At 41.4% G+C, this 115,343-nt stretch carries 97 protein-coding genes, 1 tRNA gene and 2 pseudogenes (1 of these 100 running past the window's edge); 48 read left to right on the forward strand and 52 right to left on the reverse strand.

Annotation, left to right across the window (positions count from 1 at the left end):
* Positions 1 to 132 precede the first annotated feature (132 nt).
* From AACW45_RS00005 to AACW45_RS00025, 5 genes are all read right to left on the reverse strand, one after another.
* Positions 133 to 1,113, reverse strand: a complete 981-nt coding sequence (locus AACW45_RS00005) for a restriction endonuclease subunit S (protein WP_242045646.1) — start codon at positions 1,111 to 1,113, stop codon at positions 133 to 135.
* An 8-nt stretch (positions 1,114 to 1,121) separates the two neighbouring features.
* Positions 1,122 to 1,469, reverse strand: coding sequence for a GIY-YIG nuclease family protein (locus tag AACW45_RS00010; RefSeq protein ID WP_190626462.1), 348 nt, complete (start codon positions 1,467 to 1,469; stop codon positions 1,122 to 1,124).
* Positions 1,470 to 1,577: 108 nt separating this feature from the next.
* Positions 1,578 to 3,092: a class I SAM-dependent DNA methyltransferase gene (locus AACW45_RS00015; protein ID WP_190626464.1), complete on the reverse strand. Its 1,515-nt coding sequence runs from the start codon at positions 3,090 to 3,092 to the stop codon at positions 1,578 to 1,580.
* 265 nt (positions 3,093 to 3,357) lie between these two features.
* Positions 3,358 to 3,431: transfer RNA gene (locus tag AACW45_RS00020), tRNA-Pro, on the reverse strand.
* A gap of 25 nt (positions 3,432 to 3,456) precedes the next feature.
* Entirely contained in the window at positions 3,457 to 3,639 is a 183-nt protein-coding gene (locus AACW45_RS00025; RefSeq protein WP_190626466.1) for a hypothetical protein, read from the reverse strand.
* A 142-nt stretch (positions 3,640 to 3,781) separates the two neighbouring features.
* On the opposite strand from AACW45_RS00025, the gene lipA reads away from it, so the two are divergent.
* The 5 genes from lipA to AACW45_RS00050 all read left to right on the forward strand — a co-directional run bounded on the left by lipA (position 3,782) and on the right by AACW45_RS00050 (position 8,613).
* On the forward strand, positions 3,782 to 4,660 hold the full coding sequence (gene lipA, locus AACW45_RS00030) for a lipoyl synthase (RefSeq protein WP_190626468.1): 879 nt from the start codon (positions 3,782 to 3,784) through the stop codon (positions 4,658 to 4,660).
* 61 nt (positions 4,661 to 4,721) lie between these two features.
* Positions 4,722 to 5,648 carry an NAD(P)H-dependent glycerol-3-phosphate dehydrogenase gene (locus tag AACW45_RS00035; RefSeq protein ID WP_190626469.1) on the forward strand — a complete coding sequence of 309 codons (927 nt, stop codon included), beginning with the start codon at positions 4,722 to 4,724 and terminating at the stop codon, positions 5,646 to 5,648.
* A gap of 785 nt (positions 5,649 to 6,433) precedes the next feature.
* Positions 6,434 to 7,684, forward strand: a complete 1,251-nt coding sequence (sigC, locus tag AACW45_RS00040; protein ID WP_190548491.1) for an RNA polymerase sigma factor SigC — start codon at positions 6,434 to 6,436, stop codon at positions 7,682 to 7,684.
* A gap of 257 nt (positions 7,685 to 7,941) precedes the next feature.
* A complete protein-coding gene (locus tag AACW45_RS00045) occupies positions 7,942 to 8,136 on the forward strand; it encodes a hypothetical protein (RefSeq protein WP_190626471.1) in 195 nt (64 codons plus the stop codon).
* A gap of 21 nt (positions 8,137 to 8,157) precedes the next feature.
* Positions 8,158 to 8,613, forward strand: a complete 456-nt coding sequence (locus AACW45_RS00050) for a Fur family transcriptional regulator (RefSeq protein ID WP_190548489.1) — start codon at positions 8,158 to 8,160, stop codon at positions 8,611 to 8,613.
* Between the two features lie 141 nt (positions 8,614 to 8,754).
* Here the strand turns inward: AACW45_RS00050 and AACW45_RS00055 are convergent, their stop codons facing one another.
* Together AACW45_RS00055 and cobN are read right to left on the reverse strand one after the other, a co-directional pair.
* Positions 8,755 to 9,936, reverse strand: a complete 1,182-nt coding sequence (locus AACW45_RS00055) for a peptidoglycan-binding domain-containing protein (protein WP_190626472.1) — start codon at positions 9,934 to 9,936, stop codon at positions 8,755 to 8,757.
* 22 nt (positions 9,937 to 9,958) lie between these two features.
* Complete coding sequence (gene cobN / locus AACW45_RS00060) at positions 9,959 to 13,828, reverse strand: cobaltochelatase subunit CobN (RefSeq protein WP_190626473.1); 3,870 nt, start codon at positions 13,826 to 13,828, stop codon at positions 9,959 to 9,961.
* 87 nt (positions 13,829 to 13,915) lie between these two features.
* Here cobN and AACW45_RS00065 point away from each other — a divergent pair, with 87 nt between their 5' ends.
* The 6 genes from AACW45_RS00065 to ftsH3 all read left to right on the forward strand — a co-directional run bounded on the left by AACW45_RS00065 (position 13,916) and on the right by ftsH3 (position 22,011).
* Positions 13,916 to 16,036: a GAF domain-containing sensor histidine kinase gene (locus AACW45_RS00065; protein ID WP_190626475.1), complete on the forward strand. Its 2,121-nt coding sequence runs from the start codon at positions 13,916 to 13,918 to the stop codon at positions 16,034 to 16,036.
* A 144-nt stretch (positions 16,037 to 16,180) separates the two neighbouring features.
* Positions 16,181 to 16,858: an N-acetylmannosamine-6-phosphate 2-epimerase gene (locus tag AACW45_RS00070; protein ID WP_190626476.1), complete on the forward strand. Its 678-nt coding sequence runs from the start codon at positions 16,181 to 16,183 to the stop codon at positions 16,856 to 16,858.
* Entirely contained in the window at positions 16,855 to 18,075 is a 1,221-nt protein-coding gene (locus tag AACW45_RS00075; RefSeq protein ID WP_190626478.1) for an acetate kinase, read from the forward strand. The genes AACW45_RS00070 and AACW45_RS00075 overlap by 4 nt, the downstream gene beginning before the upstream one ends.
* A 286-nt stretch (positions 18,076 to 18,361) precedes the next feature.
* Entirely contained in the window at positions 18,362 to 19,147 is a 786-nt protein-coding gene (locus tag AACW45_RS00080) for a hypothetical protein (RefSeq protein ID WP_190626479.1), read from the forward strand.
* Between the two features lie 108 nt (positions 19,148 to 19,255).
* On the forward strand, positions 19,256 to 20,092 hold the full coding sequence (locus AACW45_RS00085) for an aminotransferase class IV (protein ID WP_190626481.1): 837 nt from the start codon (positions 19,256 to 19,258) through the stop codon (positions 20,090 to 20,092).
* A gap of 80 nt (positions 20,093 to 20,172) precedes the next feature.
* Complete coding sequence (gene ftsH3 / locus AACW45_RS00090) at positions 20,173 to 22,011, forward strand: ATP-dependent zinc metalloprotease FtsH3 (RefSeq protein WP_190626490.1); 1,839 nt, start codon at positions 20,173 to 20,175, stop codon at positions 22,009 to 22,011.
* Between the two features lie 449 nt (positions 22,012 to 22,460).
* Here the strand turns inward: ftsH3 and AACW45_RS00095 are convergent, their stop codons facing one another.
* Positions 22,461 to 22,937 (reverse strand): hypothetical protein, encoded by a 477-nt coding sequence (locus tag AACW45_RS00095; protein ID WP_190626492.1) that lies wholly within the window; start codon positions 22,935 to 22,937, stop codon positions 22,461 to 22,463.
* A 236-nt stretch (positions 22,938 to 23,173) separates the two neighbouring features.
* Positions 23,174 to 23,362, reverse strand: coding sequence for a hypothetical protein (locus tag AACW45_RS00100; RefSeq protein ID WP_190626493.1), 189 nt, complete (start codon positions 23,360 to 23,362; stop codon positions 23,174 to 23,176).
* Positions 23,363 to 23,984: 622 nt separating this feature from the next.
* Here AACW45_RS00100 and AACW45_RS00105 point away from each other — a divergent pair.
* The 3 genes from AACW45_RS00105 to AACW45_RS00115 all read left to right on the forward strand — a co-directional run bounded on the left by AACW45_RS00105 (position 23,985) and on the right by AACW45_RS00115 (position 26,871).
* Positions 23,985 to 24,164, forward strand: a complete 180-nt coding sequence (locus AACW45_RS00105; protein WP_190548455.1) for a hypothetical protein — start codon at positions 23,985 to 23,987, stop codon at positions 24,162 to 24,164.
* 233 nt (positions 24,165 to 24,397) lie between these two features.
* Positions 24,398 to 26,374, forward strand: coding sequence for an AMP-dependent synthetase/ligase (locus AACW45_RS00110; protein ID WP_190626495.1), 1,977 nt, complete (start codon positions 24,398 to 24,400; stop codon positions 26,372 to 26,374).
* 44 nt (positions 26,375 to 26,418) lie between these two features.
* Complete coding sequence (locus AACW45_RS00115) at positions 26,419 to 26,871, forward strand: YlqD family protein (protein WP_096644864.1); 453 nt, start codon at positions 26,419 to 26,421, stop codon at positions 26,869 to 26,871.
* 813 nt (positions 26,872 to 27,684) lie between these two features.
* Here AACW45_RS00115 and AACW45_RS00120 read toward each other — a convergent pair.
* On the reverse strand, positions 27,685 to 28,203 hold the full coding sequence (locus tag AACW45_RS00120; RefSeq protein ID WP_306414995.1) for a hypothetical protein: 519 nt from the start codon (positions 28,201 to 28,203) through the stop codon (positions 27,685 to 27,687).
* A 545-nt stretch (positions 28,204 to 28,748) separates the two neighbouring features.
* Between AACW45_RS00120 and AACW45_RS00125 the strand changes: the two genes are divergently transcribed.
* Complete coding sequence (locus AACW45_RS00125; protein WP_190626498.1) at positions 28,749 to 30,053, forward strand: dihydrolipoamide acetyltransferase family protein; 1,305 nt, start codon at positions 28,749 to 28,751, stop codon at positions 30,051 to 30,053.
* Positions 30,054 to 30,365: 312 nt separating this feature from the next.
* Here AACW45_RS00125 and AACW45_RS00130 read toward each other — a convergent pair whose 3' ends face one another.
* A complete protein-coding gene (locus AACW45_RS00130; RefSeq protein WP_190626499.1) occupies positions 30,366 to 30,704 on the reverse strand; it encodes a XisI protein in 339 nt (112 codons plus the stop codon).
* 153 nt (positions 30,705 to 30,857) lie between these two features.
* Between AACW45_RS00130 and AACW45_RS00135 the strand changes: the two genes are divergently transcribed.
* Entirely contained in the window at positions 30,858 to 31,211 is a 354-nt protein-coding gene (locus tag AACW45_RS00135; RefSeq protein WP_242045645.1) for a hypothetical protein, read from the forward strand.
* Between the two features lie 349 nt (positions 31,212 to 31,560).
* On the opposite strand, the gene AACW45_RS00140 is transcribed toward AACW45_RS00135, so the two are convergent.
* Positions 31,561 to 33,462 (reverse strand): trypsin-like peptidase domain-containing protein, encoded by a 1,902-nt coding sequence (locus tag AACW45_RS00140; protein ID WP_190626500.1) that lies wholly within the window; start codon positions 33,460 to 33,462, stop codon positions 31,561 to 31,563.
* A 48-nt stretch (positions 33,463 to 33,510) separates the two neighbouring features.
* Here AACW45_RS00140 and AACW45_RS00145 point away from each other — a divergent pair, with 48 nt between their 5' ends.
* The 5 genes from AACW45_RS00145 to AACW45_RS00165 all read left to right on the forward strand — a co-directional run bounded on the left by AACW45_RS00145 (position 33,511) and on the right by AACW45_RS00165 (position 40,062).
* Positions 33,511 to 35,499, forward strand: a complete 1,989-nt coding sequence (locus AACW45_RS00145) for a pentapeptide repeat-containing protein (protein ID WP_190626501.1) — start codon at positions 33,511 to 33,513, stop codon at positions 35,497 to 35,499.
* A 389-nt stretch (positions 35,500 to 35,888) separates the two neighbouring features.
* Positions 35,889 to 36,611 carry a TIGR04283 family arsenosugar biosynthesis glycosyltransferase gene (locus AACW45_RS00150; protein WP_190626502.1) on the forward strand — a complete coding sequence of 241 codons (723 nt, stop codon included), beginning with the start codon at positions 35,889 to 35,891 and terminating at the stop codon, positions 36,609 to 36,611.
* Positions 36,612 to 36,799: 188 nt separating this feature from the next.
* Positions 36,800 to 37,540, forward strand: a complete 741-nt coding sequence (locus AACW45_RS00155; RefSeq protein WP_190626503.1) for a TVP38/TMEM64 family protein — start codon at positions 36,800 to 36,802, stop codon at positions 37,538 to 37,540.
* On the forward strand, positions 37,524 to 38,384 hold the full coding sequence (locus tag AACW45_RS00160; protein WP_242045644.1) for a TVP38/TMEM64 family protein: 861 nt from the start codon (positions 37,524 to 37,526) through the stop codon (positions 38,382 to 38,384). The genes AACW45_RS00155 and AACW45_RS00160 overlap by 17 nt, the downstream gene beginning before the upstream one ends.
* Before the next feature lie 130 nt (positions 38,385 to 38,514).
* Entirely contained in the window at positions 38,515 to 40,062 is a 1,548-nt protein-coding gene (locus tag AACW45_RS00165; protein ID WP_190626504.1) for a mercuric reductase, read from the forward strand.
* Positions 40,063 to 40,121: 59 nt separating this feature from the next.
* Here AACW45_RS00165 and pgr5 read toward each other — a convergent pair whose 3' ends face one another.
* Both pgr5 and psb34 read right to left on the reverse strand, forming a co-directional pair.
* Entirely contained in the window at positions 40,122 to 40,319 is a 198-nt protein-coding gene (gene pgr5, locus AACW45_RS00170; RefSeq protein WP_190548432.1) for a cyclic electron transport protein PGR5, read from the reverse strand.
* Between the two features lie 62 nt (positions 40,320 to 40,381).
* Positions 40,382 to 40,552, reverse strand: coding sequence for a photosystem II assembly protein Psb34 (gene psb34 / locus AACW45_RS00175; protein ID WP_190548429.1), 171 nt, complete (start codon positions 40,550 to 40,552; stop codon positions 40,382 to 40,384).
* Positions 40,553 to 41,046: 494 nt separating this feature from the next.
* Between psb34 and AACW45_RS38360 the strand changes: the two genes are divergently transcribed.
* Positions 41,047 to 41,205: a hypothetical protein gene (locus tag AACW45_RS38360; RefSeq protein WP_395967791.1), complete on the forward strand. Its 159-nt coding sequence runs from the start codon at positions 41,047 to 41,049 to the stop codon at positions 41,203 to 41,205.
* 28 nt (positions 41,206 to 41,233) lie between these two features.
* On the opposite strand, the gene AACW45_RS00185 is transcribed toward AACW45_RS38360, so the two are convergent.
* A complete protein-coding gene (locus AACW45_RS00185; protein WP_190626505.1) occupies positions 41,234 to 41,632 on the reverse strand; it encodes a hypothetical protein in 399 nt (132 codons plus the stop codon).
* A 617-nt stretch (positions 41,633 to 42,249) separates the two neighbouring features.
* Here AACW45_RS00185 and AACW45_RS00190 point away from each other — a divergent pair.
* Positions 42,250 to 42,447, forward strand: coding sequence for a hypothetical protein (locus AACW45_RS00190; RefSeq protein ID WP_190626506.1), 198 nt, complete (start codon positions 42,250 to 42,252; stop codon positions 42,445 to 42,447).
* Between the two features lie 69 nt (positions 42,448 to 42,516).
* Positions 42,517 to 43,908: a magnesium transporter gene (mgtE, locus tag AACW45_RS00195; protein WP_199330885.1), complete on the forward strand. Its 1,392-nt coding sequence runs from the start codon at positions 42,517 to 42,519 to the stop codon at positions 43,906 to 43,908.
* A 77-nt stretch (positions 43,909 to 43,985) separates the two neighbouring features.
* Here the strand turns inward: mgtE and AACW45_RS00200 are convergent, their stop codons facing one another.
* From AACW45_RS00200 to AACW45_RS00260, 13 genes and pseudogenes are all read right to left on the reverse strand, one after another.
* Positions 43,986 to 44,549, reverse strand: a complete 564-nt coding sequence (locus tag AACW45_RS00200) for a Uma2 family endonuclease (RefSeq protein ID WP_190626510.1) — start codon at positions 44,547 to 44,549, stop codon at positions 43,986 to 43,988.
* Positions 44,550 to 44,622: 73 nt separating this feature from the next.
* Positions 44,623 to 45,303 carry a Uma2 family endonuclease gene (locus AACW45_RS00205; RefSeq protein WP_190626512.1) on the reverse strand — a complete coding sequence of 227 codons (681 nt, stop codon included), beginning with the start codon at positions 45,301 to 45,303 and terminating at the stop codon, positions 44,623 to 44,625.
* A gap of 229 nt (positions 45,304 to 45,532) precedes the next feature.
* The gene (locus tag AACW45_RS00210; RefSeq protein WP_190626514.1) at positions 45,533 to 48,313 is read right to left on the reverse strand and encodes a bifunctional acetate--CoA ligase family protein/GNAT family N-acetyltransferase; all 2,781 of its coding nucleotides are present in this window, start codon (positions 48,311 to 48,313) and stop codon (positions 45,533 to 45,535) included.
* Between the two features lie 613 nt (positions 48,314 to 48,926).
* Positions 48,927 to 49,787: a DUF4231 domain-containing protein gene (locus tag AACW45_RS00215; RefSeq protein ID WP_190626516.1), complete on the reverse strand. Its 861-nt coding sequence runs from the start codon at positions 49,785 to 49,787 to the stop codon at positions 48,927 to 48,929.
* Between the two features lie 192 nt (positions 49,788 to 49,979).
* A complete protein-coding gene (locus tag AACW45_RS00220) occupies positions 49,980 to 50,117 on the reverse strand; it encodes a hypothetical protein (protein WP_373462087.1) in 138 nt (45 codons plus the stop codon).
* Positions 50,118 to 50,229: 112 nt separating this feature from the next.
* Positions 50,230 to 50,673, reverse strand: a complete 444-nt coding sequence (locus AACW45_RS00225; RefSeq protein ID WP_190626517.1) for a type II toxin-antitoxin system VapC family toxin — start codon at positions 50,671 to 50,673, stop codon at positions 50,230 to 50,232.
* Positions 50,673 to 51,017, reverse strand: coding sequence for a DUF2281 domain-containing protein (locus AACW45_RS00230; RefSeq protein WP_190626518.1), 345 nt, complete (start codon positions 51,015 to 51,017; stop codon positions 50,673 to 50,675). Before AACW45_RS00230 ends, AACW45_RS00225 begins: the two co-directional genes overlap by 1 nt.
* Positions 51,018 to 51,455: 438 nt before the next feature.
* Positions 51,456 to 51,983, reverse strand: a complete 528-nt coding sequence (locus tag AACW45_RS00235) for an oxidoreductase (protein WP_190626519.1) — start codon at positions 51,981 to 51,983, stop codon at positions 51,456 to 51,458.
* Positions 51,984 to 52,239: 256 nt separating this feature from the next.
* Positions 52,240 to 52,524 (reverse strand): annotated as a pseudogene (locus AACW45_RS00240) (2Fe-2S iron-sulfur cluster-binding protein); the annotation flags it as partial.
* A 464-nt stretch (positions 52,525 to 52,988) separates the two neighbouring features.
* Positions 52,989 to 53,834 (reverse strand): DUF6920 family protein, encoded by an 846-nt coding sequence (locus AACW45_RS00245; RefSeq protein ID WP_199330844.1) that lies wholly within the window; start codon positions 53,832 to 53,834, stop codon positions 52,989 to 52,991.
* 166 nt (positions 53,835 to 54,000) lie between these two features.
* Positions 54,001 to 55,587: a GMC oxidoreductase gene (locus tag AACW45_RS00250; RefSeq protein WP_190626520.1), complete on the reverse strand. Its 1,587-nt coding sequence runs from the start codon at positions 55,585 to 55,587 to the stop codon at positions 54,001 to 54,003.
* Positions 55,588 to 55,618: 31 nt separating this feature from the next.
* On the reverse strand, positions 55,619 to 56,608 hold the full coding sequence (locus AACW45_RS00255) for an aldo/keto reductase (RefSeq protein WP_190626521.1): 990 nt from the start codon (positions 56,606 to 56,608) through the stop codon (positions 55,619 to 55,621).
* A gap of 669 nt (positions 56,609 to 57,277) precedes the next feature.
* A pseudogene (locus AACW45_RS00260) lies at positions 57,278 to 57,472 on the reverse strand (hypothetical protein); the annotation flags it as partial.
* Positions 57,473 to 58,006: 534 nt separating this feature from the next.
* On the opposite strand from AACW45_RS00260, the gene AACW45_RS00265 reads away from it, so the two are divergent.
* The 4 genes from AACW45_RS00265 (at position 58,007) to AACW45_RS00280 (ending at position 59,622) form a co-directional block, all read left to right on the forward strand.
* Positions 58,007 to 58,183 carry a hypothetical protein gene (locus AACW45_RS00265; protein ID WP_190626523.1) on the forward strand — a complete coding sequence of 59 codons (177 nt, stop codon included), beginning with the start codon at positions 58,007 to 58,009 and terminating at the stop codon, positions 58,181 to 58,183.
* A gap of 57 nt (positions 58,184 to 58,240) precedes the next feature.
* Positions 58,241 to 58,420 (forward strand): hypothetical protein, encoded by a 180-nt coding sequence (locus tag AACW45_RS00270; RefSeq protein ID WP_190626524.1) that lies wholly within the window; start codon positions 58,241 to 58,243, stop codon positions 58,418 to 58,420.
* 202 nt (positions 58,421 to 58,622) lie between these two features.
* Positions 58,623 to 59,030 carry a beta-lactamase hydrolase domain-containing protein gene (locus tag AACW45_RS00275; RefSeq protein WP_190626526.1) on the forward strand — a complete coding sequence of 136 codons (408 nt, stop codon included), beginning with the start codon at positions 58,623 to 58,625 and terminating at the stop codon, positions 59,028 to 59,030.
* Positions 59,031 to 59,148: 118 nt separating this feature from the next.
* Positions 59,149 to 59,622, forward strand: coding sequence for a hypothetical protein (locus AACW45_RS00280; RefSeq protein ID WP_190626528.1), 474 nt, complete (start codon positions 59,149 to 59,151; stop codon positions 59,620 to 59,622).
* A 348-nt stretch (positions 59,623 to 59,970) separates the two neighbouring features.
* Here AACW45_RS00280 and AACW45_RS00285 read toward each other — a convergent pair whose 3' ends face one another.
* The 4 genes from AACW45_RS00285 to AACW45_RS00300 all read right to left on the reverse strand — a co-directional run bounded on the left by AACW45_RS00285 (position 59,971) and on the right by AACW45_RS00300 (position 66,301).
* The gene (locus AACW45_RS00285) at positions 59,971 to 61,044 is read right to left on the reverse strand and encodes an ATP-dependent 6-phosphofructokinase (RefSeq protein WP_190626530.1); all 1,074 of its coding nucleotides are present in this window, start codon (positions 61,042 to 61,044) and stop codon (positions 59,971 to 59,973) included.
* Between the two features lie 10 nt (positions 61,045 to 61,054).
* Complete coding sequence (locus AACW45_RS00290) at positions 61,055 to 61,249, reverse strand: DUF2949 domain-containing protein (protein WP_190626532.1); 195 nt, start codon at positions 61,247 to 61,249, stop codon at positions 61,055 to 61,057.
* A gap of 1,187 nt (positions 61,250 to 62,436) precedes the next feature.
* Positions 62,437 to 65,088 carry an AAA family ATPase gene (locus tag AACW45_RS00295; protein ID WP_190626534.1) on the reverse strand — a complete coding sequence of 884 codons (2,652 nt, stop codon included), beginning with the start codon at positions 65,086 to 65,088 and terminating at the stop codon, positions 62,437 to 62,439.
* 133 nt (positions 65,089 to 65,221) lie between these two features.
* The gene (locus tag AACW45_RS00300) at positions 65,222 to 66,301 is read right to left on the reverse strand and encodes an AAA family ATPase (RefSeq protein ID WP_190626535.1); all 1,080 of its coding nucleotides are present in this window, start codon (positions 66,299 to 66,301) and stop codon (positions 65,222 to 65,224) included.
* A gap of 354 nt (positions 66,302 to 66,655) precedes the next feature.
* Between AACW45_RS00300 and AACW45_RS00305 the strand changes: the two genes are divergently transcribed.
* Positions 66,656 to 67,192 (forward strand): hypothetical protein, encoded by a 537-nt coding sequence (locus tag AACW45_RS00305; RefSeq protein WP_190626538.1) that lies wholly within the window; start codon positions 66,656 to 66,658, stop codon positions 67,190 to 67,192.
* Between the two features lie 167 nt (positions 67,193 to 67,359).
* Here the strand turns inward: AACW45_RS00305 and AACW45_RS00310 are convergent, their stop codons facing one another.
* The 4 genes from AACW45_RS00310 to AACW45_RS00325 all read right to left on the reverse strand — a co-directional run bounded on the left by AACW45_RS00310 (position 67,360) and on the right by AACW45_RS00325 (position 70,262).
* Positions 67,360 to 67,995 carry a hypothetical protein gene (locus AACW45_RS00310; RefSeq protein ID WP_190626540.1) on the reverse strand — a complete coding sequence of 212 codons (636 nt, stop codon included), beginning with the start codon at positions 67,993 to 67,995 and terminating at the stop codon, positions 67,360 to 67,362.
* Between the two features lie 232 nt (positions 67,996 to 68,227).
* The gene (locus AACW45_RS00315) at positions 68,228 to 68,509 is read right to left on the reverse strand and encodes a hypothetical protein (protein WP_190627450.1); all 282 of its coding nucleotides are present in this window, start codon (positions 68,507 to 68,509) and stop codon (positions 68,228 to 68,230) included.
* 57 nt (positions 68,510 to 68,566) lie between these two features.
* Positions 68,567 to 69,613 carry an ABC transporter permease gene (locus AACW45_RS00320; protein WP_190626542.1) on the reverse strand — a complete coding sequence of 349 codons (1,047 nt, stop codon included), beginning with the start codon at positions 69,611 to 69,613 and terminating at the stop codon, positions 68,567 to 68,569.
* A gap of 130 nt (positions 69,614 to 69,743) precedes the next feature.
* Positions 69,744 to 70,262, reverse strand: coding sequence for an adenine phosphoribosyltransferase (locus AACW45_RS00325; RefSeq protein WP_096644139.1), 519 nt, complete (start codon positions 70,260 to 70,262; stop codon positions 69,744 to 69,746).
* 444 nt (positions 70,263 to 70,706) lie between these two features.
* On the opposite strand from AACW45_RS00325, the gene AACW45_RS00330 reads away from it, so the two are divergent.
* Both AACW45_RS00330 and AACW45_RS00335 read left to right on the forward strand, forming a co-directional pair.
* A complete protein-coding gene (locus tag AACW45_RS00330) occupies positions 70,707 to 71,333 on the forward strand; it encodes a DUF3038 domain-containing protein (protein WP_190546865.1) in 627 nt (208 codons plus the stop codon).
* Positions 71,330 to 72,856, forward strand: coding sequence for a DUF4335 domain-containing protein (locus tag AACW45_RS00335; RefSeq protein ID WP_190626544.1), 1,527 nt, complete (start codon positions 71,330 to 71,332; stop codon positions 72,854 to 72,856). Before AACW45_RS00330 ends, AACW45_RS00335 begins: the two co-directional genes overlap by 4 nt.
* Before the next feature lie 84 nt (positions 72,857 to 72,940).
* Here the strand turns inward: AACW45_RS00335 and AACW45_RS00340 are convergent, their stop codons facing one another.
* A complete protein-coding gene (locus AACW45_RS00340) occupies positions 72,941 to 75,211 on the reverse strand; it encodes a transglycosylase domain-containing protein (protein WP_190626546.1) in 2,271 nt (756 codons plus the stop codon).
* Positions 75,212 to 75,645: 434 nt separating this feature from the next.
* On the opposite strand from AACW45_RS00340, the gene AACW45_RS00345 reads away from it, so the two are divergent.
* Positions 75,646 to 76,275 (forward strand): hypothetical protein, encoded by a 630-nt coding sequence (locus AACW45_RS00345; RefSeq protein WP_190626548.1) that lies wholly within the window; start codon positions 75,646 to 75,648, stop codon positions 76,273 to 76,275.
* A 316-nt stretch (positions 76,276 to 76,591) separates the two neighbouring features.
* Here AACW45_RS00345 and lspA read toward each other — a convergent pair whose 3' ends face one another.
* Both lspA and AACW45_RS00355 read right to left on the reverse strand, forming a co-directional pair.
* Positions 76,592 to 77,062 (reverse strand): signal peptidase II, encoded by a 471-nt coding sequence (gene lspA, locus AACW45_RS00350; protein WP_190626549.1) that lies wholly within the window; start codon positions 77,060 to 77,062, stop codon positions 76,592 to 76,594.
* A 117-nt stretch (positions 77,063 to 77,179) separates the two neighbouring features.
* Positions 77,180 to 77,761: a biotin transporter BioY gene (locus AACW45_RS00355; RefSeq protein ID WP_199330846.1), complete on the reverse strand. Its 582-nt coding sequence runs from the start codon at positions 77,759 to 77,761 to the stop codon at positions 77,180 to 77,182.
* A gap of 990 nt (positions 77,762 to 78,751) precedes the next feature.
* Between AACW45_RS00355 and pstS the strand changes: the two genes are divergently transcribed.
* From pstS to pstB, 4 genes are all read left to right on the forward strand, one after another.
* Positions 78,752 to 79,930 (forward strand): phosphate ABC transporter substrate-binding protein PstS, encoded by a 1,179-nt coding sequence (gene pstS, locus AACW45_RS00360; RefSeq protein WP_190626551.1) that lies wholly within the window; start codon positions 78,752 to 78,754, stop codon positions 79,928 to 79,930.
* Between the two features lie 201 nt (positions 79,931 to 80,131).
* Positions 80,132 to 81,082 carry a phosphate ABC transporter permease subunit PstC gene (pstC, locus tag AACW45_RS00365; protein WP_190626553.1) on the forward strand — a complete coding sequence of 317 codons (951 nt, stop codon included), beginning with the start codon at positions 80,132 to 80,134 and terminating at the stop codon, positions 81,080 to 81,082.
* A gap of 19 nt (positions 81,083 to 81,101) precedes the next feature.
* Positions 81,102 to 81,986: a phosphate ABC transporter permease PstA gene (gene pstA / locus AACW45_RS00370; RefSeq protein WP_190626554.1), complete on the forward strand. Its 885-nt coding sequence runs from the start codon at positions 81,102 to 81,104 to the stop codon at positions 81,984 to 81,986.
* A 54-nt stretch (positions 81,987 to 82,040) separates the two neighbouring features.
* Entirely contained in the window at positions 82,041 to 82,847 is an 807-nt protein-coding gene (pstB, locus tag AACW45_RS00375) for a phosphate ABC transporter ATP-binding protein PstB (protein ID WP_190626556.1), read from the forward strand.
* A gap of 361 nt (positions 82,848 to 83,208) precedes the next feature.
* Here pstB and AACW45_RS00380 read toward each other — a convergent pair whose 3' ends face one another.
* The 6 genes from AACW45_RS00380 to grpE form a co-directional block, all read right to left on the reverse strand.
* Entirely contained in the window at positions 83,209 to 84,798 is a 1,590-nt protein-coding gene (locus AACW45_RS00380; protein WP_190626558.1) for a glycoside hydrolase family 57 protein, read from the reverse strand.
* A 333-nt stretch (positions 84,799 to 85,131) separates the two neighbouring features.
* Complete coding sequence (gene rsgA, locus AACW45_RS00385; RefSeq protein WP_190626560.1) at positions 85,132 to 86,253, reverse strand: small ribosomal subunit biogenesis GTPase RsgA; 1,122 nt, start codon at positions 86,251 to 86,253, stop codon at positions 85,132 to 85,134.
* Positions 86,250 to 86,507, reverse strand: coding sequence for a sulfurtransferase TusA family protein (locus AACW45_RS00390; protein ID WP_096644151.1), 258 nt, complete (start codon positions 86,505 to 86,507; stop codon positions 86,250 to 86,252). The genes rsgA and AACW45_RS00390 overlap by 4 nt, the downstream gene beginning before the upstream one ends.
* Entirely contained in the window at positions 86,507 to 87,634 is a 1,128-nt protein-coding gene (gene dnaJ, locus AACW45_RS00395; protein WP_096644152.1) for a molecular chaperone DnaJ, read from the reverse strand. The genes AACW45_RS00390 and dnaJ overlap by 1 nt, the downstream gene beginning before the upstream one ends.
* Before the next feature lie 743 nt (positions 87,635 to 88,377).
* A complete protein-coding gene (dnaK, locus tag AACW45_RS00400) occupies positions 88,378 to 90,336 on the reverse strand; it encodes a molecular chaperone DnaK (RefSeq protein ID WP_190626563.1) in 1,959 nt (652 codons plus the stop codon).
* 285 nt (positions 90,337 to 90,621) lie between these two features.
* The gene (grpE, locus tag AACW45_RS00405) at positions 90,622 to 91,359 is read right to left on the reverse strand and encodes a nucleotide exchange factor GrpE (protein WP_190626565.1); all 738 of its coding nucleotides are present in this window, start codon (positions 91,357 to 91,359) and stop codon (positions 90,622 to 90,624) included.
* 485 nt (positions 91,360 to 91,844) lie between these two features.
* Between grpE and AACW45_RS00410 the strand changes: the two genes are divergently transcribed.
* From AACW45_RS00410 to AACW45_RS00425, 4 genes are all read left to right on the forward strand, one after another.
* Entirely contained in the window at positions 91,845 to 93,857 is a 2,013-nt protein-coding gene (locus AACW45_RS00410; protein WP_190626566.1) for a GspE/PulE family protein, read from the forward strand.
* A gap of 130 nt (positions 93,858 to 93,987) precedes the next feature.
* Positions 93,988 to 95,103 (forward strand): type IV pilus twitching motility protein PilT, encoded by a 1,116-nt coding sequence (locus AACW45_RS00415; RefSeq protein WP_190626568.1) that lies wholly within the window; start codon positions 93,988 to 93,990, stop codon positions 95,101 to 95,103.
* 144 nt (positions 95,104 to 95,247) lie between these two features.
* Positions 95,248 to 96,468, forward strand: a complete 1,221-nt coding sequence (locus tag AACW45_RS00420; protein WP_190626570.1) for a type II secretion system F family protein — start codon at positions 95,248 to 95,250, stop codon at positions 96,466 to 96,468.
* 90 nt (positions 96,469 to 96,558) lie between these two features.
* A complete protein-coding gene (locus tag AACW45_RS00425; protein ID WP_190626572.1) occupies positions 96,559 to 97,116 on the forward strand; it encodes a hypothetical protein in 558 nt (185 codons plus the stop codon).
* 143 nt (positions 97,117 to 97,259) lie between these two features.
* Here AACW45_RS00425 and bioU read toward each other — a convergent pair whose 3' ends face one another.
* On the reverse strand, positions 97,260 to 98,282 hold the full coding sequence (bioU, locus tag AACW45_RS00430) for a (S)-8-amino-7-oxononanoate synthase BioU (protein WP_190626574.1): 1,023 nt from the start codon (positions 98,280 to 98,282) through the stop codon (positions 97,260 to 97,262).
* A 281-nt stretch (positions 98,283 to 98,563) separates the two neighbouring features.
* Here bioU and AACW45_RS00435 point away from each other — a divergent pair, with 281 nt between their 5' ends.
* The 3 genes from AACW45_RS00435 to AACW45_RS00445 all read left to right on the forward strand — a co-directional run bounded on the left by AACW45_RS00435 (position 98,564) and on the right by AACW45_RS00445 (position 101,834).
* On the forward strand, positions 98,564 to 98,824 hold the full coding sequence (locus AACW45_RS00435; RefSeq protein WP_190626576.1) for an AbrB/MazE/SpoVT family DNA-binding domain-containing protein: 261 nt from the start codon (positions 98,564 to 98,566) through the stop codon (positions 98,822 to 98,824).
* Positions 98,818 to 99,141, forward strand: coding sequence for a type II toxin-antitoxin system PemK/MazF family toxin (locus AACW45_RS00440; protein WP_199330848.1), 324 nt, complete (start codon positions 98,818 to 98,820; stop codon positions 99,139 to 99,141). Before AACW45_RS00435 ends, AACW45_RS00440 begins: the two co-directional genes overlap by 7 nt.
* A gap of 410 nt (positions 99,142 to 99,551) precedes the next feature.
* On the forward strand, positions 99,552 to 101,834 hold the full coding sequence (locus AACW45_RS00445) for an FUSC family protein (RefSeq protein ID WP_190626580.1): 2,283 nt from the start codon (positions 99,552 to 99,554) through the stop codon (positions 101,832 to 101,834).
* Between the two features lie 93 nt (positions 101,835 to 101,927).
* On the opposite strand, the gene AACW45_RS00450 is transcribed toward AACW45_RS00445, so the two are convergent.
* From AACW45_RS00450 to yidD, 3 genes are all read right to left on the reverse strand, one after another.
* Positions 101,928 to 102,371 carry a DUF2127 domain-containing protein gene (locus AACW45_RS00450; protein WP_190626581.1) on the reverse strand — a complete coding sequence of 148 codons (444 nt, stop codon included), beginning with the start codon at positions 102,369 to 102,371 and terminating at the stop codon, positions 101,928 to 101,930.
* 150 nt (positions 102,372 to 102,521) lie between these two features.
* Positions 102,522 to 103,238 carry a M15 family metallopeptidase gene (locus AACW45_RS00455; RefSeq protein WP_190626583.1) on the reverse strand — a complete coding sequence of 239 codons (717 nt, stop codon included), beginning with the start codon at positions 103,236 to 103,238 and terminating at the stop codon, positions 102,522 to 102,524.
* A gap of 263 nt (positions 103,239 to 103,501) precedes the next feature.
* On the reverse strand, positions 103,502 to 103,741 hold the full coding sequence (gene yidD, locus AACW45_RS00460) for a membrane protein insertion efficiency factor YidD (protein ID WP_096644164.1): 240 nt from the start codon (positions 103,739 to 103,741) through the stop codon (positions 103,502 to 103,504).
* A 64-nt stretch (positions 103,742 to 103,805) separates the two neighbouring features.
* Here yidD and AACW45_RS00465 point away from each other — a divergent pair, with 64 nt between their 5' ends.
* Both AACW45_RS00465 and AACW45_RS00470 read left to right on the forward strand, forming a co-directional pair.
* Positions 103,806 to 104,507 (forward strand): diacylglycerol/polyprenol kinase family protein, encoded by a 702-nt coding sequence (locus AACW45_RS00465; protein WP_373461993.1) that lies wholly within the window; start codon positions 103,806 to 103,808, stop codon positions 104,505 to 104,507.
* Positions 104,508 to 104,649: 142 nt separating this feature from the next.
* Positions 104,650 to 105,504: a peptidoglycan recognition protein family protein gene (locus tag AACW45_RS00470; RefSeq protein WP_190626586.1), complete on the forward strand. Its 855-nt coding sequence runs from the start codon at positions 104,650 to 104,652 to the stop codon at positions 105,502 to 105,504.
* Between the two features lie 223 nt (positions 105,505 to 105,727).
* Here the strand turns inward: AACW45_RS00470 and ribBA are convergent, their stop codons facing one another.
* Positions 105,728 to 107,533: a bifunctional 3,4-dihydroxy-2-butanone-4-phosphate synthase/GTP cyclohydrolase II gene (gene ribBA / locus AACW45_RS00475; protein ID WP_190626588.1), complete on the reverse strand. Its 1,806-nt coding sequence runs from the start codon at positions 107,531 to 107,533 to the stop codon at positions 105,728 to 105,730.
* Between the two features lie 656 nt (positions 107,534 to 108,189).
* On the opposite strand from ribBA, the gene argC reads away from it, so the two are divergent.
* Positions 108,190 to 109,248: an N-acetyl-gamma-glutamyl-phosphate reductase gene (gene argC / locus AACW45_RS00480; protein WP_190626590.1), complete on the forward strand. Its 1,059-nt coding sequence runs from the start codon at positions 108,190 to 108,192 to the stop codon at positions 109,246 to 109,248.
* Between the two features lie 191 nt (positions 109,249 to 109,439).
* Here the strand turns inward: argC and eno are convergent, their stop codons facing one another.
* Positions 109,440 to 110,729 carry a phosphopyruvate hydratase gene (gene eno / locus AACW45_RS00485; protein ID WP_190626592.1) on the reverse strand — a complete coding sequence of 430 codons (1,290 nt, stop codon included), beginning with the start codon at positions 110,727 to 110,729 and terminating at the stop codon, positions 109,440 to 109,442.
* Positions 110,730 to 111,063: 334 nt separating this feature from the next.
* Here eno and gloA point away from each other — a divergent pair, with 334 nt between their 5' ends.
* Complete coding sequence (gloA, locus tag AACW45_RS00490) at positions 111,064 to 111,495, forward strand: lactoylglutathione lyase (RefSeq protein ID WP_096647740.1); 432 nt, start codon at positions 111,064 to 111,066, stop codon at positions 111,493 to 111,495.
* A gap of 706 nt (positions 111,496 to 112,201) precedes the next feature.
* Positions 112,202 to 114,868, forward strand: a complete 2,667-nt coding sequence (gene clpB / locus AACW45_RS00495; protein ID WP_190626596.1) for an ATP-dependent chaperone ClpB — start codon at positions 112,202 to 112,204, stop codon at positions 114,866 to 114,868.
* A gap of 426 nt (positions 114,869 to 115,294) precedes the next feature.
* Here the strand turns inward: clpB and AACW45_RS00500 are convergent, their stop codons facing one another.
* Positions 115,295 to 115,343, reverse strand: partial view of a hypothetical protein gene (locus AACW45_RS00500; protein WP_242045424.1) — the 3' portion only. 254 nt of this gene lie beyond the right edge of the window; 49 of the gene's 303 nt are visible here — the last part of the coding sequence; its start codon lies off the right edge, out of view; the stop codon is at positions 115,295 to 115,297.

The raw sequence follows: 115,343 nt of genomic DNA on the forward strand, positions 1-115,343 counted from the left end.
GGCGATCGCATGAATTGAATGCCAACAAACGCAGATCTATTGATCACCCGTAATTTACTTAATAGGACTTATTCTCATTAGATTTTAAAATATCGCTGACAATTATAGTTCAGAAATACTATTTACTGAAAATTAGTTCAGTACAAATGAACTTGTTACAGTTAGGGTGCGGAATGTGGGATTAATAATATAGTTTAAAATCTTCTTATTCTGTAAAAAATAGAAAAGAAAATCTTTCGAGATTATTTGTTCATTCGGAATTGCTTTCATTAAAGCAACATTGTAAGCACCTTCTAGTCCTCGCAATATTTGAAAAAGAGGAGGGCCATATCTACCAATCATCACATCATCAGGTTGACAAAATCTTCTTGCATCTTTTTTCGGAATATAAACAGTGTAATTGTCAGACTTGTAATCTCTAATTTGAATTAATCTGATATATCCATCTTTTTTTTCTGTAGAGAAAACCGCTTTAGGAGGTTGAGAACCTCCTTGAAAAGTACATACATCACCTAATTTATTCTCTGTCCAATCGTCGCCTTTCTGGGTAAAGATGGCGTTTAGATAGCTTTCAAATAGTTCGCGGGAGTTGGCGAGGTTTTTTTCGGTGTTTGCGATCGCTCTATCAATCCCCTCAAACCCCTCATCCAAAATCACCACAATCCGCTTTTGTTCAGAGAGTGGTGGAAATGGAATAGCTATTGAATTTAGTGATTTTTGATTAAGTTTTGGTTGGGCCATACCGCTTACATACGGCTCAAGAGAGATAGAGTTTAAATAATATTCGATGAAACTCTGTGTAATTTTTTCTTTAAATCGGAGTACATGAGCGTGGTTATTTACCCATGTCTTGCCTGTAATTGAGAATGCTATTGGATAGGTTCTTGCTAAAAGATTTGCACCATCTTCAGACACCAAAAGTAAATCTTCATCAAAGATGTAATCAGCAACATAATCAACAATACCAGAAGCACCATAATAGGGAATATTGCCAGATTTTCTTGAAGCCTTTGTGATAGGTACTCTTTTACTATCTAGGTTTTCACAAAGTTTATCTAAATACTTTATTTCCCAACCTACTGGCAACTGTTCATTATCAACTGTCAACTGCATATCTTACCCTAATTATCATCACCCTTTGAATCCTTTGCTGGTTGAGCGGAGTCGAAACCAGCATTTTCATAATGTGAATAATTCTGACACTCCGCCAAAATATGAAGACGATCCCAATCACGATTCATTAAAGCAATCTTCTTAGCCCGACTCCAACCCTGAACCTGTTTTTCCCGATAGAAAGCATCCGCCACATGATCATAATGCTCTGCATAAACTAACTTTACAGGTAATCGCTTCTTGGTATGATTAGCTCCTAGCCCATTTTGATGCTGCCATAAACGACGAGGTAAATCCTTTGTACTACCTGTATAGAAAGAACCATCAGCACATTCCAGAATATACATATATGGCATTATTTATAACCTTGTGCCAAAAAACGGACTTCGACTTCGCTCAGTCCTCATCTCTAGCTGGTTGAGTGATTGACTCTGTGCTGGTTGAGCGGAGCCGAAACCAGCTTCCTATAGCATTCCCCCAATCCCAGCCAAAATTTCGGCACTCTCCGCATCCAAAGCCGCAATTTCATCCAGAATTTCTTGCGGTTCTCGCAAAGTCGATTCCTCAGCCTTATTCGGATTCTTCACCGACAAATCAAACGTCACTTGATCAATATCAGCAATATCCACCAGCCAAGACTTTTCTGTTTCCGCAAACGTAGCCTGTAACTCCACAAACTCGCGCAAATCCTCATCATTCAGCGCATTCGTTTTCCCCAAACTACGCCCCGGATTCAGTTGGTAATACCAAATTTTTTGAGTTGCCATTCCCTCAGTTAAAGGTTTCCCCTGAGAAAATAAAGGCGTTCCCTGAACGGAATCAAAGGGCTTTCCTTTCTCAAAAAACAGCACCACCGTTTTTACCCCCGCCCCGATAAATGTCCCACTCGGACAATCCAAAATCGTGTGCAGATTGCAACTACTTAAAAGCTCTTGACGCAATGCCCGCGAAGCATTATCGGAATTTGACAGAAAGGTATTTTTAATTACTACCGCCGCCCTACCGCCTATCTTCAGCATTTTGATGAAATGCTGCAAAAACAGAAACGCCGTTTCCCCAGTCTTAATGGGGAAATTCTGCTGTACTTCCTTGCGTTCCTTCCCCCCAAATGGCGGATTAGCCAAAATTACATCAAAACGATTCTTGTCTTGAATATCACTGAGATTTTCCGTCAGCGTGTTGGTGTGGATAATATTCGGCGCATCAATGCCATGCAAAATCATATTCATGATGGCAATCACATACGCCAAACTTTTCTTTTCTTTACCCGTAAACGTATGTTTTTGCAGAATCTCAAGCTCTTTTGTTGTCAGCTTACCCCGACGTAAATAGTCGTAACTCTCACACAAAAACCCAGCAGAACCACAAGCACCATCATAAATTTTTTCACCAATCTTCGGCTTTACCACTTGAATTATTGCCCGAATCAACGGACGCGGCGTGTAATACTCACCCCCATTGCGTCCTGCATTGCCCATATTTTTGATTTTGGCTTCATAGAGATGCGATAGCTCGTGTTTCTCCTGTTGCGATCTAAACCGTAGCTCATCAATATATTCCAGTGCATCCCGCAAGCTGTAGCCGCTTTGAAACCTATTTTTAATCTCGCTAAAAATTTCCCCAATCTTGTATTCAATTGTATCTGGACTAGTAGCCCGTTGCTTAAAACTCTGTAAATATGGAAATAATTTGCGGTTGACATAATCAATCAAATCATCGCCAATCAGCGCATTATCATGATCCAATGTACCATCCGCCTGTTTCGGCGCTGCCCAAGCTGACCAACGATGCGCCTCATCAATAATAAACTCGTATGACTTGCCAGCTAACTCCGCCTCCAACGCCCTTTCCTGCTCCAAATCATCCAAATACTTCAAAAACAGCAACCAAGACGTTTGCTCAGTGTAATCTAACTCTGTAGTACAACCCGCCTCTTTCCAGAGAACATCATCAATATTTTTAAAAGTCTGCTCAAACATTTAGCCTTACTGTGGGATTTTTAATATTAATAGCTTGGCTTATAATTTTGCACTAAAAAGTGCAATGAGCGCGTGAGATACATACTAAGTAATAGTTAAAAAGCTTATACTAATTCAATATGAAGATACATATAATCTACCTGCCCAGAGAGGCTTTGTAATTATAGCCCTACTCGGAGGTGAGGGCGTTTGCAAGGAAACTCAAAAAAATACACCAAACAATATCGTAAGCGCGTTCAGTAATTTGTCGCTAGATGATACAAAATCGGGATGACTGGATTCGAACCAGCGGCCCCTTCGTCCCGAACGAAGTGCGCTACCAAGCTGCGCTACATCCCGGCATGATAAGCCCATTATTAAATCATCATATCATCAATAGTTGGAAATGTATAGTCAGGCTAGCTAGAAAATGGGCATGGGGCATGGGGCATGGGGCATTGGGCATGGGGAATGGGAAAGAAAGATTTTCAGGTTTGGTTGTGGGATTTTCCCGTGATTGACTAACTTGATTGGAGAAATTGCGATCGCCTGCCATCAGTATTGCCAATTCACCCTAATTCCTAGCGCCTGAGACCTACGCAATTGACCATCGCCATATTACTCATATTGGATTTGTGCAAAAATCAAAATCCAAACTCGCCTAACCTTGCTAACATAACTCTGTATATATATAGTAGTGAAAACGGATTGTGACTGTAAAACCAGACTGGTTGCGGGTGAAAGCGCCTCAGTGGGAGCGCGTCGGGAACGTTAAAGAAATTTTGCGGGATTTAGCGCTCAATACGGTTTGTGAGGAAGCGTCCTGTCCGAATATTGGTGAGTGTTTTCAAGCTGGGACGGCTACGTTTTTGATTATGGGGCCAGCTTGTACCCGTGCCTGTCCTTACTGTGATATAGATTTTGAGAAAAAGCCTAAGCCATTAGACCCCACAGAACCGGAACGATTGGCAGAAGCTGTTCGTCGTCTGAAACTAAATCATGTGGTGATTACCTCCGTAAACCGCGATGATTTACCAGATGGTGGTGCGTCTCAATTTGTGGATTGTATCGCCGCAATACGCGCTGTCTCACCTAATACTACAATTGAAGTTTTAATTCCTGACTTGTGCGGCAATTGGAATGCTTTGGAGATAATTATCCAAGCTGCGCCAGAGGTATTAAACCACAACACAGAAACCATCTCCCGCTTATATCGTCGGGTGCGTCCCCAAGGTAACTACGATCGCACAATGGAATTATTAATGCGATCGCGGCAAATTGCACCTTGGATCTACACCAAATCTGGGATCATGGTGGGACTCGGTGAAACTGATACCGAAGTTCGTCAAGTTATGCAAGACTTACGCGCCGTAGATTGTGATATCTTGACCATTGGGCAATATCTCCAACCTAGTCAAAAACACTTGAAAGTTGATAACTTTATCACCCCAGAACAATTTGCTGCTTGGCAAAGCTACGGCGAAGAACTGGGATTTCTGCAAGTAGTTTCTTCACCCTTAACCAGAAGTTCCTATCACGCAGAACAAGTACGCCAACTCATGGAACTTTACCCCCGTAGTCGGGGATGAGGCGGACAAAGGGGATAGATTGACCATTGACCATTGACTAATGACTAATGACTAATGACCAATGACTAATGACAAAACCGTAGCAATTTTAGGCGCAGGTGCTTGGGGTCAAGCACTAGCAAATTTGGCTGCGGCGAATGGTCATCAGGTGCGTCTCTGGTCGCGGTGGGGAACCCTAAGTTTAGAAGCAGTGCTACAAGATGCTGATATCATCCTATCTGCGATCTCTATGAAAGGTGTCAGAGAAGTGGTGATACAAGTCCAGTCTTTCCCCATTTCCCCAAATGCAATTTTTGTGACGGCGACAAAAGGCTTAGAGCCAGAAACTACCTTTACGCCGTCGCAAATTTGGCAAACAGCTTTCCCTCATCATCCAGTTGTTGTCCTTTCCGGGCCGAATTTATCAAAAGAAATTGAAATGGAATTACCTGCTGCAACAGCTGTCGCTAGTACCATTGCTACGGCGGCGGAAGCTGTGCAGCTGGTGTTTTCTTCTAATCGGTTTCGCGTATATACCAATCCCGATCCTGTGGGAGTGGAACTAGGAGGAACGCTAAAAAATGTAATTGCGATCGCAGCTGGTGTCTGCGACGGTTTACAACTAGGAACCAATGCTAAAGCAGGTTTAGTTACCCGTGGACTCACAGAAATAGTACGCATCGGTACATTTTGGGGTGCGAAGCCAGAAACATTCTATGGTTTATCCGGTTTAGGAGATTTACTGGCTACCTGTAACAGTCCTTTAAGCCGCAATTATCAAGTTGGTTATCAATTAGCAGCTGGTAAAACATTAACGGAAATTCTTACCCACCTACAAGGAACTGCTGAAGGGGTTAACACCTGTCGCGTGTTAATTCAACGAGCTAGACAGCAAAATATTCCCGTTCCTATTACCGAGCAAGTTTATCGCTTACTTCAGGGTGAAGTCACACCCCAACAAGCTCTTGATGAATTAATGTTACGAGATATTAAGCCAGAATATAACTAAAAAATGTTGACTGTTGACTGTTGACTGTTGACTGTTGACTGTTGACTGTTGACTGTTGACTGTTGACTGTTGACTGTTGACTCCTACTCGCTCAAGGTATTGTTGTCTTCACAACTAACAACTGACAACTGACAACTAACAACTAACAACCAATATTTGTATTTTGAAGGATGGGCGCATTTGGCTAGTGGTGCAAATTTAGCGCTATTTCCCAGTACCCGATCCCTAGCTGCGAATCCCCAACCTCTAAGAAAATTCAGCATTCTAGACCAAGAGCAGGAATAGTAACGCCATACTTGGGTATTAGCACTTCAGCGTTACTACTAGCGCACTGACCAAGACAATTACTTTTTCTGCTTACCAAATATTCCCTAGAGAAAAATTCGCAAATTGTCAGGATAGTACTTCTATCCCCGTGTAGATATGACTATAGCGATTATGAACATGATTTTTACTGAAATATGTTTATACCACGTTACATTTGTAACAGTCAAGTTCCATCAAATTTGCAATGTTAAATAGCTGTTTTTAAGCTTAAAAGTTAGCTGTAGATATGAATAGCTATTGGTTCAACGAAAGAGCTACAGCCGCCGATCACATCGGTAGTTATGTATAAAACATTACTATTTTAGTTTTTTTTAAGTTTTTTTTAAAAAAAACCGTAATGTCACCCTGAATCGTGTTAGTTAAGCCCGAATCACGGGAACAATAGCAACAGTTAATTAGCTGACCGTAATTTTTAGCTGACCGTAATCTATTGTTACCTGGAGCCATTGAGACGATCTATGCCAGCAACATCTTTTTACGCAGATGCCCCCTACAACACCCCCAAATCCCAGCAAATCTTGGATCGAGATCTCACGGTTGACGACAATGAGTTAGCTGTAGATGATTTGCAGGATTTAGAGTTGGCTTCTGTTGATCCTGCTCATTTCGCTGCTAACACCAACCGTAGAAGTACAGATTTAGTACGCTTATATCTTCAGGAAATTGGCCGGGTTCGGTTGTTAGGCCGGGATGAAGAAGTTTCCGAAGCACAAAAAGTCCAGCGTTACTTGCGGATGCGGATAGTGCTTGCTAATGCTGCAAAACAAGGAGATGCAGTACTTGAGCCTTATTTACGCTTAATTGAAGTTCAAGAACGTTTAGCATCGGAATTGGGACATCGCCCTTCTTTAGAAAGATGGGCTAATACAGCTGGTGTGAATGTTTCTGATTTGAAGCCGATTTTGTCTGAAGGTAAGCGTCGTTGGGCAGAAATTGCCAAAATGACAGTGGAAGAACTGGAGCAAATTCAATCCCAAGGACTCCAATCTAAAGAACACATGATCAAAGCCAATCTGCGCTTGGTTGTGTCTGTTGCTAAGAAGTATCAAAATCGCGGTTTGGAATTGTTGGATTTAGTCCAAGAAGGTACATTAGGCTTGGAGCGTGCTGTCGAGAAATTTGATCCAACTAAGGGTTATCGCTTCAGTACCTATGCTTACTGGTGGATTCGTCAAGGTATTACTAGAGCGATCGCTACTTCTAGCCGGACAATTCGCCTTCCTGTCCACATTACTGAAAAACTCAACAAAATCAAAAAAGCTCAACGCAAAATTGCTCAAGAAAAAGGTCGTACTCCTACCTTAGAAGATTTGGCAGTTGAGTTAGAAATGACTCCCACCCAAGTTAGAGAAGTTTTGTTACGAGTACCTCGCTCTGTTTCTTTGGAAACTAAAGTTGGTAAAGATAAAGATACAGAATTAGGCGAATTACTGGAAACTGATAGCGTCACGCCTGAAGAATTGTTAATGCGAGAATCTTTACAAAGAGACTTGCAACATCTGTTATCTGATTTAACTAGCCGCGAACGTGATGTGATTCTGATGCGGTTTGGTTTAGCAGATGGTCATCCCTATTCTTTAGCAGAAATTGGTCGCGCTTTAGATTTATCTCGCGAACGAGTACGCCAAATTGAATCTAAGGCTTTACAAAAACTGCGCCAACCCAAGCGCCGTAACTTGATCCGCGACTATTTGGAGTCTCTTAGCTAGTAGTATCTGTCATTAATGCTGATGAACAATTAGGTTCGTAGTCAGGACTTTAATCCTGTTCCTGGATTGTTAACCACGCTTTATGCTGATTTTCTGGTCAATGCGGCTTTGTGACTAACAAAGAGCCTCTGTGTTGGACAGGTTTTCTAGCCCAAAGCAAGTGGCGTGGAAACCCCAAGAATTTGCTAACTCACTACGAACTCATCAGTCATTGAGTTGCTAGATCCCCGTTGCCAAAATCTCACTTTAGTTAGTTTATGGCAAATTATTTTCACTTAGGTAGACGAGAATTGTGCAGGCTCTACCGTCAAGATGCTTTGCTAGCGGGGATCATCTATATATTCCAGATTTTGCCGAATTTTATGATTATTCTTCAGCCTTTAATAATTATTCTCAATAAGCTGCGGTTGTTGCAAACTGCTCAAAATATTTGCTATATTCTCAACTATTAGGCTTTGTTGAGAAAAATTAGTATGACTGTTTACACATCTACTTCGCTCAAAGCAGAGTTAAACGATCGCGGCTGGCGTTTAACTCCCCAACGAGAAACAATTCTACACATTTTCCAAGAACTTCCGCAAGGCGAACACCTCAGTGCCGAAGATCTTTATCATCGACTAGAGACTGATGGTGAGGGAATCAGTCTATCAACGATTTACCGGACTTTAAAGCTGATGGCCCGCATGGGGATTTTGCGGGAATTAGAATTGGGAGAAGGTCATAAGCATTACGAACTTAATCAACCTTACCCCCATCACCACCATCACCTCATCTGTGTCAGATGTAACAGCACCATTGAGTTTAAAAATGACTCAATCCTGAAAATTGGTGCGAAAACTGCTCAAAAAGAAGGCTTCCATCTTCTTGATTGTCAGTTAACTATCCATGCTGTTTGTCCCAAGTGCCAAAGAGCGCTTATGCCTGTGTAGTATCAGGGTGGGATACTAGAGGATAGTCTCAAAATCACCAGTCTCAAAGTCACAAAAGATGGCATTTTGAGCAGTTGATTATCGCTGTTACCGGAGGTAGCAACTAGTTGGGGAAATCTTACGTCATTCTATGAGCGGATGTTAAAAGCGTCCGCTCCGAATATCCTTGAGACTAACCCCGTAAAACTCTTGAGCTTGTTTAATGGCTTTTTTGGTATCTTCAGCCATTACACCGTTGAGTTCGCCTTTGTAAAAACCTTTTTCTTGTAATCGCCGTTGAATTTCCAAAACACTAAACTCACTCTTGGGAGTATTAGTCACTAAACTATATAACTTAGCTCTGGTAGTTGGGCCAGCAACCCCGCTAGCGGCTAAATAATTGGCTGCTTGAAATCGGCGGACAGCATCTGCGGTATTAGGTCCATAGTAGCCGTTTGGCTCTCCTTGTAAGTAGCCGGCTTTAATCAAATGTGATTGCAGAACCCGAACTGCTTCGCCGCGATCGCCCATTCGCAGATTATCGCGCTCGACTACTGCTTTGGGAGTATCATCACCATCACCAACACCTATAGGCGGTAGTTTTCTGAGGGTTGCGGGGCCGACAACACCATCAGCATCTAAGTTATAAGCTTCTTGGAAGCGCTTAACTGCGGTTTCTGTAATGGGGCCAAATATCCCTGTAGCGTTACCGTAGTAAAAGCCAGCTACACGCAACCGTTCTTGGAGAACTCTCACGCTTTCACCTTCATCACCGCGTGTTAGGTAATTGGGATTACTGCGTTTGTTAGTGGCGACAGCAGCAACTGTAGTTTTTTTGGCTGTAGTATTTGCAGTATTGGGCTTGGCGGTTTGTGTCCTCACCACAGTTGCTTGCGGCGCTGGGTTATTAGTTTTTCTGGGCTGTGTAGTCGTCGCATTTACAGCTTTGGGACGCCAGGTTTGGATTTTTTGTAGGGTTGTGGTGCCTACAACACCATCTACTGGTAAACCGGCGGCTTTTTGAAACCGTCGTACAGCATCTTCTGTAGGGAAGTCGTAAATTTGAGTAATTGGAGCTTGATAAAAGCCGATTTTTTGCAACTGTTGTTGGAGATTCCTGACAGAAGGGCCTTGATCGCCGCGTTCCAAAGCCATGACGCTACTAACCGCACTGAGAATAGATAAACTCAGAGCTAGGGGTAACATATACCGCCAAGCCTTACCAGACAGTCGTTTCCAATCTGGTGTAGCGGCTGTGTTTAACAGCACGCTCAGGGAAACTAATTCGCTGGGTTCGCTTTCTTCGTAAGCAAAAGCTGAATGAAAATACGCTAGGTTGTCCATATAATATAGGTTCCTACACCACTTATTTTTCTTCTATCGCGGCTTCAGCTTGATGTACAAGGTTGCGCAAAGTTTCTAATGTTTGTATATTTACATCCTGCCATAAACCGCGCTTGTATGATTCTAATAATCTCTCAGCAATATCACGCAAAGCCCAAGGATTTTTTTGGTAAATAAATTCTGACACATTGGGATCGATTAAATAAGCTTGAAATACGCCCTGATACATATAGTCTTCCACACATTGAGCTGTGGCATCATAGGCAAATAAAAAGTCCATTGTCGCGGCCATTTCAAAGGCTCCTTTATAACCGTGACGCATCATCCCGTCAATCCATTTCGGATTAATGACACGAGAGCGATATACTCTAGCAATTTCTTCTTTGAGTAGGCGGACTTTTGGTTGAGCAGTTATCGAATTATCGCCAAAATAAGTTTGGGGATTTTTTCCTTGGAGCGATCGCACTGCGGCTGTTAAACCCCCCTGAAATTGGTAATAATCATCAGAATCGAGCAAGTCATGTTCGCGGTTATCTTGGTTGTGTAAAACAACTTGTGTTTGCATTAAGCGTTGCTTGAAGGCTTCTGGCGCAGCAATGGGATCTGTGGTTCGACTGCGCTCACCACCCGAATAGGCGTAAGCACTCCAATTGATAAAAGCGCGTGCTAAATCGTTGTCATCTGTCCAATTTTGTGATTCTATTAGGCCTTGTAATCCTGCACCGTAGGCACCTGGTTTAGAGCCAAAAATGCGATAACGCGATCGCAAAAATGCTTCCTCTGAAGTTAAACCTTGTGCTGTCCAAAAATCAGTATCTTGGCGAACTTGATTGGCGAGGGGATTTTCTTCTGGTGCTTCATTTAATGCGGCTACAGCTTGTACTGCTGAGTCAAATAAATCAATCAAATTGGGAAAAGCATCGCGGAAAAATCCCGAAATTCTTAAGGTGACATCTACACGCGGTCTGCCTAAAACTGATAGTGGTAAAATTTCAAAATCTACTACGCGCCTAGCTGCGCCATCCCATACAGGTTGTACGCCTAATAATGCTAAAGCTTCGGCAATATCATCGCCTCCGGTGCGCATGGTAGAAGTACCCCATACAGATAATGCTAGTGTTTTCGGATACTCGCCATTATCTTGGGTGTAGCGCTCAATTAAAGTCTCGGCGGCTCTCCTGCCTATATCCCAGGCTGTTTCTGTCGGTAGGGCACGAATATCCACAGAGTAAAAGTTTTTACCTGTTGGCAACACTTCCGGGCGTCCGCGTGTAGGTGCGCCAGATGCAGCGCTTTGCACATATTTACCATCGAGTCCCCGTAGCAAGTTACTAATTTCTTGCTGTGTTTGTTGCAAAGCTGGGAGGAGTTTGGCGGATATCCAGTTGAGAACTTTGTTGAGTTCTGAGTTATTCGTGGTGATTGTTGAGGGATTATTTATAATTTCTTCGACTAAAAAAGCAGCTTGTTCTTCTAAAACTTCTACAACATCGCCAAGAGTGTAACATTTTTTGCCATTGACAACTGACAACTGACAACTGACCATTGACAAATCTGCTGTAAGGGGATCGAAATCTAAACCCCAATCTTGAGCTAAGGCGCGGGTGATACCGATGGAATAACGATTAGGAATGCGAGCGATCGCGACTATTAAATCGCGTAACTGTCGCCCTTGGGGACATTGCCCAAAAATGTGCAAGCCGTCGCGAATTTGCGCTTCTTTGAGTTCGCACAGATAACCATTGATGGTGTTTAAAATTAAATTTTCTAAGTTTGAGATATCTTGCTCATTGTTAATTCCTAAATCTTGATGTAAATTTTCTTCAAGCATGAGTTCGCGGATGCGATCGCGAATCATGGGTAATCGCACCGGATCTAAACTTTCCGCTTCGTAATATTCATCAATTAAATTCTCTAATTTTTGCAGCGAACCATAAAGTTCTGCACGGGTCATTGGTGGTGTTAAATGGTCAATAATCACCGCTTGCGATCGCCGTTTTGCTTGGGAACCTTCACCGGGATCGTTAACAATAAACGGGTATAAATGAGGCATTGCGCCTAAAGCAACTTCTGGATAGCAATTACTGGATAAAGCGATACTTTTACCGGGAAGCCATTCAAGATTGCCGTGTTTTCCCACATGAACTACAGCATCCGCCGCAAAAGATTCTCGCACCCAATAATAAAAAGCTAAATAAGCATGGGTAGGTTCCAAATCTGGCGCATGATAACTCAAACTCGGATCGAGATCGTAACCTCGCGCTGGCTGAATGCCTACAAAGATGTTACCCAGTTGGATGCCGGGAATTGGGAATTGGGCATGGGGCAGAGACGCGATGAATCGCGTCTCTACAAGTTGTTCCCCTTCCGCCCAGCGTTGGGAAATGCCTTGTTGTATTGGCTGTGGTAATGTGGCGAAATAATTTTGATACTCTTGTGCAGAAAGACTTTGAGCGACTGCACGCCAGTCTTTACCTTCTGGATCGTTGGTGACGCCAGAGGTGAGACGTTGAATTAATTCATCGCTGTCAGCAGGTAAATTTTCAACATGATAGCCAGCTAACTTTAAAGCTTGGAGAATTTCGATACAACTAGCGGGAGTATCTAAGCCGACACCATTAGCAAGGCGTCCGTCACGGTTGGGATAATTGGCGATAATTAGAGCAATGCGGCGTTCTTGGGGTGGTTTGCAACGGAGACGTACCCAATTAGCGGCGAGTTGACAGACAAATTCAATGCGATCGCTTACTGGTTCATAAACTACCACATCTGTTTCTAAATCTTGATTTCGCGTTTGTATTGTCTTAAAAGAGACAGCGCGACTAATTATCCGTCCATCTACTTCTGGTAGCGCCACATTCATGGCAATATCGCGGGGAGAAAGTCCTGATAACTGTGATTCCCACTGCTCAATCGAGCCGCCACTGAGAATAACTTGTAACACGGGTACATCTAATTGTTCCCATAGTTCAATTTGGGGTGTTTCTGTTTCCAAGCGCGCCAAAGAGAAACTAGTCGTATTTAACAGCACTGCAATTTGTTCTGAGTCTTTGGGTTGGAAAAACTCGCTTAACTCAACTTGAATATCCGGTTCGCGTAACGAAGATACAAAAACTGGTACAGGGTGTAAATTTTTCTGTACTAATGTTTCACATAAAGCATCAATTACTTTGGTATTTCCTGCCAAATAATGAGCGCGATAGAAGAGAATGCCGACTTTGGGTATGGGGCATTGGGCATTGGGCATCCTTTCGACTTCGCTCAAGGCGAGTGGGCATTGGGTATTGGGCAGAGACGCGATGAATCGCGTCTCTACAAGTTGTGCCTCTTCCTTTTGTTCTCTCGTCCATTCATACAAGCCAATACGGGGCACTAACTGCGGTGCTGGTGGATGAAATGAAGTTGATAAACAATTATCGGCAATAAACTTGAGAGCATTGACAAAATTATCAACACCACCTTGGTTAAAGTATTGCCATACTTGGTTAACAATCTCTAAAGGCACGTTAGACTGAGAAATTAATAGGGGATCAAAAGCATCGTCCCCTGGCATTACAATGAAGGTTATATTATTACGTTGAACAATTTCTTGTACTACTTCTAAACCATAAGTCCAATAAGAACGTCCTCCTAATAGGCGTAAAATTATTACCTGGGCAAGTTCTAAAACTTGCTCGCCGTAAGTGTCAATACTAATTTGTTGCTGTAATTGCAATAAGTTGGCGACTCTTAAAGCCGGGAATGTTGCAGGTAGTTTAGGAACCGCAGCTGCCAGAGTTTGAATATCGGTATCAGCAGCCGTAATAAATACAAAGGGAGCTGGAGTTTGTTCTATAAAAATCAAGTCTTCTGACTGATTCCAACCGCCGGGTGTGGCACTTACACGATGCATAATTCTCTATTTACCGTCTTAAACTGTTGATTACAATACAAGAAAACCTTTTAGCCCAGCAGCCAGCTCCTCACTAAACCTTTCAACATGCCTAGTTCTTCTGATTTGAGCTTCTCCCAAACCTTACCCTCAGATACATTTAACCAGCTTGGGGAATTACTACAGCAGATGGCTCAAGCAGTGGAAAGTGGGGCTTTGTTGGTAACAGAAGCTGTGTTGGCTAGGATGCGCGTACCTGCTGATTGGCAAGAACAACGGTTTACATTACTGGTTTCGGAGCAGTTTAGCGCGCTGTTGGTGGGGTATTACGTTCAGACAGACAAAGCAAATAACTCCTCAACATCAGTTTCGACAATGGGGGAAAATCCTACTGAGGGTTTGCCCAATTCAGAGAAATCTCAGCAGTTAGCTTCCACACGGAACTCTAGAACCGCCTACAGTCAACAGGATGCAGCAGAACTAACTACTAGCTTGACATTTAATTCCCAGGCGATCGCAACTTTTTTGGCGAAATTGCGAGATTTATTTGCAGCAGATTCCCATACTTACCAAAATCTGACACGCTACAGTCAAATTCCGCCTATTAATAATAGTACGCTTCAAAGTCAATTTAGCCTGTTGCTATTACAATCTCTCATACCGCAAATTAATCAGGTGGTAGAGGTAGCACCAACTCCCGATTATTCCAGTCTGTTAATTTGTCAGCCTGTAGAAGATGCTTTAAAAAAACAGATTTCGCAAGAACGATTGTTAAATCAGGTGACAAACCAAATCCGCCGCAGTTTGGATTTATCAGTCATCATGGCAACAGCTGTTACCCAAGTACGGGAATTTCTCGAATTAGACAGATTAGTAATTTATAAATTTGAGGATTCTCGAAATACTGTACAAAATCCATTTGATAATGCGGCGTTAAATGAGGCGAACCTGGGTACAAGGTTTGTGACTCAACGTGCAGATCCTCTTTATTCAGTGAATGGGCAATACCCACTCGCCAATTCAGTCAACTCCCAACCCCCAGAAACAGATTATCCACAGCATGGGGGTTGTATTGTTTATGAAGTGAGAGCTACAGATACAATTCCCTCTGTGTTGAATTACAGAGAACAAATGTGCTTTTTACGTAATTCGCGTTGTTGGGAAAAGTATCGTCAAGGCTTTACTTTGGCAGTGGATGATGTCGAAAAAACTTACGCTTTAGAAGAGTGTTTGTTAAATTTCTTACGGGAAGTCAAGGTAAGAGCCAAATTAGCTGCCCCAATTATGTTTGAAGAGAAACTTTGGGGGTTGCTAATTGCCCATCAATGTTATAGTCCCAGAGAATGGACAGATAGTGAAACAAAATTATTAACTTCCATTGCTGAACAATTAGCGATCGCAATTCATCAATCAGAATTAATGCGATCGCTCACTCAAGAAAAACATACGTTAGAACAGCGCGTAGTTGAGCGTACAGTTGCGCTAAGAGATGCTTTACTCGCCGCCGAAGCCGCTAGTCGTCTCAGGAATGAATTTCTCGCCACTATTAGCCATGAATTACTCACGCCTTTAACTTATGTGATCGGCATGTCCTCAACTCTGTTACGCTGGCCGATAGGCGAATTAAGCCAGCGTCAACGAGATTACTTGCAAACCATCCATGACAGTGGCGAACATTTATTAGAAATGATCAATGACATCCTCGATTTATCACAAATTGAGGCAGGGAAAACAGTTTTAAATATTACAGAATTTTCCTTAAAAGATATCGCAGAGAATATCCTCAAGGGATTGGAAGAGAAAGCGACAACTGAACAGCTACATCTTACCTTAGATTTACAAATTGACCCCAGACGCGATCGCTTCACAGCTGACGCGACAAGAATCGAGCAAATTATCTGCAATTTATTGACTAATGCCATTAAATTTACACCCAAAGGTGGCAACGTCACCCTGCGACTTTGGGTAGAAGAAGATACCGCTATTTTTCAAGTCGAAGATACAGGTATTGGCATCCCCGAAGAACAATTGCCCCTACTATTTGAAAAATTCCAGCAACTCGATACACCCTATCGTCGCCGCTATGAAGGCACAGGATTAGGTTTAGCTTTAACCAAACAACTTGTAGAACTGCATCGCGGGCGAATTGAAGTAGAATCCACCGTAGGCATCGGTTCAATTTTTACCGTCTGGATACCTGCACAGCCGATTCAGGTTTTGAAGTCTTGAGGATGAGGCAGGGGGCAGGGGGGACAAGGGGGACAAATAATTCAAAATTCAAAATTCAAAATTAAGAATTCTATTTGACTTTTGACCATTGACCATTGACCATTGACTTTTGACTCTTGCTCAATGCCCAATGCCCAATGCCCAATGCCCAATACCCCAAAAGGATTAATCGTTTCCTGTCAAGCCCCTGTTGATTCTCCATTGCATCAACCGCTAGTTATTGCCGCAATGGCACAAGCTGCTGTGAATAATGGCGCTGTTGGTGTACGCATAGATACACCAAATCACATTAGCGCTGTACGTGCAGTTCTGAAAGCACCTATTATTGGACTATGGAAGCAAGTTATCGCTGGCTATGATGTGTATATTACGCCACAGTTTCACCATGCTGTAGCTGTGGCAGAAGCTGGTGCTGATATTATTGCCATTGATGCCACAATCAGAAGTCGCCCTGGTGGGGAACAACTAGCAACGATAATTTCCCGAATTCATCAGGAATTAAATAAGCCAGTTATGGCAGATGTCGATACAATTGAGGCGGCAAAAGCAGCAGTAGAGGCTGGAGCAGATATTGTGGGAACTACTCTTTTTGGTTACACAGCCACAACCAAACATTTGACGCCTCCTGGTTGGGAACTCCTCAGCCAGATGGTAGAACAGCTAAATATTCCTGTAATTTGTGAAGGTGGTATCGCCTCACCCCAAATGGCTCGTCAAGCCTTAGATTTAGGGGCTGATGCTGTTGTCGTTGGCACTGCTATTACTGGGATTGATATGCAAGTCAGAGCCTATCAATCAACGCTGAATTGGGAAAAATTATGAAAATACTTGTATTAAATGCCGGATCTAGTAGTCAAAAAAGTTGTCTATATGACATTACTGCTGAGACTTTACCCCAAGAAGCACCTCAACCACTTTGGGAAGGTAAAGTTAACTGGATGCAAGACAAAGGAGTCGCAGAAATTGAAGTAAAAACTGCTACGGGCGAAATACTGCAAGAATCAATCTATGCAGATTCTCGACAAGCCCATGTAGCCTATATGCTTTATACTCTAACTCGCGGTGCCACTAAGGTAATCGAGCAACTGTCAGAAATCGATGTTGTTGGTCATCGTGTAGTGCATGGGGGGCAAGATTACCGTAATAGTACGGTAATTACTGAGGATGTAAAAAAGGCGATCGCGCAATTAGCAACTCTAGCCCCAGCCCACAATCCCGCCGCAGTGGAAGGGATAGAAGCCATCGAACAAAGTTTAGGCGCAGTAAAACAAGTGGCAGTATTTGATACTGGATTTCATGCCACAATCCCTGATGCCGCAGCTATCTATCCCGGCCCCTATGAATGGGTAGAACAAGGTATTCGGCGCTATGGTTTTCATGGTATCAGTCACAAATACTGCGCTCAACGGGCGGCTGATATCCTGGGTAAAGATTTAGCATCTTTGCGATTAATTAATTGTCATTTAGGTAACGGCTGTTCTTTAGCCGCAATTAAAGATGGTCGCAGTATTGACACCACAATGGGCTTTACACCCTTAGACGGGCTAATGATGGGTAGTCGTTCCGGTTCCGTCGATCCGGGGATACTGATTCACCTGCTACGACAATCTAATTGTTCTGCTGAAAGCCTCGATTATGTGTTAAATAAAGCTTCCGGGTTACGTGGTATCTCTGGGGTGTCTAGCGATTTACGAGAAGTCATAACTGCGATCGCTCAAGGTAACTACCGCGCCCAACTTGCCTGGGATATTTACGTACATCGCTTGTGTTCTGGCATTGGTTCCATGCTACCGGGTTTAGGGGGATTAGATGTGTTAGTCTTTACCGCCGGTGTCGGTGAAAAGTCTCCCGGAATTCGTCAAGCTGTCTCCGACGCTTTGGGATTTTTAGGTGTAAAAATCGATCCAGAGAAAAATCAAAAAAACCCCGTAGACATTGATATTGCTACCCCAGAATCACAAGTACGAGTCTTGGTGATCCATACTCAAGAAGATTGGGCGATCGCGCAACAATGTTGGCAAATTTTAAATAATTCTTAATTTAAGACTGGGCATGGGGCATCCCTTCGACTTCGCTCAGGGCGAGTGGGCATTGGGCATGGGAAAGACATATGGGTTTTTCCCCCTGCTCCCGTTCGGCTGACGCTCACGGCGGAAGCCTGCTCCCTGCCCCTCTGCCTACACAGTGATAGTATATTTTTTTAGTTGTAAGTCCCTAAGGCTGCCTTCTATTATCAGCAAATCCTCCCTTGGCTGTAAATTTTTGCTGTGCTGTAATTATCAATACACAACAATAATTTGCAGCAACAAAGGTCAGTCAAACATCATGTTAGCATCATACCGTCATACCATTACTAAATCTTTAACAGTTTGTATGTGTATGTTAGGAGTTGGCTTAATGCAATATCCTCAACTCCAAAAACTATTAAATAGCCAACAAACTGCTTCTGTAGAAACTATAGAAGCAGAACTAAAATCTGAAAAAACTCAACTTAATTTACTCAAGCAAACTCCCAATTTTGGCTATGGTAACTTAATTGCCAACTGGGTATATATTAACTTTTTAGAATACTTTGGTGACGATGAAGCTCGTGCAAAAACTGGTTACAATTTTAGCCCAGAATATTTTGAGGTAATTCTTGCACAAGATCCTAAATTTTTAGCTGCTTATTTAAGTTTATCTACCAGTACTTCTATGTATGCAGGATTGCCAGAACGATCCATAGAATTGATGGACAAGGGTTTAAAATCTTTAGCTCCTAAAGTGCCTGAAAAATCTTATTATGTATGGCGTTATAAAGGCATAGATGAATTATTATTTTTAGGCAATTCGCAAAACTCTGCAAAATCTTTTAGCACAAGCGCTGATTGGGCTAGCCAATTAACCGATGAAGAAAGTAAATTTATCGCTAATATTTCTCGCAGAACCGCTAAATTCCTCAAACGTAATCCTGATAGTAAAATCGCCAGGATAAATACATGGATTATGGTATTAAATAACGATGTAGACGAAAAAACTCGTAACCGAGCAATTAAAGAAATTGAAGCTTTAGGCGGTAAAGTAATTGCCACTCCCGAAGGTAACAAAATTATTATGCCGTCAAAAGATTAAAATTGGTTAATGGTCAGTTGTCAGTTGTCAGTTGTCAGTTGTTAAAAATTAACAGTCAACTGTCAACCGTCAACTGTCAACATCCTCCATAACTTCTTATACTCCGTGATGGAGGTGAGCGTAATTTATTGGTACAACGGTAAATTAATCGAGTCCCAATCCCTAGAATTAAATATTAACGATCCGGGATTGCTGTATGGGGCAACAATTTTTACAACCATGCGGGTTTATGAGAATTCCCTCGATAGCAACTTGACTCACTGGCGGTTACATTGCGATCGCTTGCTGTTTTCCATTAAAACTTTTCATTGGCAAGAACCAGATTGGCACAGGATACGTCAAGGTGCAGAAATATTACTTAAACATTTTCCGATTCTCAGAATTACCCTGTTCCCTGACGGGAGGGAGTGGATTATAGGGAGATTGTTACCAGCAGATTTAACAGCAAAGCAAAGCGATGGGGTAGTATGTGCCGTTGCTAGTATAGAACTAGCCCGTAGTCTTCCTACTCATAAAACAGGTAACTACTTGAGTGCATGGTTAGCCAAGACTAACAGCCAGCAATTAGCCGCCCAAGAAGCGATTTTAGTGGATGGGGCGGGAAATTGGCTAGAAACCAGCACAGGTAACCTGTGGGGATGGCGAGACGGTTGTTGGTGGACACCGCCTTTAGCAGTGGGAATTTTACCAGGAATTATGAGAGCGCAGCTAATTAAATGGCTGCAATACCAGCAGCCAGCAGTGAAAGAGGAACCTTGGACAATGGATTTAGTGAAAGGATTTAAAGCGATCGCTTATAGCAACAGCGTCGTGGAAACCGTCCCGATCCATACCGTTCACCAGCCTCAAGGATCGTTAGAATATGATCCACACCATCAAAGTTTGGAAATTCTCCGGAGTTTTTTTAGCATGACAACGTCACCATTTTGGTATACGTTAAGATAAGTTAACATAATTCTTAAAAATGCCCTCTCTGTTAGAGACGTTACGCGATCGCACCAAAAATATTAGGAGGATTTACCTCAGTGAATAAAAGATGGAGAAATGCAGGGCTGTATGCGCTGCTGTTTATAGTTGTAATTGCCTTAGGTACAGCATTCTTTGACAAGCAACCACAAAGCAGAGAGCCATTACGCTACAGCCAATTTATTCAAGAAGTTGAAAAAGGCACAATAGATAAAGTCAGTTTAAGTGCAGACCGTTCTACCGCGTTGGTCACATCCAGAGACGGTAACAAAAAAGTCGTCACACTAGTTAATGACCCTGACTTAATTAATACTCTTACTGCAAAAGGCGTTGATATTTCTGTATTGCCCCAAACCGACGAAGGATTTTGGTTTAAGGCACTCAGTAGCTTATTTTTCCCAGTATTGCTTTTAGTTGGCTTATTCTTCCTGCTGCGTCGTGCCCAAAGCGGCCCCGGTAGCCAAGCAATGAACTTTGGTAAATCCAGAGCCAGAGTGCAAATGGAACCCCAAACCCAAGTCACCTTTGGTGATGTTGCGGGTATTGACCAAGCCAAACTGGAATTAAATGAAGTTGTAGACTTTCTCAAAAACGCCGATCGCTTTACCGCAGTTGGTGCCAAAATTCCTAAAGGTGTATTGCTAGTAGGCCCTCCTGGTACAGGTAAAACCCTCCTAGCTCGTGCCGTAGCTGGTGAAGCTGGTGTACCATTCTTCTCCATCTCCGGCTCTGAATTTGTGGAAATGTTCGTTGGTGTCGGTGCTTCCCGCGTCCGTGACTTATTCGAGCAAGCTAAATCTAACGCTCCCTGTATCGTCTTCATCGATGAAATTGACGCAGTTGGTCGTCAACGGGGTGCAGGTTTAGGCGGTGGTAACGACGAACGGGAACAAACCCTCAACCAGCTACTCACCGAAATGGATGGCTTTGAAGGTAACACTGGTATCATCATCATTGCTGCTACCAACCGTCCCGACGTACTAGACGCAGCTTTATTACGTCCCGGTCGCTTTGACCGTCAAGTAGTCGTAGACCGTCCCGATTACGCTGGACGTAGCGAAATCCTCAAAGTCCACGCTCGCGGCAAGACCTTAGCCAAAGACGTAGACTTAGATAGAATTGCTCGCCGTACCCCTGGTTTCACTGGTGCAGATTTATCCAACCTGTTAAACGAAGCCGCAATCTTAGCTGCACGGCGCAACTTAACCGAAATCTCGATGGATGAAATCAACGACGCCATCGACCGCGTATTAGCTGGCCCAGAGAAGAAAGACCGAGTAATGAGCGAAAAGCGCAAAACCTTGGTTGCATATCACGAAGCCGGTCACGCCTTAGTTGGTGCTTTAATGCCTGACTATGACCCAGTACAAAAGATTAGCATTATTCCTCGCGGTCGTGCTGGTGGTTTAACTTGGTTTACCCCAAGCGAAGACCGGATGGATACTGGCTTATACAGCCGCGCTTATCTAGAAAATCAGATGGCGGTAGCTTTAGGTGGTCGGATTGCCGAAGAATTAATCTTTGGCGAAGAAGAAGTTACCACTGGTGCTTCCAACGACCTCCAACAAGTAGCCAGAGTTGCGCGTCAAATGGTGACACGCTTCGGGATGAGCGACAAACTCGGCCCTGTAGCCCTTGGTCGCCAGCAAGGTAATATGTTCCTTGGTCGCGATATCATGTCAGAGCGTGATTTCTCCGAAGAAACTGCCGCCGCAATTGACGAAGAAGTTCGCAAACTGGTAGATGTAGCTTACACTCGCGCTAAAGAAGTGTTAGTTAATAACCATCACATCCTCGATGAAATCGCGCAAATGCTAGTTGATAAAGAAACAGTAGATGCCGATGAATTGCAAGAAATTCTCGCAAATAACGATGTGAAAACTGCTGCTTTTGCATAAGCAGTTTTGGTGAAAATTTAAGATTTTCTAAAATTTAAAATAGGGGTAACTCTGGCACTTCCAGAATTACCCCTATTTTTTACAAACTCTTTTCTCTCTGTGCCCTCTGTGCCTCTGCGGTTCAAAAATAATTACTAATACCAACTGCAATCTAAAACATAACATTGAAACCCATACAAGGGCGGGGAAACCCCGCCCCTACGAAAATCTTAATACATAATTCTTCCTTGGCGTCCTGGGCGTCTTCTCTGCGAGACGCTGCGCGTTCACGTAGTGTCTCGTAGAGAAGGCGGTTTATTTATGATTAATTTCAATTTTCATAACATTATAAATGTAGGGTGTGTTGTCGCGTAGCGCAACGCACCAATATAAGATAAAAATGGAAGGTGCGTTAGCCTCCGGCATAACACACCCTACAAAATTAAAATGCGATCGCCAACTTTCTCCCATTACAACTGAGATAAAACTTTAATCGATAAAACTTGATAACCGGCACCTTGAAGTATACATTGTCCATCAGCATCTAAAGGACAAGCAACTTCATTCGACGCTGGACGATTTCCCGCGTGATAAATTGCCGTTATTTCAACTAATTGCTGATGCAAAGATTGTAATTGATCGCGAGAAATTTTTTCTGTCGGACGCAAAACTAAGGGATTTTTAGATTGTGAATTTGTTATCAGAAAAAACTCTTCTCCTAGATAAGCTTGCACCGACATTACAGGAGGAATTTCTTCATAAATTAACTTTCCGCGAAAAGTTTCTATTTTTGATGTCATTAAATTTTCAGTTGATGTTGGCAAATTGGAACTTACAGAAGATTTCGTAATACAGCTATTAGCAGGTTCAATTACCATCAAAAAACTACTAAATATAGCCGCCATCAACAAAATTCTGGGGGAATTTTTCAAATATAGAATAAACATAACAAGTTAATTTAGTATGAGTGGCGGTTGTAGCTATCTATAAAGTATTCCCCATAATCAAGCTAAATCAACTAGGTGAGAAAACCCAGATATATAGGTAAATTGGTGATGTACAGATAATTTTAAGGGCATAGCAGTGCTATGCCCCTAACAAATAATTCGTAATTTTAGAGATGAAGCGATCGCTGATTTTTTCATTCTAGCAATCTGCGCGATCGCTCTGAATGCGGATATTTTTACAGGGGCAATTCGCTTAACTCAGAAAAACTGCTAACCTCAGTGTTAGACTCGGTTGCGGTGACGGGAACTGGGGCTGGTATACTTTCTTTAGTATTGACTGCCAAAATCATCGATAGCAGCTTGGGAAATGCAAGGCAGGCAACAGCGTTGATGAGTGTTAATAAAATACAATCTATGAAACTCATAGATTACCCCCCTCGTAAATTAACAATTTGTGAGTCTATTTCTTATTATCAATCATATTCTGTATTTTTGACTACCTAGTAAATTTTGATTTTCTTCTCATTGATATAAGTTATACAAATATATTTAATATTGACTTTTATGAAAATACGAAAAATCCTTGTTTTAGAGCTATTTCCTCTGTGGGGAATTTATCATTTTCTGACATAACCCACTAGGAGAAACTGACAGCAATGAAGTTGTATGTTGTGAAATGGTTACAACATTGTTTAGAATTTTTGTCTAGCTTAATTAATATTGAAATTTTCAATGACAATCATCTATAAAACTGAATATCCATGTTTACTTCTGGATGAAGGCAAATCTCAATTATTTTGGAATAAATAAACCATTGCTAAGATTTTTAAGACTGATTTAAGTTAGATGACATTTTTCATCTTGGCTCAAAGTGGTATGAATGCACCTGCGGATGATGAACAATATCCAAAACCTTACGTCAATATATCTGGGCAGTATAAATACTGCTAAATACCTAATTAATTGGGAGTACAGCGATCGCAAAAATGAGGACGGAATTTACAGAATGGGCTGCCTGTTATGGTGTGAGCGGTACAATAAGGAAAAGTGGTTATTGCTACTGTAGTTGTTTGTGGACTGGAAGCATGGGTTGAAGGTTCAGTCGGTTTACCTTTAGATGAAAGCACAATTGAGAGCATCTTGGGAAACCCCAAACAAGCAACAGTATTGATGAGTGTCAGTAATGCAGCGTGTTTTAAAACCACAGGTAATCACCCCCTTGTATAATAGGTGGTCGCTATTTTTAGCTGTCATCACAATGTCTGCAATTGCATTAAATACAATCACATCCATTGCTTTAAAACTATATAAATTAATTTTATCATAAATTTTTGTTAATGGAAGCGAGCGGTGTCCGAAAATGCTATCTCAGCAAGCATTGTGTATATTAAAGAGATTTATTGTTGAAGAATAGTAAAATTCTCACAAAAACAGTTCATTTAGTAATTAGGTGATGTGTTATGAGTCAAAGCAAATCTGCGGCAACTTATTTAGCGAATATTACTGAGCGAGAACGCTTATTATTAAAGCGTTTGGTCGATTATACAAATTTAAATGCAATTCCGGAAATTTGGCCTATAGCCGCTAAGTCTTTTGGCAATACGGTAGCACTAAAAGATCCGCATAGCAAACCAGCAGTGGTAATTAATTACACCCAATTGGCAGAGAAGATTCAACAATTTGCGGCTGGGTTACAGGCTTTAGGAGTAAAAGCAGGCGATCGCATTTCTTTAATTGCTGATAATAGTCCTAGATGGTTTATTGCCGATCAAGGAATCATGACGGCTGGGGGAGTAGATGCGGTACGTAGCGCCCAAGCTGAAAAGGAAGAATTGCTGTTTATTGTCGCTAATAGTGGCAGCACTGTGGTAGTAGTTGAAGATTTAAAGACGCTGAAGCGACTGCAAGATAGACTCAACGATTTACCAATTCAACTAGTAATTTTACTGACTGACGAAACCCTAGAAACCCAAGAAAATTTTAAAATACTCAATTTCTCACAGCTTGTAGAACTGGGTAGCAACCATACTCTAGAACCAGTTGAGCAAAATTACGATACTCTGGCAACACTGATTTATACTTCTGGTACTACAGGCAAACCCAAAGGTGTGATGCTCACTCATGGGAACTTATTACACCAAATCAATACTTTTGGCACGGTATTACAACCAGATGTGGGTGACATAGCCTTAAGTATCCTCCCAACTTGGCACAGCTACGAAAGAACAGCTGAATATTATTTACTTTCTCAAGGCTGTACACAGGTGTACACTAACCTGCGTTCAGTGAAAAAAGATTTAAAAGACTTTAAACCTCAGTATATGGTGGCTGTACCTCGCCTGTGGGAATCAATTTATGAAGGCGTACAAAAGCAGTTTCGCGAACAGCCAGCGAAAAAACAACGTTTAATTAACTTTTTATTGAGCAACAGCGATCGCTATATTAAAGCCAAGCGGATTGCTGACGGGTTAAGTTTAGAGCATCTTCAAGCTTCCGCAATTGAGCGATTATCAGCCAAAATACAAGCCTTGAGTTTGTCCCCGCTCCATGCCTTAGGCGAAAAACTAGTGTATGCTAAAGTCCGAGAAGCAACCGGAGGACAAATTAAGTATGTAATTAGCGGTGGTGGCGCACTTCCCAAGCATATAGATAATTTCTTTGAAATCATTGATATCCGGATTTTGCAAGGCTACGGCTTAACAGAAACATCCCCTGTGACTAATGTGCGTCGTCCTTGGCATAATGTGCGTGGTTCATCAGGCCCCACACTCCCCGCTACAGAAGTTAAAATTGTCGATCCAGAGACTCGCAAACCTCTGCCAATTGGGGAGCGAGGCTTGGTACTGTTGAGAGGGCCGCAAATTATGCAAGGCTATTACCAAAATCCCGAAGCGACAGCAAAAGCCATCGATGCTGAAGGTTGGTTTGATAGCGGCGATTTGGGGTGGTTAACGCCGTCAAATGATTTGGTGCTAACAGGCAGGGCAAAAGATACCATTGTTTTAACTAATGGGGAAAATATCGAGCCACAGCCCATAGAAGATGCTTGTTTGCGATCGCCCTATATCGATCAAATTATGCTTGTTGGTCAAGATCAACGCAGCCTGGGTGCGTTAATTGTACCGAATATAGAAGCCTTAGAAAAATGGGCGGAAAGCCAAAACCTTGACTTAAGCAGCAAAAGTGATAATATTACTGCCTCACCCAGTCAAAAAATAGACCTTGAGAGTAAAATAATCCAGGAATTATATCGTAAGGAATTGAGCCGAGAAGTGCAAAATCGTCCAGGCTATCGAGCCGATGACCGTATTGGCCCCTTTAAACTCATTCCTGAGCCGTTTTCCATTGAAAATGGCTTAATGACTCAAACACTAAAAATCCGGCGTCATGTTGTCGCAGAACGCTATCGCGATCTTATTAACGCCCTGTTTGCCTAATAATTCCACTGAAACAATAAATTATAGAGTGAACGTGAAACTGTATGGATGTCTCCAAACCTCAACAAATGCTTTTGAAACGTGTCGTTAATGTCAAAGTTATTGTGACTCCTCTATGGAAAGAGGAAGTACAACAGCAATTACAAGCGCAAATCAATCAAACCGATCAGCAATTGCAACAACTAGACATTGAAGGACAAAGAGCAATCACCGCCATTCAAAAGCAAAGTTTGCAACCCCCAGGGCCGCAAACTCTCCAACAGATTGACAATATCCAACTCCAAGTCAATCAAAAGAAAAGCGAACTTCTAGAGCAAAAAAATCAATTCCTCCAAAACCTCCAGCAAGTACAGTACTTGGAGTTAGATCAGGAAGTTAACCAATTTCAAATGGAAGGTTTTTTCCGCATCGAACCTGGCGATAACCTGATCAGCAAAACCCAAGTCGAAATTGTGCTTCGAGATGGGATTGTTGAAGAAATTCGTGGCGATATCTAAAAATAGTCATTCTTACAAAGTTCTGAGCGCCGGCTTCCGGCGCTCAGACTTTGCGCTTTGTCAATAGTCAGGGACATCCAATTTTTTAAATACCCAATCAATTTGTAGTGCGAGCGTCTCGCTCGCTGGTGTTCCAAAGCGAGCAAGACTTCGGCGTGAGCGCTCAGTCGAACGCTGCTCGCACTACGGAATTTGGGTAATTTATTTTTTGTAAGTCCCTCATTGGTCATTTGTTGTGTATGCTTTCCTTGCCAATAAAAATGGTCGTTGACCCTCCCGAATGTATGGACATCAGACAGGCTAACTTCAAAGTAGTCAGACTTGCCGCAGCAACATCAGAGATCGGGGAAAACGTGAGTCCTGCTGGTCAGCTATTGCTGTAAATCCAAGACGAACGTACCGTAGAAAATTAAAGCCTCGACTCCGCTCGGCTTTAACCCTGAGCGGAGCCGAAGGGTTAAACTGCCTAGGTCAGATGGGCGGCTGCCTGGGTTCTCCCTTGAGGAGATAAAGGTCGTAAGACCAGAGACGCTGTGTAAGACCATTATCGGGTTTAGTCCCGAATATCCTTGGATATCCCCAGCGTGGCAACGGCGAATGAGACGGGAAGCCTACACACAACCGTTGGTCAGTGTAGGTACTTCACCAGCATCTACTGACATTTTTTAGTATTAATGCGTTAAAGTCCATGCCACTGCCAATAATTAAGAAAAATGCATGTGGCGTGGATTTTTCTCAATAGTCAATAGTCAACAGTCAACAGTCAACAGTCAACAGTCCGTTGTATTTGCCGATCGCATAAGATTGCTATCGTTAAAAAGAATCCCCAGCTTTGTACTCCCCTGTTGTGGGTTGACAGCTGAGGATTAAATTTTGTTGGGGGCGCTTTGCTGGGTTACACTGCACTTTCGAGCCAGCCCAGACGATTTCCCACACAGGTGGCGAACTCACTAAAAGCGATCGCCCAAAGGTATTCATTTCCACGCGATATTTAACTTCACTAACTGGATTATTGCTCGGTTGAACTTGGGTAATCGTGACTAAAGCTTGATTTCTTTGGGGATACGCTACCTCGACTTTCCGCGTACCAACTTCTTTGACAGTTTCTTCAAAAATATTTAATGCTAATGTAGTCGGATTGCTACCTTGAAGATTGGAGTTGAGACTGGCAAGGGGTATGGCTTTATATTGGGTACGCTCTGGATAAATAACAGGATCTTGGGAGATTTGAGTTGCAGCTATTTCCTGGGTTTTTCCTTCGTTAGTTTCTAGGGTGTGCGCTACAGGCTGGTGTTGAGCAAAATAAACTCCAGCGCCCGCAGTAGCGAACATACTTATTATCACAATCAAGAACAATTTCCATTTTAGTGACATAAAAATTAAACAAGAATTCAATTTCAAACAAGTAAATTATCAACCTTAAATTTTAGATGGAAGGTGAATCGCTGAACTTCTACCTTCTGGATAAGCAGCCTTGATTTTCACTTGAGTAATTATGGGAAAAGTAAACTGAGAAAACAAACTCATTTGATTGATAAAATACTTGTTGTGGCTGTTGGTTGTAAATACTCAGCGATCGCAATTTAATTGCTATCTATATTAGACATTAATTTGGGGTTTTGGTTCCAGATGGTCAAGGGGCATTAGAGATTAGAGACGCGATGAATCGCGTCTGTACAAGAGTCATTTGTCAGTTGCTTCCTTGTCCTCCTTCTCTTCCCTAGCCCTTAGCCCCTAGCCCCTAGTCCCTAAACCCTAGCCCCTAGCCCCTAGCCCCTATCCCCTAGCCCCTAGCCCAAAACTCTCACACCAAGATACAATTCGATCTGGTAAAAGCTGTTAAAGTCCATAAATTCATTGATTCACCAAACCACCCTATGAGCATTTACGAAGTATTTATGCCGGCGCTGAGTTCCACCATGACCGAAGGCAAGATTGTATCTTGGGTGAAGTCGCCAGGCGATAAAGTGGAAAAAGGCGAAACAGTGGTGGTTGTCGAGTCAGATAAGGCAGATATGGATGTGGAATCCTTTTATGAAGGATATCTGGCTCATATCTTAGTGCAAGCTGGTGAATCTGCGGCTGTGGGAAATGCGATCGCTTATATTGTGGAAACAGAAGCAGAAATTGAAGCCGCCAAGGCTAGTGCAAATTCTGGTAGTGCGGCTGTTGCGCCTGCTGCTGTTCCCCAACCTGTAGCCGCAACTGTTGCAGCTGCTGCAATTCCCACATCTCAAAATGGCTCTAACCATAAAGAAGGGCGGTTAGTGGTTTCACCCCGCGCCCGTAAATTGGCGAAAGAGCTAAAAGTCGATTTGAATACCCTCAAAGGTAGCGGCCCCTACGGTCGGATTATTGCTGAAGATGTGGAAACTGCTGCAAATAAAGGTAAACCCGCCGCTAGCGCCCCCGTAGCACCAAAACCATCTGTAGCCCCAACCGCCCCAGTAGCACCACCAACTCCAACAGCACCACCCGCACCAGTTCCCGCAGTCGCCAGTGCAATTCCTGGTCAGGTAGTACCTTTAACTACCTTCCAAAATGCAGTTGTTCGGAACATGGTAGCTACCTTATCTGTACCTGTATTCCGTGTAGGTTATACAATTACCACCGATGGATTAGATAAGCTGTATAAGCAGATTAAATCCAAAGGTGTGACCATGACAGCGCTATTGGCAAAAGCTGTAGCTGTCACGCTGCAAAAGCATCCATTAATTAATGCTAGCTATTCCGACCAAGGAATTGTTTATCATTCTGACATCAACATTTCCGTTGCTGTAGCAATGGATGATGGCGGATTGATTACACCCGTGTTAAAGAATGCAGATTTAGTAGATATTTATTCCCTATCGCGCACTTGGAAGTCCTTAGTAGATCGTGCTAGGGCAAAACAACTACAACCAGATGAATACAATAGCGGCACTTTTACCGTGTCCAACTTAGGAATGTTTGGTGTAGATACATTTGACGCGATATTACCTCCAGGACAAGGTGCAATTTTAGCAGTCGGCGCATCTCGTCCGCAAATTGTCGCCACTCCTGATGGATTATTTGGTGTGCGTCAACAAATGCAGGTAAATATTACCGCCGATCACCGAATTATTTACGGCGCTCATGCGGCTGCATTCTTGCAAGATTTAGCTAAGTTAATTGAAACCAATGCCCAATCTTTGACTCTGTAACCAAGATTTCTTAATAAAACAATGTTACTTTCTAGACTTGGAGTTAAATTAACTTCAAGTCTTTTTATTTTGTGAGCCGCTAAGAGGTTGTTTGAATAGTGGTTGGCTGTATATTCACACTTATTGATCCCCCCTAGCGCCCATTTTTAAGGGGGGAATTGGAATCATAGTCCACGGCAGTTGCTACCCTTCGGGAACGCTTTCAGCGAACAAGTCGGGAAACCCGCCCAACGCACTGCCTCCCCTTTTTAAGGGGGATTTAGGGGGATCTAAAAGTATTTGATACATCACTAAGGACTTTTAAAATATCCTCTAAGCGATCGCAAATTCAGTGTATTGTCTGAGATGAGGTGGATGAAAGGCTAAAACAATCTCCTCCCTGGCAATTCCTTTGTGCAACAAATCTGTCGCCACCCCATCCTCTGTCCAATCTTCCTCAATCCAAATTTTGTCATCTTGCAAACGGATATGAATCATTACACTCTTAATCCGTTCGTCTTTGTGCCAACCCATCAACAGCAAAAGGTATTGATCGCGTACCTCATCAAAGGCTAAAGCACTAACAGTTGTAGAACCAGATTTTTCATTGAGTTGATGATATTCTGTTAAAATTTCTTGGACGATTTGACGATGATGCTTTAATCTATCCATTGCACAATTACCTCACTTTCTGCATCAACGATTAACAATTTAACCTGATTCCGATTGATAATCATCTGAGCTAACTGACGTTGATTGCGAGCAAAACAATCTCCAAAAAGAGCGATCGCTCTTTAATGCCATTTTTGCAGATTAGATGCAGAGTTGAGGAAAGCCGCTATTGAGTTGAGAATAGCCACTATTGAGTTAAGGAAAGCCGCTATTGAGTTGAGAATAGCCACTATTGAGTTGAGGAAAGCCGCTATTGAGTTGAGGAAAGCCGCTATTGAGTTGAGCAAAGCCACTATTGAGTTGAGCAAAGCCACTATTGAGTTGAGCAAAGCCACTATTGAGTTGAGCAAAGCCGCTATTGAGTTGAGCAAAGCCACTATTGAGTTAAGGAAAGCCACTATTGAGTTGAGAATAGCCGCTTCAAGGTTCGTTTTTGTGTGGTGCGATCGCTTAATTATAAAAACTCATTGCCAGCAAAGCAATCTTGAAAAGAGCGATCGCTCTTGAACACCATTTTTTCAAACTAGATGGAGGCTTCGTCTTTGGTTGGTGCGATCGCCTAATTATAAAATGTCATAGCCAGCGTTAGGTAGCTATCTCGCCGGGTAGGCGTTCTCGTAAAGCCTGCGGCATAGCTACGCTTAGGGCGTAGCCTCTCGTAGAGAAGAGTAGCTAATCAACTTCAAGTCTTTCGATTTTGTGTGGCAAAATTATTGCCTAACATTCTCATACACTATATATATTTAAATTTATTTACCAGTATTTATGTCACAATCAGAACCTTCTTCCACCGTATGGCAGGAATTGCAGACTACTTGACACCAGTTTTAAAAAAGAAAGCTTGAGCCTCTGAATTTTATATTTTTACTTCAAACTTGGGTAAAACTGGAATTGGACTGAGGGTATCACCACAAGCTAACAATCCTTTCGCAATGACATCAGCAATCTCTTCGCGTTTTTCAATAATGATTTTCTTGTCCTCTGGATCGTGCCAAAAACCTAATCGCATTCTTAGTGAAGGCATCTTTAAGTTGCGACAAAAGTCTATTCCATTTTTTCCTATACCACTATCAGATCTAGCGCCTTGACTCGGAAGTTCAGAAATCTTATTTGTGAGCGATTGTAGTAATAATTCTGCATGAAGGCGACGCTCATCTTTATTAGCAACATAAAAAATTGTTGTTCCTCTTTCATTTTCAGGTTTTCGTTCGCTGACATAAATTTGTAGTGCTATATCTCCAACTTTATATTCATTATATTCAGGTGAGTTTTCGATCCATTTAATAGCTGCTTCAGATGTAACTAAATTATCTGGAACTACGAAGACTTGAAAACCATGTTTTATCTCATCTTCTAATTGTGCTAATTTATTAATAATCTTGTCTCTGATCTGTTTGACATAATTTCCAGGTTCTTGTGATGTATAATCTCCCACATAATTGGCTACCAGAAAAATTCTCCCTCTGGGAATTAGGCGATTATTAAGCAGAACATAGCGATTGATAAACTCATTAAGTTCTTGAGTAAACTCTGTTGTTTGTTGAGCTTGTTTTTGTAAGTTTTCGACTATTTTACAAATTTTTATCCCTAAATTGCCCACAGTATAATTATTTTCGCTATCAATTAAAGTAGCATGATGTAAAGCTACTAACTGCCAGTTTTGCGTCAATACTGGACTTCCTGAAGAACCTGGTAATGTAGAAGTTTCATATTGAATGAAATTCTTATATATTTTTTGAACTCTGTTGTTAAAAATAACAATTTCTTTGTCCCTACCTTTAGGATGTTGAATAATGATAGCAGGCTCACCGGGAAAATCATAAAAATCAGATTTTTTATGATTTTGATATACATATTTTTCAGGATTTTTATCTGTTCGATTACGATTGTAAGGTGGCGCAATTAGTTTTTTTTCTGCGCACATTGATAGCCATCCAAAGTTATCACCTGCATCGTTAAAAATTAACTTATATTTATTGTCTCTTTCTTCATCAGTTAAAGCAGCAACTTTCACTAAAGAATAATCTAGCTTTCTGTCAGTAATAAAAAAACTAGAATCTAATTTATATTCTATTTGATGGAGGAAATTACCTAACGCATCCTGTTCATAACTAAATTGAGCAATAAAATTTTTGGTGCTTTCGCGATCGGGCAGGATATGATGATTAGTTAATAAATATTTTTTTCCTACTAAAAACCCTGTACCAATAGGCAAGTCTTTGGCTTTAGATTTAAGTTTGCTAACAAAATTAGAATTATTTTTAAGTGCATTTATCAATGCTATTGGATCTATTTTTTCAGTATTTATTTGATCGTATTCTTGCCAAAAATCATCATTTTGTTTTATGCCTAAAATACTATTAATTTCTGCTTTAGGGTAACGATATCCAAGGTTGCTAGTTACAATAAATTTAATTATTTCCTCAATATCTGATTCATTTGTTGTGTAGTTTCTAACCAATCTACATATAGCAGAGCTACATCTTAAGCCTTTAATTATCAAGGTTCTCAGAGCCGCAATTGGTAGAAAATTATCTTGGCTAAATACTAATTGACTGTTATTTATATCTGGTGTAAATCTGGATTTAATAATATCTGTTAGTTCTAATTCATCTATGATTTCATCATCTTCTTCTATAGGTTCAATTTGTCCAACCATAATGTTGCTTTCTACCATTCGCTGAAGATTCTTATCCCAAACAAAATATTTAGCTACATCACCGTTAATAAGTTTATGAAAAATCTTATAATAAGACATATATTTTATCCTTTACCAAAATAAATCGCGCTAATTTACTTAATTAATATGAAAAAACATCATTATGACATTAGAGGCATTAATTATTCACAACACTCTCTAGAACATGCAGAGCATGATTTTCAAAATGTTCTGGCTGGGCAATTACCTATATATAGATATTTAATAATTTTGTTTACTAACTGTCTTTTATTAATTAGTGCATGGTTGGCGGGAATGCTTGGAGGGATAGCCAGCACAAGCTTCTTTATAGATGAAAAGGATGGAATATGGATATTTTTAAGTGTAAATTTGACTGTAATAATTTGGCTGACAGAAACAATTCGGATTAACTTTGCTCAAGGGATGTTGAGAGCTAGTTGGAGCATACTTTTCTCTAGCCTAATGTCATTCATATTTAATCAACTCCAGATAATTTCTCCGATTTTATTTTTTAGTATTCTTGCAGTTGGTACTGCCGCAGTCAGTTTGATATCAAGCTCTTTGGCATCCGCATTAATTATAATTCTTTTTGATCAAACCAAGAGATATGTAAAGAATATTTATTTTCTCCAAACAGGATTTTTTATTTTTGTATCATTTCTGATTGCCTATCTATATGGGATATCTGTTCAAGATAAAATTAATGTAAATTTTATTGTGATTATCAGCAGTATTGGCGGTTTCTTATCGGGAGCCGTTTTCATTACTGCTAGTCTATTAACTAGTCATTTCAGCGAAAAGTATTTTCCGCATTTCCAGTTTCTACGTAGTTGGGCGATCGCGCTTTCATGTTGGCATAGTACATCTTTTTATAACTTAGATTTAAGTAATGTTAATTTTAGAGGTACAAAATTAGCCAACACCGATTTAAGAGCAAAAAAGCTTTACCGAACCAGCTTTCAAGATACCAAAGGCTTAGAAAGAGCGCGAATCGATAGCCGTTATCTAGATTTAGAAATTCCTAAAGTACAAAAACTTTTAACGAAACCTCAAGATTATCTACAAGATTATCCACAAGATAAAGACTTTAGTAACTTGAACCTACGCGGAGCATTTTTACAAAATGTTAAAATACACTGCTTTAATTTTACAGATAGTGATTTGAGCGGTGCAGATATGCAAAGCGCAGACTTATATGGCGCTATTTTTGTGCGTACTCAAGTTATTGGAGTAGATTTTACAGACGCAAATTTAACAGGAATTTGTATAGAAGATTGGAGTGTCAATAGCCAAACTCAATTTAAAAATGTTACTTGTGATTTTGTCTATCGTCGCTTAGACGAAAATGGCAACCCAAGCGATAAATTTCCTCTAAACCGCAATTTTGAACCCAGAGAATTTGAATCTTTGTATCAAGAAGTAGAAAATGTGATTGAAATCATTTTCCAAGAAGGAGAAAACTGGCAAGCGGCTTTATACAGTTTAATTAAATTGCAAATGGAGGATGAACAATTAGAATTAAAGCTTAAAGGTGTAGAAAAGCGAGGAGATGTTTGGGTTGTCAAAGTTACTTATAATGAGGCTTATGCAAAACAGGAAGTAGAACATCGCCTTAATGCTACGGTTGAAGAAATGAAGTATCAATTAGCTGCTAAAGAACAGCAAATTTATCACCTTGAACAAGAGAAATATAAGATATTAGAAATTGCAGGCTATCAAGCAAAAGCTATAGAAGGTCTTAGTAGTAGAATCCCACTCAATACTAGTAACAACTTCTTCATCTCTGGTAGCAATATTACTAATTTAGCCGGTTCTGGACAAATTGAGTATGCTGAAGCAGCAGCACAAGTACGTAGTATTATTGCTAATAGTGCTGATTCAGAACAAGCCACAGCAGTGTTACATAATTTCTTAGCAAAACTCCAACGTCAAAGTGTCGCTACAAATATAGAAACCCAAGCAGATTTAATGCAACAGATGATTTTAGCTGAGGCACAAAAAGATGCCATACTAAAGCAATTGTTGATTCATCAGGAACAGCAAATTATAGCTGCTTTTGGTGAGGGTTTGTTAGCTAGAGCAATTCAATCAGCGATCGCACAATTGAAGAGTTAAGTAGGTTGGTGTAATTAAATATAACTGGAAAGGGTTGTCATTAGTCATTTGTCATTAGTCATTTGTCATTAGTCATTGGTAAGGGATTTAAGTCTATTTACTTTTCGTAATATAGTTCAATACGGTTCAGTCAAGGATAAATGTAGGTTGGGGAGCCAGTTAAGGATAAATGTAGGTTGGGTTGAACGAAGTGAAACCCAACAAAGCGCCGAAAATGTTGGGTTTCGTCCCTCAACCCAACCTACGCCAAATCAGTTTTTTGACGCTAACTGAACCGTATTGTAATATAGTTTGCTTTATTTATACCGACTTACTGAAGCGATCGTATTTTTATACAATCCTATGATTCTAGGAACAAACAACAGTCTAAAGCAGGAGCAAAATTAAAATTGTCAAATTGTGAAAGTATTGATGTAGCAATTCCCAAACTTTCGATTATCATTCCAACGCTGAATGAAGCGGGAAATATTCAAGATGCGATCGCATCTACTCAACCAAGTACCAATACAGAAGTTATTGTAGTCGATGCTGGCTCTCAAGATGACACTGTAGCTATAGCTCAGTCATTAGGTGTCACAGTTATTTTGTCATCTCCTGGGCGAGCCGTGCAAATGAACGCTGGTGCTGTCGCTGCTAGTGGTGACATTTTGCTGTTTCTCCATGCAGATACCCGCTTACCTGCTGGCTTTGATACGCTGATTCGCAATGCACTGCAACAACCGGGAAGCGTAGCGGGTGCATTTAACTTGCAGATTGATGCATCAGGTTGGGGTTTAAGGTTGGTGGAATGGGGGGTAAAAATGCGATCGCATCTTTGGCAAATGCCCTATGGCGATCAAGCAATATTTATCACTAAAGATATATTTTACCAAATCGGCTGTTTTCCTGAATTGCCCATCATGGAAGATTTTGAACTCATTCGCCGCTTACAACGCATTAGTAAAATTGCTATTATTCAAGCATCAGTTTTAACTTCTGCTCGTCGTTGGTTACGCAAAGGAATTTTTAAAACTACCTTAATTAATCAAATAGTCATCATCGCTTATTTGTGGGGAATATCACCAGAACGAATTCGTAGCTGGTATCGCCAAGAAAAATTTAGGAAGAATTAAGCTGATTCTCAGGGAATGAGAATATTTTAGTTGAAGATAACAACAGGTTCAAGAAACTAAAGATTAGATATTAGGGGATGAGGATAAAGAAGAATTTAGGTAAAAAATAAGCAATTACTGATGACTAATGACTCTTGTACAGACGCGATTAATCGCGTCTCTAGCAAATGACCAATGACAAATAACCAATGACTAACCGCAAATTATATACCACAATCAAACTTTTAATATTAAGTTTTCTAGTTGCTACGGTAATAATTGCTAGTAAATATCTCAACATTCAAGAAATTTTACACATAAGTATTAATTGGGTGAATAGCCTGGGCTACCTTGGCCCAATCGCTTTTATCTTCATTTACAACTTAGCAACTTTATTATTTATCCCAGGTTCTATTTTAACCTTGAAAGGCGGTTGTCTATTTGGTGTTTTTTGGGGTTCTGTTTATGTAATAATTGCCGCAATTATTGGAGCGACTTTAGCATTTTTAATTGGGCGCTATCTTTCACGAGATTGGGTAGCTAAACAACTAGAAAAGCATCCTAAATTTAAAGCTATCGATTTAGCCGTCGCCAAAGAAGGATGGAAAATTGTCTTACTGACTAGGCTTTCACCTATCTTCCCCTTCAACTTATTAAATTATGCTTTTGGGGTGACGCAAGTTTCCCTTAAAGATTATATTTTAGGTTCTATCGGTATTATTCCCGGTACAGTAATGTACGTTTATCTTGGCTCTTTAGCTACTAATCTTGCCATGTTGAGAACCTCTCATCAACCTAGTAATCCTCAAGCGCAAATTGGAGAATGGATAATCCAAGCTATGGGTGCTATTGCTACAGTCGCCGTAACTATATATATTACCAAAATTGCGCAAAAAGCCCTCAAAGAAAGTGTAGCCACAGCCACAAATAACCATGATGCAAATGAATAAAATTAATCAGGCTTGCAAACCATCTACCTCTACTCAAAGCAATTCTTACCTATTCTTTCCTCTCTTCCTTGGCGTACTTGGCGTACTTGGCGGTTCATTAAAAAAAACTATTAATACTCAGCGCGTAACCAAATTCACTTTATTAACATTGCTAGCATTAACTCTCTTATCCTTCAGCACTTCCGAGCCAGCCTTAGCACAGCAATCTACAACCACTACCTTTAATCCCCAAGTAATTTTACGAGATGCTTTGCAATGGATTGATAGCCTGGGTTCACTAGGAGCGATCGCTTTTATTACACTTTACATTATTGCTACCATTGCTTTCTTACCAGGCTCGATTTTAACACTAGGTGCTGGTGTGGTTTTTGGTGTAGTTTGGGGTTCGCTATATGTATTTATTGGCGCTACTTTAGGCGCAACTGCGGCTTTTCTAGTAGGACGTTATTTAGCTAGAGGTTGGGTTTCACGGAAAATATCAGATAATAAAAAATTTGCGGCTATTGATAATGCTGTTGGTAAAGCTGGATTAAAAATTGTCCTATTAACCAGACTTTCGCCCATATTTCCCTTTAATTTATTAAACTATGCTTTTGGAATTACAGGGGTTTCTTTACAGGATTACTTTATTGGTTCTGTGGGGATGATTCCCGGAACAATTATGTATGTTTATATTGGTTCTTTAGCTGGTAGTTTGGCAAGAATTGGAACTGAATCTCAACCTACTAATCCTACTGTACAATGGGCGATTCGGATTATTGGTTTTATTGCAACTGTAGCTGTAACTATTTATATTACTCGCATAGCTAGGAAGGCTTTGGATGAGGAAGTTAGTAATAATTAAAAATGTTTTTAACCGCAGAGAACGCAGAGGACACAGAGGTAATAAATTTAAGTATGTGTTCGAGTTATAGGACAATTTTTCTATAAAAAATATCACGCACAGACAAGAGAGACGCAGAGGGGAAAGATTAATGTCTAATTTAGAAGTTGAGAGAGTAATTATTCGTCCAATGGATGAGTATAACCAAACTTTGGTATCTCATGTTCATCCACAAAATTGGGTGAATCCAGAACCGGCGAAAATTTATGATTTGGTAGTAATTGGTGCGGGAACTGCGGGATTAGTTGTAGCTGCGGGTGCAGCTGGATTGGGTTTGGGTTTAAAGGTGGCGTTAATTGAAAAGCATCTCATGGGTGGAGATTGCTTAAATGTGGGTTGCGTTCCCTCGAAAACTATTATCCGTTCGGCGCGTGTAATCGGTGAACTTTGGGAAGGGAAGGAGTTAGGAATTAATATCCCGAAAAATATTGATATTGATTTTTCTGCGGTGATGGCGAGAATGCGCCGCATTAGAGCAGGTATTAGTCCCCATGATTCGGCGGCGCGATTTCAAAAATTAGGCGTTGATGTTTTCTTGGGTAGCGCGCGATTTGCGAGTAAAAATACTGTAGAAGTTGACGGAAAAATTCTCCGGTTTAAAAAAGCTGTAATTGCTACTGGCGCAAGAGCAGCGAAACCAGAAATTTCCGGAATAGAAAAGGCTGGTTATCTCACTAATGAATCTGTTTTTTCCCTCATCCAGAAACCAGAAAAATTAGCTGTAATTGGTGGTGGGCCGATTGGTTGCGAATTAGCTCAAGCTTTTCGCCGCTTGGGTTGTGAAGTTGTGCTTTTTCATCGCAGTTCTCATATCTTAAATAAAGAAGATGCAGAAGCTGCGGAAATTTTGCAAAAGGTTTTAATCAAAGAAGGAATTCGTTTAGTATTAAATGCCAAATTAGAAGAAGTAGTAACTGTCACTGAAGGTAAGCGACTTTACTTTTCTGCTAATGGAAATCGAGATTCTGTCACGGTAGATGAAATTTTGGTTGGTGCGGGACGCGCTCCGAATGTGGAAGGTCTAAATTTAGAAGCTGTTAATGTAGAATACGATCAACGACACGGTGTGAAAGTTAACGATTATCTGCAAACCACAAATCCGAAAATTTATGCGGCTGGTGATATCTGCATGAATTGGAAATTTACTCACGCAGCTGATGCAGCAGCCAGGATTGTGATTAAAAATACCCTGTTTTCTCCGTTCGGTTTAGGACGTTCTAAACTCAGCAATTTAATTATGCCTTGGGTAACTTATACCGATCCAGAAATTGCTCATGTGGGAATTTCACTGGAGGAAGCTAAGTCTAAAGGTATCGATATTGAGACGATAAAAATCCCTTTTAGTATTGTAGACCGAGCGATCGCAGATGGTGAAGAATCAGGATTTCTGAAAATCCTTCACAGAAAAGGCTCCGATGAAATTCTCGGTGCAACTATTGTCGCTCGTCATGCTGGGGAAATGATTTCGGAAGTGACTACGGCTATGGTTGGTAAGTTAGGTTTGAATAAGTTAAGCGGTGTCATTCATCCCTATCCAACTCAGGCTGAAGCTATTAAAAAAGCTGCTGATGCTTATCGGCGTACACTTCTGACAGAAAATACCAAACGATTGTTGGGTTTTTTAACTAAGTTATCTTAATCTTGACTAGGTTATTGCCTAATCTAGGCGCAAAGTAAATAAAGGAAAATTGCGAGAATTTAAGCAAGTAAACCTAATTTTTTACCGTTATCTTTAGCTAAACGAATTAGGTTCTGTCTTTGCTTGGATTCAATTCCAAACCGATTGCAAAAATTAGTGATTGTTTGTGCGTGGATACCAATGGCTTTACCACGTATTTGATTAAATTTAGCTTTTCCCATCAATTCACGGACTAATACTACTAATGGTGCAAACATTTCTTTTGTCTCCTAATTATCAAAGTTGTTGGTAAATTTTGTGGATATATCTGCAATAGCTATTAGCTAACGCCGAAAGCAAGTAAAACTAAGGCGCTGACTAATAAAGTTGCAATTCCAGCCTGAAAGCTATAGCTACGTTGCTCTTCAGTGGAAGGATATTCTGCATAGTAAATTTGGGGTTCAGTTGCATAGTTGTTCAATACGCCGTCTTCGTTAATGGTGGTGTACATAGTTTTTTGCTCTCGTTAACTTATGTAAATTAATGTAACGGAATTGTTACGATTTGGCAAGAAGACTTGACAAAGAAAAACTAATAGCTGTTATCAGGTTTAGTTATGAATAAATGTAAAGGCGACAAATTCATCACAACTTTGGCGATGAACTACTGGTGATACTTTAGAACCCCGACTTCTTGAAGAAATCGGGGTTCTAGCAACCCAGCAAAGTACTAGATGTGGTTGGGTTGAGGGATTAGAGATTGTTGTATTCTTGTTTTAAATTGGTACAACCTGCGGATATTGCTGAGGCGATTGAAGGGTTTTACCGGAAGCAATGCAGGTTTGAGCCTTTCCCTTATTGTCTGAGGATGAGGCGATCGCAAATAAAATTCTTTTGAGGATTATAAAGCATCAGGATTGCTGAAAATCCTCTACAAAAAAGGTGCTGATGAAATTATCGGTGTAACTATTGTTGCTTGTAATGTGTTGCTTGTAATGCTGGGGAGATGATTTCAGAAGTAACTACGGCTATTGTCGGTAAGCTAGGTTTGAATAAGTTAAGCGGTGTAATTCATCCTTATCCAACTCATGCTGATGCTTATGGGCGTAAACTTCTGACAGATAACAATAAAAGACTTTTGAGGTTTTTAACTAAATTATTTTAAAACTGAAAGCTAAACTCGAAAGTTAAATTTAATTTCGCAATATCTGGAAATTTTTCATATTCTTCTGCCAAATTTCTTTTCTTTCTTCTTCTGGCAGGTTTAAAGCTGATGTGATAATAGCAAAATCTCCAGCTGTCGGTAAAGCTTCTCCTTTGGCTAAAGCTGGTAAATTTTTCAATCCACAATATCTTAGTTTTGCTCGGTTAGCACGAATTAAATCGGCAATTGTTTCTGGTTTAGCTGTTACAGAGGTGTTAGAGTCATCTGCATGAGCTTTTTTAGCGATCCAATCTTGAGCCATTTCCTCGAAAGCATCGCTTTGAAATATATCCAAACTAGCACAAATGCTTTTGAACTCGAGGGCTAAATCAACTGGAATGTAACTACCGATTTGCTTGTAATCATCACAATTCTGTTTGTTAGTCATATTCTTAGACTTACTAAAATTGTCTACCTGTTTTGGCTTCTCTGAATTAATTTTGAAAAACCTGACATTTGCTGAATGTCATATCTTAACCGACATCCTAACAGAAAAAATGTTCCGATAAAATAACTAAACTCAGTGTATTTTTTTTGTTACATTTTGTGTAATTACTTAGCTTCTTAACCACTGCTTAACTGACCATTTTTAATTTTGTGATGTGCAATTAACTCTGGGTAATTACTCCAAACCCTAGTATTAATAGGTTTTCTGCTGATTTGTAATATTTACCCCAGAGCGATCGCCAGTTAGCAATCATATCAATTTCGGAAATGATTTTGAGCGTTTACAAGTTGCTAAATATTACTTGAGGATGATTGTAAATAATCTTATACCTATTACATCAAGGCTACTAAAGCAGATAATTGTATTTGAATGCATAAATTATTTATCAAGATGAAAATTCAATTTTTAGCAAAAAATTAAATGATTTTCCCATAAAAAATGCATCTTATGATTCCTTACATACCATACATTTACAACAGTTATTACTGTGTGAAGAAATATCAATATTATGCTTCGTTTGCTAGTAGCTTGATGATGCACATCTAATTGATGGTTATTTGAAATTAAATTATAACTTTTGTATCTACGTAGGTTGGCGTAATGAAAATACTGGTAATGGCTGTCATCAGAGACGCGATAACCCTTGTCTGTACAGTCAACAGTCAACAGTCAACAGTCAACAGTCAACAGTCAACAGTCAACAGTCAACGTACAATCCCATACCTTTTAGGAGTGAGATGAGTTTAACTAGATAAAGTTAATGCAATTATATTGTGTAGAAACCTTGTTCAAACTGCCTGAGGAAAGTGTAATTTGTGACAGAAATGAATAATTTATCCTCTAATCTCCCAGATATGTCGCGCAGAGAACTGCGAGATTTAGTGAGAATTCAGCTACAAATGCTGTTAGAACAGGGAGATTTACGTGGTGCAAAGGCGATTTTAGTACCTGTACAACCGGCGGATATTGCTGAGGCGATTGAAGGATTACCGGAAGCAATGCACGCTTTAGCCTTTCGGTTGCTGTCTAAGGATGAGGCGATCGCAGTTTATGAATATCTCGATTATTCTATTCAAGAACGACTAATTGAAGAACTCAGAAGTCAAGAAGTCCGGGATTTAGTTGATAAAATGTCACCCGACGATCGCGCCAGGTTATTTGACGAACTCCCCGCAAAAATTGTCAATCGCCTCCTCGAACAACTCAGCCCAGCCGAACGCACAGCTACAGCTCAACTCTTGGGTTATGAGGCTGATACTGCTGGGCGAATTATGACCCCAGAATTAATTTCTCTGAAAGAAAATTTTACAGTATATCAAGCCCTAGAACGCATACGCCGTCTAGCAAAAGCTAGTGAAATCATTTATTATCTTTACGTCACCGACACAGCCAGACAATTGACAGGGATTGTGTCTTTGCGGGAGTTAGTAACATCTCAACCAGAGGAATTAATCGGCGAGATTATGACTCGTGATGTAGTGTTTGTTTACACCGATACCGATCAAGAAGAAGTTGCTAGAGTAATCCAAAGATATGACTTTTTAGCCGTGCCTGTAGTAGATCGAGAACGGCGTCTTGTCGGTATTATTACGGTTGATGATGTTATCGATATTCTGCAACAGGAAACTACAGAAGATATCTACGCCGTAGGTGGTGGTGTGCAATCAGGCGGCGACAATTATTTTCAGATGAATTTAATGGATGTTGCGCGCAAACGGGTTGTGTGGTTATTTGTGTTATTAATTACCAATACAGTCACAGGCACAATTATTAAATCCCAAGAAGATATATTATCTAAAGTTGTTACCCTCACAGCCTTTATTCCCTTGCTGACTGGTACTGGTGGTAATGTTGGAGCGCAATCTTCCACAGTAGTCATACGGGGGATGAACACGGAAGAGATTAGATTATTAGGGCCTTTACAGGTAATTGGCAGAGAAGCGATCGCAGGTACATTATTAGGAGTGATGTTAGGCAGCATCGCCACTATTTGGGCTTATTTTTTGCAAGGAAAGTTAGAAGTTGCGATCGCAGTTGGCACTAGTTTAGTAGCAATTTCTGTCTTAGCTTCTATTTCTGGTTCGGCGCTACCGTTTTTATTTCGCCTATTGCGCTTAGATCCAGCCTTGATGTCAGCGCCATTTATTACTACAGCCGTTGATGTACTTGGCGTTTTGATTTACTTTAATTTGGCGCGGGTGATTTTACAGTTATGAGTCAATAGTCAATGGTCAATAGTCAATGGTCAATAGTCAATAGTCAATAGTCAATAGTCATTTGTCTTTCTTTTAAATTATTCATTTAGCCAACTGAAGAGTTGAGCAATGGTAAGGTGAAAAGATTCAGCAAAGGATGGAACAGGAATGCGATCGCTTTGTTCTTCAAAGATGGCGAGAGTGCGATCGGCAAAATAGACAAACACTAGTTCTTCTTCTGGATCAATCAACCAACCCATCTGTGTACCATGTGCCAGACAATGCAGGATATTACGGACGACTTTAGTTTGGCTTTGTTCTGGAGAAAGGCTTTCAATTGTCCAGTCTGGGGGAATCGAGAACGTATTCGCTACTTTACCGTTCTCGTCACGGGGTATGCGTTCCCAGGTAAAAACTGCAACATCTGGGACAAGAGAGCGATCGCCCAAAGTACAACGTAATTCGGGATACGCACGCGCGATCCGGTTTGGTTTTAGCACCATGTTGACAGATGAAACTAAATCTCCCTGAACAGTGCTATGTTTTCCTTGCGGCATAGGCTTTTGGATAATCTCACCATTGATGAATTCGTTGGCGGGTTTCGTTTCTGGTAACTGGAGAAATTCTGCCAGAGTTAAGGGTTTACTAGGAGTTTGAACCATTGCAAATTCAGGTGGTAAAAAAGCAGTATTTTATCTTTATCTTAAATATTGAATTCCTTGAATTAGTAATTCATTAAATTGAATCTGGGTCAATATTTAACTCTCGCAATTTTGCAGCCAAACGTGCAGCTTTTTGTTCTGCCTGTTCTGCGGCTTCTTCTGGTGAGGGAACTAATTGACTTTCTGCTGTAAAAAATCGCAGTAATCCCTGTTCAATTCCCAGATATAAACCTAACTGCTGACTCCAAAAATGTCCTAGTTCATTTGCTTGTAAAGGTTGATATGCACCATCTACTAAATGAAATCCGGCAAATTCTAATGTATATGGATCAAACCAAAAATAATCCAGCGTGCGGAAAGTATTTTGGTAAAGTTCTTTCTTTAATCCTTTGTCAGTATTAGCAGTTGATTCTGACAAAATTTCAACAATTACATTGGGGTATTTACCATCTTCTTCCCAGACTACCCAACTTTTACGGGTTTTGCGTTCTGTTCCCAAAACTACAAAAAAATCAGGGCCGCGAAACTTTTCTAGCTTGCTTTGGCGGGGACTGTAGTAAATAGTCAGGTTACCAGCAGCGTAAAAATCATTTCTGTCTCGCCACAGCCATTCTAGACAGCTGAGAAGTAGGATTATTTGTCGTAAATGTAGTTCTGTTTCCAAGGGAGGCTCGTCACTATATAAATCGCCAGGGGGAAATATCACCTCTTGTGAGATGCTTTCAGTAGAATCTAATTCTTGCGTAATCCCCATAAAGTTTAGACAGCATCATTGGTTAATGGGTTTATTTTAGCTTTTTATTATCTTGGTGTTGGTCTATCACTGTGTTAAAAATGTAATATTTGCTAATAGAGCATCTGGTATATATCTGAGAATTTTACCTGATATCGTTTCAATTTAATCAATATACAAATATATAAATAAAGGTATAGCAATGCTATACCCTTCAAAAAATATTGTCTGAAAATTGCGTGATTTAAGATTACAAATCAATTACAGCTTCCACTAAATCAGCACTGCGATGGAGACGAAAGCCGACTTTCTCACAAACTCGTTGCATTGCCACATTTTCAGGGTGAATATCAGCAGTGATGCGCTTGATATGTTCGCTACGAGCGACATACAACAGTTGACTTAAAATGTTAGTACCCAAACCCATGCGTTGATATGGATCGCTGACTAAAAGCGCAAATTCCGCTTCTTTGACACCATGTAACTGACTCAAACGTCCTACAGCGAGAATTTCGCGATCGCCTGTTATGGGGTTTTTGCGATCGGCTACTAATGCCATTTCGCGATCGTAGTCAATGAAACACAGGCGCATCATGCGTTCGTGGGCGATTCGCTGACTTAGTTTCATCAGATGGAAGTAGCGAAAATAGACGCTTTGCTCTGAGAGTGTTTTATGGAACTGTACAATTAACGGCTCATCTTCAGGACGAATAGGGCGGATGGTAATTGCTGTACCATCTTTGGTTGTCCAAGGCGTGATGTATTGTGTGGGATAAGGGCGAATCGCTAATTTTGGTAATTGTTCTTCCCTCATTTCTGGTGGGTGAAGAACAATCCGCCCATCTAAAGCTAGTAATGAGGAAGACTTGTTTTCTTCTTGAGTTCTACCTTCAAATCGCGCCCATAAGGGATTGATGTCAATTTCCTTAATCCAGGGCTGTTCTACGATTAATTGAGAAAATCGCACTAATAATTGCTCTAAAGCTGCTAAATCTACAGGTGCGCGTCCTCTTACGCCTTGGAGGGCTTTATAAATTTGCGTTTGCTCCATCATCCGCCGTGCCAGGGTACTATTGAGGGGAGGAAGTGCGATCGCGCGATCTCTAAATACTTCCACTAATTGTCCCCCTGCACCAAACAGCAATACTGGCCCAAATTGAGGATCTAAGCTACTACCAATAATTAATTCGTAGCCACTATTAAGGTTAATCATTGGCTGCACTGTTACGCCTAAAAAGTGTTCTAAACCTACTTTTTCGGCAACAGCAGTTTTAATATTGCGATACGCCCAGCGTACAGCATCTGCATCCATAAGATTTAACTGCACACCACCCACATCGGTTTTGTGGGTGATCGTCTTCGATAATAGTTTGAGAACTACAGGATAACCCAGGGATTCTGCACAGCCGACAGCTTCATCTTCTGTGGCGGCGATGCAAGCTTGTAGGGTGGGAATACCGTAAGCCGCGAGGATTTGTTTAGATTCTGTCTCTGTCAGGATGGTTCGCCCGGCTTGATGGGCTGTGGTAATAATTTTATCTACAAGATTGCGGTTGGGGATACCATCTTCTTCTGCTGGTAATACGGGAGTTTCGTAAATACCGCGCAGGTTATAACTAGACTTCCACATATAAGTGAATATACGGGCAGCAGAATCGGGGTAAGAAAAGGTCGGAATCCCAGCACGATTGAGAATTGCTTCTCCAGCCATCACCTCAGCGCCACCCATCCAAGTTGCCAGAATTGGTTTGCTAGCAGGAACCTGTGCTTTTTCAATTGCAGATTTCAACTGTTCGGCAGTTTGGGTAGGATCGGTCATTGCCTGAGGAGTGAGAATCAACAAAATACCATCACTATTTGGGTCTTTGGCAACAATCTCTAAGGTTTTGCTGTAGCGTTCTGGATCGGCGTCTCCCAAAATATCGATGGGGTTATTATGACTCCAGAAAGATGGTAGGGTTTGATTAAGGGAAGTAATTGTCTCTGGTGCGAGTTCTGCCAATTCTCCGCCATTGGTAATCAGAAAATCTGTAGCCAGGACACCAGGGCCGCCAGCGTTGGTAATCATCGTCAAACGCGGGCCTTTGGGGCGGGGCTGTTTTGCCAATACTTCCGCCATGTTAAACAGTTCAGAAATTCTGCTGACTCTCAATACCCCACTGCGTCTAAAGGCAGCATCAAGAACTTCATCGCTACCAGTCAATGCGCCAGTATGGGAAGCGGAAGCTTTGGCGGCGGCTTCAGTGCGACCGGCTTTGATGAGAATAATCGGCTTGGTTAAAGCTACCTCACGGGCTGCTGAGAGAAATGACCTCGCATCCCCAATGGATTCCATGTAAATCACAATACTTTTGGTATGGGGATCGTCACCAAGATAGTAAATTAAATCGCCCCAACCAACATCTAACATCGAGCCGATGGAGATAAAAGCGCTAAAGCCAACATTCTCCCGCAAACTCCAGTCAAGAATTGAGGTGCAAAGGGCACCACTTTGGCTAATAAAGCCCACATTCCCAGGACGCGCCATTGTACTAGCGAAGGTGGCGTTTAGTCCTGTATGGGGATTCATCACACCCAAGCAATTAGGGCCGATAATCCTGAGTTTACCTAAGCGGGCTTCATGTAAAATTTGCTGCTCTAATTCAATCCCAGGGGCACCGATTTCTTTAAATCCAGCAGATACGATTACGGCACTTTTCACCCCGGCAGCGACGCATTCGCGGACAATTTTCGGCACTGTTGGAGCGGGGGTGGCAATGATTGCCAAATCTACTGCGTCCGGTACTTCTGCAATATTGGCGTAGCTCTTAATACCCATCACACTGTGATGTTTTGGGTTTACAGGAAATACCGTACCGCCAAAAGGATTACCGATTAAATTCCAAAGCAAGGTACGTCCGACACTCCCAGGCGAGTCACTAGCCCCAATCACAGCCACCGTTGCCGGCGCAAAAATGGAACTGAGGGGCTGGCGCTCGGTACGGAGGATGTCGAAGGTGGGATCTGTTTTTAATCTATAGGGGGTTTGCATATCGCTAAACCTCGTTAATTTGGATAGCGTCTCTTTGGACTCTCTGGAGACAATATGAGGTTAGAAAATATTCTTGAGGAAGTTGTGAGGAAATGTAACTTTTTTGCTGATGGAAAAAAATTACTCAAAATCTAACCCCGGTTGACTAGAGAACCGGGGTGATTGCTGTTTAATACACCTAAATCAAATACAGCAGATTTGAGGTAAATGAGGTATGCGTTTCGGGGCATGGCAGTGCCAGTGCCCCTACAATCAACGATAATCTGTACCTCACCAACTGGCAATCTGCTGCATTTTGGTGTTAGGAGTGTCAAAGGTGAATAATCCTCTTTCAAAGGCTAGCTTGAAAATAGGGGCTAGAGGCTAGAGGTTAGAGGCTAGGGAAGAGAGATTTTCATGTTTGGTTGTGGGTTTTTCCCATACGGGGCTAGCTTGGACTTTGGACTATTGACTTTTGACAACCTCAGTGCAAAATATGCAATTTAAAGGAGTAATAGTCGATTACTGTATAGCTTTTCCTAAGCTAGTGAGCTACACTCAAATCTTTTTACACAAGGTTATTAGCTTTGAAAATGTAGTTCACCCGATTGGGAACTGCTATAGCTCGCTTTGCTTAATTTTTAGCTTCTTGATTTTGTTCATTGGCTGGGGGAGCTTCTTTTTTATCTGAGGATTGTTCGCTGGCTTGTTGTAATTGTTGTAAATGAATATTATTTACTTGTACAACAAAATTTTCGATGATTTGGTTAGCTGTTTGTAACTGTTCTGCTTCAGTGGCGGAATTACTGTAACGATAAAGCGGAGTAATTCCCAAAATAAATTTTTCTTGTTCAGCCTCTAATAACTCTACAGCTGTGTTTGCTGCTACCCAGTTTTTTTGAAAAGGAAAAGATGTGACAATACTAGCAACGATGGAAGCGATCGCGGGACAAATCACAGGTAACCACTTTAACCAAGATTGTCCGCTTTCTAGTTTGTCTACCAAAACTAAGATTGGTGTGACACCTGATAAAATTACGGTGGAGATTTGCAAAACGTAATATAGATTTCTCGCCAGGTTCCGCGTCCGCTTGTAATCGTCAATTAAATCTTGGCAATATTGTAAAGCCTTTTGTCTAGCTGGCGTGATTGTATTTGCATACCATGAACTATCATTTGCTAGTTGATAGCTGTAAAGTTCGGCTCTTTTATTAATATCAGACTGTTTGACAGCTTGTTGCGAAGCTTGCAGTACTTCTTTGTTGATTAAGTAGAAAAAAATTGCAACAGTTAGTGCGATGACTCCAATAATTACAGCTTGTTGATTATCGCGAAAAAACAGAAAAACGATACTCGAACCAACTAAGGAAGTCAGTAAAAAATACTCAACTACTTTGAAGGGATATAAGTTTTTTGGACTAATTGAAGAGGCCAGAGTTTCTGGGTTAGAATAAACTGCCTTATCGTTAGGATTGGGAAATTCTGAAGAAGTCATTGGTTGATACTCATTAAGTTACTATAGCACAAAGTACAAGTATCGTATATTACTTGTACTTCCCCAAGTCTCAGTATATAAAATCAACTCTTTGATCGTCCAAGATTTTTAGATTTTTTTATGGGTTTAGCGAAAATCGCCATTGCGCTTTAATGCGGAAAATTGTCAATTGGTTGCTATTAAAAGCTGATGTTATGGCTGAAGGCTGATAATTTGGGCGATTTTCTCCAGCGCGTTCCCCGCAGGGGTTGCCGTAGGCATCGCAATTTCTGGTTGTGCAGTTGCTGAGAAGCGATCGCTTATGGCAAAATTTTCTCCGGGGACAATCACCCACCAAGCAGTTGGACAATTACCGTAAATGACTTGTGTTAGAGCTAACAGCGATCGCGGATCGGCTATATGTCCGCTAATGTTACCGCAAAAGTTAGGGTATTAATAATAATTACAACCAAGATTCCACAGACAATGTTCTTACTTGTTGAATTCTCTGAAAGTCGCTATCATCTGATACAACCTTAAGACCGTGTTGTAGAGCAATAGCTGCAATCCACAGGTCATTTTCATCAAATCCCAAATCTGTCACCTGAGTTTTTCTCCGCTTGCTTTTTTCCTTGGGGCCAAATTGTTTCATTAAAGCAGCTTTGAGTTGTCCGTAAATATTAGCAGTCTCTCCTATCACATTGTAGATACGGATATCTTGTAAAAATTCTGTTAAAGAAGCAAGATTACTTTCTCTGTGTGCAGAATTTTCCATCATGTATGTTAGTTCACCCTGAACAATTACACAGGTAGCAATATTTAATTCCCCAACTTCAATGATGCGATTAATTACTTTTGGTTCGCCAAGAATAATAGCACTACAGTGATTAGTATCTAGTAAATACATTATTCAAAAGGATTTAAGTCATAATCAAACTTAGCTTTGCCACGAGTTGCGTAAACAGATTGCAGACAGTCATCGAAGTCATCACCTGACCAAGTACCTGCATGTCTGAGGATGGAGCGACCTGAAGCTTGACGGTAAGGTAATTGAGAACTATCTGCTAATGCTGCTTCTGGTTGATTTAAGGTATTGGAACTTGCTGTTTCCAGATTAATTTGTGGAGTTTGTGTATTTTCTTTAACTGCTAATTGCTTGTTTTTTAAAAAACGGAGAAAATCAAGAGTTTGTTCTAGAAGCGAGTCGGAAGATGATTCAATTTCTTGGAGCAGGATTTCTTTGATAGTCATAGAAACATTTTTAACTTTATCTGTTAAGGACAAATAGCTTTATCTTTTTTATTATAAAAGTATTATATAAACTATCTCAATAAATTTATTTCCTCAGTATGTGTTGTGCTGAAATTTTAATCAACTATCAAGATTAACTTTAAAATCAAGGCTTGTAGGCAATTATAAACTTAATTTCAGGGCTAATCCTTAAATCCGCGAAATTCAGTTACATGAAACCGCGCATCGCTGACTTGCCCATTATCATCCAAATAAATAGAGATTTTGGCATGTCATTCAATCCGCGTCACAGGGTCAATAATAATGTTTTATGCCATATTTATTGAGTAAATCTTGCTATTGAAACCCCCCAAATTACAGTAAAAAACTAACACAAATTCTTAAGTTTAATTGCATCCCTGACAAATGACTATTACTAAATTACCCAAATTTAAGAAATTATCGCCCTTTTAATTGCGGTTTTTTGCCTTGTAACATTGGTTCTAATACAGCACGAATTCGCATTGCTGAAGGCGGACAACCGAGTAAATAAATATCAACTGGTACGACTTGATGTACTGGCTGTACTCGATTTAATAATCGTGGGACAATACCTGGTGCGTGGGGAATTTTACTGTACATATCAGCAGCTTCAATATAGCAACGTTTCAGTACAGATTCAGCATTAACCAAAGGATTGCGTAAGGCGGTAACCTTACCTGTAACAGCACAGTCACCAAAGGAAACTAAAATTTGCGATCGCTCTCTTACCATGCGCACCGTTTTTATATGTTCTTCGTTGGCGATCGCACCTTCAACTAATACCACATCTACCCCTTGGGGATATTCTTTAATATCAGCTAAGGGAGTGTAAACTATATCTACTTGCTGTGCTAAATTACTCAGCCATTCATCTAAATCGAGAAAAGACATGTGACAGCCAGAACACCCACCTAGCCACACCGTTGCTAATTTCAAACGAGACATAATAATTCCTCATTTGTTAGTTGTCAGTTGTCAGTTATTAGACGCGATTAATCACGTCTTTATGATTGTCAGTTTTTAAGCGTCAACACTTTGACAAGCTTAATAGCCACAGTCAACAGTTAACAGTCAACAGTTAACAGTCAACAGTCAACTATCTCCCGTCTCTAAAAATTTCATTGCTTTTTCTCGCGCGCATTGACGAGAAAATCAAGTTTTTAGCGATCGTGTTTCATTTCACCGACGGTTGAACCTTGTCTTCTGCAAATAGCATTTCGACAATTGTCCGCCGATATTTTTGCAAGCGATCGCTATCGGTTTTTATTTCCATTCCTTCCCCGACTTTAGTCACACAAGCAGGTAGAAGTTTATTAGTGCCACCAATTTCTACTGAGCAAAGACGACAAGCGCCCATATCTGATACTCCGTTTAAATGACACAAAGTAGGTATGTTAATACCCGCCTCTGTTACCGCTTCAAGAATAGTTTTCTGTTCCCTAGCGCTAATGAGTTGGTCATTAATTATTAGAGTTTTGACAGACATGGCTTTTAACCTTAATCTGAACTCGTCTTTAGCTTCTGGAATACCCTCTTTATTTATAAACTAAAACTTTGAGAAACTTGTGAAGATGAGAAGCGATAAAGTTTCGTAAATTTCGCTAAATTAATGATTTAACAGCTTAAAAGCTTAATTTTTGCTAAAAAATCCGCTAATTTAAACTTTGTAATTTAATTTTAATAATTGTGAAATTAAGAAACGATTGCGAAATTTTAATTCACAATTCGAGATTTTTATTACCGAATTAGAAAACTTGATTCATAAAATGCGATGCCTACGGCAACCCCTGCGGGGAACGCAATTCCATAAAAATTTCTGGACTAAATTTCTGGACAAACATCTCGCTCGCTGGTGTTCAAAAGCGAGCAAGATGCTCGCACTACTGAATTTGGGTAATTTATTTTTTGTAAGTCCTATATTTCGGGTATTTAATATTAATTGACAATTTCTCAACAAAACTCAGCTTGCTCGATGGTGGCACAGAAAAACTCAGAGTAACGATTGGTACCAAACCACCAGCCCACACTCATTTGATAGGGAATTGTCCAGCCACCAAATGTTTTTTCGGCGGCAATTTCTCCCCCAAAAGGTATGTAATTAAAGTCACCATTTTCTGTGTATTCTCCCCAACGTAGCAAAGATAATTTCAATAGTTTACCCGCAGCGTCTATCGTCATTGTCAGCGTTACAGGTTCGCCATCAATTTTCAGATTAGCTTGGATAGTATTGTCATCAATTGCCTGCCAAGTTACACCATTTTGCGGTAGCAAAGCTGAAGGTAACCAAATTAATTCAGCCACGAATCGCCCAATACTAGAGCGATTAATATCAGCATTGTGGGCGTTAACGATAGGAATTAACCCCCAAAGAAAAAAGCGCATTCGTCCCGATTGATTTGCATAGTAATCAGCACCCGCAAAGGTAAATAAACTTTTTCCGATAATTGGTTTCCAGACAAATCCTTTCAGCGTGGCGATGATTTCTGTGGCTTGCATCGGTATCCAGGGTTTATCCTGTGCCATTCTAAAAATACCGCTCATTTTTAAGCTGACAGCAGTAGCTAGCAGAGTTCCTGGTGCGATCGCATGGAGAAAGTAACGCTGTACCGGTGCGGGTAAATCTGCAACCATATCCGCAGTAAACCGATTTTCGCTGGAAATGGCTAAGAGCGATCGCCAAATTTGCTCAATTTCGCGATCGGTTTTGATCCGGATCGCGATCGCAATGAATATACAAATGCTGAGTATCGCCAGCAAACTAACTGCAATTAAATGAAAGATATAGTTAATAGTCATATTGCCTCCAATACAAAGGCAATTTCATACTAAACCGTAAATTTGAGGAACTTGTGAGGCTTTTATCTCAAAAATTAGGTGCATTACATAGTAGCTAACGCACCTATAAAATACCAAATGACCAATGACCATTGACCATTGACCATTGACCATTGACCATTAACTCTCACTTACCGTACAGTCTCTTAAGACAATCTGCAAGCCTAGCTGCTAACGCCACAACTGTAAGAGTTGGATTTGCATAACTAGAAGTTGTAAACACAGAACTACTAGCAATATATAAATTACTCACATCATAAACTTTGCAATTTGCATCTACAACACCAGTTTGTGGCGTGTTTGACATTCTCGTCGTCCCTAAATGATGTCCTGCTTGTGGCGGTGGAGATGTGAGGATTCCAGGGAGAACCTTTCCTGAACCAGTATTTTCTAGTGCTTGCTTGAGAATTTCTACAGATTTCTCCACACTGAAAATATCTAATTCGCTACAACGCCAATCAACTTTGAGTTGATTAATCCCAAAAATATCCTTGCTTTCGCTTAAACTTACAAGACTATTGGGGTTTGGTATCTGCTCGCTATCGATGCGGAATGTATACAGCTTAGATTTATTTTCTATAATTACAGAAGGTAATTTCTTTTGACTCAAAATTCTTTGAGTAATCCATTTATAAGAAAAACCTAGCATTCCTTGTGGGTCAAAAATAATATTTTTGAGATGCTCTGATAAATCTTGAGATATTTTTTGTTTTTTGATCAGAGATTTGGTTAAATAAGTCGCCGAAAGGATACCACTGTGATGGCTAGGATCTCTAAAGTTGGGACGCTCAACAAAAAAACGTTGATTTAATAGTCCATATTCTTGGCGTTTCTCTTCCCGAATAGCAATTGAATGTTGATAGTAAAGCCCATCAGGAAAGCGTTGATAATCCCAGATAACTGGTACTTTTTCTGCAAACTTAATTTTGATATAGCTATTGATATGTCCCATATAATATCGCCCTAAATGATTAAAGCGATTGCCAATTCCTTGTTTATGCACATCATTAGATACTAGTAATAATCTAGTAACTTCTAGCCCTCCAGTTGCTAGCACATATTGTTTTGCCCTTACCCGGAAATTATTTTTTCTTAAGGAAGCAACATCTAAATAATCAACGCTGTTACCTGTGTCGTCAGTGGCAATTTTCAGACAATTGGCATTTAACACCAAAGTGATATTCGGCGCATTTTTTAAAACATTTAAGTAGCGCTTACCAAAATTTGTTGGAGGACTAAATAAATATATCTGCTCAGTTGAGATATCATCTGAGTTTAAACCAGGAACTATTGATTTTGCGCCATCAACAGTATAGTTATAAGCTCCTAGTTCACAATATTTATGTGCTATTTCATAATAAGGATCTAAATCCTTTTTTGTAATCGGCCAACCACTGTAAGGGACATGAGATTTGTACTCAAAATCAGATGCATCAAATGGTACAGATCTCCCGCCCCAAACTGTTGTTGCTCCTCCTAACTGTCGTCGGCGATTTTCTTGTAAAGAACTATGAGTAGTGAGATCTACTTCTCCTTGATTTAAAATATCAAGATTTGCATCGTATTTAATTCCCCCACTTTCTAGTAACAGAACTTTTACATCTTGGTTCAGAAATTCCTGAGCTAAGGTGATACCTGCAGCACCAGCACCAACAATGCAGATATCACAATCTAGAGTTTCATTCTCTGTAATACTACGTGCATCAATAATCATTATTTGATTAACCTCAATCGAGATGAACTAGCTACAATCTCAATACCAAAGCAGCTATTTCTTCTTGAGTCAGAATTGGTGAAGAAAAAGCCGCTAAATTATTTGCTAAATGTTGACGATTTCGAGTACCAACAACAACTACAGACACGGGTGCAAATTGCAAAACAAATTGAATCGCAATTTGAGCGATCGCTTCGTTTCCTTTTTGCTTAACCAGTTCTTGCAGCTGTTGGACAGTATGATGCACCTTGATATCTTCAGTGACTTCCGGAAATAATTCGGGGTTTTGGATTATCTTAAACAGTTTCCCGGAAGCAAAAGCTTGTCTTGCAATTATCCCTACAGTATCTTTTTCGAGCAAAGGGAATACTTTATCAACAGCACTTTGATTGAGTAAATTAATTTCTATTTGTAGTGAAGAACACTCAGGATAATTTAAACAAACTAAAGCATCTTCTACATTTCGGCAAGCAATACCATAGTAGCGAATTTTACCTTGATACTTGAGCTTTTCTAATGTATCAAATACCTCACCCTCTCTAATCACTGATAGGGGAGGTTCGTGTAATTGAAAAATATCTAAGTAATCAGTCTGCAATCTTTTTAAACTCGCTTCTACAGCACCGATCAGGTATGTAGCAGAAAAATCCTGTTTTAATTGAGAAGACCTAGCTTGTAAAAGTGGCTGTTTTATGGGTTTGACTAAACGGATAATTGGTTTAAGAAAAGGTTTAAGTTTGGCAATGATATTACCAGTATTTGATAAACAAAATCCGGCTTTGCTGGCATAAATTACTCGATCTCGTTTATTTTTAAAAGTTTTACCTACCAGCCTTTCGCTTTCTCCTTGACCATAAATATCTGCAATATCGTAAAAATTAATCCCGCTATCAAGAGACTTTGACAAAGTGTTGATAATTTCCTGAGGACTTTGTTGATTAATCATTGAGCCAAAGTGTGACCCTCCGATTCCCATTTCTGAAACTACAAGGTCGGTAGAGCCAAAGTTTCTATATTTCATAATAATTCTTCATCTTCACTGAAGATTTTGAGCAAATTTTTCATATTTAACTTATATAATTAGCTAGGTATTTTGCCCATCCTACAAAAGTTAGATAATGTTCGCTAAGGTAAAAATTAGAGAAATTTATATTTTTTTCTGCATTTTTCATTGTGCTATACAGAGTCTCATATTTAACTTAGTTCACAACTATAGTCATCCTATTTCAGTTGTGAAAAATATCAGTTTTGACTGTTGACATTCAATAGTCAACAGTTAACAAATCTACATGTTAAGATTTCACAAATAATTTGAGATTGCTATAGGAAGTAGCTATAAGCGATCGCAAAATTTTGTGTTTCTGGATATAGATAATTTGGTCTAAGCACTAACGAAAAAACTAAGATTTGTTAAGTAGATGGAGGTAGATGGATTGTAGCTAAACAATTATGGCTATTAATTAGCTGTTTAGTGATGCCGACTAGATTATTGACTGATTTGTTCCACTGATAACAAAAATATTTACGAAGAATCTCAATGATTTTTTATTCTTGATAAAGACAATATCTCAAATAGTAATCACGATAATTTGGCATTTTTAATTCCTAATTATCTATGATGATTGCGCTTTTTACGTATTTACTTAAGTACTTAGGCGATAACGAAAAAATTATAACACAAAGCGTTGGTTTATGGCATGAGAAAGCTCAGATGTTCTCCATCCTGTGCGCGTAACTCATTCACTGTGCCTTGAAGCTTGAGTTCGCCTTTCTCTAGGACAATTACCCAATCTGCCCGTTCAATCACTCTGGGACGATGGCTGATGATAATCGTCATTTTACCCTGACGGGATAATAGTAATTTATCTAACACTTCTGCTTCAGTTTATGAAGCCCCTTCGGTGCGGGAACTCTTAAGGGGGAACAAGGAACAGTGGAAAGACGTAGCCCCGAAGCAAGGTTTTAAACCTCGCCCCTCGTGGGCGAAAAAATCCTTGTATCCTGAGGAAGGTAGAAACCCCACCCCTTGTGGGCGGCTTTGTTTCCCTGTTCCCTGTTCTCTGTTTCCCGTTCCCTTTTATTTTGAATACTTCGAGTGAGCTTCAGTACAAGTTTTGAATTTTGAATTGTTTGTCTCCCTTGTCTCTTTGAAGTTCTTATCGCCGGAAGCCGACGCTCAGACTTCTCTCTTTGTCTCTCTTCGCTAATTATTTTTTTTCCTCACAACTTCCTCAAATTTTTACCTTAACTTGAAATTACAGGCAACATCAGGTGACTACCAAAAACCGCAAGGGATCGTACATCGTTGTATTGCTGATGAGGTTGGTTAACCTGCGCTAGCAGCAAAATTGAAAATTTGGCAGTTAGTAAAGGTTTGCTGATTGCAAAAGAATAGTGACAGAATGTGCAGGAGCTAACTATGAAAACTCAATATTATTCTGATTTTCAAACCAATGAACTCCTCATCAGTTTGGTACTACTCCTGCTCATGTTCCTGCTAGGAACTGTTTGGTGGACTGGTGAAAGTAGAAAACCAGAACATTTTATACCGCGTACTGTTCCTTTTGAAATAGAGCTATATCAGATGTTTGCTTAGTTTTTTTTACTAAGTCTAATTGCCTAGCAACTTTTCAAAGATTAAGGAGAGAAATATATGTCTACCATCACTAAAGTTCGGCAAATTATCCAAGTAATTGGTGATTTCTTCCAACAAATAATTCAATATATTTCCATTGCTGCTACTAGAGCTTTTAGTCCTAGTGATGATAATTACCCAGCAACAGGACTACAACCATACGAAGGCGACCCTGCTATCAAAAGCAAAGATTATTAAACTTTAGCGCTCGAATTAAGAATAATGTTATGTATTTAATAAATCAACTTCATCATCCAGCCTAATACTTAACAGCAATTGTGATAAAAGTGATGATGTAATTGTGGTTATACAAGATAAAATATCTTGATTAATTAAAGTTTATTTATCGAACATAACATTAATTCTTTAATTCATTGCTCACCACAGGGAGGAGGGAGGGATGAATACAATTAAAAAAATTAATGATGAATTGGCGATCGCCGGACAAATTGCCCCTGAAGAGTTGAAAAGCTTGGCACAACAGGGTTACAGGTCTGTATTGAACCTGCGATCGCCTGACGAACAAGGTTTTCAAGATGGAGAGCAACTTTATACTCAGTTGCTAGGATTGCATTACGCAAATCTACCGACAAGAAGCACAGAAATTAATCCCCAAATTGCGCTCAAAGTTCTGCAAAAAATTGCCGAAATGCCCAAACCAGCATTGATTCATTGTGATAGTGCCGCAAGAGCGATCGCAATGGTTTTAATGTATATTTCTACCAAACAAGGTATTTCTTTAGAGGCATCATTTAAGCAAGCAGAAAATTTCGGTTTAATAGAAGATGTGATGAGTGTGAAACCGTGAAGAATTAAGGCAGAGCGCAGGAGGCAGTCTTGATGAAACAATTTTCATCGCTATGTATAAATGATTTAATATTGCTATATAATTAAAATTAATTAATTGATTTGGAGATTAATTAATTGTGTGGTTTTGGGAAGCAGATTCAATTGAATATGAAATATTTAAACAATACGAAAGAGCTTTAATGGCAATTGGCGTTAATTTTGCCTTAGAAGAAGTCCAAGATGCCCTCGAAAATTGTTCTGCTAACTTAGAAAACGCCTTCAGACGCACAATCGAATATGTCCTGTGGTTGCAGGAAAACCAAAGAGAAATATTTCCCAATGCAATTTTAATTCGCGCCTTACAAGAACAATGGCAACCTATAGCCTGGCGTGATGAATATTTAGAACTCCCTATGCTGCAATCTCCAGGACAAAGGTGGTGGAATGCATCTGCAAAAATGTGGGGAAACGAGTTACGCAATCGCCTAGTAGCTGATGTCTTTTATGATAACGGACAAGAATTTATTAAATTTACCAACGGCAAAGAATTAGTAGTTGAAACTGCATGGTGTTGGGAATGGGAACGAGTTCTCAAATATGCCAATAAGTAAGCCGGCGCAATCAAAGATAACTAGCGTTCGCGTAGCGTCTCCGACAGGAGAGGACTGTCATTTGTCATTTGTCATTTGTCATTTGTCATTTGTCATTTGTCATTGCTAAGGGTTTCAATGCATTTTATGTTTCGTAACATAATTGTGTTGATTTCCACCTACTTACTTAGTTCTAGCAATTCTCTGTAAACTGGCACTTAATAATTGCTTCTTTCTCTTGGCGTACTTGGCGTCTTGGCGGTTCATCAAATAAATATTAAGTGCATCATAGCGAATAGCTATTAATTATTTATTTATATGACTTACGCACAAAACCTCTTAACCCGGATTTCTCACATAAACCCTAATTTATTTCTGTAAATTCCCCACATAAATACCAAGCGATCGCGCTGTTTCTACGAGATAATTATGAGGATCTACCAATGACGGACTTTTCGCTAACACAGCTGACAAAGGTAAAGCCACAACTTCGCCATTTTGCCAAGCTACCATTTCACCCGATTTCCCATTAGCAATTAAATCTACCGCCGCTTTGCCAAAAGCACTAGCTACCAACCTATCCAAAGCCGAAGGAATCCCACCCCGTTGAATATGTCCTAAAACCGCAGCGCGAATATCAATAGTTTCGTGACTACAACTGCGCAGTTCATCAGCAATTAACTGTCCAATTCCGCAGGAAGGCTTGCTACAAGCTGCATAATTGAGCGAATCATCAGGAATATGCGCACCTTCCGCGACTACTACAATAGCAAATCTGCGTCCCCAGCGATCGCGTAATTCTCCTAAATGGGCGCAAATATCCTTAATCGTATAGGGAATTTCCGGGATTAAAATCACATCCGCACCGCCAGCAATCCCCGCATGTAGCGCCAAATGTCCCGCAGTACGTCCCATGACTTCTACAATCATCACGCGATCGTGACTAGCCGCCGTAAATGTGAGACGATTAAGAGCATCCACCACCGTATTGACAGCCGTATCAAAACCTACCACTCGTTCCGTCAGTGCCACATCATTATCAATAGTTTTCGGAATCGCAATAAATTGCCAATTTCCCTGATGTTGCAATTTGCTCAGAATAGCTAAACTTCCATCACCGCCAATCCCAATCAAAGCATCCAGCTTTAAAGCCTGATACCCCGCCATAATCTCATCCACATGAGCCAGCGTATCACCCTTATTGATACTACCGAGAATAGTCCCGCCCATACTCAACAAAGGATCGATTCCCCGCAAATCTAAACCATGCAAAGTCAAGGGAACCGTAGTTTTTTCTTGCAAACCCTTCGTAGCATAAGAAATTCCCACCACTTCCCAGCCATAAGTCAGAGTTGCATGACTGACAACAGCGCGAATCACCGTATTCAGTCCCGGACAATCACCGCCACTGGTAAGAATTCCTACTCGTTTTTGTGTAGTCATAGCAAATTAGCTAAAACACTGCATTTAACCAATCAAAAATTTCATCTAGCTGGCTCAAACTCACCAGCCCATATTGCCAAAGAATCATCGGTAATAAACTAGGATTAGAATCAGCATGGCGTAACGCCAATTGCACACCATCTGCCGGAATTGCCAAATCTTCGTGCAAAAAACGGAGGAATTTCGCAAGTCTTTTGGTATCCATAGTAGTCACCCTGCCTTGGCTATAAAAAAGATTACATGAAAAATCTGAGGAACTTGTGAAGACGCGATCGCGAGAATTACAGGCGATCATACCTTAAAGTTATAGAAATGCTCATTTAAAATTTTGGGCGTTGCTAAATATAGCGCTTCTCATTGCTTTATCCCGCAAGGAACTGAAGTTCCTTGCTCATAGTGAAAGTCATCTCAAGATGACTAAATTTCTTTGCAAAATCTTGAGTCTACTTTAGTAGACTTGGGCTATGAGCCTGAGAATTCATTCTCAGGCGGGTGAAAAAGCTAAGACAGAAGCTATTTTTATACCAATTTAAATAGATTATGTAGCACATCAATATATTCTAGAGGGCATGGCATTGCCATGCCCCTACCATCCGTCGCATTGTTTCTTTAAATTGGTATGAGCTAGTGCGATCGCAAAAAACGAAAAAGCCTAGCTACCATACAGCTTGTTATCCAACATTGCACTTTTTAAGCAACTAATCAACCCAAAAACTTGCGCAAAACACCAAAATGACTACGCGATTTACCGAAATGAGTCAGCAATAAGGCTTTTTATCTGCGGAAAACACCAAAATGAGTGCGTGATTCACCGAAATGAGAAAGCAATAAAGCTTTTTGAGTAGTTGAAATGGCTTTTTGCTTGCGGAAAACACCAAAACCAGAAAGCAATAAGGCTTTTTGAGTAGATGAAATGGCTTTTTAAGTAAGTAAAATGGCTTTTTGCCTACTTAAAACATCTAAACGAGAAAGTAATCAGCCTTTTTGTTGACTCAAAATTTAAAAATGAGTCTCTAATTTAAAGAAATCATCAAGCTACGCCTACCACAAGCTACGCCTCAAAACTTTTTGCGTAACCCATCAATTAGAGCGTTACAAATTTATCCCAATCCGCATTTTAATAAGTAATTAAAATTTCTGTAGGGGCAGGGTTTCCCCAATAGGTGTCAACTTAAGCTAAAAGCTATATACAGCGCGTATTGTACAAAAACCCTCGCCCTCATCCCCTCACCCCTTCTCCCCCTGGAGAAGGGGAATTAAATCTCTTGCTCCCCTCTCCCTGAGGGAGAGGGGCTGGGGGTGAGGGCAAAACCTTTGCACAAAGCGGGTTTGGTGTTAAGTTGACACCAATGGGTTTCCCCGCCCTTGTGCGGATTTCCTTATGTGGGTTTCTTACCCCCCCAACAAAGGATGATTTTGCACAACCCAACGCCGAAACAGTTCTACAATAATCCGCCAACGTCCCCCAGTCTCCGCCACCACATCATGACGCATTAAAACACCAAGCGCCGCTTGTAACTCTTCCCTACCCATAGCCGTAGACTCAGCTAAAGCATCTAAACTTAACCCTTCTGGGTGCGGTGCAAGTACTTGTATTATCGCCTGCTGACTACCCATCGCTTGACCCCAAACCCCGTCAAAATAGTAGCGTCCCCGCTTAAAAAACTCAGAGTCATTAATAACTGCGGCGACATCTTCCACCGTAAACACCGGATTTCGAGAACGTCCTTGCTCAAACACAAAATCATTGTAGCCGCGCACTAACTGGAATCCCAGCAATTGCACCAAATAAGGTTGACCAGATGTTAAAGCATAAATTTCATCTAATGCTTGCGGGGTATAGTCAAGAAGAAAATCTTCACCTGGGTTAGCGAGAATTTGCCTAGTAGCTGCACCTGTCAAAAATCCTACATGAATGGGAATGACACTAGCAAAGAAAGGCTGAAAATAATCTGCTGTCATTTCCTCCAAGGTGTGCAACCCAGCAAAAGCAAAAGCAACCTGAGAACTCATTTGCACCAACCCCCGCAGAAAACCCATAAAATCTTGGGGGATTCTTCCTAATTCAATTAGTTCTTCAATTTTCTCGAACTCATCTAAAGCGATGATTAGCCCACCTTTTAACTGTGCTTCTACCTGTTTTAAATAGCGTTCAAAAGTCCGGTAGGGAAGATTGAGCAAATCTGCATCAGCTGGCGGTGCAATATTAACAGCTTGGGAAATTTCATCAGTAATAGCCATTAGCACCTCGCCAACTCCTTGCGGACTATCTCCCAACCGCAACAAATTGACATAAATTAGCTGTATTCCTGAGCCTAGAGAACTAGCGGCGTTAATTAAAATAGAAGTCTTACCCATACGCCTGTGACCGTAGAGAACTACAGACTGGAGTTGATGACCCATCACCCAAAGTTCTTCTAACTGTCTAATGATATCTTCACGCCCAACAAAGAGATTACCTTGAACGGGGTCGCCTACTATATAAGGATTAACCACAGGCTTGGTGATGGTAACTTCCCCCACCTCACCAGCGATTTGTAACAAGCTTTCTTTCCAAGTTTGGGCGATATCGACAATTAATCCGCATTCTGCTTGCGGCAAAGTATCGGCTTGATTGAGGATGTTAGTCAGTTCACCTAAAGCGCGATTGAGAGCCAAAGACTTAGCTGAACGAGATACGCTACGATTAACAAACTGGACATCTTCAACAACTCGACGCAAGCTAGTAATTGTTTGCCAAGTGACTGGACGTAAAAGGGGTTCTGGCGGGAAAGTAGGTAATTGCACAGCAGCAATAGAGACTGGTTCTTTAGCTTGGTGAAATGCTGCAAGAGTTTGAGCAAGGGTATACATTTCCTCGCCATAAAGAAGAGAACGCACTACAGCAAAAGCCTCTGTTGCTTTTATTGGTTCTTTTTCATGTAGATACCAAAAACCAGCAGCAGCAGCACGAGCAGGAGTGTCTATGCGAGGATTGACAATTAGCGGAGGGGATAATGGCTGATTAAAATAACCAAAGAATAAAAAACCTTTAACCAGTTGTGACTGAATTTGTTTTCGCAAAGAAGTTGAAGCAAAACCAACCAACTTCCAATCAAAGGGATTAGCGGCTAATCCAGAAATGCGCCAAATTATTTGCTCTGAAGGTGTTTTGGCAAGTACTTTATTAACTGCTTGTACAACGGGAATAAATTGCAGAGTATAAGCTAGCAATTCATTAGTATTATGCAAAGCTGTTTCCCAATCTTGTTGGAGCCAATTCTGCAACCGCTTATCAAGATTCGGTAAGGGAATTGGAGTTATGCGGGGAAGTAAGAAACTACCAATTGGGATTTTTTGTAAATTTAAAGGTAAGCCAACTAGCCAATTCTCTGGACGCATAACCGCCAAGCCGAACGCCACGCCGAACGCCACGCCTACTGCCAAGCCGAACACCACGCCTAGCGCCACGCCGAACGCCACGCCTACGGCCACACCTTCTGCCAAGTCTACCGCTACATCGAACGCCACGCCTAGCGCCAAGCCTCCCATCACGCCTGCCACCACGGCTGCCACCACGCCTAGCGCCAAGCCTACCTCCACACCTAGCGCCACGCCTAGCCCCACGCCAAGCGTCACGCCTAGCGTCACGCCAAACGTCACGCCTAGCCCTACGTCCGCCACCTCTAGCGCCACGCCTCGCGCCACGCCTAGCGCCACGCCAAAAGCCATGCCTACCGCCACGCCGAACCAGATGACAGGAACGCCTATAGTCTCCAAAATTAGGCTTATAACCACTGATGTAGCTACTGTTAAAACTAACCCTTGGAAAAGTAACTGGTGCTGGATAGGATTTTGACGCAACAACTCTAATCCCTTTCGCCAATTCATCTCGCTTTCAGGGATATACCCACCCCCGAAAGTATCTACATACCACCGCAAAGCTTGGGGAAAATAAAATACCCAGTACAACAGGCGTAGATAATCCAAGGGGTTCCACAGCGATAGGGGACGGCGTAATTTAGGCGCTAAATTTAAACGCGGTACAGGCTGTTGTTGGTTCATAACTCAGTTAGGCTTAAATTGAGTAGGTTGGGTTGAGGAACGAAACCCAAAATTTTCGCGGCTTTGTTGGGTTTCACTGCGTTCAACCCAACCTACAATTATCCTTAACTGGTGTTGACTCATAACTCAGTTTTCATCTCTCCATATACCGCCAGTAAGTTTGATGACACAAATACATAAGTCGCTGGGGGTGTCCGCCACTTTCTTGAATTAGTTTAATAATTTCTTCTTCCGTAAAACTCACCTGAGTATTCCCTAACCGATTATCAATAAAACCACGCACAATATTTTCGTCCCAAGGCTTAATAACTTCTTCAATGCAAACGCCTTGAAACGGTGAAGGATTATCTCGGCTATCAGGAAACAGAACATCTAAGTGTTCGCTAGCTGCAATTACCAAGCGCAGTGGTGGGTTAGCTTGTCCGTCAGCTAAACCGCGCAGTTGTTGGCGTAATTCCCTAGTGAAACCATCCCAAGTCATTTGTTGTACTTCATCTAATAACAACAATAATTGCTGTCTTTGTAATTCCCGAATTAATTCCCGACCTTTTTTGCTAACAGCGATTCCCACCTGATAGCAGAGTTCATCATAAAAATCATCGTCATTAAAAATTAAACTTAAATTGAGATAAATTACCTTGCGTGGTTTGAGCAGTCGATGTTGCGCCTGTTGCTCAATGGCCTTGAGTAGTGAAGACTTACCGATTTTTTTCTCTCCAATCAGCGCTACACTACTGCCACTATTTAGGGTTTCAAATACTCTGATAATCTCCCTTTCCCGACCGAATAATTGATCCTGTTCGGTGATGATGTCATTGAGGGGAATAAATGGGTTACCTGTAGAAACAGGCACCGGAGAACCAATATTATTATTGTTATTATTATTTTGGCTTTTCAACCATTCTAAATACTGCGGTTTAAGCCAAGCTAGAAATTTGATATCTTTATCGCGAAATCTCTGATTGTAATCTGGAAAGCCTTCACGGTCTACTTGAGGAGAGAAGCGCTCATTATATATTGTCCACATCTGCCGTCTCACAGTCTCAGCCGATATAGGAAGTTCAGAATTGTTTAATGATTGATCTGCAACTTGATTATTGTCATTAACAGTATTCTCATCGGGAAACTTCGCCAAAAGAATTGCCTGTTCTTTACGGCTTAAACCACGCTTACGAAATACCTCCATGACGAGAAAGTTTTCCCAAGAGTTCATATTTTTGCATTACTCCTCAGCACCTTAGCTTCACTAGCAAGGCTGAATTTAACTGAATTGTAAGATATATAACATATTTCACACGCGCTTCGGGGCATGGCAGTGCCAGTGCCCCTACAATCAACGATTATCTGTACCTCACCTACTAGCAATCTGCTGTAAAAGTTTTTCGATTAGCTGAAAATACCGGAAAAGTTTTTCCGATTTTTCACAAATATTTTTCCGATTGCCTTATTTTAAATAAATATTTTTCCTAATCTTTTCCGAGACATTATCGTAGCAACATCTTATGATTCTGATGTTAGCAATCTAGAAATTTGACGAATAGAACTAATTTGGTGGAGGAAAATAAATATGAGAGTTTCCAGTGAAAAAGTAATCGTACCCGTAGTAGTTGCCCTCATAGGCTTTGCAGGTACAATATTTTCTGCCTTGATTACCGCAAATCCTCCGACTAAAACAGACATTAAACCTTCTACATTACAATGCAGCCCCAATATTGCATCTAAAATTTGTCTTGCTAACCTATTGGTACAAATTAACAGCGATGAACCGATAATTGTAAATAATCTTCAACGGATTTCTTTACAAGTCGGCGATACTTTAAAGGTTATTCATCTCAACTATTGCATACCATCTGAAGTGAACCTAAATAAATTAGAAGCAAAAGCTTATCTCTTTAAAAATGGAGTTGAGAGTTATCAAGATGTTTTGTTAACTCCTAGTCAATTCCCTATTAATACCGGCGTTTGTCACAAAATTGGCAACTTCCAAACAATCTGGAAACTTGAACCAGGACAACATCAAGTCATGATTCCAATTATCAAATATGATGGCAGTAACAGAATTGTTGATAAAAGCTTCTACTTCAATTTAGATGTTGGTTCTTAAATTTTGCTAGATTCTCAATTAGCACCATCGTCCACCTGGGAATGAATTCCCAGGCTAATAACCTAAGTCCACTCAAGTGGACTGAGAATTTTACCAGTAATCTCAAGACAAATTTATCTATTAGCTGGATAATTTATTCTCTTCTCAGGTGCTTGTGAGGATTGGTGCTAAGTAAAATCTCGCCGAATGCGGTTTATGGCTTGGTTTAAACCTTCACTGTGAATCCAACCGACAAAGCCACCATAAATCATTCTGTCATGGCGATCGCTAATAAAAACATGGTCAACTCCAAGTTGATTTTTCCAAGTTCTCACCACGCTACCATCCCTCAGCCGCATAATCGGGTTGGAACTCTTAAAATCACGGTGGTGTGCGCGAGTCATACCGGGAACATTTTCTAAAATAGCGATCGCATCTTTGGCATCATCGGTTGTATTCTCAGTAACTACCGTGGCACAACCACAGCCATCACTAACAGTTACCTTCAGCCTCTCTTTCATATCACCGTTAAACAGCGATAAAGAATCAATCTCTTCTAAAAGTTTCCCATGCGGTTCAGTTTGGCGGCGTTGACAATAAACGGCGGTGAGAAAATCTTCCAGGCTGACTTTCGCCAAAGCTTCAGTAATCAAACCTGTCAATCCCAACACCGCAATTCCCCCCAGCATTCCCGCCGGGCCGCCTAAAAAAGCTAAAGCGGCGGTAATCGCCGCCGCACCTGTAAAACCTGTAGCAGCCATTGTGATCACCAAAATCACACCCGGTAAACCCAACGCTGCAACTTTTGTCACAACTTCATCCATAGCCTGTCACCTCAAGACAAGATGGTTCCTGAAGTTCTTTCTAACACTTCTGGTATATACACTGCCTATAAGCAAGCAGCAAATGTGTAATTCTTATCATCATGACACAGAGGCGATCGCGCTTACAGCAGTTTTCACCTATTTAAACCACATCTGTCGTAGGGGCACGGCACCAGTAAAATTATTGTATGTACCCAAAGATTGTCGGTGCCGTGCCCCTACAGCGTGGTCTTTAACCATGCTGTAAAAAATCAATCTTGGGTAATAAAGGATCGGTGACAACACCAACACCAATAAAACCCCAGCGCTTCAGCAAACTACCTACCTGCGTCCGTGGAATAGATTCTACAGCAAGGCGATTTGCCACATCTGCCGCATGAGTATTGAGATAACTCAAAGCATCAAAATTTTCCGAAAACAACAACAAATAACCCGACGCTTCCCCATCAGGACGCGCCGTCAGGTAACGACCATCAGATTTTGAACGTATCAGATAATATACTTCCGACAACATAACCGAGACAAGGAGGATAATTGTACAGACGCGATGAATCGCGTCTCTGACCATTGACTAATTCAAACTTTCCAACTTAATGCGCGGATCAGCAGCTTTCAGCATTAAGTCAGCGATGAGGTTACCCACAATCAACAGTACCGCACCCATCACCAAACTGGCCATTAATAAATACAAATCCTGTGCTTGTACAGCTTGTAAAGTTAACCTTCCTAAACCAGGCCAGTTAAAGAATTGTTCCGCAATAAATGCACCGTTTAACAACCCAGCCAATTCAAAACCCAGCAAGGTAATTAGGGGGTTGATAGCGTTACGCAAAGCATGAACGTAAATTACTCGATTTTCTGGCAAACCTTTCGCCCGCGCCGTTTGGATATAATCTTGACGCAGAACATCCAATAATTCACCGCGAGTAATCCGTTGCAAACCTGCAAAACTGGTAATTGAAAGTGCGATCGTTGGTAGAATCATATGCCAACCCAGATCCAGGAGTTTACCAAACCAGGATAATTCTGAGTGATTAATACTAGTCATGCTACCTACGGGGAAGATTGGCGAGGTAAGCTGCGCCACAATCAACAGAAATAGCGCTGTAATAAAGCTAGGGAAACCTTGTCCGGTGTAGCTGATGACTTGTAATACCCGGTCAACCAGCTTATTTTGCTTCACAGCCGCGATAATACCCAAAGGAATAGCGATCGCCCATGTGACAATTAAAGATGCGATCGCTAACAACAAAGTTGCTGGTATCCGTTCCTGCAACAGCGACACCACAGAACGTTGATAAACAAAACTCGTGCCAAAATCTCCCTTACTGAAGATTCGCCACAACCACAGCCAAAATTGCTCCGGCCAAGATTTATCCAAACCAAACTGACGCTTTAGTTCCTCAATTCTCTCCGGAGAAATCTTCGGGTTTTGCCGCAAAGTATCTACATAATCCCCTGGAGCCAGCTGGATAATGAAAAATGACAACGCTGACGCCAAAAATAGCGTCAACAATGCCTGTAAAATCCTTTTGATTACATAAATAAAAGTCTCACTCGTCACCAGCCTAATTAGCCAGTTTAGACTCGTCTCCAGGGAAATTTTTGTAGATGTCATTGCAGTTTAGTCAATGGTCAAGGGTCAATGGTCAAGGGTCAAAAGTCAAAGGTCAAAAGTTAAGGGCCAATAATCAATTCATTATGGACTGTTGACTATGGACTGTTGAGTATGGACTTTTGACTCTTGACTAATACTCAATCAGAGAGATAATTGGCACATCCGGCAGATGTTTCCGTCCTTGTAAATCCCGTAGCTCGATAATAAACCCAAAGCCCACTAAATCGCAGCCAATCTTCTGCACTAACTTAGCTGTCGCACCCGCAGTTCCCCCTGTAGCGATCAAATCGTCCACAATCAAAACTCGGCTACCTGGGTGTAACGCATCTTGATGCACTTCCAAAGAGTCTGTACCATACTCTAATTCATACTCAATCGAGTGTACTGCTCCCGGTAACTTACCTTTTTTACGAGCCGGAATAAACCCAGAACCTAACTTATAAGCCAAAGGAGAGCCAAAAATAAAGCCCCGTGATTCCATCCCCACAATGTAATCTGGGATCAATTCCTTTTCAATACACTGTTGGGCGAAAAAGTCAATCGTGTAGCGCAGTCCTTCAGGATCGCGTAGCAGCGTAGTGATATCTCGAAATAAAATTCCAGGTTTAGGAAAATCTGGTATATCACGAATTAGCGACTTCAAATCCATAAAATATTGATATTAGGGATTGAGTGTTGGGAATTGGTAACTGGGCATTGGGCATTGGGCATTGGGCATAAGACAAAACTTATTCCTAGACCCTAAACCCTAGACTCTAGTTCCTAGCTCCTAGCCCCTAGCTCCCAATTCCAGATACCTGACAAATCGTACACTATAATGTCTTACGCTGGGGATCGAAGCTCTAGTTTCCTTATCCATTGACGATAACTTGAATCTAATTCAAGCTAAGGATGGAATTGCACTACCTATTGAGGCTGATACACTTATGTGTTAAAAACTTAGATTTCAGTATACGGAAACCTTTGATTAGAAGAAGTAATGTATATATCAGGCAGTACTATTACTGCTGTTACAAGCCCAATTTTTTTATTAGGCTATTTATTTTAAATTTGTTTTACCTAGTCTGTTGGAACCGCACAAGGTATCTATAGAATGAATGTCTCCGCAAGTTTAACGCCTTTCAACAGTCCGCCTCCCCCCTCATTGCCTATGATTTTGGATACATTACCCGATCCGGCGACTGAGGGACAAGGATGTCCCCGGAGAACACGGGTGCAAATAGATCTGATTTTACTAGCAATTGAAGCTTTAGAACTCGGTGGTTCTGAAGCCATCCTTGCTTTTGCCGATGAATTAGACCTCAAAGGAATTATTAAAGATAGAGTTAATTTATGGCGGATGCGCAGCTCTAATCCACTGCGCCGAGCGCACATGCGCCGCCCTTTAAGTATCATGGAAGCCAAAGCTTTAGTGGTAATTGCTTGTTACATAGCGCGGCGTTTAACAGTTGTCATCCGCCAGTTGCTGATGATTTACCAACAAATGAATGAAAAGCAACTCCCACTAGAACAAAATTTGCGCCTTTCTAATTATTTGGAGCGATTTAGAACGCATTTTAGAAGTAGGATGAGTTCCCGGCGATCGGGAGTGCTAGCGTTAAATTCTGATGAAAAATTAGACGAGCTAGCTATAGATTTATTGGGACAACTACTATTCTGTACTGGCACAGCTGGAATGCAGAGGTTCTGGATCAGTCTTTTTGATGGGGAAGTAGAATGAATATTCAACGTAAATATAGTCTACCTAATTGTACATTGCTATTAGAAGGCTTAAGCGATGCTACTAGGGCTGCACAATTTCAAGAACTGCGCCCAGAATTATCAATATTGGTAAATGCAGAATGCTATTTATCTAGCTATAAGCAGCCCTTAAGGGGAGGAAGAGAATTTTTTGAAAGTTTGGTGAGAGCTGTTAGTGGTTATGCTCAAGAATTTTTGAGTAATGTTCCCAATCCCCAAGCACATAATCGCGATTCCGAGTTAGTAGAAATCCAGAAAATAGACATCAATAGACACAGATTGATTGTCCATTCTGAGGGCGAAGCCGAAGGTTTTGATACTAACCCGAACCGCAGTAAAGAACCTATTGAAGTAGATTTGAATACGGTTCAGTTATTTGACTTAGTAGAAGCAGTCGATCAGTTTTTTGCTGACACCCAAACTTTACCAGAATTATCACTGGAATTACAACCAGTTGCTAGACGCGGTAGTATTGCCAACCAAGCCCTTTTAAAGCAAGTAGTACCTGCTAGTGTAGGCGTTTCTAGTTTAGCAGTTGCAGCATTAGCTTTAACCTTGGTACCATCGCCGCAACTACGTACACCAGAGACAAAATCACAAGAGCCTACTAGCTCTACAACCCCTAGCCCTATAGCTAGCGCTACTCCTGTAGCTGTTGAGTCTACCCCTACAGCTACCCCTAGCGCTACTCCTGTGGCTGTTGAGTCTACCCCTACACCTAGCCCAACTGTGACACCTGCTGATACCGCTACACCAACAGCTTCAGTAACTCCCACAGCTAGTCCTGCACCTACAACAGCAACCACAGTTCAAGATTTAGAAGCATTATTAACTACCGTTCCCGAAATTACCGATGCATCGAAGCTGCGGGCATTAAATCGCCAAGTTTATAACCAAATTAATCCTGCTTGGACTAATCGCTCAGGCTTACAAGAGGATTTAGTTTATCGTGTAGGTACGGCAGCAGATGGCGCAATTATTGGCTATAAACCAGTCAATAAAAAAGCCAATGATGATATCCAAAAAACTCCTTTACCTAACTTACTGTACAATCCTGCTCAAGGTACCCCTATTGGCAAAGAACCAATTGCCCAATTTAAAGTTGTCTTGACAAGAACAGGTGAACTGCAAGTAAGTCCTTGGCGAGGATATACCAAGACACCGGAAGTAGTTGGCGTCAAAATTACTGAACCAAATGCAGTCAAGAGTTTAAGTCAGAACCTTTATAATACAGTTCGCCAACGTTGGGGTGGAAAACCCAGCTTTGATCGAGATTTGAAATATCGGGTAGCGGTAAATAAAGATGGCGCGATCGCCGATTATGAACCACTTAACCAAGTCGCCTATGATTATGCTAGAGAAACTCCCCTTCCTGTCTTGCTACAAGCGGCTTACGGCTCTAATTTAGTCGCCCCCAACACCAAAGAACCCCTAGCCCATTTCCAACTCATATTTCAGCCTAGCGGTAAACTAGAAATCTCTCCCTGGAATGGATATCAATGATGAAACAGGAAATAGAGGTATTACCGACAAGAGAAAAACTCTTTACCAATGACAAATGACAAATGACCATTGACCATTGACCAATTACTTAACAATTCGCCCCATATAATTACCCCATAACTGAGCCGCTTGGGCGCTACTACCAGATGTGGGGGAGTTGTTATCATTACCTAGCCAAATCCCAGTAACCAAGCGCCGACTGGGAATAAAGCCAATGTACCACAAGTCAACGTTCTTATCTGTTGTACCTGTTTTCCCACCTTCCCCTAATCCCAGAGAAGCACCCCGACCAGTACCCCTGGTCACTACTCCCTGCATCATTGTAGTCATCCGAGCGGCTACATCATTAGATAGCACTCGTTTATTAGCATCAGGATCTTGGTCAAAGGAGTAAATTACACGACAGGTTTTAAGATCCTTAGGCTCGCGACAATCACCACTGTCTAAAATCCGGCTAATTGCATGGGGAGGATTCCATACCCCCCGATTAGCAATAGCCCCAAAAGAACCAGTCATTTCCAAAACATTGACAACACTTTGACCAAGTACCAAACCAGGAACAGGATCGAGTGCTGATTTGACACCTAAACGTTGAGCCATTGCTACTACTTTGTCTAACCCAACTTCTCGTGCTATTCGTAAAGCGATCGGGTTTTCTGACAACTCAAACCCTGTGGTCATATCTAAACTCGTATCTCCACCCACGCGACAAGGTTTATATGTAAAGCCTTGCCAAGTTAAAGGCGAACAAGAATAACTTTTAAATGGGGAAATTCCTTGCACTAAAGCAGCAGTGTAAGGGAAAATTTTAAAAGTAGAACCTGGTTGCCTTTTGGCTTGCACAGCCCGATTAAATTGGCTTTTTCTGTAATCTGTTCCCCCAACCATTGCCAAAATACTGCCATTGCTGGAATCTAAGGTAACGATCGCTCCCTGGGAAAACCTAAAACTTGACCCAGCAGTATTTACGGAATTACGTAACGCGGCTTCCGCTTGCGCTTGAATAGCTATATCTAGCTGAGTTTCAATAATATAATTGCCTTCTTTCGCTGCTCCCTCCCCCAAGATTTCTTCTAGTTCTTGGAAGACATAATTATAAAAATAAGGACTGATTGTTTTTGCTTGCTGTTCGCAAACTTTTGGGCTGACTTGTACAGTCGAACGTCTAGCGCGGTTTGCTTCCTCTGGTTTAATTTGACCCATTTCTACCATTCGCTTAATTACGCGGTTACGGTATTCAGCCGCCTCTAGTTTATTCGGGCCTTCTCCACAGAAATCAAAGGCGTTGGGGCCTGGTAAAATACCTACCAAAGTTGCAGCTTCCGCCAAAGTTAATTCTTTAGCCGACTTTTCAAAGTAATATTTAGCCGCATCTTCAAAGCCAGAGGTATCTCCACCTAAAAATACTCTATTTAAATAAGTCAGCAAAATTTCGTCTTTGCTGTAAAAAGTCTCCAGCTTCAAAGCTACAACAGCTTCCCGCAATTTCCGCCCCAGAGAATCTTGTCTACCTACATAATCCCGAAACAAACTGCGAGCAACTTGTTGCGTAACTGTACTGGCTCCTTGCTGCACATCACCGCTTCGACTATTAATTAGCAAAGCACGCATAATTCCCAAAGGATCGACGCCAAAGTGCCAAAAATAGCGGCTATCTTCTGAAGCCACCACAGCTTTTGCTAAATAAGGGCCAAAATCATCCAATCGCTTCAAATCTATATGAGATGTAGTTCTCGGCTCCCGTAGTGGTGTAGAACCATCACGGGCGTAAACAACCACAGGCGCACGGGTAGCTGTAGGTAACGGTCTGACGGAAAATTTCAGCCATTCCACGCCAATCACTAAAGCGAATAAGGCTCCCACCCCACCAACGCCATAAGTCGCCCAAGTTGCGGCTTTCACATACCAAGCTGGTGGATCGACATATTGGAGACGCACGGAAGCAGCTAATTCTGGCGGCCCCAAGGTGAGAATATCGCCATGACGTAATTCTAAAGAGGTGACCCTACGCTTACCTCGGTAAATACCATTAGTAGAGTTTTCATCTTTAATAATGAACACGGGGGTGCGTTGGCTAGAATCACGGGATAATGACAGGTGAATTTGGCTAACTACCGGGTTACGCACCACAATATCGCTAGATTTGGAACTGCGTCCTAACACATAGCGATCGCCTAACAACGGATATACCTCCGCCTTATCTGCTCCCGCATCCTGCACCCACAGTTCCGGTACTTTGGCATTGGGCTTAAGTGCTAGTTTGGAAAAATCCACCCTAGCTTGAATTGTATGTACTGCTTGCGTCAGTTGACCAAGTATGGTTTGGGGCTTTTGAGGAGGTTGCGGGGAACTCATTGGCTATTTACATTACGCCTATTAACTAACAATCAGAAGATTTACAATTTTAATGGTAGTCTTACACCATTTTACTCATAAGCCTAAGGGGAAATTAGTTGTACTGATTTTTTCCGAATATATTTTACATCTAAAATATAGTTATTCAGCATATCTACCAAATTTGTCTTGAGCTATTATTTACCTACACAATTCATTGTATTTTTCGCCTAAAATGCCTATTATATATACTATTAGCAATAATCAAAACCTAAGATAGCAGATTTGCTTTTGTAATTGTCTAAACTCAAAATCAAAAAGTTCCCGGTGTAAATTTTACCGCTTTAATAAATCCACATACATCGCAGCAAAAATATACATCCCCATTTAGACAGATTTTATAAATAATTTTGTTTGGTTTAATGGGCGGAGTGTTCCGTTGAGGTTAATTCAGAATGAAGGGAAAAACTCTGAGCCTGATTGGTACAGCTCTAACATTAGCCCTAACCGCCAATGTTGCTGGTGCCGAATCAAGTAAATCCTCCATAGCTCAATCTAATAGCTCATCCACTAATTCACCAACGGAAATCCAGATGTCACCAGAAGGCATGAAAATTCTGTGTGAACATTTTCCGCTCAATTCACGCTGTCAAGGTGGCACAGCAGTTGATACTAGCTCTCCTAATAGCGGTAGTACAACCAGCCCCACACCCGAAAGTACAACACCAAACAGCAATACTGCACCAGGGTCTAGTCCTTCCGATATAACTTCTCCCAGCAACCCTACCACACCAGGATCTACCAGTCCTACTGACAGCACTCCAGCACCAGGTAGTAGCACACCTGGAAATACAGTACCAGGTAGCACCAATATTCCTGAACCAGGTACTTCTACCCCCGGTAGTCTGACTCCATTACCAGGCAGCACCACCCCACCTGATTCTAGCAATCCAGAAAGTGTAGCACCAAGCAGCACAATTACACCCGATCCTAGCAACCCAGGTACTACTAGCGAACCAGGTGCAATTTCTCCCACTCAAGTTCCAGCTACTAGTTCGCCATCAACTCCATCTACTGGAAAATAACAGGTAAAACAGAATTTTGAGATGAATTTGCCATTATCAACAGTCAGTTAATCTGATATATCGCACTAGTTGATAAAGTTGCATAATATGCAATACCAAGTGGTGAAAGTAAATCTCTCAAATTCTCGTTGCATATCCTAAAATTCAGGATGATAAAAGTATAAGCCTGAGAGTGTTGACTCTCAGGCTTAATTATGTGAAAAATTGCATTCAGATAAGAGATTTTTACTATTATTCAATATCTAAACGATTCACAAATATCTATCTCCCTTGTCCCCCTTATTTTGTTAGCAAATCAAATAGAATTACTATCGCCCTATCTATTAGGAGAACTTGGTGTCTTTTGCCAAGATGCAATTAACAAACAAACAATACCAATACTTATAAAAGAATCTGCCATATTAAAAACAGCAAAATTAATCAAGCGAAAATCTAGAAAATCGACAACATAACCTAAAATAAACCTATCGATACCATTACCCATTGCTCCACCTAAAATCAAACCATAGCCAAGTTGATCCCAAAAATTTAATAAGGAACCAAATAATGCTAGGCAGACTAAAACCAAACTAACTCCTAAAGATAGCCAGCGCAACCACTCAACTTTTCCACTTAAAATACTAAAAGCTGCACCAGTATTGGTTACATAAGTAAAGTGAAATATATCTTGTAAAATTGGTAATGTTTGCCCCAACTTAAAGGTTTGCACCACCCAGTATTTTGTCAATTGGTCAATAAAAAAAGCTATGAAGGCTGCAAGCCAGAACAGGTGATTTTTTAAACGCATGAAATTAGGGACTAGAAACTATGGATTAGGCAGTATGGAATGGGATTTCAGAATGAGAAGCATAGATTGTAATTTTGTTTGTTTAAACCAAGCTGTTCACTCTTCAGACCCCCATAACTAATAAAACATTAAATGTCGTAATAAATATGCTATTACAGTCACGGCACAAACTACAGTCAATTGTCCTGGTAGCACAGACCAAGAGTATTTAATAATTGCTTGCATTAAGCTTAAATCTTCTGTGCCTTGCCATTGGAAAATATAACTAATAATTAAATAAGTAATACCGCAGATGTGTACAGATAACAATCCACACAAACAACTAAATCCCAGAGTTTCCAATTTAGGTCTAGCTTTAAATGCTAAATATCCACAAATCCAAGCACCAGGGATAAAACCCAGTAAGTAACCAAAATGAGCTAGCTTGACATAACCTATACCACCACCTTCAGAAAAAACTGGTAAAAATGTTAAGCCCATAACTAAATAAGCAATTTGTGAAAGTGCGCCAGCATTTTTACCACCTAAACAACCTACCAGAAGTACGGCTCCAATTTGATAACTGACACCTAAAGAAAAAGTTTGAATTCCTTGCTTACCCCAACTCCAAGGTAATGTAATTCCATAGGCTTCGAGGAAAGTACTACCCATAGTCAACAGTAAGCCAATCATAGACCATAATAATTGAACAGTTGCCATATTTATAGGGCTTTCAACCTTGTTTGTATCTGAAATACTCATCTAATACTCAAAATTAGGGTTATCAGTGTTTTTCTCTCGGAGATAAAGTACTTTTTTATACTAAATATACATTTTCAATTGCTGCATATCTTTTACTATCTCTTTTACCTTATCCAACTAACGAATTGGGTAAAAAAGTCTAACTAAATTATGGGAAAAACTCAAACTCGATACAGGTTTTATTGCAGGGGAAATTTCTTACAAGTAAGTCAACAATTGCACCAAACTATGTTGCGCAATGTAAACATGCTTGGAACCCTTACCAATGACCAATTACCAATGACATAACTCTCCTGTGGGAGACGCTACGCAAACACCAGTTGTCTTTCATTGCTCCGATTTACTTAGTTGTAATCTTGGTCAAAAACAAGCACAAAGATGAGAACTTGCGGAACTAAACCAAACTGAATATTTGAGAATTAAAGCTGATGCTGCAAGTCAATCTTGTGTATTCATCACCTTTATGTATTTGATAATTAGTAATTGCTGAACAGTGAAGCGCTCAAGGTTGAATTAAGCTAGAACTGACTACAGCTAAATCTAGCAAGAGTTTTTGAGATTTTCATATATTCTGTAATGCTAGTGAAATCAAGCTAGCACCTCAATGGCTGATGCCTAGCTATCATGCTGAATTGTAATTTTTTTCATAGATAGTACCTTGTTATTTCGGAGTTAAATCATACAGCGATCGCATTTTTTGTCATAGCACCAACCATCACAGAACTAGAGATTGTTTTCTACATCTAGAATACATAAATTACTTAAGTATTATTTTGTTGCTTTAAGCACTATGTATAAATTTTAGCTTAAGTTACAAAACTACCAAATATAAAATTTACCAAAAAAAGACAAATTTTTGGAGTTTGTTAACCTCTTTTTTACCCTCAAGGTGACATTTTAGAGGTATCGTAGAATCGCTAACTTGGAAGTTGACGAAAACTGACACCAATGCTTTCATACTTAAGTGTGCGAACAAATACTTCAATAGTTAAAACACTATCAGTATTAGCACTGACAATTGGCTTAACTGCTTGTGGCGGACAACAAGCTCCAGAGAATACAGGGACTAAAGAGACACCTAGTAGTGCTACAGATACTACTGCTTCTAACCCTAGTAAAAAATTAGATCTGGGTGGCAACATTTCCTTAACAGGTGCTGGTGCATCTTTTCCTGCACCTCTGTATGCAAGTTGGTTTACAGATTTGAATAAAAAATATCCCAACTTGCAAGTTAACTATCAATCGGTTGGTAGCGGCGCTGGTGTTGAGCAATTTATCAAAGGCACTGTAGATTTCGGTGCTAGCGATGTGGCAATGAAAGATGAGGAAATTCAAAAGGTAGATAAAGGTGTAATTTTACTACCTGTGACCGCAGGTAGCATTGTTCTTGCCTACAATTTACCTGATGTTCCTACACTCAATCTGCCACGAGCCGTTTACACTGACATTCTCTTAGGCAAAATCAAATCTTGGGATGATCCTCTAATTGCTAAGGCTAACCCTGATGCCAAACTGCCTAAACAGCCAATTACAGTTGTTTATCGTTCTGATGGTAGCGGTACTACAGGTGTGTTTACAAAACATCTGAGCGCTATCAGCCCAGAGTGGAAAACAAAAGTTGGTGATGGTAAGAGTGTAAAATGGCCAGTAGGTGTTGGCGCTAAGGGTAATGAAGGCGTTACAGCCCAAATTCAACAAACTCAAGGTGCAATTGGCTACATTGAGTATGGCTACGCCAAACAAAATCAACTCAATGTTGCAGCTTTAGAAAATAAAGGCGGTAAATTTATTACACCTACCGATCAGTCCGCATCTAAAACTCTGGAATCCGTAACCCTACCAGCAGATCTTCGCGCTTTCATTACAGATCCAGAAGGTGCAGATTCCTATCCTGTAGTTACATATACCTGGATTTTGGCTTACAAAAAATATGATGATGCGGCAAAAGGTAAGGCAATGGAAGCCTTAATCGAGTACGCTTTAACTGATGGTCAAAAACTTGCTACCGAACTAGGGTATGTACCTTTACCTCAAAATGTGATTACAAAGGTAGCTGCTGCTGCCGATCAAATCACTCCCGATTATAAGATTGCTGTTGGCGGTGCTACTAGCGCTAGCAGTAAATAGGCTTTTTGATAACAAAAGTCAAAAGTCAAAGGATGGGGAGCTATTAAGTCAATTAAGTGTTAACTAATTGCTAGATTTGTCGCTTTGTCGCTCCCATCTGAAAATATAAATTTCAGGTTCAATGTTTTACCTGGCGACAATTCTATTCAGTCTGGTTCTCTTCCACATTTTTCTTGAGCTAACTTTTTCCAGTCAGTATACATGGCTATAAATACACACAATCTGCCATCAGTCATCAAAAATCGCTCAGAAGTAGAAAAATCCCTAGATCGGAGCTTTATTTGGCTGACGCGGATTTTTGCGATATCCATTGCGGCTACCTTATTGTGGATTACAATGCAGGTAGCCATTGGTGCTTGGCCGGCTATCCAAACTTTTGGTGTCAGCTTTTTAGCTCATAGCAGTTGGAATCCGGTGAATGATGAATATGGAGTTCTACCGCAAGTTTATGGAACTTTAGTAAGTTCTTTCATTGGTTTGCTGTTAGCCGTACCTATTGGTGTTGGTACTGCTGTTTTATTGAGTGAAGATTTTTTGCCATCAAAAGTCAGATTGGTATTGGTATTTTTGGTAGAATTGCTCGCAGCTATTCCTAGCGTTGTCTATGGCATCTGGGGCATTTTCGTTTTAGTACCGATTGTCACCAATTTAGGAAAATGGCTCCATAGTTCCTTGGGTTTTTTACCAATCTTTAGTACTGTACCTACAGGGCCAGGAATGCTACCGGCTGGAGTAATCCTCGCAATTATGACTTTACCCATTATCACAGCCATATCGCGAGATGCTTTGATTTCAATTCCTCCGACTTTGCGTCAAGCATCTGTGGGATTAGGTGCGACTCGTTGGGAAACAATTTTTCAAGTTTTAATACCAGCAGCGTTTTCTGGGATAGTTAGTGCTGTGATGCTAGCACTAGGGCGAGCTATGGGAGAAACGATGGCTGTAACAATGTTAATTGGTAACTCTAACAATATTAGTCTTTCGTTTTTAGCACCAGCCAATACAATTTCTTCTCTACTAGCAAATCAATTTTCCGAAGCTAGCGGTTTGCAAGTAGCAGCTTTAATGTATGCAGCTTTAGTGTTGTTTGTGTTAACGCTCATAGTCAATATATTTGCAGAATTGATTGTGATGCGCATGAAGCGAATTTAGGGTAGTTGTGGGTTGAATTATGACTTCTAGTAGTTATCCAGAAAGCAGCCTAATACGCGCCCCTATGTCTCAGAGGACGCTGTTTAATACAGTGATGACTGTTTTAGCATTTACTTGTGGCATATTGGCTCTGCTACCATTGCTGGCAGTTTTGTCTTATGTGATAATCCAAGGTTTTAGCAGTCTTAGTCCTAGTATATTTACTGAACTACCACCGGCACCATTGCGCAAAGGCGGCGGCTTTGGTAATGCGATTTTAGGCACGCTAATGATGGTAGGAATTGGGGCATTCATTAGCATTCCCTTTGGAGTTTTAGCAGCAATTTATTTGACAGAATTTAGTTCTGGTAAAATAGCAAGAGTAGTACGATTTGCAACTAATATCCTAAGTGGAGTACCCTCTATTATTGCTGGGGTGTTTGCCTATGGGATTGTAGTTTTAACTTTAGTAAAACTAAACTTAGGTTCTTACTCAGCGATAGGTGGTGGTTTTGCACTATCCATTTTAATGCTGCCAATTATTGTCCGTACTACTGATGAAGCTTTGCAGTTAGTACCACAAGATTTGCGACAAGCATCTTTGGGTTTAGGTGCAACTAAATTCCAAACGGTAACGCAAGTAGTGTTACCCGCAGCTTTACCAGCAATTGTTACTGGAACAACTTTAGCGATCGCTCGCGCATCTGGAGAAACGGCTCCTTTATTGTTTACCGCTTTATTCTCTCAGTTTTGGCCGAATGGGCTATTTAAACCCACAGCCTCTCTGGCTGTATTGGTTTATAACTTCGCCATTACCCCGTTTAAAAACTTACAGTCACTAGCTTGGGCAGCTTCTCTGATTTTGGTGTTAATGGTACTGATAACCAGTATCATCGCCCGTTGGGCAACTCGCCAGAAAGCTTAGTGCAACATCGTTTTCTGGGCATATTATTACCCCCAAACTTACACTAGACTATTTATGGCTTCTAACATTAGCACAGTGAATGGTACCGAAACTGTATTACGTACAGAAAACCTAAATATTTACTATGGCAATTTCCTAGCTGTGCGGGATATTTGGCTAGATATACCGAAAAACAGAGTTACAGCCTTTATCGGCCCTTCTGGTTGTGGTAAAAGTACCTTACTCAGATGCTATAACCGTCTCAATGACCTGATTGAAACTTTTCGGGCAGAAGGTAAAGTTTATTATTACGATAAAAACCTATACGCCCCTGACATCGATCCAGTAGAGGTGCGTCGCCGGATTGGAATGGTATTTCAAAAGCCAAATCCATTTCCCAAATCAATTTATGACAATATCGCTTTTGGAGCCAAAATAAATGGTTACAGAGGTAATATGGATGAATTGGTGGAGAAAAGTTTGCGTCAAGCGGCTTTATGGGATGAAGTAAAAGACAAACTGCGCCAAAGTGGTTTATCTTTATCTGGTGGACAACAACAGCGTTTATGTATTGCTAGAGCGATCGCAGTTCAACCAGAAATTATCTTAATGGATGAACCATGCTCTGCGCTCGATCCAATTTCGACTCTGCGGATTGAAGAATTGATTCATGAGTTAAAAGAGCAATATACCATTGTCATCGTTACCCACAATATGCAACAAGCGGCGCGGGTTTCTGATATGACAGCTTTCTTTAACGTCCAACGCTCAGAAAAAGGTGGTCGTAGTGGTTACTTGGTAGAATATGATGCTACCGAATCAATCTTTAACAATCCTAAGCAGGAAGATACCAGAGATTATGTAAGCGGCAGATTTGGTTAAATATCCGGACTACAACCATCTGCGATCGCCATTTCCATGAAAACCTAAAAACCTGATGTGCGCCTGTGAATGTTAACAGCCGCACATTGTTTTTGGTGTGTGGAAAAGCAAAAGCAAATATAGGACTTACGCAGTGTCAGATATTTTTCATGCTTTTTGTCAATGGTCAATAGTCCATAGTCCAAAAACTTGAATTTTGACCATTGACTTTTGACTTTTGACTACCCTTGTGAGGGTTTTTGTGTTCGGTGCGTCAGTCCTAAAATACCTCAAGTTTTGCCAAGAAAATTAGGGTAGGTATTACCCACCCTAAAATGTTTACCTCTATGGAGTTGGTTGTAAACTTAATGACAAAAACTGATTACAAAGGACGATAAACGCGGTAGTTGATATTGGGGAAGATATTATCCATCAACTCAATTTTTTCTAACCAACCGCTATCAACTTTGCCGATTTTGACATCTTCGTAGAGTTTATTGAACCGCATTAAGTGCGATCGCGTTCTTCTTACAGCATAGGGTACCATTGTCCCCGTCCGCATGATAAATGCCCAGTCGGAAGATTGTGCTAATAGTAACTCCCTTGCGGCTTGGTTTAAAGCTTTCCATTGCAATTCATCTTCTGGTTCTATATGGGAGATTTCAATCATCCGTTCCGCAGCTTTGTGCAAATGGGGGTAAATCCATGCATTTGTGTCGTTTAACCAATATTCATGGAATCCTTTGTAACCCCAACTCGATTGGGAAGGACGACATACTTGCTGAGTTGGCTGTTCGCGTAAATAATCAGCTAAATGAGTCATGGCATAGGTTTTTTGGTCATACCATGATTTACGGAACAGATAATCAATAAACCAGGGGCCTTCATACCACCAATGTCCAAATAATTCAGCATCGTAGGGTGAAACGATAATCGGCGGACGCTGCATTATACCATGTAAATGTTCAGCTTGCCGTTCCCGATTATACATGAAATTAGCCGCATGTTCTGCTGCTTTTTCCTTTGCCCAGTAAGGGTCATACAGTGCTTTATCGGAAAGTCCTAAGCCCCGCCCGGTAATTTTATGATACTTAATGCCAGTATTTTTACGCTGCCCGTTAGGCATGATGTAGGGCTTGATGTACTCATATTCTGCTTCCCAGCCCAAATCTTTGTAAAACTCGCGGTATTCTGCTGCACCAGGATAGCCCACCTCAGAAGACCATACCTGTTGCGAAGATTCATGATCGCGTCCAAAAGCAGCTACACCAGTTTCGCTAAAAATGGGGGCATAGGTACCGAAACGGGGACGAGGACGGGCGTAAAGGATACCATGACCGTCAGTCAGGAAGTAACGCAAGCCTGCATCGGTCAGCATCCGTTCTAAACCTTCATAGTAAGCACATTCAGGCAACCAAATGCCTCTGGGTGCTTGACCAAAAGTTTCTTCGTAATGTTCGCAAGCTACCTGAATTTGTGCCCAAACAGCTTCGGGATACATTTTCATCAGTGGTAGGTAGCCGTGAGTAGCACCACAAGTAATAATTTCCAGGTTGTTAGTATCCTGGAACTGCTTAAATGCTGTTACTAAATCGCCCTTGTAATGTTCCCATACCTGACGCGCTTCGTTAAACTCCGTAGCATAATGTTCTGCTAAATACTTAAGATGCCCATTGTGGACATTCCGTTCAGCCTCTAGTTCAATTAGTTCTTCTAGCTTGGCTAAATGTGCATCATAGCGTTCTTGTAATAGAGGATCGCGGAGCATTGATACCAAAGGTGGTGTCATGCTCATCGTGATTTTAAAATCGATGCCGTCTCGCTTTAGTCCTTCAAATACTTTCAATAAGGGAATATAAGTTTCTGTAATGGCTTCATATAGCCATTCTTCCTCCAACACATAATCACTTTCTGGGTGACGAACGAAGGGTAGATGTGCATGGAGAACAAGCGCGACGTAGCCTATAGCCATAATTATTCTGGGGTGGTACGTGTAAATTGAAGGTCGAGAGGTGTTTGGCAGAAATTAACAATATTTTAAGACTTTATTGGGATTGTGACATTAGTTAATGTTTTTTTCCTCAATAAATATTCTTCCACAGCAGAAATGAGCTGCTGTAGGGCGATCGCTAACATAAACTTTGCACAAAAGTTTTTGGGCTTTTTAGCGAGTAAATAAAACCCTGAAGCCGAAAACTAAATTCCTGACTACGCAGACTACCAAAATCGGAATATTTGGTGTAAAAAAGTATAGGTAATAAGATAATTGAGGATCTCTGTTAGCGTTACCAGCTTTATTATCCGCTTATTCTTCACTATCTTGATACAAATCTTGCAAAGCTTGGAGTTGAGTTTTGCGAGCTACACGACGATATTTTTTACTTTCTAACTTTGGTTCGTACTGAGCCTGACCTTTACCTTTAGTTTTTAACTTTAAGGTAGATTCAGGATCTGCTTGCTGATGGCGTTGAGTTTGATAGGCGATCGCATCTACTAAAAATTCGAGATAATGCTCATAGCGTTCCCAGTCTCCCCGCACCACACAATCAGGCTCATCTCGATGCAGACAATCGCTAAAGCGACAGCTACCAGTAGCTAACCGCTCTCTGGCTTCAGGGAAATAATAAACTAATTCTTCGGGAGTACAATCGAGGTCTGGTTGGTTAAAACCTGGAGTATCTGCGAGTAAACCTTTGCTAGGTAATTCAAATAATTCTACATGGCGGGTAGTGTGACGACCGCGCGCTAATTTCCCTGAAACCTCACCGACGCGCAAATTTACATCGGGAACTAGGGAATTAATAAGACTAGATTTGCCAACTCCAGACGGGCCAGCAATTACAGTAATTCTCTGATTTAAGTAATGAGATATTTGGTCAATATTTATACTATTTTGCACGCTAATAAATAGCGGTTGATAACCCCAAGCTAGCAAGCGATCGCTAATTTGCTGTTGCATTTGTGGCGAGATTAAATCGCTTTTATTCAGGCATAAAACCACATCTAAGCCTGTAGATTCCGCCTTCACCAAAAAGCGACTTAATTGGTAGGCTTCCAGAGGTGGATCGGCAACAGCGAAGACGAGGAGAATTTGGTTGACATTGGCAATTGGCGGACGATCTAACTGAGTTTGCCGGGGTAGGACATCAGCGATCGCACCGCGTCCCCCAGCCCAATCTGGTTCTTCAATGACGACGCGATCGCCCACCATTACCTGTTGACCAATTTTTTTCAAGCGCGTTCTGCGGGTGCATAGGAGCATAGGGGGAGTGGAAGACGCAGAAATTGTTGGTGATAAATTCTCTGCGTCATTATTTTCCTGGGGTTCCTTGTCTGTGATATCCAACTGGACTTGATAAAAATTAGCTTGTACAGCTAGCACTGTACCTAATAACTGTCCAGTGGTGAAATTAACTGTTCCTGTCATTGGGCGATCGCAGGACGGCGTACTAACAAGGAAAAATAACCAGTGCAATCTGCAATTTGTTCTACCTGATAGCCTGCCATAGACAAGCTATCAGGAACCTGCTCAATTGGTTCGCCAGGATCTAGCCACACTTCTAGCAAACTTCCCGGTGGCATTTTTTCCAAACGTAACTTTGTCCGCACAAAATTAATCGGGCAAGGAGTACCGCGCAAATCCAATTGAGCGTCAGGAGATGAGAGAGAAGATACAGTCATTACTTAAACAGATTACCCAAGAATCCTTCTAGACCGCCCTTACCAGTGCGCTCTCCCTTAATTTTAGCTAGCTTCTCTAACAATTCTCTCTCCTCTGGGGTAACCTTGTTAGGAATATCAATCAGCACCGTCAGCAAATGGTCGCCACGGCTCACAGGATTACCTAAGCGCGGAACACCACGATTTTCTAATTTCATCACTGTATTGGGTTGAGTACCTGCGGGAATGATTAATTCCACCGGGCCATCAACTGTCTCTACTTCCAAACGACAGCCTAAAATTGCTTGCAGGTAACTAATTTTGATTTCTGAGAGAATGTTAATGCCGTCACGCTGAAATTCTGCATCTTCATTCACAAATAAGTAGACGTACAAGTCTCCGGGAGGGCCGCCTCTTTGACCTGCATCTCCTTCTTGAGAAATGCGCAGACGAGTACCGTTATCTACACCAGCCGGAATCGTAATTTTCAGCTTCTTGGTGATTTGATTTGTGCCTTTACCCTCACAGGCATCACATTTATCTTCAATCACCATTCCCGTACCATTACAGGTAGGACAAGTAGAAACTTGGGTAAAACTACCAAAGGGCGTTCTGGTAACCCGGCGGACTTGACCGGAACCGCTACAAGTTGAACAAGTGCGTGGGCGAGTACCTGGTTTCGCACCAGAACCGCTACAAACATCACAGGTTTCTAGATGGGAAATGCGAATTTCCTTTTCACCACCAAATACCGCTTCCCGAAAATCTAACTTCAGGTCTAATCGCAGGTCGTCACCCCGCACCGGGCCGCTACGTCTTCTTTGAGTCGGGCCGCCCATTCCCCCAGCAAAGCCACTGAAAATGCTCTCAAAAATATCGGCAAAGCCGCCCATATCGCCCATATCTTGAAAGCCAGACGCCGCCGCACCAGAGACACCAGCCTCCCCAAAACGGTTGTAACGCTCTCTCATTTCTGGCTCGGAAAGCACTTCATAAGCGCGGTTAATTTCCTTGAACCGCTCCTCTGCTCCCGGTTCTTTGTTCACATCTGGGTGATACTTCCGGGCTAATCGGCGGTAAGCTTGTTTGATTTCTTCTTTGTCGGCGTCACGAGAGACACCCAGAATTTCATAATAGTCGCGGGCCATATAGCAAAGGTAAAAGTTAGAAGGAAGAAAGCACAAGAGCCACTGTGTCCTTAGAGATTTTCCAGCTTGTACAAGCTTGGTAGGATGTGGCGTGGTAGAAAATAGAGGGCAAAAGGTAGTAGTTAAATTTTGTTAATAATTGATTTTACCTTTTCCCCTTTACAAAAATCACCAGCAAGTATTGAGCAACAAGTACTTTGCTCACCAGAGACGATAAAAGTTACGGAAAGGACGAGCAAAGCAGAACCCTGCTCTGACTTCTCACTACCTAAGGCTGTCTCTTTTACAATTGTGCTACGTAGGTAAGGAAAAACCCGCCCATCCACCAGAGGGGCTAGCCGCACTATTAGGTGTGGAAAACCCCCCTAAGAGCGTTTTTGTATCTGTGCTGGGATGTATCTAGCCCACGGCAATTTGTTTCTACAATCTAGCAAAATTAGAGATGAGGAACTAGGGATAGGGATCTAGGGACAAGGAAAGACTTAATCGCTAATTCCTCATACCAATCCCTAAAACCTCATATCCCAGCCCTTAATACTAAATTACGCCTGATGCGAATTAGAAACACCTTTTATCCCATCAATTTTTCTAGATGTGCCCAAAATAATGATTTTGGGACTACCAACCAAATTACAAGAGTTTCAAAACTTAATTCACAATGAACGTAAATTCTTAATTCTTAATTTTTTAATTATCTGTCGCCAATTCTCTGTCGCCAATTTCCTGTCGCCAATTTCCAATCTCTAATCTATGGCTTCATAATCAGCCTGTGCAGTATTTTCTTCATCGAAATCAAAGTTAAATTGTGGTATCAGTGTTCCACTAATTGGTTGTTCTGGTTCTGAAACCACTTCTTGTTGGGCAACTTTTGGTTCTTCCCCAGCTTGAGTGTTAGCACGGTTGTAGACGTTAGCACCGATAGCAAAAAGAGTTTTTTGGAAGTCGTCCAAGTTCTGCTGGAATTCCTGTAGAGAAATTTGAGAGTTAGTCATGGCTGCTTGCAGTTGTTTGACTTTCTCATTAGCCAAATTTTTCATTTCTTCGGGAATGAACTCACCATTATCCTTTAAAGTCGATTCGTAGCTAAAGAATAGATTTTCAGCCTGATTTTTCAGTTCAACTAGTTCTTTACGCCTTCTATCATCTTCAGCAAACACTTCAGCAGCCTGGCGCATCCTCTCAACTTCTTGACTAGTTAAACCACCAGTATTGGTAATTCTGATACTCTGCTCTCTACCTGTGCCTTTGTCTTGGGCAGAAACTTTGAGGATACCATTAACATCGATATCAAAAGCAACTTCAATTTGGGGCACACCACGGGGTGCTGGCGGGATTCCTGCTAGCAAGAACTTACCGAGACTTTTGTTATCTCGTGCCATTGCTCGTTCACCTTGCAGGACATGTATTTCTACTGAAGTTTGTCCATCAACGGCTGTAGAAAAAATTTGCCCTTTACTGGTAGGAATTGTGGTGTTACGTTCGATGATTTTGGTAAATACCTCACCCAAGGTTTCAATCCCTAAAGATAGAGGAATGACATCCAATAACAAAAGATTATCAACTTCTCCGCCCATCACCCCAGCTTGAATCGCCGCACCAAGAGCTACTGCTTCATCGGGGTTAACGGAGCGATCGGGGGTTTTCCCGTTGAAAAACTTGATCAAGGCGTTTTGGACTGCAGGAATGCGAGTAGAACCACCAACCAAAATAATCCGATCGATGTCTTGTGCTTTGCACTCGGCATCTTTCATCGCTTGAGTCATCGGTTCGATGGTGGCTACGACTAAATGTCCTGTAAGTTCTTCAAATTTTGAGCGGGTAAGTTCTAGTTCTAGATGTTTGGGGCCTGTTTCATCGGCAGTGATAAAAGGCAAGTTAATCGAGGTACTCAGCATACTCGAAAGTTCAATTTTTGCCTTTTCTGCAGCTTCGCGCAGGCGCTGCAATGCCATTTTATCTTGTGACAGGTCTATCTTCTCTTGTTCTAGGAAACCTTCAATGATCCAGCGCAATACACAGTCATCAAAGTCATCGCCGCCTAGCTGATTATTACCATTAGTCGCCTTAACTTCAAAAACCCCATCTCCTAGTTGCAGGATGGATACGTCAAAAGTGCCACCTCCCAAGTCAAAGACAAGAATTAGCTGCTCTTGGTCTTGTTTATCTAAACCAAAGGCTAAAGCTGCGGCTGTAGGTTCATTAATGATTCTTAAAACTTCTAGCCCAGCAATTGTCCCAGCGTCTTTAGTTGCTTGTCTTTGAGCATCGGTGAAATAAGCTGGTACGGTAATTACTGCCTGATCTACAATTTCGCCCAAGAAATTCTCTGCATCCTGCTTCAGCTTTTGCAGGATCATAGAAGATATTTCTTGGGGTGTATAGTTACGTCCGCGAATTTGTACATCCACGGTATCATCTCGACCTTTCACACAGGTATAAGGCGATCGCTCGCGTTCTGCTGCTGTTTCTTCCCAACGACGACCGATAAATCTTTTGATACTAAAGACTGTGTTTTCCGCATTAGTCACGGCTTGCCGCTTGGCTAGCTGACCGACCAAGCGATCGCCCCCCTTGCCAAATCCTACAATACTTGGAGTTGTGCGCCCACCTTCGGAATTAGCAATTACAACTGCTTTCCCACCTTCCAAAACAGCGACGCAACTATTAGTAGTGCCTAAATCGATTCCTATAACTTTTCCCATACAATTCAGTATTATTACGGATTTTTGTAGCTACAAATCTCTGCGGACTATGCGGACTATCTTATTTGATTTTTTTGTGACAGACAAATACTGATGGAAATATTGATGAGAGATAGAGTCTGAGGCATCAAGCTTGGGGAATTTGTTTCCCTATCGGATAATTTCCTCGTCTCCCTTTCTCCTATCCGATCCATCAGTTAGTATCTTTATTTGCACTTCAGCTCAGTGTTGCTCGCCCTGACAAAAACCAAGGCACTTTTGGTCAGTGAGGCGAGCAACTACAGTTTATGAGTTAGCCGGACTCGACTGATCGTCTGGTGCTGGTGCATCTTCTTTAGGCGCAGCTACTTTCACCATTGCATGGCGCAGTATGCGATCGCCCAAGTAATAACCACGTACTAACTCTTCTAACACTGTTCCTTCTGGATGTTCATCCGTAGGTTCGCGCATTACCGCTTCATGGAGATTGGGGTCGAATTCTTGACCTTCAGGACGCATGGGGGAGACACCAAGACGTTTTAAGCAATCGACTAATTGTTTGTAAACGCCTTGGTAGCTTTTATGAATAGTCATTTCACCATCGGTTTGTGGTTTGAGATGCGATCGCGCCCGCTCAAAGTTATCGACTACTGGTAATAATTCCGTAATCGTGTTGCGCTTCACCTGCACTTCTAAATCTTCTTTTTCTTTTTGATTACGTTTACGGTAATTCTCAAAATCTGCCGCAATGCGCATATATTGATTGCCGCGTTCTTCTAATTGCGCTTTGAGTGACTCGATTTGTTGAGTCAATTCTCCTAAAGCTGCTGTATTCGGTTCAACTTTCTCAGTCGCTGCGGCAGAATTTTCTGATGTAGATGCAGTTCCCGATAGATTATCTTGCGCTACTGGCTCAGTTACTTCGCTGCCAGAGTCGTTGGGGTTCATTTCGACTGGGGAGTCACTCTTCATTGCTTGCTTTACCTCTGTGGGTTCACCCAATTGTTGGCTTGTATTGTTTACCTGTTTATTTTCGTCTATCATTGTCCACTCATCCCAGATACTATTTACGGCATTACACCACATCTAGCAACCGTTGGGATTTACGGCTGATGAATGCGGCGAATTTTTTGCCAAATTTTCTAGGAAGTGATGTCACTGTCCTATTATTGTGACAAATAGCCAACGTCTTAGCGTAGACCTTCTAAGGGCGGTAACCCGAACGGATTTAGTAGCTTTAGCAGTACATCCAGAGAATGAGTGGTAATGAATATTTTTTGTCCTTAATTTTGAGATACAAGTATTGTTTTTAACATAAAAATACTGAAAAGAAAATTTTTAGCTTGCGCAAAAGCTATAGTGCTGCTGTTGCGGATCGAGTATAGATGGCTTCTGCTGGATTGGTGGTGCTGGATTTTTTCGGCAGCAAGGAAAATTTTTGTCAGGAATTTACTCAATGTCAATGAGAATTATCTGCCACAGCCTGGGAATACTTTATTCAGAGGTTTTTCCCTATTCATTGCTCAATTATGACTTACTCGTCCCCGCAACGGCGCAGTACCGCTCTCACTACCAAAACAGAGTTTTCGCCCTTTGGCAATAAGCTAGTGCAGTCTGGCTATGTTAATAGCGAACAGATGCGGCAGGCTTTAATTGAAAGCCGCAAATCCGGCACTCCGTTAACGGAGACGCTGGAGTCAATTACTGGGCGACAACTATCACCTGAGTTACTCAGACAATACAAGAAACAGCAGTTATTTGAACTCAAAATACTATACGGTGTTGAATTCCTCGATCCGGAAGTCAACCAGCTAGGTAATACGATGGTGGGGAAACTCATTGAAACCCTCATCCCGGTGGATATTTGTCGTCGCCATCGCTTAATCCCCCTCTCAAAACATGAAGACCAAAATCCACCCTGTGTTTTAGTGGCAATGGTCGATCCAGATAACCTGGAAGCTTCTGATGACCTGAATCGCATCTTGCGCCCCCAAGGTTTAGCTTTGCAGCGCATGGTAATTACCCAAGAGGACTACCAAAAGCTGATCAATCAATACCTAGATGAATTAGCTATCCGGCAAAAAAATCTAGAGCAAGAAAAGTTTACAGATATCAATCAGGATCTGGAAAATCTTAACAATCTCGATATAGATGATGCGCCGGATGAGATGGAAGCTGACTTAGGCGCAGCGATGAAGGGTGCAGAAGATGCGCCGGTGATCAATCTAGTTAATAGAATTTTGGCGAAAGCCTTACATGAGAAGGTTTCGGATATTCATATTGAACCACAGGAAGAAAACCTACGCATTCGCTTTCGTAAGGATGGGGTGCTGCGTGAAGCTTTCGATCCGCTACCGAAAAAAATCATTCCGGCGGTGACAGCTCGATTTAAAATCATCTCTAGCTTAGACATTGCCGAAAGACGTTTACCCCAAGACGGACGCATTCGCCGGATGTTTGAGGGACGTAAGGTGGATTTCCGAGTCAATACTCTACCCAGTCGCTATGGGGAAAAGGTTTGTCTGCGGATTTTGGATAACTCCTCCACACAACTGGGTTTGAATAAATTGATTACTGACCAGGAAACCTTAGATATTGTTAAGGACATGGTTAGTCGTCCCTTTGGGTTGATTTTGGTCACAGGCCCGACTGGTTCTGGTAAAACCACCTCGCTGTATTCAGCATTAGCCGAAAAGAACTCTCCGGGAATTAACATCAGTACAGTAGAAGACCCAGTTGAGTACAGTTTGCCAGGGATTACCCAGGTACAGGTAATTCGTGAAAAAGGGCTAGATTTTGCCACTGCTTTGCGGGCGTTTCTGCGACAAGACCCGGATGTGTTACTAGTGGGTGAAACTCGAGACAAGGAAACTGCGAAAACAGCGATTGAAGCAGCCTTAACAGGTCACTTAGTATTAACTACCTTACACACCAATGATGCCCCAGGCGCGATCGCTCGTTTGGGCGAAATGGGTATTGAACCTTTCATGGTTTCCAGTTCTTTGATTGGGGTATTAGCACAACGCTTGATGAGACGTGTTTGTCCTGATTGTCGTGTTCCCTATACTCCCACAACCGAAGAACTAGCGCGTTATGGTTTATCCGCTTCTCAAGAGGTGAATGTCACTTTTTACAAAGCTAACACCTTATCCAACGAAGCCCAAGCCGAAGCCAAAGCTAAAGGTCAGGTTTGCCCAACTTGTAGTGGTATTGGTTACAAAGGACGTTGTGGTGTTTACGAGGTCATGAGAATCACCGAAAACCTACAAACCCTGATTAACGAAGAAGCACCAACAGAACGCATTAAAGAAGTAGCTGTGGAAGAAGGAATGAAAACCTTGCTGGCTTACAGCTTGGATTTAGTTCGCCAAGGTTCCACCACCCTAGAAGAAGTTGAGCGGGTGACATTCACTGATACCGGTTTAGAAGCTGAATTAAAAGCTAAACGCAAGAGTGGATTAACATGTCGCACTTGTGACGCCACATTACAACCAGAATGGCTAGATTGTCCCTACTGTATGACACCGCGTTTTTCGGATTAGTCAATAGTCATTGGTTATTGCTTATTGGCGATCGCCTAAATATTTATGCACGAACAACAACTAACAATTGTACAGACGCGATTAATCGCATTTCTAGCAAATAACAACAACTAACTAGGGAAGTAAAACTATGGAAATGATGATTGAAGACTTGATGGAACAGATGATTGAAATGGGTGGTTCGGATATGCACTTATCCGCAGGTTTACCTCCCTATTTCCGCATCAGTGGCAAACTCACCCCCATAGGTGACGAGATATTAACTGCAGATCAGTGTCAGAGACTGATCTTTAGTATGCTCAACAATACCCAACGTAAAACTTTAGAGCAGACTTGGGAATTGGATTGTTCTTATGGGGTCAAGGGTTTGGCTCGTTTTCGCGTCAATGTTTATAAGGATCGTGGTTCCTATGCTGCATGTTTGCGGGCACTGAGTTCTAAAATTCCCAACTTTGATAAATTGGGGCTACCAGATGTAGTACGAGAAATGACAGAAAAGCCCAGAGGATTAATTTTGGTGACTGGGCCGACTGGTTCTGGTAAAACAACTACTCTCGCGGCCATGATTGACTTAATTAACCGCACCAAAGCCGAGCATATTTTGACAGTAGAAGACCCGATTGAATTTGTATATGAACCAATTAAAAGCTTGGTGCATCAGCGCCAACTTGGTGAAGATACCAAAAGTTTTGCTAATGCTTTGAAAGCAGCTTTGCGGGAAGATCCAGATATTATTCTGGTAGGGGAAATGCGAGATTTAGAAACAATTTCCTTAGCTATTTCGGCTGCGGAAACTGGACACTTAGTATTTGGTACCTTACACACTAGCTCTGCTGCTCAGACAGTTGACCGGATCATTGACGTTTTTCCCCATGAAAGACAAACTCAAGTGCGGGTACAATTATCTAACTCTTTAGTGGCAGTATTTAGCCAAACTTTAGTACCCAAGAAAAATCCTAAACCAGGTGAATATGGTCGGGTAATGGCACAAGAAATTATGATTATTACCCCGGCTATTTCTAACTTAATTCGTGAAGGGAAAACATCGCAAATTTACTCAGCAATTCAGACCGGCGGTAAATTGGGTATGCAAACTCTAGAAAAAGTTTTAGCCGATTTATATAAAGCTGGAACTATCTCCTTTGAAGCAGCGATGTCTAAGACTTCTAAACCGGATGAAATTCAACGTCTAATTGGTGGAGCGCCACCACAAGCTGCTGGTGCTGGGGCTAAAGCTCACCACTAATTAATGCACAAATCAGAGGGCAAAGGGCGTAAATGAGGCAGAGGAATCAGTTGCACAATAAATCAGAACTATTGCTGATTACATATTGCCTCTTTACCCTTAATTATTGACTATTGACTCTTGACTATTGTGAATTTATAGCCTATGCCTAACTATGTTGCCCGTGTTCGGGATGGACAAGGAAAATCCAGAACTGAAAAATTAACGGCTGAATCTCTGGCTCAAGCCCGTAATAATCTCAGAGATTTAGGTTTTGTGGTTCAAGACTTAAAAGAATCTCAAGGTGGATTCAGTTTTGATCTACAGAAATTTCAGAACTCAATGGTTAGCGTAACTGTTAAAGATAAAGCGGTTTTTTCGCGTCAATTTGCCGTTTTAACTAATGCAGGTGTCGCTATTGTGAGAAGTTTGGGTGTACTTGCAGAGCAGTGTAGCAATCCTAAATTAAAAGCGGCTTTAACTGACATTGGGAATGATGTCCAAACCGGTACAAATCTTTCCGATTCAATGCGAAAGCATCCTCAGTGCTTTGATAATTTATATGTCAGTATGGTGCAAGCTGGGGAAATTGGTGGTGTTCTCGATGAAGTTTTAAATCGTTTAGCTAAGTTATTAGAAGATGTTGCTCGGTTACAAAACCAAATTAAAGCAGCATTGTCCTATCCAGTTGTTGTAGGTGTTTTAGCAACTAGTATTTTCGTTGGGATGACGGTTTTTTTGATTCCCATTTTTGCCAAAATTTTTAAAGATATCGGTATAGAATTACCTGCTCTAACACAATTTTTGATGAATTGTAGTGAGGTATTACGCAGTTTTTGGTCGCTAGTAATTATTGCTGGATTTATAGGCTTGAAAATTGCCTATAACCAGTATTACAAAACCCCCGTTGGTAAACTGACTATGGATCGTGTTGCTTTGAAGATGCCTTTGTTTGGTGATTTGATTCAAAAAACCGCAGTTGCCCGCTTTAGCCGGACTTTTGGGGCGTTGACTCGTTCTGGCGTACCAATTCTAACTTGTTTAGAAATTGTTCGGGATACATCAGGTAACCAAATTGTGGCTAATGCTATAGATGCAGCCCGGATAGAAATTCAGCAAGGTGGGATGATTAGCGTTGCTTTGCAAAAAGAAGCAGTTTTTCCAGCTATGGCTATTCAGATGATTAGTATTGGTGAAGAAACTGGGGAATTAGATGGAATGTTAATGAAAGTTGCTGATTTCTATGAAGATGAAGTTGAGCAAGCTGTTAAAGCATTAACGAGTGTATTAGAACCACTGATGATTGTGGTTTTAGGGGGAATGGTGGGGACAATTTTGTTAGCAATGTATTTGCCGATGTTCAAAGTATTTGAAAAGATGGGCTAAAAAAAAGATTGTACAACAAAGTCGGAAGTATGAAATGTTTCTGCTTCCGACTTTATTATTGACTATTCATATTTTCGACTTTTTAAAAATATGCCTGTGCAAAAATCTGATTATGAAGCTACTTTAGCAGAGTATAGTCATCATCAAGCAGCGATCGCTTTATTAAAACAGTATCGACCATACTTAGAGATGATTCCCAGTCTGCGCCGTCCGCATGAAAGTGTGATCTCTATTCCATTACCTATTGTGCGTCTGCGTCAAACTGAAACCACACCTGCCCAAACAACTTGTGTACCTTGTGATATCGCTATATTAATGTGCGATCCAGAATGGAAAATTAAAACGGGAGCGGAGATTTTAATTTTTATTCATCGTCCCCATGAAGATTTTTCTGATTTATTAGGACGGTGGCGAAAGACTCAAGTTCTTCTTGATAGTAATTATGAGTGGTTAATGCCCGAACGCCACCATCATATTTTTAGTGAAGGGGCTAATTCTGTTTATCCTTTGTTTGTAGTCTTTAGCGAGACTTCCGAACGTATTCAACGGGGACTAATAGGTGCAGAACTACCCTTTATTATGCAAAAGCCAGAATGGGTAGATGAAGATGAAAACAGAAATGAAGAGGGGCTAGAGGCTAGGGGCTAGGAATTTTAGATTTTAGATTTTGGATTTTAGATTTAAACCTAATCCAAAATCGGAAATCCGTCTTGAAAAGTTCAGATCGCCGGAAGCCGGCGCTCCGACTTTTCGCAAAATCCAAAATTGAATTGCCCTATGCCCCATGCCCTTTATTTGACAAATTGCGGCATAATTTCAGCAGCAGTAAAGATTCCATAGATGCTGCGTTGGTGCAATTGCCGACCGGCTTTGAGATAACCAAAGGCAGGGCCGCAGACATTGGCTGCCATACTGGTTTCATCACCTAAAGTAAAGGTATGAGTGGAAATTTTACCTTCAAAGGTGCGTCCTGTAACTTTAACGTTGGTGCTGAGGGGTTTTTTAGGATTGCGCGTATCTACTACACCACCAACTGTGACGCGATCGCGTCCTACTATCCCTGCTACCTCTAGCATAATATCATCGGCGTGTTCCATGTTCTCTAAGGTCAGCACGCCATTAGTCTTATCTAGTAGGGCTTCTACTTCCGCATCACTCATTGCCCTAGCTGCTTCTACTGAATAACCAGGCATGTGTCCAATATCTTCACGAACGGTAGCGCGGTAAGCTTCCCAATTGGCAATTCCTACCCCAAAGGTAATTTCAACTTTGTGAATTTCGGCGTAGCTTTGGGCGGCTAAGGCGGCTGCGGCTGTTAATAATCCCGGTGTCGCGCCACATCCTGTCATGTAGGTGATACCTGCGGCTTGCAGTTCTGCTTTCATCGCCAGTAGTTGTTCAACTGCACTGGTGCGCTTAATTGCATCCACAAGTACCCCCTGCCAACCTGCGGCGATAAATTGTTTGGCAACAGAGGGAATAAAATCGTTGGGTAAATTGGGTAAAGCCAGAAAATACCCATCTACAGGTTGCTGAGTATCGATTAAATCTTGAATACTGTTGTTTGTTAAAGTCCCAACTGGCTCTAAATAACCCACCGAACCTTGAGATTGGTAGGTGGCAATACATTCTTTGATATCTAAACCTTCAGCAGCATAAGCAAAGCCTTTTTGATCTGCTACTGCTACTAAAATCATTTCCCGTTTACCAGCAAGTACCTTGGCGGCTGCTTGTCCGAGTCCGCCGAAACCCAGTACTCCTACTCGTATCGCTGGCGAAATATTAAGAGAATTTTTGACTGATTCTGGATTCATAGTCAATTTGTGGAGTTGAATCGAAAGCTTTGAGTAATCAGCATTTTAGCTGCTTGCTTGTGGCTGGTAATTCAAAGCTATAAAGGTTAATTATGCTTCATTATCCTGGTTTCTTCTCTAAGGAGATCAGTTTTTTCATCAGAAATTTTTCCTGAGAGATTTGGGGTAAAGGATGTTAGAGAAAAAATTTATGCCGCGATCGCTTTTTTGTTTGCTGTTGTTGAGAATTTATTAACTTGTATCTACAATGTAATTACCATTATTTCCAAAGTGACCTCAACATGGGCGCAGCTATTAGAACCAGAATAGTGAAAATCGGTAATTCTCAAGGTATTCGTATTCCTAAACCTCTGTTAGAGCAAAGTGGTATTAGTACAGAGGTGGAAATTGAGGTTCATGGCGATCGCTTAATTCTTCGTCCAGCACCACAATTACGAGTTGGGTGGGACGAAGCTTTTGCCGCAATGGCAGAACGGCACGATGATGTTCTCTTAGATGAGGTTAATACAACAGACTGGGATCGGACTGAATGGCAATGGTAGTCAAGCGTTTTGATGTGTTCCTTGTTAATCTCGATCCCACTATTGGCACTGAAATTAAGAAAACACTTCCCTGTGTAGTGATTTCACCAGACGAGATGAACCGTCATATTGCTACGGTCATTGTTGCACCTATGACTACAAAAGGTCAGCCATATCCCACAAGGATAGCTTGTCGCTTTCAAGACAAAGATGGGCAGATTGTTCTCGATCAAATTCGCACAGTAGATAAAACTCGATTAATTAATCGTCTCGGTACGATTAGTTCTGATGAGCAAAGAGCAGTTCTTGATATCTTGGCTGAGATGTTTGCCGATTGAAGAGGGTTAAAAGTCAAGGAATCGCCCTTTTTACTCGATAATTCATGTTCAAAGCTGCAACTTCCGTGTTCAGAACTTAAGCGATCGCCTTTTTTACTCGACAATTCTTGTTTAAAACTGCAACTTCCGAGTTCTGAGCCTGAACAATGGTGTTCGCCAGTCAAACATTCGCCTTTTTTGCTCGACAATTCATGTTCAAAGCTGCAACTTCCGTGTTCAGAACTTGAACGATGGTGTTCACAACTCGAATTGTCACTCTTTTTTCTCAAAAATTCATGTTCAAAGCTGTAACTGCCAAACTTTTCTTAGCTTCTGCCATCTGCCGTTTGCCTCCTGCCTTCTTCCACTAGGTACAATTCTTGAAGAAGCGATCGCGCTTTAGTTGTTTCCCACAATCCCCAGCCTCAATAATGCCATCTACAAATCTAGGTTCTTTTAGTTGGCTGTTACAGCAGTTTCAACTCAAGCCGGGTAAGCCAGCATTTGTCTACGGATTGCGGACTATTTTGGCGCTAGGTGTGCCGATTGCTGTCGGAATTATAACAGGTCATGGTGCAGCTAGTGCGATCGCAGTTATGGCGGCGATGTTCGTGAATATGGTAGATGTGGGCGGTGCGTATCGTCAAAAAGCCACGGCGATGATGGCTGCAACTATTGGGGTAACTGTAGCGTTCCTGTTAGCAAATTTAGTCAGCAGCACTATTTGGTTAGCGCTTCCCACAACATTCATTGTCATCTTTCTCGCAGGTTTAGCGGGGCTGTTTGGCAGTGTGGCGGCTTCTGTCAGCTTGGTAATTTCGATTATGTATGTGGTATCGCTGGCGAAATTTGCTTCATTTCCCGATTTATCTGCTGTGTTGTGGCAATGTTTGTTATCTCTGGCTGGGGGAATTTGGGCAATGGTGCTGTCTTTAGGGTTGTGGACGATACGCCCTTACACACCCGTGATGGAGTCTGTTGCTAAATGTTACCTCTCATTGAGTAAATTCTTGGAATTAGCCAGCCAGAGAGTGTTAAATCCGGAAGATATGCAAAATTGGGCACAACAATTTTTGCAAGCGCAGGATACTGTGACACAAGATTTAACTGATGCGCGGAATAATTGGGCATCTGTGTGGACTAGACAAAAAACAGTGAATTTACGGGGAAATCAGTTACTAATTTTAATTGAGGATGCCAACCAAATTATTAATTCTGTGGTGGCTGAGGTAGAATTATTAGCGATCGCTTCACCAAGTCCGTTATTTTCTCGGTTACAGTCGGAAATTTGGCAAGTAATGACAGAGTTAGCAATTGCACTACAAACTCTCTCAGTAGCAATTGTTAAAGGTAGAACTTCAGTTCACCTGGGAGATTTGGATCGAAAGATTGAAGCATTAGAACATCAATGGTTAATATTGCGCAGTCAAGTTGTTAATCGAACAAACGATCTGCACACAGATGAATATGCGGATTTAGTTAACTTACGGAAGATTGCAACTAGTCTGACAAAGCTGACTCAACAGCTTCATACCGATGCTGAGATTGTGGCAAATTTGCGTACAGGAAAACGCCATAGCCATATTTGCCGAGAAATTTCACCTCCACAGCCATCAGAGGGATTTTCTTGGATAAACACGCTGCGGGATAATCTTAATTTTGATTCAGTTTTGTTTCGTCACGCCTTACGCCTAGCATTAATTACCACAATTGCCGAATTAGTAGCCTCAATATTGCAATTTCCCACAGGCTATTGGGTAACCCTAACAGCCGTAGTTGCACTTAAACCGAATTTTGGCGGAACTACCCAGACAACAGTGCAAAGAGTTCTGGGGACTCTCATCGGTGGGATAATTGGTATTGCTCTAGTTTTACTAATCAAGAATCCCGTGGCGATCGCAATTTGGATTTTGCTGCTGATGTTTACGGCGATGTCAGTGCGATCGTTAAGCTACAGCCTATTTACTATGATGCAGACTCCCGTAATCATTCTGTTACTGAATGTTATTAGTACAGGTGGCTGGCAGATTGGAGTATTACGGATTGTTGATACCCTTGCTGGGGGAGTATTAGTACTGCTGGGTAGTTATTTGTTGTTTCCCCGTTGGGAACGTCAGCAACTCCCCACCCAACTAGAAAAAACCATACGTGCAAATCTTGTCTACTTTCAACAAGTCATTGCTAATTATCTCAATTCTCGACAAGATACTGCTGATGCTATTAACAAGCTACGCCATCAAGCTGCCATAGAAAACGCCAATGCTGAGGCGGCTGCACAAAGATTATTTAGCGAACCTCGTCACGTTCAGGGTGAAATCGAACCTGTAATGACGCTAATGATTTATATTCGCGCTTTTTTTAGTTCAGTGACAACCTTAGGCGAACATTTACAAGAATTTAGCGGCGATTATCAATTTACTGAACTCAAGCGATTAGCTGATGCGATTATCCAAGTTTTAGAGAACTTAGCCCAAGCACTGCAACAGCAACAGCCACCACAACCCTTACCAGAACTAGATAGTTATCTCGAAGCAATTCACAATGAAATTGAACAGCTACATACAGTGCGGATATCAGAAATAGCCACAAATCCTTATGCTGTAACCCCCACCTTACAAGCTGTGCGCGAACAAACTACCCTTTCTACAGAGTTAGAGCGGATTGTCAATGAAGTTAAAATTATGCATTGTGCGATCGCGCTTTTGCAAAAATAATTGTGAGTGAAGAAAGGCAGAGGGCAGATGGCAGAAGGGGAGAAGTTAACAATTCAAAATTCAAAATTCAAAATTACAGACTTTTTTAATTGATTATTTATGCTTAGGAAAATTACGAAATAAATACCAGAAAACCACTACGTTAATTATAAATACAATTAATTTAATGGGGGATATTCCCCGAATTAGTTCATAAATTTCTGGTGGAATACTGATACCGACGAGGACTAATACTAAAATATGTGCCCATTGCTTTTCATACCATAAACCAATAGCTTCAATGGCAGTAACAATTGCATAAATACCCGCACCAATCCCGCTAAAAGCTAAAGTTTTAGGATTAAAGTTAAGAATTTTTTCCACAATCCAATCAATAATTCTGGCTTTACCTTCTAAAACATAATCTTGAGAAAATTCTTCCAGATATTGATAATTTTTTAAGGCAAATAACAAAGCTATAGAAGTAACCATCAATAGTGAAGCAGTAAAAGCTTTATAAAAAACAATTGCTTTTAAGCCAAATGAACGCTGTTTCAAAAAACCTCCTCAGTGGTTAAGGGGAACAGGGATACAAGGAGGACAAGGGGGACAGAAGCCAATTGTACAGACGCGATGAATCGCGTCTCTGACAAATGACAAATGACAAATGACAGCCATCGCCACTATTTTCATTGCAACGCCCTACTTTTATGCATCTATTTTCAGCCGCCCATAGCGAGATGTAAAAGAATTGTTTGGGTTGGATTGATTACACAACCAAGCCCACATTTGATCGCCAAAGGAAAAATGCCACCATTCTCTAGGGTTGCGTTGAAAACCAGCTTTTAACATGACATCGCATAATAACTGACGATGCGCATGATATTGCTGTGCTTGTGGATCTTGATTATTAGCATAGTAATCAGGAAGCGATCGCGCTGACATTTCATCAATTGGCGAACCCATATCAACAATTTGTCCTTGCTCGTTTACCAAAGTCACATCTATTGCTGCACCTGTACTATGAGGTGGGGGCGTTTTTTCATCTAAGCTAGGAGCCGCCCAAATTTGATAAACTAATTCCCAAATTTCTTGGCGTTGGGTTGGCGATAACTCCGCTTCAGTTAATCCTCTCTCATTTAAGGCTTGTGCAAAACTATAATCGACCATAAACTGCTGCACAGCTACCGGACGATAAGCATCAAATATTTGAATGTACCAATGAGGACGCAGTAATTGGAGGTAATTTTGCGCTTGAATTAAATTTTCTACCACAATCTGCCGCAAATAATAGGGAGAATGTACTCCATAAGGTGCGCCTAATTTTTCATAGGGATGGGGAGATTCCACAGCAAATAGTTTTAAAGGAATCTCTACTAATGGTTCACCACATTCGCAGATTTCTATTTGATGATAGGGTCTCATTCGCTATTTTGGATTTTGGATTTTAGATTTTAGATTTTAGATTGAGAGTGCTAATTAGCTCCCCGATTTTTTCTAAAAGTCGGGGATATAGAAACAAAACCACATCTATTTTGAGAACCATAGTTTTAAAAGTAGTGGGAGCATCTTGCTCCCTGGTGGTAGTAGCGGGCAAGACTTCGGCGTGAGCGCTCAGTCGAATGCTGCCCGCACTACTCCTGGTTTCAAAATGGACGAGGTTAAATCAAAATTCATCAAATGAACCATCAGCAGCAATCTTTGGTTTTTTCAACTACCTCTGGTACTGGATCGTAACCACCGGGATGAAAGGGATGACAGCGTAAGATGCGGCGAATTCCCATCCAAGTCCCCCGCAAAGCACCAAATCTCTCAATTGCTTGCATGGTGTACATAGAACAAGTCGGCTGAAAACGACAGGTTGGGGGAAATAACGGTGAAATAAACATTCTGTAGCCCTGAATCAGCCAAATCAATATTATTTTCATAGTCGCAACCAAATCTAATAAAGTAGAATGAGGACGCCAATTTTTCTTTCTAGTAATATCTTTGGTGAATACTTTTCCTGCTTTAGACTCAATTTCTCCTTTATGGCTACAAATTGCGATCATTGCGGTTTGGGTATTGTTTATTTTAGCGATCGCTTGGGCAGTTAATCGTCTCGACCATAAAGATCCAGAAATTGTCCGCAAGATAGCGCATATTGGCATTGGTAATGTGATTTTACTAGCTTGGTGGTTAAATATTCCGGCTAGTCTTGGCATTACAGCTTCAATTTTAGGTAGCGCAGTCACCTTATTGTCCTACCGCTTACCGATTCTCCCAGGAATTAATAGCGTTGGGCGTCAAAGTTTGGGGACATTTTTCTACGCTGTTAGTTTCGGTATTCTCATTGGTTGCTTTTGGTATCTGCAACAACCCCATTACGCAGCCTTAGGTATTTTAGTCATGACATGGGGAGATGGATTAGCAGCTTTAATTGGTCAGCGCTTTGGTAAACATAAGTATAAAGTTTTTGGCTCCCAAAAAAGCTGGGAAGGCTCATTGACGATGACTCTAGTTAGTTACCTCGTCAGCAGTTTAATTTTGCTTGGTGTCCAAGGGAATATTTGGCAAACTTGGGTAATATCTCTGTTAGTAGCGGTTGTAGCTACAGCCTTAGAAGCCGTTTCCCTGTTAGGTATTGATAATTTAACCGTTCCTCTAGGGAGTGCGGCTGTAGCGTTTCTGTTAGTTGAGCAATTGGTTTTCTAGGCCACTGTCTGAAATTCTGACTCAGAAACAATATCAGGCTGGCTTAACAAAATTACGGAAGTTTAACAAGTATACTAGTAACCTAGTTTTCAATAAATTCAAGATATTAAAATTACAATAGCTGTTTTATAAGTATAAAAAAATGAGATTTAGAGAATGGGCGACTAAGGTTATGCTAATTTGCCTATTGTTCGCCACTCTAATTTTGGCGCTGTTTGCTGGAAAATCCCCCAAACCACAGAGCGATACTGCCAGCGCGATGTCAGATATCACATCATGGAGTGAGTATCCCAAAGCACAATTACAATCAGCGAAAACTCAGGAAAGTAAATCTCAAAAGGAGTTGCTGAAATCACGGGTGAAAAAAAGTCCGCCTTTAGCTAGGTATAAAACAACGGCGGCTTTTGCTAAATATAAACCTCGGTATGAAGTTCGACCTGTAAATCCAACTAACTACGGTGAAAGATACGCCAAAGATATTTATGGTGCAGTATTACGCAATCAGCCGATTATCGTGCTACATGAAACTGGTAATTCTGCCTCAAGCGCAATTAACTTTTTTCAAACACCGCATGATAATGAAAATATCCAAGCGAGTTATCACACTTTAATTAGGCGAGATGGAACGGTAGCTTATCTCATCCCACCAGAAAAGCGGGCTTTTGGTGCAGGTAATTCGGTATTTCAGGGGCCTGATGGTTTGGAAACGGTGAAAACTAACCCGAATTTACCGCCATCGGTGAATAATTTTGCCTATCATGTTTCATTGGAAACACCGCCGGAAGCTTGGGGGAATAATCGCATTCAATCGCATAGTGGCTATACTGATGCACAATATTATTCTCTGGCTTGGTTAATTGCTCAAAGCCAAGTTCCTGACGATCGCATCACAACTCATCAAGCTGTAGATCGTTCAGGTCAAAGAGTCGATCCGCTCAGTTTTGATTTTAATAAGTTTTTCTATTTACTTCATTCTTACCGTCAAAGTATTTCCTAATTGATAATTCGTAAGTATTAGGCAAGATACAGCATATTTTAGGGCGTTTTGGGGCATGGCACTGCCATGCCCTTAATAATTATCTATACCTCACCAAGTTGCAATCTGCTGTATTTTATTGAACCACAGAGGCGCAGAGAACACAGAGAGAAGAGGAGAATTGTAATTCATGATAATGACGAATTACGAATTACGTAGACGCAAAGCGGCTTCCCGAAGGGTATTACGAATTACTAAAGCTGTAGATTTGCTGAGTTTCTAAACGATCGCAAATTGCTGAGGGTAATGTACCATCTGTAAAGGTCTGGCGATCTAGTTGAACTTGTAGATTCGTTAGCGGATCGTTACCGACTGAAATCAGGAATTCGAGTTTTTGGATTTCCGGTAAACTGACTAAATGGTCGAGAATTTGGGCGATCGCTTGGAGATAAGGATGATTTTTTTGCTGATACCAATCGCTAGCAGCTACTTTCGGTTGGTCAAAACCTAAGTGTACTGTTAAGGATGGTTTATCAAAAAGAGCGATCGCTAATGGTCGCGCTTCTTCTTGTAGCAATAGGTGATGATTTTTCGCCAAATTCCGAATTTTTTCTAGGCGTTCATAGCGTTGTGTCACCGATTCGGGATCGTCTTGCCAATGAATTGCTACTGTGACTAAATAAGTTTGCAGCAGCATGTGACCTAGTTTCTGTGCTTTGGTGGCTAGGTAGTAAGAATTGTAGTCATTCGCCTCAATCAATAACGGAACGCGATCGACTACTTCTAAGCCATAGCCTTTAACGCCTGCAATTTTCCGGGGATTATTGGTAATCAAACGGATTTTTTTGATACCCAAATCCATGAGCATTTGCGCGCCCATACCATAATCTCGCAGGTCAGCCGCAAATCCTAAGCGCTCGTTGGCTTCTACTGTATCCAAGCCCATATCTTGTAAGGAATAGGCTTTGAGTTTGTTAATTAAACCAATTCCTCGCCCTTCTTGACGCAGGTATACGACAACACCTTGTCCAGCCGCTTCAATCATCTTTAATGCGGCTTGTAATTGCATTCGACAGTCGCAGCGCAATGAACCTAAGGCGTCACCAGTTAAACATTCTGAGTGCATCCTGACCATCACTTCTTGGTCTTTGAAGCTGGCGGGATCGCCCTTGACAATGGCTACATGTTCGCAATTGTCTAGGGTATGGCGGTAAGCGTAGATTTTAAAGTGACCGAACTGGGTAGGTAAATCAGCAATGCTTTCGCGGGTAACTAAGCGATCGTGCTGGAGGCGATAACTAATTAAGTCAGCAATACTAATAATTTTTAGATTGTGACTGCGAGCATACTCAATTAGCTGGGGTAAGCGCGCCATTGAACCATCGGGGTTTTGGATTTCACAAATTACCCCAGCCGGATATAACCCTGCTAATCGAGATAAGTCTACAGCCGCTTCTGTATGTCCTGCGCGTTTGAGTACGCCGCCCTCTTTAGCCCGAATCGGGAAAATATGACCGGGACGACGTAAATCTAAAGGCTTGGTGGCTGGATTCAGGGCTACCTGGATAGTCCGGGCGCGATCGTCGGCGGAGATCCCGGTACTGACGCCTAAATGAGGCCCAGCGTCAATGCTGACGGTAAAAGCTGTCTGGTTGGTGTCGGTAAGCTTGGTCACCATCAACGGTAAGTCTAGTTCATCCAGGCGATCGCCTGTCATTGCCAGACAAATTAATCCCCTAGCTTCCACTGCCATGAAATTAATGGTGTCGGGTGTCGCAAATTGGGCTGCACAAATTAAGTCGCCTTCATTTTCGCGATTTTCGTCATCTACCACGACGATGACCCGACCAGCTTTTAAATCCGCTAAAGCCGCGTCAATGGAATCAAACTTAAATGGTGAACTATTACTGTTATCAGCTGACGCTAGGCCATCATTTTCTGACTCAGGCGAGCGATCGAGCGTTTGCTCTAGCGGAGCTATTCCATTGCTCTGATCGCTAGAGTTTAAAGAAGTGGCTTGTGACTGCTGTTTAGTCTTAGGCTTTGACACAGAGTAATTCCAGCTACCAAAAGTAAATTTTTTTTACAATTTCCTCTTTTAGATTGTAACTCGTTTAATAGGCATAGGCGTACATTGGCAATGAAAAACTCCACCCACAAGGCTTCCGCCGTGAGCGTCAGCCGAACGGGGATGGAGTTTTTGGGCATCGGGCATGGGGCATCGGGCATGGGGAAGAAATTACCAATGCCCAATGCCCAATGCCCAATGCCCCAAGCGGCGGGGCGCGCACCCTACGCACCCACAAGGGGATGGAGTTTCCCGCCGCTTTCAATGAATTGATATCATGACTAAAATTTCTGCTTTAAAATTAAGGTTTATTACTCAAATGCAGCAGCAATACGTCTTTAACGGCAGTATACTGTCAAGCTCATACCATTAATAAAAGGTGTGGGATTGTGAATATGACATTTTCACAAGGTTTGATTTGTTATGTACTGAAGTCAGCAAGCAGTTGCTATTCCCACCCCTGGGAAGAAAAAACGCAAAAACTGACTTTTGGTGAGACTATAGAATCTCATTGCTATTAAGATTGCAGCCATCTATACCCTGGCTCAATTCTGTGGCTATTGCGCGTTGCGTATCTGGTCGCTGATATGTTGATAGCTAAGAACTAATAAACAAAAGCAGATAAGGATTTCATCATTATGGGCAAAAATGGACGCGTACCAGTTGGGATTGTTGGCGCGTCAGGCTATGGCGGAGTACAGTTAGTTCGCTTACTGATGGATCATCCAGAAGTCGAACTAGTTTATTTAGGCGGTGAGAGTAGTGCAGGTAAACCCTTTGCGGATCTCTACCCCCATCTGGCTCATGCAATTAACCTGCCAATCGAAGCGGTAGATGCAGAAATTATCGCCCAGCGCTGTGAAGCAGTATTTTTATCTTTACCAAATGGTCTGGCTTGCCAAATTACGCCAAAACTGATAGAAAAAGGCATTAAAGTGCTGGATCTCAGTGCCGATTATCGATTTACGAATTTGGCAACCTACACCACTTGGTATGGCACCGAAAGAAGCGATCAAAAAGTAGCGGCTTCAGCAGTTTATGGATTACCAGAACTTTATCGCGATCGCATTGCCGAAGCGCAGTTAGTAGGCTGTCCCGGTTGTTATCCCACAGCTAGTCTTCTAGCACTTTCACCACTCTTAAAGCAGGGCTTAATTATGCCCGAAACCGCCATTATTGACGCTAAATCTGGTACATCTGGCGGGGGGCGACAAGCGAAAATTAATATGCTCTTAGCTGAGGCAGACAACTCCCTCGCTGCATACGGAGTTGCGCGTCATCGCCATACCCCAGAAATTGAGCAAATTTGTAGCGAATTGGCTGGACACGAACTCACAGTTCAATTTACACCCCATCTCATCCCAATGGTGCGCGGGATTTTGGCTACTGTATATGCCACACTCCGCGATCCCGGTCTTGTCAGGGATGATATGGTAACAATTTATAATGCTTTTTACCGTAATGCTCCTTGGGTCAAAGTCTGCGAAAGCGGCGTCTACCCGCAGACTAAGTGGGCAAGCGGTAGCAATCTTTGCTATATCGGTATAGAAGTTGACCCGCGTACCAGGCGCGTGATTGTGATGTCAGCAATCGATAACCTAATTAAAGGGCAAGCGGGTCAAGCGATTCAGTGTTTAAACATCATGATGGGTTGGGATGAAACTTTAGGGTTGCCTAAGTTGGGGTTTTATCCGTAATGGGGCATTGGGCATTGGGCATGGGGCATGGGGCATGGGGCATTGGGCATGGGGCATGGGGCATTGGGCATGGGGCATGGGGCATTGGGCATGGGGCATTGGGCATTGGGCAGACGCGATGAATCGCGTCTCTACAACAGCCTACCTTGTCCCCCTTGTCCCCCTTGTCCCTAGCCCCTAGCCCCATGCCCCTACTTCGGCCCTAAGCCAACTGCACCGGCATACAGGGCGCGATCGCCTAATTCATCTTCAATGCGCAGCAAGCGATTGTATTTGGCAACTCTTTCGCTACGACATAAAGAACCTGTTTTAATTTGACCTGCACGGGTAGCAACTGCTAAATCCGCGATGGTGGTGTCTTCGGTTTCACCGGATCTATGGCTAATTACTGAGCGGAAACCGTTGCGGGTAGCGAGGTCAATTGTTTCTAAAGTCTCTGTCAAAGAACCAATTTGATTGAGTTTAATCAAAATGGCGTTGCCGGCTTTTTGTTCAATGCCTTTTTGCAAGCGGGTAGCATTAGTTACAAATAAGTCATCGCCTACCAATTGCACCTGGGAACCTAACTTCTGGGTGAGCAATTGCCAACTCTGCCAATCTTCTTCATGTAAGCCGTCTTCAATGGAGACAATGGGGTATTGGCTAACTAACTGGGCTAAATAGTCAATAAATTCTGTAGGTGCATGGGGTTTACCATCGTAAACATACTGCCCATTTTTGTAAAATTCGCTAGCAGCTACATCTAAAGCTAAGGCTACTTGTTCTCCGGGTTTATAACCTGCTTTTTCAATAGCAGCAACTAGCAATTCCAAGGCTACCTGATTCGATTCTAAGTTTGGTGCAAAGCCACCTTCATCGCCCACACCAGTTAGTAACCCTTTCTCATCCAAGACCTCGCTCAGGGTTGCAAATACTTCCGCACCCCAGCGCAAAGCTTCTTTAAAGGAAGAAGCACCAACTGGGACAATCATAAACTCTTGAAAATCTACGTTATTTGCTGCGTGGGCACCACCGTTAATCACGTTCATCAATGGTACTGGCAATAAATTCGCTAAAGGCCCGCCCAAGTAGCGATATAAGGGAATTCCCAGGGATTCAGCACCAGCTTTGGCGGCGGCGAGAGAAACTGCCAAAATTGCGTTTGCACCCAAATTAGCTTTGTTGGCAGAACCATCTAGGGCAATCATTGTCCGGTCGAGGAGTTCTTGGTTGAGAACATCCAAGTTTAATAACTTTGGTGCCAGTATCTCCTGAACATTTTGCACTGCTTTGAGTACGCCTTTACCGCCATAACGGCTTTTATCTTTATCCCGCAGTTCGTGGGCTTCAAAAGTGCCGGTAGAGGCTCCACTAGGAACTTGTGCCAATCCTACAGCACCGTTGAGCAAATGTACTTCTGCTTCAACTGTAGGTCTACCCCGCGAGTCGAGAATTTCACGGGCAACAATTGCCTCAATGGCAGAATCTAAAATTGTACTCATGTGTGGTTGATCCTTTGTTTCCTTGTTTAGAAATGCGATCGCTTAACAATCGCCAACAGTACAGTCAGTCATTTACCCAATCGCTAGCATAGGCGTTTACGTGACGCTGTAGGCTGAGATTAAAGAATATTTCCGGTGATTACGTCAACTGATTGACAATTGGGTATGGGCATTGGGCATTGGGCATGGGGCATTGGGTATGGGGCATTGGGCATGGGGCAGACGCGATGAATCGCGTCTCTACAATTGTCTTCCTTGTCCCCCTTGTCCTCCTTATCCCCCTTATCCCTGCGTAGCAAATTAAAATCGGTAAAGAACTAATCAGGAGTTAATGATGCGCTTACTTCATACAATGCTACGGGTGGGCAATCTTGAAGAGTCTTTGAAATTCTACAGCGAAGTCCTGGGAATGAAATTATTACGACGAAAAGATTATCCAGATGGGAAATTTACGCTAGCTTTTGTCGGCTATGGTGACGAAAGTGACCATACAGTTCTCGAATTAACTTACAACTGGGGGGTGGAAAAATACAATTTAGGTGATGCCTACGGTCATATTGCCCTTGGTGTAGATGATATTTATGGCACTTGTGAAGAAATCAAAAAACGTGGCGGTAAGGTAGTGCGGGAACCTGGCCCAATGAAGCACGGGACTACCGTCATTGCATTTGTAGAAGATCCAGATGGGTATAAAGTAGAACTGATTCAATTGGGTACTCAGGGACAGGAGAAAAAACAGGAATCACAAACACTGGTAGCGCAGTAATTATCACAAAATAATTCGGCTCGCCCAGTTTAGCGCGAAGCATTGCCTGGGGCTAAAGATTAATTTTCCGAGTAATCTGATTTTCAGTCAAGACTGGATGACTCAGGCATTGCGATCGCGATCGCCAAAAATTGTAGAGAAGTAATTTCGATTACTTCGTACTTCTCCAAACAAACTCATACCACAAATAGCTGTTTGTTAAAGTATCTCTATGTTATGGAACTGAAAGATTTAGCTGTTAACAACCTCATCTGAAAATTGATTAACAAATTTACTGTAAATGACTTTTGTGATTTTATTGAGTCTACTCAGCAGTGGCTAGATGCGGTGAGAAAGCTCAACTCTATGCGATAGCATGACTTATAGGCAGATCTCACAAAATAGGTAATGTGTTGCACTACAATCAATTACTAAGTTTAAATTGCAACTTCAGATACAAGCTAATACATGGCAATAATGTTTCGATATTTAATATGAAGTTAGGATATAAAGCTTTTCCTTTGCATTAAATCCAAAACCCTAGCCCATAGCCCCTAGCCCCTAGCCCCTTTTCTCAGGCAGTCAGAACATCGCTATATATTGCGCTTTTTGTGCGTTTATTCCTCCCTAATCGCCAATTTATACAGTAAAAATCGCCACCTAATGTCAGCCAAGTCAACCTGACAGTGGCTCTTAAATTTGAAATCTCCACCAGAAAATTCTCAAGATGCAACCTACAGATCCCAATAAATTTACTGATAAAGCCTGGGAAGCAATTGTCAAATCTCAGGATATAGTTCGTGCTTATCAACAACAGCAACTAGATGTTGAACATTTAATTATTGCTCTGTTAGAAGAACCTACTAGTTTAGCAATACGTATTCTCGCCCGCTCTGAGGTCGATCCGATTCGCTTGCAAGAGCAACTGGAAGCTTTTACCAAAAAACAACCGAGAGTGGGTAAAAGCGATCAACTGTACTTAGGACGTAGTTTAGATGTTCTCCTCGATCGCGCTGAAGAAAATCGCGTCAGGATGAAAGATGGCTTTATTTCTGTAGAACATATATTGCTGGCTTTTGCAGAGGATGAGCGGATTGGGCGGCGACTCCTGAAAGGCTTTAATTTAGATATTAGTAAGCTAGAAGCGGTGACAAAAACTGTGCGTGGTAGTCAAAAAGTTACGGATCAAAACCCAGAGTCTCGCTATGAAGCTTTGCAAAAATTTGGCAGAGATTTGACAGAACAAGCAAAATTAGGCAAGCTTGACCCAGTAATTGGACGAGATGACGAGATTCGCCGGGTTATTCAGGTATTATCGCGCCGTAGCAAGAATAATCCCGTATTAATTGGCGAACCGGGAGTTGGGAAAACTGCGATCGCGGAAGCTTTAGCTCAACGCATGGTAAACGGTGATGTTCCCGAATCGCTAAAAAACCGTCAGCTAATTTCTCTCGATATTGGTAGTTTAATTGCCGGTGCGAAATACCGAGGTGAATTTGAAGACCGATTAAAAGCAGTTCTCCGGGAAGTTACGGAATCAAACGGGCAAATCGTTTTATTTATTGACGAACTGCACACCGTTGTGGGTGCAGGTTCCAATCAACAAGGGTCAATGGATGCAGGAAATTTACTTAAACCCATGTTGGCGCGGGGTGAGTTGCGTTGTATTGGCGCGACTACTCTAGATGAGTTCCGCAAACACATTGAGAAAGACGCAGCTTTAGAGCGGCGCTTTCAGCAGGTATTTGTCGATCAACCCACTGTAGAAAATACAATTTCCATTTTGCGGGGTTTGAAAGAACGTTATGAAGTGCATCACAACGTCAAAATTTCTGATTCCGCACTTGTAGCCGCAGCTACTTTATCAGCGCGTTATATTTCTGACCGCTTTTTACCCGATAAAGCCATTGACTTAGTAGATGAAGCCGCCGCTCAGTTAAAAATGGAGATTACATCCAAACCGGCGGAATTGGAAACTATCGACCGTCGCCTGATGCAGCTAGAAATGGAAAAGCTGTCATTAGCTGGGGAAGATAAAGGTACGCCGCAAACCAAGGAACGTTTGCAGCGAATTGAAGAAGAAATTAGCACTCTGACAGTTAAACAGCAAAAATTTAACGATCAATGGCAAGGTGAAAAGCAGCTATTGGAAGCAATTAGTGGTTTAAAGAAAGAAGAAGACGCTTTAAGGGTACAAATTGAGCAAGCAGAACGAGATTATGACCTAAATAAAGCTGCTCAATTGAAGTATGGCAAATTAGAAGGAGTACAGCGCGATCGCGAAGCTAAAGAAGCACAACTGTTAAAAATTCAAAGTACAGGCGCTACCCTGCTACGAGAGCAAGTTACAGAAGCCGATATTGCGGAAATCGTCGCTAAATGGACAGGAATTCCCGTAAATCGCCTGATGGAGTCAGAAAGACAGAAATTACTCCAACTTGAACATCATTTACATCAACGAGTAATTGGACAACAAGAAGCAGTATTAGCCGTAGCCGCAGCCATTCGTCGCGCCAGGGCGGGGATGAAAGATCCCAGCCGTCCGATCGGCTCATTTTTGTTTATGGGGCCTACAGGGGTAGGTAAAACCGAACTCGCCCGCGCTTTAGCACAGTTTCTCTTCGATTCTGATGATGCTTTAATCCGCTTGGATATGTCCGAGTATATGGAAAAGCACTCAGTTTCTCGGTTAGTGGGTGCGCCTCCAGGGTATGTTGGTTATGAAGAAGGCGGTCAACTTTCCGAAGCTGTGCGCCGTCATCCCTACTCTGTGGTGTTATTGGATGAAGTCGAAAAAGCTCACCCCGATGTATTCAATATTTTATTGCAAGTTTTGGAGGACGGAAGAATTACTGATTCTCAAGGTAGAACAGTAGACTTTCGCAATACGGTGATTGTGATGACCAGTAACATCGGTAGCGAACACATCCTCGATGTATCTGGTGATGACTCCAAGTATGCAATGATGCAAAATCGGGTAATGGAAGCTTTGCGATCGCACTTCCGCCCAGAATTCGTCAATCGTGTGGATGAACCTGTGATCTTCCATACCCTCAGTCGTTCAGAAATGCGGAATATTATCTATATTCAACTGAAACGTGTAGAAAATCTGCTGAAAGAGCAAAAAATATCCTTTGAAATTTCTGCTGCTGCTTGTGACTATTTAGTAGAAACAGGTTACGATCCCGTTTATGGTGCGCGTCCCCTAAAACGAGCAATTCAACGGGAAATTGAAAACCCCATCGCTACTAAATTACTAGAAAATAGCTTTATTTCTGGAGACACAATTCAGATTGACAAAGGTGACACCGGACTGACTTTTAATAAAAAAGTCACAGTCAAAGTAACACCACAAACTACTGTTCAGTTGTTAGAACCTTCTGCTGATATTTAAACACGTGAAACCCGCTTGGTGAAAGGGTTTCGCCCTCACCCCCAGCCCCTCTCCCGGTGGGCTACGGTGTACACAGATCTCTGTGCTAAGTGCAAAATGTAGCTATATCCCCCTAAATCCCCCTTTTTAAGGGGGACTTTGATTCTCTTGCCCCCTTTTTTAAGGGGGGTTAGGGGATGAGGGCGAAAGTTTTTGTACAACACGCGCCGTATATAGCTTTTAGCTTAAGGTAATTAATTTTGTGTAACTACTTATTCATTTGCGTAGGCGAAGCCCGCCGTAGGCATCGCAAACTCGCTAAGGCATCAAGTAAAAATAAGTAGTGCGAGCATCTTGCTCGCGCGGGCAAGACTTCGGCGTGATCGCTCAGTCGAACGCTGCCCGCACTACAAAAATTAAATTGTTCAACTTACTTTTACACGACTCCTAACCAACAACAAAAGCCACTATCCTCAACTCAATAGCGGCTTTCCTC

Origin of the sequence: Calothrix sp. FACHB-168 (assembly GCF_963889195.1) — a bacterium.
In the GTDB taxonomy this organism is placed as follows: domain Bacteria; phylum Cyanobacteriota; class Cyanobacteriia; order Cyanobacteriales; family Nostocaceae; genus Aulosira; species Aulosira anomala_A.

Coding starts and splice junctions, on each gene's coding strand:
- AACW45_RS00005 (WP_242045646.1), bottom strand. CDS start 1,113: ATGCAGTTGACAGTTGATAATGAACAGTTGCCAGTAGGTTGGGAAATA.
- AACW45_RS00010 (WP_190626462.1), bottom strand. CDS start 1,469: ATGCCATATATGTATATTCTGGAATGTGCTGATGGTTCTTTCTATACA.
- AACW45_RS00015 (WP_190626464.1), bottom strand. CDS start 3,092: ATGTTTGAGCAGACTTTTAAAAATATTGATGATGTTCTCTGGAAAGAG.
- AACW45_RS00035 (WP_190626469.1), top strand. CDS start 4,722: ATGACTAATGACAAAACCGTAGCAATTTTAGGCGCAGGTGCTTGGGGT.
- sigC (WP_190548491.1), top strand. CDS start 6,434: ATGCCAGCAACATCTTTTTACGCAGATGCCCCCTACAACACCCCCAAA.
- AACW45_RS00045 (WP_190626471.1), top strand. CDS start 7,942: ATGGCAAATTATTTTCACTTAGGTAGACGAGAATTGTGCAGGCTCTAC.
- AACW45_RS00050 (WP_190548489.1), top strand. CDS start 8,158: ATGACTGTTTACACATCTACTTCGCTCAAAGCAGAGTTAAACGATCGC.
- AACW45_RS00055 (WP_190626472.1), bottom strand. CDS start 9,936: ATGGACAACCTAGCGTATTTTCATTCAGCTTTTGCTTACGAAGAAAGC.
- cobN (WP_190626473.1), bottom strand. CDS start 13,828: ATGCATCGTGTAAGTGCCACACCCGGCGGTTGGAATCAGTCAGAAGAC.
- AACW45_RS00065 (WP_190626475.1), top strand. CDS start 13,916: ATGCCTAGTTCTTCTGATTTGAGCTTCTCCCAAACCTTACCCTCAGAT.
- AACW45_RS00070 (WP_190626476.1), top strand. CDS start 16,181: ATGCCCAATACCCCAAAAGGATTAATCGTTTCCTGTCAAGCCCCTGTT.
- AACW45_RS00075 (WP_190626478.1), top strand. CDS start 16,855: ATGAAAATACTTGTATTAAATGCCGGATCTAGTAGTCAAAAAAGTTGT.
- AACW45_RS00080 (WP_190626479.1), top strand. CDS start 18,362: ATGTTAGCATCATACCGTCATACCATTACTAAATCTTTAACAGTTTGT.
- AACW45_RS00085 (WP_190626481.1), top strand. CDS start 19,256: ATGGAGGTGAGCGTAATTTATTGGTACAACGGTAAATTAATCGAGTCC.
- AACW45_RS00095 (WP_190626492.1), bottom strand. CDS start 22,937: ATGTTTATTCTATATTTGAAAAATTCCCCCAGAATTTTGTTGATGGCG.
- AACW45_RS00100 (WP_190626493.1), bottom strand. CDS start 23,362: ATGAGTTTCATAGATTGTATTTTATTAACACTCATCAACGCTGTTGCC.
- AACW45_RS00110 (WP_190626495.1), top strand. CDS start 24,398: ATGAGTCAAAGCAAATCTGCGGCAACTTATTTAGCGAATATTACTGAG.
- AACW45_RS00115 (WP_096644864.1), top strand. CDS start 26,419: ATGGATGTCTCCAAACCTCAACAAATGCTTTTGAAACGTGTCGTTAAT.
- AACW45_RS00120 (WP_306414995.1), bottom strand. CDS start 28,203: ATGTTCGCTACTGCGGGCGCTGGAGTTTATTTTGCTCAACACCAGCCT.
- AACW45_RS00125 (WP_190626498.1), top strand. CDS start 28,749: ATGAGCATTTACGAAGTATTTATGCCGGCGCTGAGTTCCACCATGACC.
- AACW45_RS00130 (WP_190626499.1), bottom strand. CDS start 30,704: ATGGATAGATTAAAGCATCATCGTCAAATCGTCCAAGAAATTTTAACA.
- AACW45_RS00140 (WP_190626500.1), bottom strand. CDS start 33,462: ATGTCTTATTATAAGATTTTTCATAAACTTATTAACGGTGATGTAGCT.
- AACW45_RS00145 (WP_190626501.1), top strand. CDS start 33,511: ATGAAAAAACATCATTATGACATTAGAGGCATTAATTATTCACAACAC.
- AACW45_RS00155 (WP_190626503.1), top strand. CDS start 36,800: ATGACTAACCGCAAATTATATACCACAATCAAACTTTTAATATTAAGT.
- AACW45_RS00160 (WP_242045644.1), top strand. CDS start 37,524: ATGATGCAAATGAATAAAATTAATCAGGCTTGCAAACCATCTACCTCT.
- AACW45_RS00165 (WP_190626504.1), top strand. CDS start 38,515: ATGTCTAATTTAGAAGTTGAGAGAGTAATTATTCGTCCAATGGATGAG.
- pgr5 (WP_190548432.1), bottom strand. CDS start 40,319: ATGTTTGCACCATTAGTAGTATTAGTCCGTGAATTGATGGGAAAAGCT.
- psb34 (WP_190548429.1), bottom strand. CDS start 40,552: ATGTACACCACCATTAACGAAGACGGCGTATTGAACAACTATGCAACT.
- AACW45_RS38360 (WP_395967791.1), top strand. CDS start 41,047: ATGATTTCAGAAGTAACTACGGCTATTGTCGGTAAGCTAGGTTTGAAT.
- AACW45_RS00185 (WP_190626505.1), bottom strand. CDS start 41,632: ATGACTAACAAACAGAATTGTGATGATTACAAGCAAATCGGTAGTTAC.
- mgtE (WP_199330885.1), top strand. CDS start 42,517: ATGAATAATTTATCCTCTAATCTCCCAGATATGTCGCGCAGAGAACTG.
- AACW45_RS00200 (WP_190626510.1), bottom strand. CDS start 44,549: ATGGTTCAAACTCCTAGTAAACCCTTAACTCTGGCAGAATTTCTCCAG.
- AACW45_RS00205 (WP_190626512.1), bottom strand. CDS start 45,303: ATGGGGATTACGCAAGAATTAGATTCTACTGAAAGCATCTCACAAGAG.
- AACW45_RS00210 (WP_190626514.1), bottom strand. CDS start 48,313: ATGCAAACCCCCTATAGATTAAAAACAGATCCCACCTTCGACATCCTC.
- AACW45_RS00215 (WP_190626516.1), bottom strand. CDS start 49,787: ATGACTTCTTCAGAATTTCCCAATCCTAACGATAAGGCAGTTTATTCT.
- AACW45_RS00225 (WP_190626517.1), bottom strand. CDS start 50,673: ATGTATTTACTAGATACTAATCACTGTAGTGCTATTATTCTTGGCGAA.
- AACW45_RS00230 (WP_190626518.1), bottom strand. CDS start 51,017: ATGACTATCAAAGAAATCCTGCTCCAAGAAATTGAATCATCTTCCGAC.
- AACW45_RS00235 (WP_190626519.1), bottom strand. CDS start 51,983: ATGTCTCGTTTGAAATTAGCAACGGTGTGGCTAGGTGGGTGTTCTGGC.
- AACW45_RS00245 (WP_199330844.1), bottom strand. CDS start 53,834: ATGACTATTAACTATATCTTTCATTTAATTGCAGTTAGTTTGCTGGCG.
- AACW45_RS00250 (WP_190626520.1), bottom strand. CDS start 55,587: ATGATTATTGATGCACGTAGTATTACAGAGAATGAAACTCTAGATTGT.
- AACW45_RS00255 (WP_190626521.1), bottom strand. CDS start 56,608: ATGAAATATAGAAACTTTGGCTCTACCGACCTTGTAGTTTCAGAAATG.
- AACW45_RS00265 (WP_190626523.1), top strand. CDS start 58,007: ATGAAAACTCAATATTATTCTGATTTTCAAACCAATGAACTCCTCATC.
- AACW45_RS00270 (WP_190626524.1), top strand. CDS start 58,241: ATGTCTACCATCACTAAAGTTCGGCAAATTATCCAAGTAATTGGTGAT.
- AACW45_RS00275 (WP_190626526.1), top strand. CDS start 58,623: ATGAATACAATTAAAAAAATTAATGATGAATTGGCGATCGCCGGACAA.
- AACW45_RS00285 (WP_190626530.1), bottom strand. CDS start 61,044: ATGACTACACAAAAACGAGTAGGAATTCTTACCAGTGGCGGTGATTGT.
- AACW45_RS00290 (WP_190626532.1), bottom strand. CDS start 61,249: ATGGATACCAAAAGACTTGCGAAATTCCTCCGTTTTTTGCACGAAGAT.
- AACW45_RS00295 (WP_190626534.1), bottom strand. CDS start 65,088: ATGAACCAACAACAGCCTGTACCGCGTTTAAATTTAGCGCCTAAATTA.
- AACW45_RS00300 (WP_190626535.1), bottom strand. CDS start 66,301: ATGAACTCTTGGGAAAACTTTCTCGTCATGGAGGTATTTCGTAAGCGT.
- AACW45_RS00305 (WP_190626538.1), top strand. CDS start 66,656: ATGAGAGTTTCCAGTGAAAAAGTAATCGTACCCGTAGTAGTTGCCCTC.
- AACW45_RS00310 (WP_190626540.1), bottom strand. CDS start 67,995: ATGGATGAAGTTGTGACAAAAGTTGCAGCGTTGGGTTTACCGGGTGTG.
- AACW45_RS00315 (WP_190627450.1), bottom strand. CDS start 68,509: ATGTTGTCGGAAGTATATTATCTGATACGTTCAAAATCTGATGGTCGT.
- AACW45_RS00320 (WP_190626542.1), bottom strand. CDS start 69,613: ATGACATCTACAAAAATTTCCCTGGAGACGAGTCTAAACTGGCTAATT.
- AACW45_RS00325 (WP_096644139.1), bottom strand. CDS start 70,262: ATGGATTTGAAGTCGCTAATTCGTGATATACCAGATTTTCCTAAACCT.
- AACW45_RS00330 (WP_190546865.1), top strand. CDS start 70,707: ATGAATGTCTCCGCAAGTTTAACGCCTTTCAACAGTCCGCCTCCCCCC.
- AACW45_RS00335 (WP_190626544.1), top strand. CDS start 71,330: ATGAATATTCAACGTAAATATAGTCTACCTAATTGTACATTGCTATTA.
- AACW45_RS00340 (WP_190626546.1), bottom strand. CDS start 75,211: ATGAGTTCCCCGCAACCTCCTCAAAAGCCCCAAACCATACTTGGTCAA.
- AACW45_RS00345 (WP_190626548.1), top strand. CDS start 75,646: ATGAAGGGAAAAACTCTGAGCCTGATTGGTACAGCTCTAACATTAGCC.
- lspA (WP_190626549.1), bottom strand. CDS start 77,062: ATGCGTTTAAAAAATCACCTGTTCTGGCTTGCAGCCTTCATAGCTTTT.
- AACW45_RS00355 (WP_199330846.1), bottom strand. CDS start 77,761: ATGGCAACTGTTCAATTATTATGGTCTATGATTGGCTTACTGTTGACT.
- pstS (WP_190626551.1), top strand. CDS start 78,752: ATGCTTTCATACTTAAGTGTGCGAACAAATACTTCAATAGTTAAAACA.
- pstC (WP_190626553.1), top strand. CDS start 80,132: ATGGCTATAAATACACACAATCTGCCATCAGTCATCAAAAATCGCTCA.
- pstA (WP_190626554.1), top strand. CDS start 81,102: ATGACTTCTAGTAGTTATCCAGAAAGCAGCCTAATACGCGCCCCTATG.
- pstB (WP_190626556.1), top strand. CDS start 82,041: ATGGCTTCTAACATTAGCACAGTGAATGGTACCGAAACTGTATTACGT.
- AACW45_RS00380 (WP_190626558.1), bottom strand. CDS start 84,798: ATGGCTATAGGCTACGTCGCGCTTGTTCTCCATGCACATCTACCCTTC.
- rsgA (WP_190626560.1), bottom strand. CDS start 86,253: ATGACAGGAACAGTTAATTTCACCACTGGACAGTTATTAGGTACAGTG.
- AACW45_RS00390 (WP_096644151.1), bottom strand. CDS start 86,507: ATGACTGTATCTTCTCTCTCATCTCCTGACGCTCAATTGGATTTGCGC.
- dnaJ (WP_096644152.1), bottom strand. CDS start 87,634: ATGGCCCGCGACTATTATGAAATTCTGGGTGTCTCTCGTGACGCCGAC.
- dnaK (WP_190626563.1), bottom strand. CDS start 90,336: ATGGGAAAAGTTATAGGAATCGATTTAGGCACTACTAATAGTTGCGTC.
- grpE (WP_190626565.1), bottom strand. CDS start 91,359: ATGATAGACGAAAATAAACAGGTAAACAATACAAGCCAACAATTGGGT.
- AACW45_RS00410 (WP_190626566.1), top strand. CDS start 91,845: ATGACTTACTCGTCCCCGCAACGGCGCAGTACCGCTCTCACTACCAAA.
- AACW45_RS00415 (WP_190626568.1), top strand. CDS start 93,988: ATGGAAATGATGATTGAAGACTTGATGGAACAGATGATTGAAATGGGT.
- AACW45_RS00420 (WP_190626570.1), top strand. CDS start 95,248: ATGCCTAACTATGTTGCCCGTGTTCGGGATGGACAAGGAAAATCCAGA.
- AACW45_RS00425 (WP_190626572.1), top strand. CDS start 96,559: ATGCCTGTGCAAAAATCTGATTATGAAGCTACTTTAGCAGAGTATAGT.
- bioU (WP_190626574.1), bottom strand. CDS start 98,282: ATGAATCCAGAATCAGTCAAAAATTCTCTTAATATTTCGCCAGCGATA.
- AACW45_RS00435 (WP_190626576.1), top strand. CDS start 98,564: ATGGGCGCAGCTATTAGAACCAGAATAGTGAAAATCGGTAATTCTCAA.
- AACW45_RS00440 (WP_199330848.1), top strand. CDS start 98,818: ATGGTAGTCAAGCGTTTTGATGTGTTCCTTGTTAATCTCGATCCCACT.
- AACW45_RS00445 (WP_190626580.1), top strand. CDS start 99,552: ATGCCATCTACAAATCTAGGTTCTTTTAGTTGGCTGTTACAGCAGTTT.
- AACW45_RS00455 (WP_190626583.1), bottom strand. CDS start 103,238: ATGAGACCCTATCATCAAATAGAAATCTGCGAATGTGGTGAACCATTA.
- yidD (WP_096644164.1), bottom strand. CDS start 103,741: ATGAAAATAATATTGATTTGGCTGATTCAGGGCTACAGAATGTTTATT.
- AACW45_RS00470 (WP_190626586.1), top strand. CDS start 104,650: ATGAGATTTAGAGAATGGGCGACTAAGGTTATGCTAATTTGCCTATTG.
- argC (WP_190626590.1), top strand. CDS start 108,190: ATGGGCAAAAATGGACGCGTACCAGTTGGGATTGTTGGCGCGTCAGGC.
- eno (WP_190626592.1), bottom strand. CDS start 110,729: ATGAGTACAATTTTAGATTCTGCCATTGAGGCAATTGTTGCCCGTGAA.
- gloA (WP_096647740.1), top strand. CDS start 111,064: ATGCGCTTACTTCATACAATGCTACGGGTGGGCAATCTTGAAGAGTCT.
- clpB (WP_190626596.1), top strand. CDS start 112,202: ATGCAACCTACAGATCCCAATAAATTTACTGATAAAGCCTGGGAAGCA.